99 protein-coding genes (2 of these 99 cut by a window edge) are annotated in these 115,343 nt (G+C 56.6%); 60 read left to right on the plus strand and 39 right to left on the minus strand.

Annotated features, from left to right (window positions below; genetic code table 11):
- The 5 genes from kdpA to AC0T7J_RS15615 form a co-directional block, all read left to right on the plus strand.
- Positions 1–1,279, plus strand: partial view of a potassium-transporting ATPase subunit KdpA gene (gene kdpA / locus AC0T7J_RS15595; protein ID WP_473795269.1) — the 3' portion only. The gene continues 410 nt to the left of window position 1, outside the view; only the last 1,279 of its 1,689 coding nucleotides appear in the window; its start codon lies beyond the left edge, outside the window; its stop codon occupies positions 1,277–1,279.
- Positions 1,276–3,324 (plus strand): potassium-transporting ATPase subunit KdpB, encoded by a 2,049-nt coding sequence (gene kdpB, locus AC0T7J_RS15600; protein WP_099257753.1) that lies wholly within the window; start codon positions 1,276–1,278, stop codon positions 3,322–3,324. The genes kdpA and kdpB overlap by 4 nt, the downstream gene beginning before the upstream one ends.
- Positions 3,325–3,334: 10 nt before the next feature.
- Entirely contained in the window at positions 3,335–3,901 is a 567-nt protein-coding gene (kdpC, locus tag AC0T7J_RS15605) for a potassium-transporting ATPase subunit KdpC (protein WP_473795270.1), read from the plus strand.
- Positions 3,902–4,126: 225 nt separating this feature from the next.
- The gene (kdpD, locus tag AC0T7J_RS15610) at positions 4,127–6,802 is read left to right on the plus strand and encodes a two-component system sensor histidine kinase KdpD (RefSeq protein ID WP_010671497.1); all 2,676 of its coding nucleotides are present in this window, start codon (positions 4,127–4,129) and stop codon (positions 6,800–6,802) included.
- Between the two features lie 54 nt (positions 6,803–6,856).
- Complete coding sequence (locus AC0T7J_RS15615) at positions 6,857–7,360, plus strand: TIGR00645 family protein (protein WP_010253431.1); 504 nt, start codon at positions 6,857–6,859, stop codon at positions 7,358–7,360.
- 34 nt (positions 7,361–7,394) lie between these two features.
- Here AC0T7J_RS15615 and AC0T7J_RS15620 read toward each other — a convergent pair whose 3' ends face one another.
- The gene (locus tag AC0T7J_RS15620; RefSeq protein ID WP_473795271.1) at positions 7,395–8,363 is read right to left on the minus strand and encodes a LysR family transcriptional regulator; all 969 of its coding nucleotides are present in this window, start codon (positions 8,361–8,363) and stop codon (positions 7,395–7,397) included.
- A 93-nt stretch (positions 8,364–8,456) separates the two neighbouring features.
- Between AC0T7J_RS15620 and AC0T7J_RS15625 the strand changes: the two genes are divergently transcribed.
- From AC0T7J_RS15625 to AC0T7J_RS15645, 5 genes are all read left to right on the plus strand, one after another.
- Positions 8,457–9,659: an MFS transporter gene (locus tag AC0T7J_RS15625; RefSeq protein ID WP_473795272.1), complete on the plus strand. Its 1,203-nt coding sequence runs from the start codon at positions 8,457–8,459 to the stop codon at positions 9,657–9,659.
- A 61-nt stretch (positions 9,660–9,720) separates the two neighbouring features.
- Entirely contained in the window at positions 9,721–11,067 is a 1,347-nt protein-coding gene (locus tag AC0T7J_RS15630; RefSeq protein ID WP_473795273.1) for a cation:proton antiporter, read from the plus strand.
- Positions 11,068–11,089: 22 nt separating this feature from the next.
- Entirely contained in the window at positions 11,090–11,434 is a 345-nt protein-coding gene (locus AC0T7J_RS15635; protein ID WP_473795274.1) for a hypothetical protein, read from the plus strand.
- A gap of 745 nt (positions 11,435–12,179) precedes the next feature.
- Positions 12,180–13,076 carry an alpha/beta hydrolase gene (locus AC0T7J_RS15640; RefSeq protein WP_022623984.1) on the plus strand — a complete coding sequence of 299 codons (897 nt, stop codon included), beginning with the start codon at positions 12,180–12,182 and terminating at the stop codon, positions 13,074–13,076.
- A gap of 1,100 nt (positions 13,077–14,176) precedes the next feature.
- Positions 14,177–14,569, plus strand: a complete 393-nt coding sequence (locus AC0T7J_RS15645; protein WP_473795275.1) for a winged helix-turn-helix domain-containing protein — start codon at positions 14,177–14,179, stop codon at positions 14,567–14,569.
- 283 nt (positions 14,570–14,852) lie between these two features.
- Here the strand turns inward: AC0T7J_RS15645 and gorA are convergent, their stop codons facing one another.
- A complete protein-coding gene (gorA, locus tag AC0T7J_RS15650; protein ID WP_473795375.1) occupies positions 14,853–16,205 on the minus strand; it encodes a glutathione-disulfide reductase in 1,353 nt (450 codons plus the stop codon).
- A 128-nt stretch (positions 16,206–16,333) separates the two neighbouring features.
- Between gorA and rnz the strand changes: the two genes are divergently transcribed.
- Positions 16,334–17,245 carry a ribonuclease Z gene (rnz, locus tag AC0T7J_RS15655; RefSeq protein ID WP_473795276.1) on the plus strand — a complete coding sequence of 304 codons (912 nt, stop codon included), beginning with the start codon at positions 16,334–16,336 and terminating at the stop codon, positions 17,243–17,245.
- On the opposite strand, the gene AC0T7J_RS15660 is transcribed toward rnz, so the two are convergent.
- Together AC0T7J_RS15660 and AC0T7J_RS15665 are read right to left on the minus strand one after the other, a co-directional pair.
- Positions 17,242–18,060: a lysostaphin resistance A-like protein gene (locus tag AC0T7J_RS15660; protein ID WP_473795376.1), complete on the minus strand. Its 819-nt coding sequence runs from the start codon at positions 18,058–18,060 to the stop codon at positions 17,242–17,244. The two genes, rnz and AC0T7J_RS15660, sit on opposite strands and share 4 nt — an antisense overlap.
- 60 nt (positions 18,061–18,120) lie before the next feature.
- Entirely contained in the window at positions 18,121–18,963 is an 843-nt protein-coding gene (locus AC0T7J_RS15665) for a 23S rRNA (adenine(2030)-N(6))-methyltransferase RlmJ (RefSeq protein ID WP_031593484.1), read from the minus strand.
- 418 nt (positions 18,964–19,381) lie between these two features.
- On the opposite strand from AC0T7J_RS15665, the gene prlC reads away from it, so the two are divergent.
- Both prlC and rsmJ read left to right on the plus strand, forming a co-directional pair.
- The gene (gene prlC, locus AC0T7J_RS15670) at positions 19,382–21,424 is read left to right on the plus strand and encodes an oligopeptidase A (protein ID WP_473795277.1); all 2,043 of its coding nucleotides are present in this window, start codon (positions 19,382–19,384) and stop codon (positions 21,422–21,424) included.
- Between the two features lie 8 nt (positions 21,425–21,432).
- Positions 21,433–22,179: a 16S rRNA (guanine(1516)-N(2))-methyltransferase RsmJ gene (gene rsmJ / locus AC0T7J_RS15675; protein ID WP_473795278.1), complete on the plus strand. Its 747-nt coding sequence runs from the start codon at positions 21,433–21,435 to the stop codon at positions 22,177–22,179.
- 49 nt (positions 22,180–22,228) lie between these two features.
- Here rsmJ and uspA read toward each other — a convergent pair whose 3' ends face one another.
- Positions 22,229–22,666, minus strand: coding sequence for a universal stress protein UspA (gene uspA, locus AC0T7J_RS15680; RefSeq protein ID WP_010253396.1), 438 nt, complete (start codon positions 22,664–22,666; stop codon positions 22,229–22,231).
- Positions 22,667–23,080: 414 nt separating this feature from the next.
- On the opposite strand from uspA, the gene uspB reads away from it, so the two are divergent.
- Positions 23,081–23,416 carry a universal stress protein UspB gene (gene uspB, locus AC0T7J_RS15685; protein WP_010253393.1) on the plus strand — a complete coding sequence of 112 codons (336 nt, stop codon included), beginning with the start codon at positions 23,081–23,083 and terminating at the stop codon, positions 23,414–23,416.
- Between the two features lie 37 nt (positions 23,417–23,453).
- Here uspB and pitA read toward each other — a convergent pair whose 3' ends face one another.
- Positions 23,454–24,956: an inorganic phosphate transporter PitA gene (gene pitA / locus AC0T7J_RS15690; protein WP_010253391.1), complete on the minus strand. Its 1,503-nt coding sequence runs from the start codon at positions 24,954–24,956 to the stop codon at positions 23,454–23,456.
- Between the two features lie 243 nt (positions 24,957–25,199).
- On the opposite strand from pitA, the gene AC0T7J_RS15695 reads away from it, so the two are divergent.
- Positions 25,200–26,384: a BaiN/RdsA family NAD(P)/FAD-dependent oxidoreductase gene (locus AC0T7J_RS15695; RefSeq protein WP_473795377.1), complete on the plus strand. Its 1,185-nt coding sequence runs from the start codon at positions 25,200–25,202 to the stop codon at positions 26,382–26,384.
- A gap of 4 nt (positions 26,385–26,388) precedes the next feature.
- Here the strand turns inward: AC0T7J_RS15695 and AC0T7J_RS15700 are convergent, their stop codons facing one another.
- Entirely contained in the window at positions 26,389–27,375 is a 987-nt protein-coding gene (locus AC0T7J_RS15700) for an aldo/keto reductase (RefSeq protein WP_031593468.1), read from the minus strand.
- 292 nt (positions 27,376–27,667) lie between these two features.
- Here AC0T7J_RS15700 and AC0T7J_RS15705 point away from each other — a divergent pair, with 292 nt between their 5' ends.
- Both AC0T7J_RS15705 and AC0T7J_RS15710 read left to right on the plus strand, forming a co-directional pair.
- Positions 27,668–27,865, plus strand: coding sequence for a hypothetical protein (locus tag AC0T7J_RS15705; RefSeq protein WP_473795279.1), 198 nt, complete (start codon positions 27,668–27,670; stop codon positions 27,863–27,865).
- Position 27,866: 1 nt separating this feature from the next.
- Positions 27,867–28,694 (plus strand): hypothetical protein, encoded by an 828-nt coding sequence (locus tag AC0T7J_RS15710; RefSeq protein ID WP_473795280.1) that lies wholly within the window; start codon positions 27,867–27,869, stop codon positions 28,692–28,694.
- 32 nt (positions 28,695–28,726) lie between these two features.
- Here the strand turns inward: AC0T7J_RS15710 and AC0T7J_RS15715 are convergent, their stop codons facing one another.
- Positions 28,727–29,809 (minus strand): type I restriction endonuclease, encoded by a 1,083-nt coding sequence (locus AC0T7J_RS15715; RefSeq protein WP_473795281.1) that lies wholly within the window; start codon positions 29,807–29,809, stop codon positions 28,727–28,729.
- A 343-nt stretch (positions 29,810–30,152) separates the two neighbouring features.
- Positions 30,153–31,172 carry a LacI family DNA-binding transcriptional regulator gene (locus AC0T7J_RS15720; protein ID WP_473795282.1) on the minus strand — a complete coding sequence of 340 codons (1,020 nt, stop codon included), beginning with the start codon at positions 31,170–31,172 and terminating at the stop codon, positions 30,153–30,155.
- 228 nt (positions 31,173–31,400) lie between these two features.
- Here AC0T7J_RS15720 and AC0T7J_RS15725 point away from each other — a divergent pair, with 228 nt between their 5' ends.
- On the plus strand, positions 31,401–32,078 hold the full coding sequence (locus AC0T7J_RS15725; protein WP_031593465.1) for an SDR family oxidoreductase: 678 nt from the start codon (positions 31,401–31,403) through the stop codon (positions 32,076–32,078).
- A 15-nt stretch (positions 32,079–32,093) separates the two neighbouring features.
- Here AC0T7J_RS15725 and AC0T7J_RS15730 read toward each other — a convergent pair whose 3' ends face one another.
- On the minus strand, positions 32,094–33,482 hold the full coding sequence (locus AC0T7J_RS15730; protein WP_137230052.1) for a sugar porter family MFS transporter: 1,389 nt from the start codon (positions 33,480–33,482) through the stop codon (positions 32,094–32,096).
- 271 nt (positions 33,483–33,753) lie between these two features.
- Here AC0T7J_RS15730 and AC0T7J_RS15735 point away from each other — a divergent pair, with 271 nt between their 5' ends.
- On the plus strand, positions 33,754–34,413 hold the full coding sequence (locus tag AC0T7J_RS15735) for an epoxyqueuosine reductase QueH (protein ID WP_022623997.1): 660 nt from the start codon (positions 33,754–33,756) through the stop codon (positions 34,411–34,413).
- Here the strand turns inward: AC0T7J_RS15735 and AC0T7J_RS15740 are convergent, their stop codons facing one another.
- Complete coding sequence (locus AC0T7J_RS15740) at positions 34,414–34,911, minus strand: helix-turn-helix domain-containing protein (RefSeq protein ID WP_473795283.1); 498 nt, start codon at positions 34,909–34,911, stop codon at positions 34,414–34,416.
- Positions 34,912–35,256: 345 nt separating this feature from the next.
- Here AC0T7J_RS15740 and AC0T7J_RS15745 point away from each other — a divergent pair, with 345 nt between their 5' ends.
- Complete coding sequence (locus AC0T7J_RS15745) at positions 35,257–36,279, plus strand: alpha/beta fold hydrolase (protein ID WP_473795284.1); 1,023 nt, start codon at positions 35,257–35,259, stop codon at positions 36,277–36,279.
- 26 nt (positions 36,280–36,305) lie between these two features.
- On the opposite strand, the gene AC0T7J_RS15750 is transcribed toward AC0T7J_RS15745, so the two are convergent.
- From AC0T7J_RS15750 to uxuA, 5 genes are all read right to left on the minus strand, one after another.
- Positions 36,306–37,274, minus strand: coding sequence for a GGDEF domain-containing protein (locus AC0T7J_RS15750; protein WP_473795285.1), 969 nt, complete (start codon positions 37,272–37,274; stop codon positions 36,306–36,308).
- 103 nt (positions 37,275–37,377) lie between these two features.
- Positions 37,378–38,355, minus strand: a complete 978-nt coding sequence (gene hemB, locus AC0T7J_RS15755) for a porphobilinogen synthase (protein ID WP_473795286.1) — start codon at positions 38,353–38,355, stop codon at positions 37,378–37,380.
- 127 nt (positions 38,356–38,482) lie between these two features.
- Positions 38,483–39,988 (minus strand): glycine betaine/L-proline transporter ProP, encoded by a 1,506-nt coding sequence (gene proP / locus AC0T7J_RS15760; RefSeq protein WP_473795287.1) that lies wholly within the window; start codon positions 39,986–39,988, stop codon positions 38,483–38,485.
- A 421-nt stretch (positions 39,989–40,409) separates the two neighbouring features.
- Complete coding sequence (locus tag AC0T7J_RS15765) at positions 40,410–42,017, minus strand: EAL domain-containing protein (protein WP_473795288.1); 1,608 nt, start codon at positions 42,015–42,017, stop codon at positions 40,410–40,412.
- 285 nt (positions 42,018–42,302) lie between these two features.
- Complete coding sequence (gene uxuA / locus AC0T7J_RS15770; protein WP_473795289.1) at positions 42,303–43,487, minus strand: mannonate dehydratase; 1,185 nt, start codon at positions 43,485–43,487, stop codon at positions 42,303–42,305.
- Between the two features lie 149 nt (positions 43,488–43,636).
- Between uxuA and AC0T7J_RS15775 the strand changes: the two genes are divergently transcribed.
- Positions 43,637–44,320: a FadR/GntR family transcriptional regulator gene (locus AC0T7J_RS15775; protein WP_137230064.1), complete on the plus strand. Its 684-nt coding sequence runs from the start codon at positions 43,637–43,639 to the stop codon at positions 44,318–44,320.
- Here the strand turns inward: AC0T7J_RS15775 and AC0T7J_RS15780 are convergent.
- Positions 44,309–45,364: an AI-2E family transporter gene (locus AC0T7J_RS15780; RefSeq protein ID WP_473795290.1), complete on the minus strand. Its 1,056-nt coding sequence runs from the start codon at positions 45,362–45,364 to the stop codon at positions 44,309–44,311. The two genes, AC0T7J_RS15775 and AC0T7J_RS15780, sit on opposite strands and share 12 nt — an antisense overlap.
- Positions 45,365–45,664: 300 nt before the next feature.
- On the opposite strand from AC0T7J_RS15780, the gene AC0T7J_RS15785 reads away from it, so the two are divergent.
- Entirely contained in the window at positions 45,665–46,888 is a 1,224-nt protein-coding gene (locus AC0T7J_RS15785) for an MFS transporter (protein ID WP_473795291.1), read from the plus strand.
- 84 nt (positions 46,889–46,972) lie between these two features.
- Here the strand turns inward: AC0T7J_RS15785 and AC0T7J_RS15790 are convergent, their stop codons facing one another.
- Positions 46,973–47,788 (minus strand): TIM barrel protein, encoded by an 816-nt coding sequence (locus AC0T7J_RS15790; RefSeq protein ID WP_473795292.1) that lies wholly within the window; start codon positions 47,786–47,788, stop codon positions 46,973–46,975.
- Between the two features lie 421 nt (positions 47,789–48,209).
- On the opposite strand from AC0T7J_RS15790, the gene AC0T7J_RS15795 reads away from it, so the two are divergent.
- Entirely contained in the window at positions 48,210–49,715 is a 1,506-nt protein-coding gene (locus tag AC0T7J_RS15795) for a CoA-acylating methylmalonate-semialdehyde dehydrogenase (protein ID WP_473795293.1), read from the plus strand.
- 112 nt (positions 49,716–49,827) lie between these two features.
- On the plus strand, positions 49,828–50,646 hold the full coding sequence (gene iolB, locus AC0T7J_RS15800; RefSeq protein WP_473795294.1) for a 5-deoxy-glucuronate isomerase: 819 nt from the start codon (positions 49,828–49,830) through the stop codon (positions 50,644–50,646).
- Between the two features lie 77 nt (positions 50,647–50,723).
- Here the strand turns inward: iolB and AC0T7J_RS15805 are convergent, their stop codons facing one another.
- Positions 50,724–51,566, minus strand: coding sequence for a MurR/RpiR family transcriptional regulator (locus AC0T7J_RS15805; RefSeq protein WP_473795295.1), 843 nt, complete (start codon positions 51,564–51,566; stop codon positions 50,724–50,726).
- Positions 51,567–52,136: 570 nt separating this feature from the next.
- Positions 52,137–54,050: a bifunctional 5-dehydro-2-deoxygluconokinase/5-dehydro-2-deoxyphosphogluconate aldolase gene (locus AC0T7J_RS15810; protein WP_473795296.1), complete on the minus strand. Its 1,914-nt coding sequence runs from the start codon at positions 54,048–54,050 to the stop codon at positions 52,137–52,139.
- 545 nt (positions 54,051–54,595) lie between these two features.
- On the opposite strand from AC0T7J_RS15810, the gene iolD reads away from it, so the two are divergent.
- The 3 genes from iolD to iolE all read left to right on the plus strand — a co-directional run bounded on the left by iolD (position 54,596) and on the right by iolE (position 58,553).
- A complete protein-coding gene (gene iolD, locus AC0T7J_RS15815; RefSeq protein WP_473795297.1) occupies positions 54,596–56,536 on the plus strand; it encodes a 3D-(3,5/4)-trihydroxycyclohexane-1,2-dione acylhydrolase (decyclizing) in 1,941 nt (646 codons plus the stop codon).
- 62 nt (positions 56,537–56,598) lie between these two features.
- Positions 56,599–57,609, plus strand: a complete 1,011-nt coding sequence (gene iolG / locus AC0T7J_RS15820; RefSeq protein WP_033780961.1) for a bifunctional inositol 2-dehydrogenase/D-chiro-inositol 1-dehydrogenase — start codon at positions 56,599–56,601, stop codon at positions 57,607–57,609.
- A gap of 47 nt (positions 57,610–57,656) precedes the next feature.
- Positions 57,657–58,553 (plus strand): myo-inosose-2 dehydratase, encoded by an 897-nt coding sequence (gene iolE, locus AC0T7J_RS15825; RefSeq protein WP_473795298.1) that lies wholly within the window; start codon positions 57,657–57,659, stop codon positions 58,551–58,553.
- 58 nt (positions 58,554–58,611) lie between these two features.
- On the opposite strand, the gene AC0T7J_RS15830 is transcribed toward iolE, so the two are convergent.
- On the minus strand, positions 58,612–59,166 hold the full coding sequence (locus tag AC0T7J_RS15830) for a DcrB family lipoprotein (RefSeq protein ID WP_010253333.1): 555 nt from the start codon (positions 59,164–59,166) through the stop codon (positions 58,612–58,614).
- 320 nt (positions 59,167–59,486) lie between these two features.
- Positions 59,487–60,152, minus strand: a complete 666-nt coding sequence (locus AC0T7J_RS15835; protein ID WP_010253331.1) for a 7-cyano-7-deazaguanine/7-aminomethyl-7-deazaguanine transporter — start codon at positions 60,150–60,152, stop codon at positions 59,487–59,489.
- A gap of 204 nt (positions 60,153–60,356) precedes the next feature.
- On the opposite strand from AC0T7J_RS15835, the gene tusA reads away from it, so the two are divergent.
- Positions 60,357–60,608 (plus strand): sulfurtransferase TusA, encoded by a 252-nt coding sequence (gene tusA, locus AC0T7J_RS15840; protein WP_010253330.1) that lies wholly within the window; start codon positions 60,357–60,359, stop codon positions 60,606–60,608.
- Positions 60,609–60,662: 54 nt separating this feature from the next.
- Here the strand turns inward: tusA and AC0T7J_RS15845 are convergent, their stop codons facing one another.
- Both AC0T7J_RS15845 and AC0T7J_RS15850 read right to left on the minus strand, forming a co-directional pair.
- Positions 60,663–62,954 carry a zinc/cadmium/mercury/lead-transporting ATPase gene (locus tag AC0T7J_RS15845; protein WP_473795299.1) on the minus strand — a complete coding sequence of 764 codons (2,292 nt, stop codon included), beginning with the start codon at positions 62,952–62,954 and terminating at the stop codon, positions 60,663–60,665.
- Between the two features lie 92 nt (positions 62,955–63,046).
- Positions 63,047–63,676 carry a lysoplasmalogenase gene (locus AC0T7J_RS15850; protein ID WP_031594234.1) on the minus strand — a complete coding sequence of 210 codons (630 nt, stop codon included), beginning with the start codon at positions 63,674–63,676 and terminating at the stop codon, positions 63,047–63,049.
- Between the two features lie 144 nt (positions 63,677–63,820).
- Between AC0T7J_RS15850 and AC0T7J_RS15855 the strand changes: the two genes are divergently transcribed.
- On the plus strand, positions 63,821–64,177 hold the full coding sequence (locus AC0T7J_RS15855; protein ID WP_473795300.1) for a DUF2500 domain-containing protein: 357 nt from the start codon (positions 63,821–63,823) through the stop codon (positions 64,175–64,177).
- A gap of 26 nt (positions 64,178–64,203) precedes the next feature.
- Here AC0T7J_RS15855 and AC0T7J_RS15860 read toward each other — a convergent pair whose 3' ends face one another.
- Positions 64,204–64,476 (minus strand): DUF1145 family protein, encoded by a 273-nt coding sequence (locus AC0T7J_RS15860; protein WP_031594235.1) that lies wholly within the window; start codon positions 64,474–64,476, stop codon positions 64,204–64,206.
- A complete protein-coding gene (gene rsmD, locus AC0T7J_RS15865) occupies positions 64,466–65,065 on the minus strand; it encodes a 16S rRNA (guanine(966)-N(2))-methyltransferase (protein WP_010671526.1) in 600 nt (199 codons plus the stop codon). Before rsmD ends, AC0T7J_RS15860 begins: the two co-directional genes overlap by 11 nt.
- Before the next feature lie 232 nt (positions 65,066–65,297).
- Between rsmD and ftsY the strand changes: the two genes are divergently transcribed.
- From ftsY to rpoH, 4 genes are all read left to right on the plus strand, one after another.
- Positions 65,298–66,989: a signal recognition particle-docking protein FtsY gene (gene ftsY / locus AC0T7J_RS15870; protein WP_473795378.1), complete on the plus strand. Its 1,692-nt coding sequence runs from the start codon at positions 65,298–65,300 to the stop codon at positions 66,987–66,989.
- A 5-nt stretch (positions 66,990–66,994) separates the two neighbouring features.
- A complete protein-coding gene (ftsE, locus tag AC0T7J_RS15875) occupies positions 66,995–67,663 on the plus strand; it encodes a cell division ATP-binding protein FtsE (RefSeq protein WP_003852197.1) in 669 nt (222 codons plus the stop codon).
- Positions 67,653–68,636 carry a permease-like cell division protein FtsX gene (gene ftsX, locus AC0T7J_RS15880; RefSeq protein ID WP_010253316.1) on the plus strand — a complete coding sequence of 328 codons (984 nt, stop codon included), beginning with the start codon at positions 67,653–67,655 and terminating at the stop codon, positions 68,634–68,636. The genes ftsE and ftsX overlap by 11 nt, the downstream gene beginning before the upstream one ends.
- Before the next feature lie 240 nt (positions 68,637–68,876).
- Entirely contained in the window at positions 68,877–69,734 is an 858-nt protein-coding gene (rpoH, locus tag AC0T7J_RS15885; RefSeq protein WP_010253314.1) for an RNA polymerase sigma factor RpoH, read from the plus strand.
- A gap of 59 nt (positions 69,735–69,793) precedes the next feature.
- Here rpoH and panM read toward each other — a convergent pair whose 3' ends face one another.
- Positions 69,794–70,189, minus strand: a complete 396-nt coding sequence (gene panM, locus AC0T7J_RS15890; protein WP_473795301.1) for an aspartate 1-decarboxylase autocleavage activator PanM — start codon at positions 70,187–70,189, stop codon at positions 69,794–69,796.
- Between the two features lie 395 nt (positions 70,190–70,584).
- Here panM and AC0T7J_RS15895 point away from each other — a divergent pair, with 395 nt between their 5' ends.
- The 10 genes from AC0T7J_RS15895 (at position 70,585) to ugpQ (ending at position 81,169) form a co-directional block, all read left to right on the plus strand.
- Entirely contained in the window at positions 70,585–71,697 is a 1,113-nt protein-coding gene (locus AC0T7J_RS15895; protein ID WP_473795302.1) for a branched-chain amino acid ABC transporter substrate-binding protein, read from the plus strand.
- Positions 71,698–71,831: 134 nt separating this feature from the next.
- Positions 71,832–72,758, plus strand: coding sequence for a high-affinity branched-chain amino acid ABC transporter permease LivH (gene livH / locus AC0T7J_RS15900; RefSeq protein WP_009087789.1), 927 nt, complete (start codon positions 71,832–71,834; stop codon positions 72,756–72,758).
- Positions 72,755–74,026, plus strand: coding sequence for a high-affinity branched-chain amino acid ABC transporter permease LivM (locus AC0T7J_RS15905; RefSeq protein WP_473795303.1), 1,272 nt, complete (start codon positions 72,755–72,757; stop codon positions 74,024–74,026). Before livH ends, AC0T7J_RS15905 begins: the two co-directional genes overlap by 4 nt.
- Entirely contained in the window at positions 74,023–74,790 is a 768-nt protein-coding gene (gene livG, locus AC0T7J_RS15910) for a high-affinity branched-chain amino acid ABC transporter ATP-binding protein LivG (RefSeq protein WP_292986981.1), read from the plus strand. The genes AC0T7J_RS15905 and livG overlap by 4 nt, the downstream gene beginning before the upstream one ends.
- A gap of 1 nt (position 74,791) precedes the next feature.
- The gene (livF, locus tag AC0T7J_RS15915) at positions 74,792–75,505 is read left to right on the plus strand and encodes a high-affinity branched-chain amino acid ABC transporter ATP-binding protein LivF (protein WP_473795304.1); all 714 of its coding nucleotides are present in this window, start codon (positions 74,792–74,794) and stop codon (positions 75,503–75,505) included.
- 748 nt (positions 75,506–76,253) lie between these two features.
- Entirely contained in the window at positions 76,254–77,570 is a 1,317-nt protein-coding gene (ugpB, locus tag AC0T7J_RS15920) for a sn-glycerol-3-phosphate ABC transporter substrate-binding protein UgpB (protein ID WP_473795305.1), read from the plus strand.
- Positions 77,571–77,624: 54 nt separating this feature from the next.
- Positions 77,625–78,512, plus strand: a complete 888-nt coding sequence (ugpA, locus tag AC0T7J_RS15925; RefSeq protein WP_473795306.1) for a sn-glycerol-3-phosphate ABC transporter permease UgpA — start codon at positions 77,625–77,627, stop codon at positions 78,510–78,512.
- Positions 78,509–79,354, plus strand: a complete 846-nt coding sequence (ugpE, locus tag AC0T7J_RS15930) for a sn-glycerol-3-phosphate ABC transporter permease UgpE (RefSeq protein ID WP_039387959.1) — start codon at positions 78,509–78,511, stop codon at positions 79,352–79,354. Before ugpA ends, ugpE begins: the two co-directional genes overlap by 4 nt.
- Position 79,355: 1 nt before the next feature.
- Positions 79,356–80,429, plus strand: a complete 1,074-nt coding sequence (locus tag AC0T7J_RS15935) for a sn-glycerol-3-phosphate import ATP-binding protein UgpC (RefSeq protein ID WP_473795307.1) — start codon at positions 79,356–79,358, stop codon at positions 80,427–80,429.
- Positions 80,426–81,169: a glycerophosphodiester phosphodiesterase gene (gene ugpQ, locus AC0T7J_RS15940; protein WP_473795308.1), complete on the plus strand. Its 744-nt coding sequence runs from the start codon at positions 80,426–80,428 to the stop codon at positions 81,167–81,169. Before AC0T7J_RS15935 ends, ugpQ begins: the two co-directional genes overlap by 4 nt.
- On the opposite strand, the gene AC0T7J_RS15945 is transcribed toward ugpQ, so the two are convergent.
- Positions 81,166–81,453, minus strand: a complete 288-nt coding sequence (locus tag AC0T7J_RS15945; RefSeq protein WP_022624015.1) for a DUF2756 domain-containing protein — start codon at positions 81,451–81,453, stop codon at positions 81,166–81,168. The genes ugpQ and AC0T7J_RS15945 overlap by 4 nt on opposite strands.
- 206 nt (positions 81,454–81,659) lie before the next feature.
- Here AC0T7J_RS15945 and ggt point away from each other — a divergent pair, with 206 nt between their 5' ends.
- Positions 81,660–83,411, plus strand: coding sequence for a gamma-glutamyltransferase (gene ggt, locus AC0T7J_RS15950; RefSeq protein WP_473795309.1), 1,752 nt, complete (start codon positions 81,660–81,662; stop codon positions 83,409–83,411).
- Between the two features lie 251 nt (positions 83,412–83,662).
- Here ggt and AC0T7J_RS15955 read toward each other — a convergent pair whose 3' ends face one another.
- On the minus strand, positions 83,663–84,157 hold the full coding sequence (locus AC0T7J_RS15955) for a GNAT family N-acetyltransferase (RefSeq protein WP_473795310.1): 495 nt from the start codon (positions 84,155–84,157) through the stop codon (positions 83,663–83,665).
- Between the two features lie 348 nt (positions 84,158–84,505).
- Between AC0T7J_RS15955 and AC0T7J_RS15960 the strand changes: the two genes are divergently transcribed.
- The 4 genes from AC0T7J_RS15960 to gntU all read left to right on the plus strand — a co-directional run bounded on the left by AC0T7J_RS15960 (position 84,506) and on the right by gntU (position 88,319).
- Positions 84,506–85,201, plus strand: coding sequence for a pirin family protein (locus AC0T7J_RS15960; RefSeq protein ID WP_473795311.1), 696 nt, complete (start codon positions 84,506–84,508; stop codon positions 85,199–85,201).
- A gap of 102 nt (positions 85,202–85,303) precedes the next feature.
- Positions 85,304–86,299 (plus strand): gluconate operon transcriptional repressor GntR, encoded by a 996-nt coding sequence (gntR, locus tag AC0T7J_RS15965; RefSeq protein WP_473795312.1) that lies wholly within the window; start codon positions 85,304–85,306, stop codon positions 86,297–86,299.
- Between the two features lie 140 nt (positions 86,300–86,439).
- Entirely contained in the window at positions 86,440–86,976 is a 537-nt protein-coding gene (gene gntK, locus AC0T7J_RS15970) for a gluconokinase (protein WP_033759042.1), read from the plus strand.
- 2 nt (positions 86,977–86,978) lie between these two features.
- A complete protein-coding gene (gene gntU / locus AC0T7J_RS15975; RefSeq protein WP_473795313.1) occupies positions 86,979–88,319 on the plus strand; it encodes a gluconate transporter in 1,341 nt (446 codons plus the stop codon).
- 50 nt (positions 88,320–88,369) lie between these two features.
- Here the strand turns inward: gntU and AC0T7J_RS15980 are convergent, their stop codons facing one another.
- Complete coding sequence (locus AC0T7J_RS15980) at positions 88,370–88,963, minus strand: YhgN family NAAT transporter (RefSeq protein ID WP_003853054.1); 594 nt, start codon at positions 88,961–88,963, stop codon at positions 88,370–88,372.
- Between the two features lie 217 nt (positions 88,964–89,180).
- Here AC0T7J_RS15980 and asd point away from each other — a divergent pair, with 217 nt between their 5' ends.
- From asd to AC0T7J_RS16015, 7 genes are all read left to right on the plus strand, one after another.
- Positions 89,181–90,290, plus strand: coding sequence for an aspartate-semialdehyde dehydrogenase (gene asd / locus AC0T7J_RS15985; RefSeq protein WP_473795314.1), 1,110 nt, complete (start codon positions 89,181–89,183; stop codon positions 90,288–90,290).
- Between the two features lie 362 nt (positions 90,291–90,652).
- Entirely contained in the window at positions 90,653–92,836 is a 2,184-nt protein-coding gene (glgB, locus tag AC0T7J_RS15990) for a 1,4-alpha-glucan branching enzyme (protein ID WP_473795315.1), read from the plus strand.
- Complete coding sequence (glgX, locus tag AC0T7J_RS15995; protein ID WP_473795316.1) at positions 92,833–94,815, plus strand: glycogen debranching protein GlgX; 1,983 nt, start codon at positions 92,833–92,835, stop codon at positions 94,813–94,815. The genes glgB and glgX overlap by 4 nt, the downstream gene beginning before the upstream one ends.
- A 10-nt stretch (positions 94,816–94,825) precedes the next feature.
- Positions 94,826–96,118 carry a glucose-1-phosphate adenylyltransferase gene (gene glgC / locus AC0T7J_RS16000; protein WP_010253246.1) on the plus strand — a complete coding sequence of 431 codons (1,293 nt, stop codon included), beginning with the start codon at positions 94,826–94,828 and terminating at the stop codon, positions 96,116–96,118.
- 63 nt (positions 96,119–96,181) lie between these two features.
- Positions 96,182–97,615, plus strand: a complete 1,434-nt coding sequence (gene glgA / locus AC0T7J_RS16005) for a glycogen synthase GlgA (protein ID WP_473795317.1) — start codon at positions 96,182–96,184, stop codon at positions 97,613–97,615.
- 19 nt (positions 97,616–97,634) lie between these two features.
- On the plus strand, positions 97,635–100,082 hold the full coding sequence (gene glgP, locus AC0T7J_RS16010) for a glycogen phosphorylase (protein ID WP_473795318.1): 2,448 nt from the start codon (positions 97,635–97,637) through the stop codon (positions 100,080–100,082).
- A gap of 210 nt (positions 100,083–100,292) precedes the next feature.
- Positions 100,293–101,228, plus strand: coding sequence for a LysR family transcriptional regulator (locus AC0T7J_RS16015; protein ID WP_473795379.1), 936 nt, complete (start codon positions 100,293–100,295; stop codon positions 101,226–101,228).
- Here AC0T7J_RS16015 and mdcH read toward each other — a convergent pair.
- The 9 genes from mdcH to glpD form a co-directional block, all read right to left on the minus strand.
- Entirely contained in the window at positions 101,209–102,111 is a 903-nt protein-coding gene (gene mdcH, locus AC0T7J_RS16020) for a malonate decarboxylase subunit epsilon (RefSeq protein WP_010253234.1), read from the minus strand. The two genes, AC0T7J_RS16015 and mdcH, sit on opposite strands and share 20 nt — an antisense overlap.
- Positions 102,108–102,728: a malonate decarboxylase holo-ACP synthase gene (locus AC0T7J_RS16025; protein ID WP_473795319.1), complete on the minus strand. Its 621-nt coding sequence runs from the start codon at positions 102,726–102,728 to the stop codon at positions 102,108–102,110. Before AC0T7J_RS16025 ends, mdcH begins: the two co-directional genes overlap by 4 nt.
- A gap of 1 nt (position 102,729) precedes the next feature.
- Complete coding sequence (locus tag AC0T7J_RS16030) at positions 102,730–103,689, minus strand: AEC family transporter (protein ID WP_010253228.1); 960 nt, start codon at positions 103,687–103,689, stop codon at positions 102,730–102,732.
- Between the two features lie 133 nt (positions 103,690–103,822).
- Positions 103,823–104,623 (minus strand): biotin-independent malonate decarboxylase subunit gamma, encoded by an 801-nt coding sequence (mdcE, locus tag AC0T7J_RS16035; RefSeq protein WP_473795320.1) that lies wholly within the window; start codon positions 104,621–104,623, stop codon positions 103,823–103,825.
- On the minus strand, positions 104,623–105,456 hold the full coding sequence (locus AC0T7J_RS16040; RefSeq protein WP_031592682.1) for a biotin-independent malonate decarboxylase subunit beta: 834 nt from the start codon (positions 105,454–105,456) through the stop codon (positions 104,623–104,625). Before AC0T7J_RS16040 ends, mdcE begins: the two co-directional genes overlap by 1 nt.
- Entirely contained in the window at positions 105,449–105,748 is a 300-nt protein-coding gene (gene mdcC / locus AC0T7J_RS16045; RefSeq protein ID WP_010253220.1) for a malonate decarboxylase acyl carrier protein, read from the minus strand. Before mdcC ends, AC0T7J_RS16040 begins: the two co-directional genes overlap by 8 nt.
- A gap of 8 nt (positions 105,749–105,756) precedes the next feature.
- Positions 105,757–106,617 (minus strand): triphosphoribosyl-dephospho-CoA synthase, encoded by an 861-nt coding sequence (locus AC0T7J_RS16050; protein ID WP_473795321.1) that lies wholly within the window; start codon positions 106,615–106,617, stop codon positions 105,757–105,759.
- Positions 106,617–108,272 (minus strand): malonate decarboxylase subunit alpha, encoded by a 1,656-nt coding sequence (gene mdcA / locus AC0T7J_RS16055; protein WP_473795322.1) that lies wholly within the window; start codon positions 108,270–108,272, stop codon positions 106,617–106,619. Before mdcA ends, AC0T7J_RS16050 begins: the two co-directional genes overlap by 1 nt.
- 376 nt (positions 108,273–108,648) lie before the next feature.
- Positions 108,649–110,154, minus strand: a complete 1,506-nt coding sequence (glpD, locus tag AC0T7J_RS16060; RefSeq protein WP_473795323.1) for a glycerol-3-phosphate dehydrogenase — start codon at positions 110,152–110,154, stop codon at positions 108,649–108,651.
- Between the two features lie 227 nt (positions 110,155–110,381).
- Between glpD and glpE the strand changes: the two genes are divergently transcribed.
- From glpE to malQ, 5 genes are all read left to right on the plus strand, one after another.
- Complete coding sequence (gene glpE / locus AC0T7J_RS16065; protein ID WP_010253207.1) at positions 110,382–110,708, plus strand: thiosulfate sulfurtransferase GlpE; 327 nt, start codon at positions 110,382–110,384, stop codon at positions 110,706–110,708.
- 29 nt (positions 110,709–110,737) lie between these two features.
- Positions 110,738–111,559 (plus strand): rhomboid family intramembrane serine protease GlpG, encoded by an 822-nt coding sequence (glpG, locus tag AC0T7J_RS16070; protein ID WP_064704138.1) that lies wholly within the window; start codon positions 110,738–110,740, stop codon positions 111,557–111,559.
- A 31-nt stretch (positions 111,560–111,590) separates the two neighbouring features.
- Positions 111,591–112,349, plus strand: coding sequence for a DeoR/GlpR family transcriptional regulator (locus AC0T7J_RS16075; protein WP_010253201.1), 759 nt, complete (start codon positions 111,591–111,593; stop codon positions 112,347–112,349).
- Positions 112,350–112,504: 155 nt separating this feature from the next.
- Positions 112,505–114,910 carry a maltodextrin phosphorylase gene (gene malP, locus AC0T7J_RS16080; protein ID WP_473795324.1) on the plus strand — a complete coding sequence of 802 codons (2,406 nt, stop codon included), beginning with the start codon at positions 112,505–112,507 and terminating at the stop codon, positions 114,908–114,910.
- Between the two features lie 9 nt (positions 114,911–114,919).
- Positions 114,920–115,343, plus strand: partial view of a 4-alpha-glucanotransferase gene (gene malQ / locus AC0T7J_RS16085; RefSeq protein WP_473795325.1) — the 5' portion only. 1,658 nt of this gene lie beyond the right edge of the window; only the first 424 of its 2,082 coding nucleotides appear in the window; its start codon is at positions 114,920–114,922; its stop codon lies beyond the right edge, outside the window.

Consider the following 115,343-nt stretch of genomic DNA (forward strand, 5'->3'; position numbering starts at 1 on the left):
CTCAGCCGCGACCGGTATCGCCGTGGCATTTGCGCTGATCCGTGGCTTCGCCAATCGCAGCTCTGCGACCCTGGGTAACGCCTGGCGCGACCTGACGCGCATTACGCTCTATGTCTTACTGCCCATCAGCCTGCTGATGGCGCTGTTCTTTGTCAGCCAGGGCACCATTCAGAACTTCGCGCCTTATCACAGTTTCTCCACGCTGGAAGGCGTGCAGCAGACGCTGTCGATGGGACCGGTGGCGTCGCAGGAAGCGATCAAAATGCTGGGCACCAACGGTGGCGGCTTCTTTAACGCCAACTCCTCTCATCCGTTTGAAAACCCGACGGTGCTGACTAATCTGGTGCAGATGCTGAGCATCTTCCTGATCCCGGCGGCGCTCTGCTTCGCGTTTGGCGAAAGCGTGCGTGACCGTCGTCAGGGCCACATGCTGCTGTGGGCGATGACGCTGATGTTTGTGGCGGCGGTATCGGTCGTCATGTGGGCCGAACTGCAGGGCAACCCGCACTTCCTCCAGCTGGGTGCTGACAGCGCCATCAACATGGAAGGTAAAGAGACGCGCTTTGGCATTCTTAACAGCAGCCTGTTCGCGGTCATCACCACTGCCGCCTCCTGCGGTGCGGTGAATGCCATGCACGACTCCTTTACCGCGCTGGGCGGCATGGTGCCGATGTGGCTGATGCAGCTGGGCGAAGTGGTGTTTGGCGGCGTCGGTGCCGGTCTCTACGGCATGCTGCTGTTTGTGCTGCTGGCGGTGTTTATCGCCGGGCTGATGATCGGTCGTACCCCGGAATTCCTCGGTAAAAAAATCGACGTCTGGGAGATGAAGATGACCGCGCTGGCGATTCTGGTCACACCGGCGCTGGTGCTGATCGGTACCGCCCTGGCGATGATGACCGACGCCGGACGCAGTGCCATGGCCAATCCCGGCATTCACGGCTTCAGCGAAGTGCTCTACGCGGTCTCCTCGGCGGCCAACAACAACGGCAGCGCCTTTGCCGGCCTGAGTGCTAACACGCCGTTCTGGAACCTGCTACTGGCTGCCTGCATGCTGCTGGGCCGCTTCGGCATCATCATTCCGGTGATGGCGATTGCCGGTGCGATGGCGGTGAAAAAAGTGCAGCCGGTGGGTAACGGCACGCTGCCAACCCACGGTCCGCTGTTTATCGGACTGCTGATCGGCACGGTGCTGCTGGTGGGTGCACTGACCTTTATTCCTGCTCTGGCGCTGGGCCCGGTGGCTGAGCATCTGCAACTTGTTCAGGGACAATCCTCATGAGTCGTCAACAACAGGCGTTATTTGACGCAGCATTGCTGCGTACCTCGGCCTGGGATGCAGTGAAAAAGCTCGATCCCCGGGTACAGTTCCGAAACCCGGTGATGTTTGTGGTCTACCTCGGCAGCATTCTGACCTCGCTGCTGGCGCTGGCGATGCTGACCGGCCGGATCAGCGGCAGCGCCAGCTTTACCGGTGCGATTGCGGTCTGGCTCTGGTTCACTGTGCTGTTCGCCAACCTGGCGGAGGCGCTGGCAGAAGGGCGCAGTAAGGCCCAGGCCAGCAGCCTGAAAGGCGTAAAAAAAACCAGTTTTGCCAAAAAACTCTCAGCGGCGCGCTATGGCGCCGAGTGGCAGCAGGTCAGTGCCGATGAGCTGCGCAAAGGCGATGCCGTGCTGGTGGAAGCCGGCGACATCATCCCCTGCGACGGTGAAGTGATGGAGGGCGGTGCCTCGGTGGATGAGAGCGCCATTACCGGTGAGTCCGCACCGGTGATCCGCGAGTCGGGCGGTGACTTCGCCTCCGTCACCGGCGGGACCCGCATTCTCTCTGACTGGCTGGTGATCACCTGTAGCGCCAACCCGGGCGAAACCTTCCTTGACCGGATGATCGCCATGGTGGAAGGCGCGAAACGCCGTAAAACGCCGAATGAGATTGCCCTGACCATCCTGCTGGTATCACTGACCATCGTGTTCCTGCTGGCGACCGTGACACTCTGGCCGTTCTCGGCATGGGGCGGAACGCCGGTCAGCATCACGGTGCTGGTGGCGCTGCTGGTCTGTCTGATCCCGACCACCATCGGTGGCTTACTGTCGGCGATTGGCGTGGCGGGGATGAGCCGGATGCTGGGTGCTAACGTCATTGCGACCAGCGGGCGTGCGGTGGAAGCCGCAGGCGATGTGGATGTGCTGATGCTGGACAAAACCGGCACCATCACGCTGGGTAACCGTCAGGCGACCCAGTTCCTGCCCGCGCCGGGCGTCAGCGAAGAGCAGCTGGCCGATGCCGCGCAGCTTGCCTCGCTGGCCGATGAGACGCCGGAAGGGCGCAGCATCGTGGTGCTGGCGAAACAGCGATTTAATCTGCGTGAGCGCGATCTCAGCAGCATGGGTGCCAGCTTTATTCCGTTCTCTGCGCAGACCCGCATGAGCGGCGTAAACGTGCAGGATCGACTGATCCGCAAAGGCGCGGTCGATGCGGTACGTCGCCACATCGAAGCGAACCATGGCCGTTTCCCGGCCGAGGTCAATGCGCAGGTGGAAGAGGTGGCACGCGGTGGCGGCACGCCGCTGGTGGTGTCAGAGGGTGCGAACGTGCTGGGCGTGGTGGCGCTGAAAGATATCGTCAAAGGCGGCATTAAAGAGCGCTTTGCCGAACTGCGCAAAATGGGTATCAAAACGGTGATGATCACCGGCGATAACCCGCTGACGGCCGCAGCGATTGCCGCGGAAGCGGGCGTGGATGACTTCCTGTCAGAGGCCACGCCGGAAGCCAAGCTGGCGCTGATCCGCCAGTATCAGGCGGAAGGACGTTTAGTGGCGATGACCGGCGACGGCACCAACGATGCGCCTGCACTGGCGCAGGCGGATGTGGCGGTAGCGATGAACTCCGGTACTCAGGCGGCGAAAGAGGCGGGTAACATGGTCGATCTCGACTCGAACCCGACCAAGCTGCTGGAAGTGGTGCACATTGGTAAACAGATGCTGATGACGCGCGGTTCGCTGACCACCTTCAGTATCGCCAACGACGTGGCGAAATATTTCGCCATCATTCCGGCGGCGTTTGCGGCGACCTATCCGCAGCTCAACATGCTTAACGTGATGCACCTGCACTCGCCAGCCAGTGCGATTCTGTCGGCGGTGATCTTTAACGCTCTGGTGATTGTCTTCCTGATCCCGCTGGCCCTGAAAGGCGTCAGCTACCGCCCACTGAGCGCTGCTGCGCTGCTGCGCCGCAACCTGCTGATTTACGGTCTGGGTGGCCTGCTGGTGCCGTTTGTCGGCATCAAAGCGATCGATCTGCTGTTAGTGTTTTCAGGCATGGCCTGAGGAGAGAAAAATGAGTCAGTTACGTCCGGCAATTTTACTGTTGTTGCTGCTTACGCTTGTTACCGGCGTGGTTTATCCTTTGCTCACCACCGGTCTGGCGCAGTGGCTGTTTCCGTCCCAGTCCAGCGGCTCGCTGCTGGAGGAGGATGGCGTGGCGCGCGGGTCGGCGCTGATTGGCCAGAACTTTACCCAGCCCAACTATTTCTGGGGCCGCCCTTCAGCCAGTGGTGATAAACCTTATAATCCGCTGGCTTCAGGGGGCAGCAATCTGGCCGCCAGCAACCCGGCGCTGGACAAAGCGGTAGCCGATCGCGTCGCTGCGCTGCGGGCCGCGAATCCGAAGGCACCGGCCGCCGTGCCGGTTGAACTGGTCACCGCGTCAGCCAGCGGACTGGACCCGGATATTTCGCCACAGGCCGCTCTTTGGCAGGCTCCGCGTATCGCCGCCAGTCGCCAGTTGCCGTTGCCGCAGGTCGAGGCGCTGATAGATAAGATGACGCATCGTCCGCTGCTGCCATTCCTTGGCACACCGACCCTCAACGTGTTGCAGCTGAATATGGCGCTCAACGAACTGTAATGGTGTTAAGAGCCTGGCCCATCAGGCTATTTTATTTGTCAGTCTGAACCTGGGCAGTGCTCACACAGGCTGCTTTAGCAACCTGAACGCCCGTCAGGGCGGCCCTGAAGGGGCGAGCGCAGCGAGTCATCCTCACGTACTACATGTACTACGGATTGTTCCGCGCTGTCCGTGTCCAGACTGTCTGCAACAATTACGCCTACTGGCATAGGCTCTAAGGAAGCGATGAACCACGAACCCCAGCGTCCCGATCCCGACGCGCTGTTGCAGGCTAACCGCGAGACTCATCGCGGGCAGCTGAAAATTTACTTTGGTGCCTGTGCTGGCGTGGGTAAAACCTACGCCATGCTGCAGGAGGCACAGCGGCTGCGCGCGCAGGGTCTGGATGTCTTAATCGGCGTGGTAGAAACCCATGACCGGCCGGAAACCGCGCAGCTGCTGACAGGGTTAACTCTGCTGCCGCGTCGCGCAACCGGCCGCTCGCGTCATGCGGAGTTTGATCTTGATGCCGCGCTGGCCCGCCATCCGGCGGTGATTCTGATGGATGAGCTGGCGCACACCAACGTGCAGGGCTCGCGCCATCCCAAGCGCTGGCAGGATATTGAGGAGCTGCTGGAAGCGGGCATCGATGTACTGACCACCGTCAACGTGCAGCATCTTGAGAGCCTCAACGATGTGGTGGGCGGCGTCACCGGCATTCAGGTGCGCGAAACCGTACCCGATCCCTTTTTCGACAGCGCCGACGAAGTGGTGCTGGTCGATCTGCCGCCCGACGATCTGCGGCAGCGGCTGAAAGAGGGCAAAGTCTATATTGGCGACCGCGCGGAACGCGCCATCGAAAACTTTTTCCGCAAAGGTAACCTGTTCGCCCTGCGTGAGCTGGCCCTGCGTCGCACCGCCGATCGGGTGGATGATCAGATGCGCGCCTGGCGCGATCAGCAGGGACGGGAACGCGTCTGGCACACCCGCGACGCCATTCTGCTCTGCATTGGCGACGACAGCGGCAGTGAAAAGCTGGTGCGCACCGCCGCCCGTCTGGCGGCGCGGCTTGGCAGTGAATGGCACGCGGTCTATGTCGAAACACCCCGGCTGCACCGGCTGCCGGAAGCGCGGCGACGGGCGATTCTGCGCACGTTACAGCTGGCACAGGAGCTGGGCGCGGAAACCGCGACCCTCTCTGAGCCCGATGAAGCCGAAGCGGTACTGGGTTACGCCCGCGCACACAATCTGGGTAAAATCGTCACCGGTCGTCGCCCGCTGCGTCGCTGGCGGCGTGACAGTTTTGCCGAACGGCTCGGCCAGCTGGGGCCGGATCTCGACCTGCTGGTGGTGGCGCTGGATGAGCCGCTGAAGGATGCGCCGCATCCGCTGCCGGATGGCCGCGTCACCAGCGAAAAATGGCGTATTCAGCTGCGCGGCGTAATGATGGCGCTGGTGCTCTGTATCCTTGTGACCGCCGCCGGACAGTCGGTACTGATCGGTTTCGATCCCGCCAACTGCGTAATGATCTATCTGCTGGCGGTGGTGATCGTGGCGCTGCGCTATGGTCGCTGGCCGTCGGTGATCGCCACGGTAATGAATATCGTCGCCTTTGACCTTTTCTTTGTTGCCCCCACCGGCACGGTGGCGGTCTCCGATCTGCAATATCTGGTGACCTTTGGCGTGATGCTGGCGGTGGGCGTAATCGTCGGTAATCTTACGGCAGGCGTGCGTTATCAGGCGCGGGTGGCGCGCTATCGCGAGCAGCGGGCGCGCCAGCTCTATGAGATGGCGAAATCGCTGGGCAGTGCGTTAACGCCGCAGGATATTGCCGCCACCAGCCAGCGGGTGCTGGATGCCACGTTACAGGCGCGCTGCCTGCTGCTGCTGCCGGATGAGCAGGGCGAACTGCAACCGGTGGGCGATGCGTTACCGGCCAGCGAGCCGGATCGCGCGATTGCTAAATGGAGTTACAGCAAAGGCCAGCCTGCGGGTGCCGGCACCGATACCTTACCGGCGGTGCCTTATCAGATCCTGCCGCTGAAAAGCGGCGCGCACTGCCGGGGTTTGCTGGTGGTGGAGCCGCAGAACCTGCGTCAGCTGATGATCCCCGAGCAGCAGCGGCTGGTGGAAACCTTTACGGTGCTGATAGCTAACGCACTGGAGCGGATGGCGCTGTCGCACAGCGAGGCGGCGTCCCGGCTCTCGGCGGAGCGTGAACAGCTGCGCAATGCGCTGCTGTCGGCGCTGTCTCACGACCTGCGCACCCCACTGACCGTGCTGTTTGGTCAGGCGGAAATGCTGATGCTCGACCTGGCCAGCGACAACTCAAAATATGTGCCGCAGGCCAGTCAGATCCGCGAGCAGACGCTGAGCACCATCCGGCTGGTAAGTAACATGCTGGATATGGCGCGCATTCAGTCGGGCGGCCTCAATCTGCGTGAGGAGTGGCTGGCGCTGGAAGAGGTGGTCGGCGGGGCGCTGAGCAGCATGGCACCGTCGCTGAAAGGGCATGAGGTCCGGCTCGATCTGCCAGACGACATCGTGCTGATCAAAGGCGACAGCACGCTGCTGGAGCGGGTCTTCACCAACCTGATTGAGAACAGCCTGAAGTATGCCGGTAACAGCGCACCACGCGGCATTCGCGCCTGGCGTGCGGCATCACGGCTGGAGATTTCGGTCTGGGATAGCGGACCGGGCATTGCCGAAGACGATTTAAGCCGGATATTCGATAAATTCTGGCGGGGCGACAAAGAGTCGGCGGTGCCGGGCGTCGGGCTGGGTCTGGCAATCTGTAAAACCATTATCGAGAGCCACGGCGGCCAGATCTGGGCAGAGAACAGGGCCGAAGGCGGCGCGGCATTTCGTCTCTCGCTGCCGCTGCCGCCGGTCCCTGAAATTTCTGACGAAGGGCTGAAATAACTTCACAGTTGATCGGTTATACTCCCGGACCTGTTTGATTATTCGTGGGATTGTATGGAACGTTTTACCGAAAACCTGATGTATGCATCGCGCTGGTTGCTGGCCCCGGTTTACATTGGACTTTCGCTGGGATTGCTGGCGCTGACCATTAAATTTTTCCAGGAAATTTTCCACCTGCTGCCCAACATTTTCAGCATTGCGGAAAACGATCTGATCCTGCTGCTGCTGTCGCTGGTGGATATGACGCTGGTTGGCGGCCTGCTGGTGATGGTGATGCTGTCGGGTTATGAGAACTTCATCTCTAAGCTCGATATCGACGAAGATAAAGAGAAGCTGAGCTGGCTGGGCAAGATGGACTCCGGCTCGCTGAAAAACAAAGTCGCCGCCTCCATTGTCGCCATCTCCTCGATTCACCTGCTGCGGGTGTTTATGGAAGCGCGCAACGTCGAAAACGACAAGCTGATGTGGTACGTGATTATCCACCTGACCTTTGTGCTCTCCGCCTTTGTGATGGGGTGGCTGGATCAGATGTCGCGCAGCGATAAAAAACCGAAGTAACCTCTCTGGCGGCCCGCTGAGGCGGGCGCCTGCTTTACCCTTTCCGCTCTGTTCCCCCTGAACGACCCGCTGGCTGCGAGGCCGGACGCGTGCCCGCCAGCTGCGGCATCACCTCTTTGATCATGGCAAAAAAGTGTTGCAGCCTGGCCGGGTAGTAACTCGCCCAGGGATAGGTCAGCCACACCGGCAGCGGCGGTGCCTGCCATGCGGGCATCAGCTGAACCAGGCCGCCATCCGCCAGATCTTCCTGCACCGCCCATGACGAGACGATCGCGGCTCCCATCCCCGCCAGTGCCGCTTTGCGCACCGCATATAAACTGTCGCTGCTCAGCCGGGGTGTAATCGCCAGGTTCACCGGCTGGCCGTCGTCAATCTTCTGCAACGCCACTTCGTTACGGTAAAAACTGGTCAGTGCCAGCCACGGCAGATCGCGCAGCTGTTCAACCCGCTCTATCGGCGGCTGCTGCGCCAGCAGGTGCGGGGCCGCCACCACAATACGCGGGACTTCTGCCAGCAGTATCGCCACCACCGAAGGATCGGTTGGCGCGCCGACCTGAATGGCGCAGTCCACATTCTCCGCCATAAAGTCGGGCGTGCGGTCATTCAGCATCCACTCAATATTGAGCCGGGGGTAACGGTGCAGATAGTCCACCAGCGGGGCGATCAGCTGATCCTGACCAAAGGCGTGCGGGGCACGAACCCGCAGCGTACCGACCGGGTCATCGCTGGCCCCGGTCAGCTCATCTTCCAGCGCATGCCAGGTCGCCAGCAGCTGCCGCGCCTGGGCATAGCAGCGCTCGCCATCATCGGTAAGCTTCAGCGCATGGGTGGTGCGCAGGATAAGCTTGAGGCCCAGCCGCTGCTCCAGGGTCTGCAATCGCCGACTGACGGTGGGTTGTGTCGTGCCGAGCTGCACGGCGGCGGCGGATAAGCTGCCGCTCTCGACAATACGGATAAACGTCTGCATCAGATCGATGCGATCGCTGCTGTTAGGGTTGTTCATACGCACCACGCATAACGGTTTTGCCTGATGTCAGTCTACCGCGTATAACCGCGATGCGCTTTAATGGCTGTACGAAATGATGAGGATCACAGCATGTCAGCCATACAGACCCAGACCCAAAATGAATCGCTCTCCACGCCGCTGGTGTTTACCCTGGCCGCCGGTGCCGGACTCAGCGTCGCGTCGATTTACTACAGCCAGCCGATGCTGGATATCATCAGCAAGCAGTTTAACGCTGGTATTGGCGCGGTCGGCATGGTGCCGATGCTGACCCAGGCGGGCTATGCGCTGGGCATCCTGCTGCTGGCTCCGCTGGGCGATCGCCATGACCGGCGCACCATTATCTTTATCAAAGGCTTAATGCTGGTGGCGGCGCTGCTGCTGTGTGGTTTTTCCGGTGGACTCAGCGCACTGCTGATTGCCAGCTTCGTTACCGGCCTGACCGCCACGGTGGCGCAGGATATTGTGCCCGCGTCGGCGGCGCTGGCACCGGAACGCAGCCGGGGTAAAACGGTCGGCACGGTGATGACCGGGCTGCTGGTGGGGATCCTGCTGTCGCGGGTGGTCAGCGGGGTAGTGGCAGAGTATTTCGGCTGGCGCACCATGTATATGATCGCCGCGCTGGCGGTGTTGCTGATTACGCTCACGCTGTGGCGGGTGCTGCCGCGTTTTGCGCCAGGCACCTCGGTGAGCTATCCGCGCCTGTTGCTGTCGCTGGTGCACCTGTGGCGTCACCATCAGACGCTGCGTCGTGCCGCGCTGGCTCAGGGTCTGCTGTCAGTGGGCTTTAGCGCCTTCTGGTCGACGCTGGCGTTAATGCTCAGCGACCGCTTTCATCTGGACAGTGCCGTGGCCGGGGCGTTTGGTTTAGCTGGTGCGGCGGGTGCTATGGCGGCACCGCTGGCGGGCAGTTTTGCTGACCGCATCGGTCCGGCAAGGGTCACGCAGGCTGGCGCCGCGCTGGTAACGATCTCCTTTGCGCTGATGTTTCTGCTGCCGCTGCTGCCGCTGCCGGCCCAGCTGGCGCTGATTGTCCTCTGCACCATCGGCTTCGATTTAGGGGTGCAGGCCACGCTGGTGGCGCATCAGACGCTGGTCTATGGCCTGGCGCCGGAAGCGCGCAGTCGCCTGAATGCGCTGCTGTTTACCGTGGTGTTTATCGGTATGGCTACCGGTGCAGCGCTGGGAAGTCTGGCGCTGGCACACTGGGGCTGGAATGGCGTGGTTGCGCTCTCGACCTTAGCCGGTGCAGCCGCACTGGCGGTCCGCTTCGCCAGTCGTCACCTGAAAAACTGACACCTCGCCCGTCAAAAAATGTGCCAGGCTTATTCATAAACCCGAAATAATCTGGAGTGTTATGAACTTTTTAGCCTGGACAGCAGCCACGGGCGGCCTTCTGCTGCTCATGTCGCTGGCTTCCGGTTGGATTCACCGGGGGCCAGTCACCTCATTTGGTCTGTTCCTTATCGCAGGCATACTGTGCGGCCCGTGGGGATTTGATGTTATCCACATCGATATCGTCACCCATTCCGAAGCCGTGGCGCACATTACTGAAATCACCATGGCTGCCTCGTTGTTCATCACCGGCCTCAAGCTGCGTCAGCCGCTGCAGAACAACTGCTGGCACACCGGGCTGAAACTGGCTTTTCCCGCGATGCTGCTGACCGTGGCCGCAATGACCCTGCTGTCGCACTTCCTGGTAGGATTAGACTGGCCGATTGCACTGGCGTTTGGTGCGATTGTCGCGCCAACCGATCCGGTGCTGGCGAGTTTAATCTCGGTTAACGATGCGCAGGATGATGACTCGCTGCGCGTGGCGATCTCCAGCGAAGCGGGCATGAATGATGGTTCCGCGCTGCCGCTGTTGATGCTGGCGCTGCTGCTGTTTAATGGCGAAAGCCTGAACGTGGCGATGCTGGCGCACTGGGGTGCGGTAGAGGTGCTCTGGGCAATTGGCGGCGGTCTGATCATCGGTTTCGTTCTGGGGCAGTTGATTGGCCTGCTGGCGACCCGACTGCGCAATGCCAATGGCGACGTAGCGCCCAACGATTTTCTGGCGCTGGCGCTGATTGCGCTGAGTTATTCACTGGTGGAGTGGCTGGGTGCTTCCGGCTTCCTGGCTGCCTTCGCCGCCGGGCTGGGATTACGTCGTGCTGAGATGGGCGTGTTCCGTCGTCATCAGCCGGAGGATCTCTCTGAGGACGAGCGCGTATTGCCCTCTGAGGCGCTGGTGAATCCCAACAAACGCCTGGCGCATCAGGGCGACAACAATATGGTGAAGTCGATAGGGTTTGTGGTAGGCGACGCCCTCTCTTTTGGCGATACTATTGAACGTTTACTGGCGGCTGGCATGATGGTGGTGCTGGGCGTGACGCTGGCGCAACACTGGAACATCTACGGCGTGCTGATCGGTCTGGTGCTGTTTGCGGTGGTGCGGCCACTGGCCGTCTGGCTGGTGACGCTGCGCGCCGGACTGCCGCTGGGGCAGCGTCTGCTGATTGGCTGGCTGGGCATTCGCGGGATTGGCAGTCTGAACTACATCGCCTATGCCTGGACGCACGGTATGGAAGGCCCGCAGATGGAAATTATGACCAATATGGCGTTAACGCTGGTGGTCTGCAGCGTGGTGGTCCACGGCACCACCGTGTCACCGCTGCTGAACTGGCGTCAGAAACGCCTTGAAGCCCTTCAGCGTAAGGTTTAACCCGAACTAACAGGAGTTAAGAATGAAAGTAACTCAGATAGTGCTGCTGAGCATGCTCGCCACCGGCAGCGCGCTGGCGGCGGACACCGCTGACACTGAGCAGAATGTCTATGCCAGTCAGCTATGCCACCTTGTCAGCGGCGAGAAAAAGGTCGCCAGCGCGGATCAGTATGTCGAGCAGATGAAGACAACCGTGGCGCGCAGCCAGTCGCCGACGGCGATGAATCAGCCCGAGTTTGATGAAGAGTCCGCGCGTGAAGTGGCCAGTGCCTGGCTGCAGCTGGGTGATGATGAGCGTGCCAAACTGCGCGTCAACGAACAGCAGTGTGAGCAGGCCGTGATGGCGCAGTTCCAGCAGGAAGATTAACCGCATCGGATTAAATAAAAACGCGCCTGCCGGGCTAATACTGATCAGTTAAGATTAAATTTGTAAAGGCTGTCACGGTCAAACGTGGCAGCTTTTTTTTCCGGGCGAGCCAGCCGCAGTGCGGGCCAGCGCACCTCTGCTGCTGCCGGGCCGTCCTCGCGCCGCTCACGCGGTACCTTCGGCTTTGACGCCGTGCCGACGAACCGTTCGGGGATCGGCCCTCCCTGGCCGGCCCCGACCTGTCCACGCTTCCCGGCGTGGACTTCTGGCCCGCCGTCACGCCTCAGCGCTGCGGATAGCCCTTTCAGCAGCAGAGGCGCTCAGGCCTCCACTCTCGTGCCCTTTTTAACAATACACACTGAAGTTTCAGAGCAGGCTGGGGCCGGGCAGGGGCAGGTAATCCGCAGCGCTGAACAGAATGAGTCTGCCAGGAGAGCCCGCAGGACGCGGGCGAAAGGCGGGGCGGCACAGGATGTGCCATCCCCGGCGGTCCGTCAGGCAGAGGAATGAAGTGAAGGAACCGCGCAGCGGCGCGAGGACCGCCAGCCCCTGCCCGGCACCAGACTGCGTTATCACCTGTCGCTTAACTGACTGACATTACGCCTGCCGGGCGCGTTTTTTTATGGCTTTTCAGGGGCCATTGCGTACATAATCGCCAGCCATGGCACCCGACTTGCATCTGTTAATTCTATTGCAGCCTGCCGCAACGGTTTGCTCACTCTTCTGGTATCACATAACAGGCATTATGATTACGCGTCGACGCTTTATTCTCGGCACGGGGGCGCTCGGGCTCTCCATGACCACCGGCAAAATATTTGCCCGCGATGACATTATTCCCCTCTGGCCGGACGATCCGCCCGGCGGCGGCGGCCCATCGGGCCAGTTGCATATTAACAGCACCGGTTCCTGGTCAAATATCGTCAGCCCGGCGATTCAGCGCTTCAAACCGGAAAATCCGAATGGCGAAGCGGTATTAATTGCAGCGGGTGGCGGTTATCGCTGGATCGGCATGGGACGTGAAGCCTGGCCGGTCGCGCGCTGGCTCAATGCCAATGGCTACACCGCCTATGTGCTCAGCTACCGGCTGCCGCATGAGAAGTGGCAGGCGGGGCGGCTGGCACCGCTGCAGGATGCGCAGCGTGCCATCCGGCTGGTGCGATCCTTTGAGCGCAAGGTGCATGTGCTGGGCTTCTCTGCAGGTGGACATCTGCTGGGGCTGGCGGCGGCGCGACCGGACTTTGAGTCCTATCCGGCCATCGATCCGCTGGATGAAGTGGTGCCGAAAGTCGACAGCGTCGGCCTGATCTATCCGGTCATTACGCTGGAAGCGCCTTACCAGCACACCAATACCCATCTGATGATGGTTGGTAAAAATGCTACGCCGCAGGATGAGGCGAACTGGTCAGTGCAGAACTACGTGACCCGGCAATATCCGCCGACGTTTCTGGCGCAGGCCGAGGACGATCACACCTCAAATCCCTTTAACACCGAGCTGATGCGCGACACCTGTCGCCGCAACCGTGTGCCGGTTGAGCTGATTCAGATCAGCAAAGGCGGGCATGGCTTTGGTCTTGGCAAGGCGGGCACGCCAGCAGCGTTGTGGGATCAGGCTTATGTGCGCTGGCTGGATCGCGTGAGCTGAGTTGCACTGGCGCGGTGCGTTGCTGCACCGGTGTATCAGTTCTCCCCCTGCCTGGCGCGGGGTTACCAGATTGAAGGTGTTCCTTTGTCCCGGCCCCGGTTAATGCTGCGCTCTCTGTCATCTTAAATCCCTAAATCCAGACCCTCAATATTGATATCAGCGGACTGCACTGTCAGGTCAGGGTGTATTAATAACGCATTTTTATTTATCACGTTAACGATGGTGTACGGGGCTAGCGGGTACGCACGCTTATTTCTGACTCTGGATACAATGAGATGATAATCTCGTGCCGTTAGCACGGTACAAAATAGCTAAATAAGGATCCTTTAATAATTACCTTAATAAATATACGTATCTGATTGATTTTGACGAAAAGAGTATTCGAATCTGATATCCTTTACCTCTGTTTTCACGCCATTACTTTGGTTTTTCCATCGCTATATTGCCAGTTGATACAGATCAAAAGTTGCCCAGAAATATCATTTCCTATGGATTATAAAAAAACTAATGAAAGCGTTGCGGCGGGCGTGTTCGGATGACACAATAGTATGTCAATCCAAAGCGATTCTTCTTTTAAGCTTTATTTTGGCTGATTCTGCTACAGATGGTCGTGATAAAACCCGTAAGTTTTGAACTAAAATAAAAATCCCACTTTATTGTCTTCGTTAACATTAGATGATTTCATAACTGCTACGCATAAGATGAGGCAAATCAGATAGCAATCCATGCTGGTCGGTTTATCGGTGGTTTCTGATTTATCGAAGAAATATTTAAGGCTTTCTTGCCGGTGAGGATAAGCAACAACATCTTATCGCATTCTGTCGGATGAGTATTAAGGTCAGTCTGCTTCTCCGCCAGAATAGATTTATTTTATTATTACTTTTTCTTAACGATATGTCGAGGTGGATAGTTTTGATTTTAACACACAACAAAGGGCTATATGCGTGACGATCATCGAGGCATCGCTTTAACAGAACAGGAGCAATGGCAAGGCGTGGCCATGGCTCATTTAAAAGTAATGTATAAATAATGAAGTGATGTTTTTTAAATACCTGAATAAAAGTTATTATCTTGTTTTCATCATTGTTCTGGAGAACATCATGCTACCGGGTAATGAAGTAAATTTTATTGGCTATCTTATTGAAGGGGACGTGGTTTATTTACACAAGACAAAGCGACTAATTTGTCTGAATGGGTATGGTGAAGATATCATCCTGAGAAAAACCATGTCGCACGTATTAGAGTATCTTTTTGAAAATGCTACCGTCAATGTTGTCACGGATTCGGAACTTATGGAGAACGTTTGGGATAAACATGGACTGAGTTCTTCTACGCAGCGGGTCTGGCAGGTTATGTCTAATTTAAAGTCGAAGCTCTTTTTTCTGGGTTTAAGTGATGATGTGATCCTGAGAGTCTCAAAGAAAGGCTATCTCCTCAAAAGCGACAGTGTGGAGAGGCTATTTAGCAGTCGTGTCACTTCAGGCATTCATTAAACACAGAGATAAATTAACTAACGATAATCCTGTGGAAATGGACGCCGGGCCTGTAAATATAATCGGTAGTCATTAAATAATTTCATACATAAATGGGTTTAATTACTGTCGGTTCGGTTTTTCCGCTGTTAATCAACCAGGCTGTTGCTGGGTATTGAAAATATGAAGAGAAACGCAGGTTTTACATTTCGCGTCAGCGGGTGTATTGATTTTCCGTTAAGCGCAGTTGCAAAAAAACTGGCCTTAATGACCAGTTTTTAGCAATAGTATTCTGTTCGGGGAATTAACGCATCGTCACGAACTCTTCTGCTGCTGTCGGGTGGATCGCCACGGTGTTATCGAAGTCCTTTTTAGTGGCACCCATTTTCAGCGCCACAGCGAAGCCCTGCAACATCTCATCCATGCCAAATCCGATACCGTGAATGCCGACAATCTTCTCATCTGCACCCACACAAACCAGCTTCATGCGACACGGCTGACGATGCTGGGTGACCGCAGTGTACATGGCGGTAAACGACGATTTATAGACCTTCACCTGATCGTCACCATACTGTTCGCGCGCCTGCGGCTCGGTCAGTCCCACGGTGCCAATCGGCGGATGGCTGAAGACAACGGTTGGCACGTTGCTGTAATCCAGATGCTCGTCCGGTTTGTTGTTAAACAGACGCTCAGAGAGACGACGGCCTGCCGCGACCGCGACCGGCGTCAGCTCAACCGCACCGGTATTGTCGCCCACGGCGTAGATGCCTGACACACTGGTGTTCTGGAACTTATCGACTTTTATGTAGCCTTTGTCGTCCAGTGCGACGCCCGCGGCGTCAATATTGAGGTTATCGTTGGCTGGCTCACGGCCAATCGCCCAGACCAGACAATCGACGGTATATTCACTGCCGTTTTCCAGCTGCAGCGTGAGGCTACCATCGCCGTTTTTAATCACAGCTTTTGGAATAGATTCGGTGTGCAGCGCCGGGCCTTCGCTGTTCATCACTTCCACCAGCGTCTCGGTGATCAGCGGATCGAAGTCGCGCAGCGGGCTATGTTTACGCACAAACAGGTGGGTTTCCGAGCCCAGCGCATTCACCACGCCCGCCAGCTCGACCGCGATGTAGCCTGCGCCGATGACGGCTGTGCGTTTTGGCAGCGCATCCAGCTCAAAGAAGCCATCAGAATCAATACCGTACTCCGCACCCGGAATAGAAGGGTGGGCCGGACGACCACCGGTGGCGATCAGAATATGGTTAGCCGAGATAATCTCGCCGTTGACTTCAACGCTGTGCGCATCGACAAAGCGGGCAAAGCCTTTGATCACTTCAACGTTGTTTTTACCCAGCACGTTGTCATAGGAGTTGTGGATGCGATCGATATAGGCGCTGCGGTTTTTCACCAGCGTGGCCCAGTCGAAACGATTCACGGTGGTGTCAAAGCCATAATCCGGCCCGTAGAGATGGATCGCTTCGGCGATTTGCGCAGCATGCCACATGATTTTCTTCGGCACGCAGCCCACGTTCACGCAGGTGCCGCCCAGCTCTTTCGCTTCAATCAGGGCGCATTTCTGGCCATACATAGCTGCACGGTTAATCGAGGCGATGCCGCCGCTGCCGCCGCCAATGGCGAGATAGTCGAAATGTCGGGTCATTGAAGTATCCATCCGGTTGCTTAAAAAATTGGGGTTGAGTGTAACGCTGCGGGTCGAAATGACGCAAAGTTTGCGCCTATGATTGTAATAGGGTTCTGTTTTTTCACTCGCTTACAGGGAAGCATACCATGCACCTTACTTTTCTCGGCACCGGCGGCGGTGCTCCCAGCCTGCAACGTAACGTCACGGCTATTGCTTTTACCCGCGCGCTGAGCGGTGAAACCTGGCTGTTCGACTGCGGGGAAGGCACGCAATTGCAGTTTATGCGCTCCAGCCTTAAACCGGGCAAGCTGGATAAGATTTTTATCACCCATCTGCATGGCGATCATATCTTCGGGCTGCCGGGATTACTCACCAGCCGGTCAATGGCCGGGCTGACCACACCGATGACGGTCTATGGCCCGAAGGGATTAAAAACCTTTGTTGAGACGGCGCTGGCGATCAGCGGCTCCTACACCGACTATCCGCTGACCATCGTTGAGATTGAGGCGGGCTGGACGCTGGACGACGGTGAGTTTCGTATCAGCGCCTGGCCGCTGAGCCATCCGGTGGAGTGTTTCGGCTATCGCATTGAACAGCATGACAAACCTGGCCTGCTGGATGCCGCGCGGCTCAAAGCGGAGGGGGTGCCACGCGGCCCGTGGTTTCAGCAGCTGAAGCAGGGTGATTGCGTGACGCTGGAAGATGGGCGGGTAATCAACGGTGCTGACTATCTTGGCCCCGCAACACCCGGCAAAACGCTGGCCATCTTTGGCGATACGGCACCTACTGAGGTCGCGCTGCAACTGGCGGCCAATGTTGACCTGATGGTGCATGAAACCACGCTGGAGGCAGCGATGGTGGAAAAAGCCAACGGGCGCGGGCACTCCACCACGCTGCAGGCCGCCGAAGTGGCAAAACGCGCCGGGGCAAAACGGCTGATCGCCACCCATTTCAGTTCACGCTATCTGGCAAAAGACATGAACCGCCTGCTGGCGGAGTGCCAGACGATTTTTCCCTGCACCGAGCTGGCCTGGGATCTGGCGGTTTTTAACCTCTAATGATGCAGTGCGGGATAAGTGAAAAACAGCAGATGGGTCAGATTAAGGCCAAAGTGCAGGGCAGTCGCCAGCCATAAGCGACCACTCCAGTGCCACGCCAGACCGTAAAGCAGCCCGGCCAGGGTGGCGAAGATCACCAGTAACAGGCCACCGCTCAGATGCACCAGACCAAACAGCAGCGCGCTCACTAACAGCGCCGGGATGCCACCCAGTACCTGCTTTAATCGCTGCTGCAGATAGCCACGAAACAGGGCCTCTTCCGCCAGCGAAACAAAGAACAGATTGGCGAGCATAAACGCGCCCAGCCAGTCCGGCGTATGTCGCTCCAACGCTAATCCGCCCAGGAATAGCGCGCAGTACAGCAGCAGCGGAATGGCGGCGATCAGCGCCAGTGCGGCGGGTAGCCGATAGCGTGGTGGCGTGGCCGGCGCGCGAAACAGCGTCGGCAGGCAGGCCAGCAGTACAAAAGGAATAAGCGCTTTATCGAAGTTAAACCCGAAGCTGAAAGGCACGCTGCGCGGTCCGGCCTGCACATCCTCTGCCTGAAGGGGGTTATTAAAGCCTGGAAAAAGATGGAGGAGTAACCCGATAGCGATCAGCACCAGCAGCGCTTCGGTCACTATTTGTCGTCGATGATGGTCACGGTCGTAAATACGGAGTGCCACCACAGCGGCGGTGCCGGTAAACAGCAGCAGCACCGGCCACCCTAACACGTCCTGATAAAAACCCAGCAGAGTGGCGAGCGCCAGTAATAATAATGCCAGCCGTCGGGCCGGTTGCAGCGCGGCCAGCGCGCCAGCCAGTATGATCCACATGGTAAAGACCTGGTACAACGCCGCAGCACCGGTAGTGAGCGGCGTAGAAGACAAAGAGAGTTATTCGGGTACGATCTGGTTAACCACGAAGTGGCCGGTACCCGCCGGAACCAGTTTCTGGTGCAGCCACGGCAGCAGGGTATTCATCTGCTGGGCCAGCTTCCACGGTGGGTTAATCACGATCATGCCAGAGGCGGTCATGCCGCGCTGATCGCTGTCGGGACGGGCCGCCAGTTCGATCTGCAGAATATTGCGAATGCCGGTCGCTTCCAGGTCGCGCAGCATATGTTTGATCTGCTGGCGTAAAACCACCGGATACCACAACGCAAAGACGCCCGTGCCAAAACGTTTATGGCCTTCCTGAATGCCTTTCACTACCGCCTGGTAGTCGCTTTTCATCTCATACGGCGGATCGATCAGCACCAGCCCGCGACGCGACGGCGGTGGCAGTTTCGATTTTAACTGCTGATAACCGTCGGCACGATCGACGCGGGCGCGGTTATCTTTGCTGAATTCGTTACGCAGCAGCGGATAGTCGCTGGAGTGCAGCTCAGTGAGTTGCAGTTTGTCATCTTCACGCAGCAGATGGCGGGCAATCAGTGGCGAACCCGGGTAGTAGCGCAGCGTGCCGCTACGGTTCAGCGCACGAATCGCATCAAAATAGGGTTGCAGCAATTCCGGCGCATCGGGCTGCTGCCAGATACGTGAGATGCCTTCCAGATATTCACCGGTACGCTCGGCGTGCTCGCCGCTAAGCTGATAGCGACCTGCGCCCGCATGGGTATCCAGGTAGAAAAATGGTTTCTCTTTCTCTTTCAGCGCCGTGATGATCAGGCTCAGAACGGTGTGCTTCAGCACGTCGGCGTGGTTGCCAGCATGGAAGCTATGGCGATAACTCAGCATTGTTTATCCTGTTGAATGTATAAGGTTTTAATTGATGGAAAATCAATTTATACCAATTATTACCTCACGTATTACCCACAGAACGACGCACAGCAACCGACGCAGGAAAGGCATGAGAATCCGCGATTATATCAGGGATGTCCCGCTGATGGGCCAGAAGCGTAATAACAAATCGGGTTTGCAGGGCACGGCACCTGGTTCCTGGCACTCAGGCATGGAAAGTGACCGCAAATCCTCCGCGGCGCGTCAGCCAGGATTACGGACAAGAGATAAAAGCCTGCATTTTCCGTGCTGCTATTCGCGCGTTTCTTCCCCACCTCATCCAGGCTGCCATTGATTTCCGCTACACTAAGCCGCATGTTACTTAGATTGCGTTGCGCGACACGCTGCGCCCCATACATCTATAAAGGACTGCGCTATGACCAATCCGCTACTGACATCTTTTACGCTTCCCCCTTTTTCTGCCATTAAGCCTGAACATGTAGTACCTGCTGTGACGGAGGTGCTGAGCCACTGTCGCGCAGAAGTCGAAAAAGTCGTGGCGCAGGGTGCGCCGTATACCTGGGATAACCTGGTTCAGCCGCTGGCAGAAACCGACGATCGCCTGAGCCGTATTTTCTCACCGGTCAGCCACCTCAATGCGGTAAAAAACAGCCCGGAGCTGCGTGAAGCCTATGAGCAGACGCTGCCGCTGCTCTCTGAATACAGCACCTGGGTTGGTCAGCATGAAGGGCTCTATCAGGCGTATCGCAACCTGAAAGAGGGCGATCAGTACGCTGCACTGGATCTGGCGCAGAAGAAAGCGGTGGATAATGCCCTGCGTGATTTCGAACTTTCCGGTATCGGCCTGCCAAAAGATAAACAGCAGCGCTATGGCGAAATCGCTGCGCGCCTCTCTGAACTGGGCTCGGCTTACAGTAACAACGTACTTGATGCCACCATGGGCTGGAGCAAGCTGATTACCGATGAAAGCGAGCTGGCCGGTATGCCGGAAAGCGCGCTGGCGGCGGCGAAAGCACAGGCTGAAGCCAAAGAGCAGGAAGGCTGGCTGCTGACGCTGGATATCCCAAGCTATCTGCCGGTTATGACCTACTGCGACAACGCGGCGCTGCGTGAAGAAATGTATCGCGCCTATGCGACGCGCGCCTCGGATCAGGGCCCGAACGCCGGTAAGTGGGATAATGGCCCAATCATGGCGGAAGAGCTGGCGTTGCGTCACGAGCTGGCACAGCTGCTGGGCTTCGACTCCTACGCCGATAAATCGCTGGCGACCAAAATGGCCGAAAGCCCGTCCCAGGTGATTGACTTCCTTAATGACCTGGCGGAACGCGCTCGCCCGCAGGGTGAAAAAGAGCTGGAGCAGCTGCGCGCCTTTGCGAAAAAAGAGCATGGCGTTGAGCAGCTTAATCCGTGGGATCTCACCTATTACGGTGAAAAGCAGAAGCAGCATCTCTACACCATCAGCGATGAGCAACTGCGTCCTTACTTCCCGGAAGAGCGTGCGGTCGCCGGTCTGTTTGAAGTGGTGAAACGCATTTACGGCATCAGCGCGAAGCAGCGTACCGACGTTGAGGTTTACCATCCTGACGTGAAGTTCTTCGATCTGTTCGATGAAACCGGCGAACTGCGCGGCAGCTTCTATCTCGATCTTTACGCCCGCGAGCACAAACGTGGCGGTGCCTGGATGGATGACTGCGTCGGCCAGATGCGTAAAGCCGATGGCAGCCTGCAGAAGCCGGTTGCCTACCTGACCTGTAACTTTAACCGTCCGGTGAAAGGCAAACCTGCGCTGTTCACTCATGACGAAGTGATCACCCTGTTCCATGAGTTTGGTCACGGCCTGCACCACATGCTGACCCGCATCGAAGCGCCTGGCGTCTCCGGTATCAGCGGTGTGCCATGGGATGCAGTGGAACTGCCAAGCCAGTTCATGGAGAACTGGTGCTGGGAGCCGGATGCGCTGGCCTTTATCTCGGGCCACTTTGAAACCGGTGAACCGCTGCCGAAAGAGCTGCTGGATAAAATGCTGGCGGCGAAGAACTATCAGGCTGCGCTGTTTATCCTGCGTCAGCTGGAGTTCGGCCTGTTCGATTTCCGCCTGCATACCGAGTTTAATCCGGAGAAAGGCGCGCAAATTCTGGAAACCCTGCGTGAAGTGAAAAGTCGCGTGGCCGTGGTTCCGGGCCCGGAATGGGGCCGTTTCCCGCACGCTTTCAGCCACATCTTTGCGGGTGGCTATGCGGCGGGTTACTACAGCTATCTGTGGGCAGACGTGCTGGCGGCGGATGCTTACTCCCGCTTCGAAGAAGAGGGCATCTTCAACCGTGAAACCGGTCAGTCCTTCCTGGATAACATCCTGACGCGTGGTGGTTCTGAAGAGCCGATGGAGCTGTTCAAACGCTTCCGTGGCCGTGAGCCACAGCTCGATGCGATGCTGGAACATTACGGTATTCAGGGATAAGTTGGTTCGTGAAAATCTGTTTGCTCGATGAATCAGGCGCCGGAGACGGCGCCTTATCACGTTTAGCGCAGCGCTGGCAGCTGGAGCACGATGAAGAGTCACTGCTGGCGCTGGTGCAGACCCCGACGCACCTTGAACTGCGCAAGCGTGATGAGCCAAAGCTGGGCGGCATTTTTGTTGATTTCGTCACTGGCGCGATGGCGCATCGCCGTCGCTTTGGCGGTGGACGCGGCGAAGCCGTCGCCAAAGCGGTCGGCATCAAAGGGGGTTATCTGCCGGATGTGGTCGATGCCACCGCCGGGCTGGGACGTGATGCGTTTGTGCTGGCGGCGCTGGGCTGCCGGGTGCGAATGCTGGAGCGTCATCCTGTTGTCGCTGCGCTGCTGGAAGATGGATTGCAGCGCGGGTATCAGGATGCGGAAATTGGCCCCTGGCTGCGCGATCGCCTGACGCTCATTCATGCGGCCAGCGCGCAGGCGCTGGGGGATATCACGCCGCCGCCAGATGTGGTCTATCTTGACCCGATGTATCCCCATCGCCAGAAAAGTGCGCTGGTAAAAAAAGAGATGCGGGTATTTCAGTCGCTGGTGGGGCCGGATGAAGATGCTGACGCATTACTGGAACCCGCCCGCCGGCTGGCAAAGAAACGTATTGTGGTAAAACGGCCTGACTATGCACCGCCGCTGGCAGGTATTGTGACGCAGGCGGCCGTGGTCACCAAAAGTCATCGCTTTGATATTTATCCCCCGCTTTAAGCATAAAAAAGCCGGCTCTGCGCCGGCTTTATTCGTTTATGCGGCGAAATTACGCCTCGTCTTCATCGCGCAGCGGCACAATCAGCATGTCGATATGCACGGTGTTGATCAGCTGACGGGCTGAGGACATCAGCTTGCTCCAGAAATCCTGATGATGACCACATACCACCAGGTCAACGTCATATTTTCTGATCGCGTCCACCAGAACCTGGCCGAGGTCGCCACTGCCGCTCAGCGTTTCACTGATCGGGTATCCCGCCGCATCTGACAACCCTTTCAGCGCCGCATGGGTCTCTTCAGAGATACGTTTCTGCATATCCCCTAAGTTGACATCAATCAGGCCGGTGTAAAGGTCGGAGTAATTGACATCAACGTGAATCAGGGAAATTCTGGCATCGTACGGACGAGCCAGTGATACGGCCTTATCCACCAGCAACTGACTTTCGGGAGAAAGGTCTACTGCAATCAGGATATGTTTATAAGCCATGATAAAACTCCTTTCACGAGATTAAGGATGGCATCCGGTGTTCCTGCCGCGTCACAGCTTAGCGAAATCCCTTGCGCGAGCGGGCGATGAGCGCCACCAAAGTGTCTACCTGCGTTGCAGGTGATAATGTTGTTATGTCTTCAGTATAGCCTTCTCTCACTGTAAATGCTGCCGTTGCCGCCTGGCTTATGAATAAGATCAAGGCGGTGCCAGATTTACTCGCGCTGAACGAAAATCATCGTTGGAAAAAATGTAAAGATTTCTCCTACACTGAAAAAGGCGGTCCGATTCGCAGCCGCTCAGGGGGTTGAAAAATTTTCGCAGTCCGGTGGTTCAGTGGCTGGTTATTTCTGCAGGCGGACTCAGTGTCTGACGCTGGGCCTGTTGCTGTGGTTCCAGCCTGGAGGGGAGAATATGATCAGCACTATTGCGCTTTTTTGGGCTCTTTGTGTGGTGTGTATCGTGAATATGGCACGCTATTTTTCATCTTTGCGCGCACTGCTGGCGGTATTACGCGGTTGTGATCCGCTGCTGTATCAGTATGTCGATGGGGCGGGGTTTTTCACCTCTCATGGTCAGCCGAGCAAGCAGGTGCGGCTGGTCACTTATATCTGGGCAAAGCGCTATCTTGATCATCACGACGATGAGTTTATCCGGCGCTGCGAGCGGGTGCGGGGGCAGTTTATGCTGACCAGTGCGCTGTGCGGACTGGTAGTGATCAGTCTGGTGGCGCTGGCGATCTGGCATTAAAAAAGGGCGACTTGCGTCGCCCTTTTTTTAGCTGGCATCACACCAGTTTTAAGGCAATCCAGTAGAGCGAACCTGACAGCAGAATACAGACCGGCAGGGTGAAGATCCACGCCATGGCGATGTTCTTGATGGTCCGGCTCTGCAGCCCGCCACCGTCGACCAGCATGGTACCGGCAACCGATGAAGAGAGGATATGCGTGGTGGAGACGGGCATGCCGGTATAGCTGGCGACGCCGATCGACAGCGCTGCTGTCACCTGTGCTGACATTCCCTGCGCATAGGTCATGCCTTTTTTACCAATCTTCTCACCAATGGTGGTGGCAACACGACGCCAGCCAATCATGGTGCCGATGCCCAGCGCCAGTGCGACGGCCACAATAATCCAGATAGGCGCATACTCGATGGTGCCAAGCAGGTCACTTTTCAGTTTATTGAGGAAGCGTTTGTCATCTGGCGAGGTTTCCTGCAGACGGGCCGCTTTATCGGCGGTATCTGAGATACACAGCAGCAGACGACGCATCTGACCGCGCTGATCAACCGTCAGCTGGTCGTAGCTCTGCAGGTTATTCAGCAACACCTGCGCACCCTGTACCGCCTGCAATGCGCGCGCGCTGTCACAGTGGAACTCCTGCGGGCTGGTTGCTGGCACTTCTTCCGGCGTTGGCAGCTTAGGTGGTGCCATCTGGATGATATGGGTCAGCGAGGCGTTATGCTGCTGATAATACTGCTCCAGGTGATTGACCGCATCGCGGGTGCGCGTGATGTCGTAACCGGAGGCATTCATATTCACCACGAAACCGGCAGGTGCCACGCCAATCAGGACCAGCATGATCAGGCCGATCCCTTTCTGACCGTCATTCGCACCGTGCGAATAGCTCACGCCAATTGCCGAAACAATCAGGGCGATACGGGTCCAGAACGGTGGCTTTTTCTTGCCGTCGATCTTCTCGCGGTCAGCAGGCGTCATATGAATACGCGCACGCTTTTTGGTATTGCTCCAGTAGCGACGCAGTATAAAGATTAAGCCGCCCGCCATCACCAGGCCGACTATCGGCGACAGGATCAGAGAAAGGAAGATGTTCAGGACTTTCGGGATGTTGAGCGCATCAACCACCGAGGTTCCGCTCATCAGGGCGTTGGTCAGACCGATACCAATAATGGCGCCGATCAGCGTATGGGAGCTGGAGGCCGGCAGACCGAGATACCACGTGCCGAGATTCCAGATAATCGCCGCCAGCAGCATAGAAAACACCATGGCGAGACCGTGAGCCGATCCAACATTTAACAGCAGATCGGTGGGAAGCATATGAACAATAGCGTAAGCGACACTCAATCCACCGAGCAGCACGCCAAGGAAGTTAAATACACCCGCCATGACCACAGCAAGCTGGGCACGCATGGCACGCGTATAGATGACCGTCGCAACTGCGTTGGCCGTGTCGTGGAAACCGTTGATTGCTTCGTAAAACAATACAAACAGCAGGGCAAGAACCAATAACAGGCTAGTACTGAGGTCTAGACCAGCAAACAGATGTAGCATAAACGTTACGCCATTTTTGGAGGACATGAACGCGGCGCATTATCCGCGACAACGTGCTGTATGGGAAAGGAAAATATAGCGCTAATTCGACCTTTCGTTGCAAGGCGTTAGGCTAACTCAGAGAAAAAGGGTTAGATATTAGACAGTTACAATATGACACATTTGCGGCAATTTTTTGACGCTGGCGTCTCAGTGAGCAGATCACTACAATCTGCGCCTTTCCAGTTAAGTGAGCGAGTCGTAGTGGAACAGTTTGACGTTATCATCATTGGTGCCGGAGCCGCAGGACTGTTCTGCGCCGCCCAGGCCGGGCAGCGGGGACGCCGCGTGTTACTGCTGGATAACGGCAAAAAGCCAGGACGTAAAATTCTGATGTCTGGCGGGGGCCGCTGCAACTTCACCAATCTCTACACCGAACCGGCGGCGTATCTGTCGCACAATCCTCATTTCTGTAAATCGGCGCTGGCGCGTTATACCCAGTGGGATTTTATCGATCTGGTTAACCGCCACGGGATCGCCTGGCATGAGAAGACCCTGGGCCAGCTCTTCTGCGACGACTCCGCCCTGCAGATTGTCGATCTGCTGCTGGCCGAATGTGACAAGGGCAATGTCACCCTGCGGCTGCGCAGTGAAGTGCTCAGCGTGGCGCGCGATGAAAGCGGCTATACCCTGCAACTTAACGGCAGCACGGTTCAGGCGGAGAAGCTGGTCATCGCCAGCGGCGGCCTGTCGATGCCAGGCCTGGGCGCCACGCCGTTTGGCTATAAAATCGCGGAGCAGTTCGGGCTGAGCGTCTTTCCGACGCGGGCGGCGCTGGTGCCCTTTACCCTGCACAAGCCGCTACTGGAGCAGTTACAGACGCTGTCAGGCGTCGCGCTGGAGACCACCATCGATGCGCAGGATGGCACGCGCTTCAAAGAGGCGATGCTGTTTACCCATCGCGGCCTGTCGGGTCCGGCCGTGTTGCAGATTTCCAGCTACTGGCTGCCCGGTGAGTTCGTTACCATCGATCTGTCGCCTGCCACGCCGCTTGAGGCGTTTCTGACGGCGCAGCGTGAAGCACACCCGAATCTCAGCCTGAAAAACAGTCTGGCAAAAATCCTGCCGAAGCGTCTGGTGGAAGTATTGCAGGCACTGAAGGTGGTGCCGGATATCACCCTGAAGCAGCTCAACAGCAAACAGCAAACCGAGCTGTCGCAGACGCTGCACGGCTGGCGCATTCAGCCAAATGGCACAGAGGGATATCGTACTGCTGAAGTGACATTGGGTGGGGTTGATACCACGCAACTCTCCTCGAAAACCATGGAAGCGCGCGCGGTACCGGGGCTTTACTTTATTGGTGAGGTGGCCGATGTCACCGGCTGGCTGGGCGGCTATAACTTCCAGTGGGCGTGGAGTTCCGCCTGGGCCTGCGCCCAGGCGTTATAAACGACTACCAGCGCTGATGCACGTGAGGCGCGATCTTCTCCTGATAGATCTGCTTCAGTGCCGCCATCGTATCGGCAGAGAGTGCATCGACATCGCTGGCGCGGGCATTGGCTTCAGCCTGTTCGCGGTTTTTCGCGCCAGGGATCACCACGCTGACATCTTCGTTCATCAGGATCCAGCGCAGGGCAAACATCGCCATAGTGGTGTCGCCTGTGACAAAGCGGCGAATCTCGTCAACCGCCTCCAGCGCCACCTCATACGGCACGCCAGAAAAGGTCTCGCCTTTATCGAACGCTTCGCCATTACGGTTAAAGGTGCGGTGGTCATCAGCAGCAAACACGCTGTCGGCGCGCATTTTACCGGTCAGCAGGCCCGAAGCCAGCGGTACACGGGCGATGATCGCCACATCACGGCGTTTCGCTTCACGCAGCAGCAGTTCAGCCGGACGCTGGCGGAAAATGTTGTAGATCAGCTGAATTGACGAGACGTTCGGAAACTCCAGCGCCTTCAGACCTTCTTCTACTTTCTCAACGGATACGCCGTAGTGACGGATTTTTCCGGCGGCTACCATCTCATCCATCACTGCAAAGACGTCCGGGTTGTAGTAGACCTCGGTCGGCGGGCAATGCAGCTGCACTAAATCCAGCGTGTCGGTTTGCAGGTTCTCGCGTGAACGATCAATAAAGGCGTTGAGGTTTTCAGCATTGTAACCCTCAGCCACGTGTGGCGAGAGGCGACGCCCCAGCTTGGTGGCGACAAACGGACGTTCACCGCCGCGCTGATTCAGCACCTCTGCGATGATTTTTTCGGAACGGCCATCGCCATAGACATCGGCGGTATCAATAAAGGTAATGCCCGCATCCAGCGCAGCATTCAGCGCGGCTTTGGCATCCTCCATGCTCACTTCCCCCCAGGTTCCGCCAATGGCCCATGCGCCAAAGCCAATTTCGGAGACGCGCTGACCAGTACGGCCCAGTGTTCGTAGTTTCATGCAAACATTCCTCGATGCGTTTCAGACAGGGTGACAGAAAGCGGCTAATCATAGAGCTTAGCCTCTCCTGGCGGAGAGGCGACCAGACGTCGTCGCAGACCTGCCCAGTAAAAATGCGATGCTGCTGCGCCATGCTGCTGGTTATGTTGAAGATTTCAGCGGGAATCGGCATGAGCAAGGTGGTTACCGCTTCGCTAATCAATTGATTTTAAGAAATTTCACCCGAAATTAAACAGGCGCGAGTGTGGATTCGGTCACATACTTCAATTTTCAGGCCAACAAGTGGATCGCTATGTTTAAATTTATTAAGTCGGTCTTTGCCAGTCCCGATAAGTTTCTGCAGATTATGACCCGTCAGGATATCAACGACTCGATCGCTGATGGTGAGCGCATCATTATTGATGAAAACGGCAATATCTCGGTCAACACGCTGAGCGAGGAAGTCCATGAAGATTTTGCCCGCCATGTGAATACGTTAAAGGGAGTTTAAGGTGGGTACCGCAATATTTATGGTGTTGATGGTCAGTGGTTACTGGTACACCAGCCGTGATTTGAACAGCCGCTTTAAAATCCGCCGCTCATCGGGCTGGGATGTCTATTTCCTGGTCGCGCTATACGGCTGTATTTTCGTCCTTCAGGGTGTGTTTGCGACCGGTATAATCTGGTTGCTGCTGCTCTGTATTTCCGGCATCGCCAACGCCGTACAGATGATCCCTGGTGTTCATCTGAAGTGGCAGGTTGAGTTTATGAACTGGAGCTTCCTGGGCATCCAGGCGCCGGTCGTGATCATGCTCGCCTTTGCCATTCTGCTCTGCCTCTATCGCTCAAACTGGGCTGGCAGCGCACGCCTGAACGTCTCTGGTCGTAAAGACCTCTATCAGCGGCTGTCACGCTCCAATGGCGTTGAGCAATTATTATTTCAGTGCATGGAGGAGGGCGAACTGGCGTGGATTACGCTGAAGTCGCGCCGTATCTACATTGGCATGGTTCATGCCTCGACGTTTGAATATGAGAGCACCAAAAACATCGTGCTGATCCCGATGCTGAGCGGATATCGCGACAGCAAGACGCTGAAGCTGGCGGTGGAACATAACTACAGCAAATGGTACGCCGAGCACGACATCACGCTCGACTCGAAACCCAAAGATGCGATGTCGTTCCGTAAAGTGATCATGGTTGACCAGATTGAAAGTCTGTCACTGTTCGATCCGGCCAGCGCCACGGCGCTTTCAATGGGACATCCGCAGGAAGTGGAGAAGAGTCAGGGTAATGAAGATGGCGACAGCCCGGATGATGAAAGCCGGAATACGCCGGGTTAATTGAGCCAGGACTGCATCCTGGCTTCTGGCTATCAACAATATTGCTTCGCTGAATCCCTTAACAGATCAGTGAAGTTGTAGATATCGTTGAGTGATGTAATCGGATGGCGAGTCTCTTTTTTCTCGCCATCAAACATCCCGATATATAGCTGACTGCGATTGAAGTGAAGTCGGCAAATTGGCTTACGATTGTTGTCATCGATTAAAATACCAAGATAACTCTGAGTATCCCGGAAAGTGATGCGCTGAGGTTCAATAACTTTTCGGATTATTGATTTTATGATGTGAAACCCTTCTATCTCCATTTCTGTAGTGACAATCATGCCGCTTTCAGTCTCGCTTTTGTCACTGCTGCTTTTTGTCGAATCCACGTTATTAGGTTGTGGCGAAACCATCGCTCCACCGCTGATCGCGGATTTGAGTCTTTCATTCACCTGATCATTTAGCCACTGAGTGGCAGCTTTTTTAGTCAGTACAGAGAATTGCTCTCTGACTTTCTGCGTGAGTATGCCGTCATATACACGTGAGGCAAAAAGTTTAACGAAGTCCTCATCAGGTTCACTGAACTGACTGGAAATCATCTTCTTTATCTGACTGATAAATTTAAGTTCACCAGCTGCACTGACGATCGAATCAACATCAAAAGCACTTTTGGTAAGCTTAACCAGCTCTGGAACCACATGTTCATCAATATCCAGCAAATCCAGTTCTAAAAATGGCTTTTCATCCATTTTGTTCGGTGCATCCAGATCGGTAAAAAATTTATAGAGCTGGCCATTTGTTAAAATGGAAATTCGCGCGTTAGTCACATGAAAGTAACGGAAGAGTTGCGAGGCGTGTTTAACATTTAACGGTTCGCCAATCTTTTTGCATTCAATCAGGATCTGAATCTCTCCGCCTTTAGAAATGGCGTAATCAATCTTCTCACCTTTTTTGGTGCCGACATCACAAATGAATTCAGGTATGACTTCAGTCGGGTCAAATACATCATATCCGAGTATCTGACTGATGAAGGGCATAACAAACGCGCTTTTAGTGGCTTCTTCTGTCTGAATAATGGCTGCTTGCTGCTGAATCTTAGCGGAAAGACCATTGAGGTTATTGAAAATATCCATAGCTCACCCTGTTTTTAGTTCTTCTTAGCCATAGTTTTTAACTTCATTAGCTGAGGTAATGAAGTTGCCGGGATGTAAAAGGCCATTTTTATATTTTTTTAATACTGATCAATTAGTTAAGTGATTGGAGGCATTTTTAATTTTTCCTTCAATTCAGGATAAAGTAAGAAAAAATTATCAGAAAAAAAGGGGGTTGGCTATTTCGTGATCGTTTAGAAAGGGTTTTTTTCAAAAAAATTCACTTTAAAAGGCTGATTTTGAATTTTAATCAGCCACATCAGGTATTCGCCAGACAACGCTGCCATCACTTATCAGGCGAGCACTCCCCTGAATATGGCCCACCTCACACCATATTTTCCGCCGTAAACAGCCGAAACGCCACTTTGCCTGCCTGATAGACATCCGGTTGATAGCCGGTTTCGAGATGACTCAGCATCAGATCAATCGCTAAACGGGCATGCTGCTGAGCATGCTGATCCAGAGTAAAGGCCACTTCATCGTTCAGCAGTAGCTGGCGGGTGACTTCATAGAGCTCATGGGTGATGTAGGTGCATTTACCCAGCAACTGGTGGGTGCGCAGGGTGTCGCTGACATCGGTATTCCCCATGCCGGTGTTATATACACCTGCAATCGCCTGCGACGGACGCAGATGGCGAGCCAGTTCACTGCGGATGGTTTCCCGCTGATCCTGACCCGACAGCACCTCACGCAGATGACGCTGCGGCGCACGCTGCTCCATGGCCTCACGGAATCCCGCAATACGCTGACGATGGGCGCGGTAATCGAAACGGCCACTGACCATAAGAATGTCGCCGGGCTGGTTCACTGTCTTACTCATCAGCAGTCCGGCTGTACGTCCCGCCTGATACTGGTCGATGCCGACATGACACAAGCGGTCGGCATCGGGCAGATCGGTGACGATAGTGATCACCGGCACATTGCGGCTGCGGCACAGCGCCAGCGCCCGATAGATGTGCGGCGAGTCATGCGCAAAAACAATAATACCGTCGCGGGTACTGCTGCGGGCGATAATGCTTTGCGCCAGCTGCTCAGGCTGCGCCTCGGCCACCAGCGTTTTGTGCAGTTTCAGGCGGCGATAGCCAAGCTGACTGGCAACCTCGCTGAAATGGGTGGTGAGCTGCTGAAAAAAGGATGAGCCGTTATTGCTGAGGAACACTTCGATTTGCCACGGATGCTGGTACTCCTCTGGCAGCAGACGCTTCAGTCCTGCTTCGCGCGCGGCTTTCAGGACTTTACGGCTGGTCTCCAGGGATACGCCGCCGCGCTCATTCAGCACCCGATCGACCGTCGCAATCCCGACGCCTGCCATTTTTGCCACCACCTCTAGGGTGAGCTTTTTCATTCAGACTCCATGCGAAAATGGCAAATTGACTGCTGCCTGTCAGACTCTTTATCTCTTCTAACCGGTTAAAAGTAAAAGATAAAGCGATTTAATGATGGAAAGCCATCAACAGCGCTACGCCGTAGGGTTTTACCTGCAGTGCGGTCGTCCGGCTAAAAAGCACAACTGGCCGCTGCCTGGGCGGATTTGCCGTTAAGCTTGTGACGAGACAATCAACGAGGAATGAATATGGCTCAGCAAAAAGAGGTTCTGATTATTGGTGCTTCACGCGGTATCGGTCTGGCGGTGGCGCAGGCCTTTGCCGGTGAGGGCTGGCAGGTCACGGCCACGCATCGCAGTGGCATCCCGGAGCAGGGTAACCGGCCAGACATTCACTGGCATTCGCTGGATATGACCCACTCATCAGCGGTTCAACAGTTTGCCAGCCAGCTCAGTGGCAAGTCGTTCGATGCGATTCTGATTAACGCCGGGATTTCCGGGCCTGCGCACCAGAAAGTGTCGCAGAGTGACGATCAGGCGCTGGCGCAGCTGTTCCTGACCAATGCGATAGCCCCGGTTCGCAGCGCAGAGATCCTGTTGCCGCTGCTGAAACAGGAAGGCGTGCTGGCGCTGACCTCATCCCAGCTCGGCAGCCTGAATGAAAATCCGGAGGCGCAGATGCCGATTTACTCGGCAAGCAAAGCCGCACTGAATATGCTGAGCCGCACGCTGACTCCGGCAGTGGAAGCGCAGAGCGGGACGCTGCTGACGCTGCATCCCGGCTGGGTGAAAACGGATATGGGCGGCGAGAGTGCGCCCCTGACGGCAGAAGAGAGTGCCGCCGGTATCGTCCAGCAGCTGATCCAGTGGCGCGGGCGCGGTGGTCATCACTACGTCGATTATGCCGGCCAGCAACTGCAGTGGTAGGCTGACGCGGGGCGGTTACGCCCCGATATCACGCAGCGCTTTACCCTTCATCAGATTGCGTTCAATGTGTTCCAGCGTCACATGTTTGGTCTCCGGTACCAGCATCAGCGTCAGCACGATAAACACCAGGTTGAGCGCGCCGTAGAACCAGAAAGTGTTGGCATTACCCAGCTGATCCAGCATGGTCAGGAAGGTGGCGCCAACAATCATATTGCCGACCCAGTTAGTGGTGGTGGAGGCGGTAATGCCGAAATCACGCCCCTTCAGCGGCTGAATCTCTGAACAGAGCAGCCAGATCACCGGTCCGGCCGCCATCGCAAAGCCGACGATAAACATCAGCAGCATCGCGACAGCAAAGTATTTGCGGAAATCTGTTTCAACGCCGATATGCAACAGCGTTCCCAGCACGCCCATGCCAACCGCCATCACCAGAAAACTGGTGGTGAGCATCGGCTTGCGACCCCAGCGATCGACAAAGAAGATCGCAATCAGCGTGGCCAGCATATTAACCAGCCCGACAATCACCGTGCCCCACATCTGCTCACTGGTGCTGGAGAAACCGGCGATGTTGAAGATTTTAGGCGCGTAATACATCACCACATTCATGCCGGTAAACTGCTGCATAACCTGTAGCAGCATTCCCAGCCACACCGCGCGGCGGAAATTGCCATTAGAACGGAACAGCGACCAGCCACGCTGCTTCACCTGCAGGCTTTCGCGGATCTCTTCCAGCTCCTCCCGGGCCTGTTCGCTGCTGTTACGCAGCCGATCCAGCACCCGCTGCGCCTCGTTAAAGCGTCCGTGCGCCGCCAGCCAGCGCGGACTGTTGGGCAGAAACAGCACGCCGATAAACAGGATCACCGCCGGAATGGCGATAACGCCGAGCATCCCGCGCCAGTTACCGCTGTAGCTGAACGCGGTGTCGGAGAGATAGGCCACGACAATGCCGGTGGTCAGCATCAGCTGGTACATCGAAATCATTGAGCCACGAATACGTTCAGGCGCAATCTCCGCCAGATAGAGTGGCGCGGTGTAAGATGCAATTCCCACCGCCAGACCCAGCATCACGCGGGCACAGACCAGCGACTCCACATCCGGTGAGAAGGCTGACCACAGTGAGCCAATGACAAACAGCGTCGCGCCCGCCAGCATACTTTTCTTCCGTCCCAGCTTTGATGACATCCAGCCCGCCGCCAGTGCGCCCAGTGCCGCGCCAAACATCATCGAACTCACCACCCACTCCTGCTGATGATTCGTGATCTGCAACTCCTTCGCCAGAAACGGCAGGGCACCTGCAATGACGCCGATATCCAGACCAAACAGCAGGCCGGACAGCGCAGCCATAAAACAGACGAACCAGGTAAAGCGGTTCTGTTGATTTCCCGATTGTTTTGCCGCGACCATGCGAGTCTCCTTGCGGGGGGTCAGTGTCAATATTGTTAATGTTATGTAAACATAGACGATGCCAGTGTGGGGGCGATCACACTTCCGGCTATCACCAGTGCCACACAGCCTTGCCGCGATAAGAAAGCAACAGAGATCAGCGAGTTGGTTCAGGAGAGGGAGACCCCGGCCAGGGCACGATTACACAAAACAGGGCGCGTCAGGTCAGGTTTTGCAACTGCCCGCCTGCGGCATTACACTGCCGCTTTACTGCTATTGATTGAAGGTGCTTATGTCTGAACCTTTCCAGCGTCAGCCGCTGCCTCTGCCGGGCGGTCATAAAAAAGTCCTGCTGCACTCCTGTTGCGCACCCTGCTCGGGTGAGGTGATGGAAGCGATGCTGGCATCCGGCATTGAATACACGATCTATTTCTACAACCCGAATATTCATCCGCTCAAAGAGTATGAGCTGCGTAAAGAGGAGAATATTCGCTTTGCCGAAAAATTTGGTGTGCCGTTTATTGATGCGGATTATGACCGGGATAACTGGTTTGAACGGGCGCGCGGCCTTGAGTGGTCACCGGAACGGGGTGAACGCTGCACCATGTGCTTTGATATGCGCTTTGAACGCACGGCACTCTATGCCCATGAGAACGGCTTCCCGGTGATGACCAGTTGCCTGGGTATTTCGCGCTGGAAAGATATGAAGCAGATTAACAGCTGCGGAGTTCGCGCAGCGGCGGCGTATCCGGATCTGATGTACTGGGATTTTAACTGGCGTAAAGGCGGTGGATCGTCGCGCATGATTGAAATCAGCAAGCGCGAGAGTTTCTATCAGCAGGAATATTGTGGCTGTGTCTATTCACTGCGCGACACCAATCGTCATCGCGTCACCCAGGGACGTGAGCGTATTCAGATTGGTGTGCAATATTATCAGCCAGATGAATCCTGATTAACCCACCTCGCGGAAAGCGTCTGTCTGTCTGTACCCGTGTGTTGTGAGCGTAACAGGCTGGACTGTTGCGCTACAACTCAGCCGCGCACCTCCGGGCCGCACGTAACTGCACAGCGTACAGGGATCATCAACATCGGCCATCTCCTGCTTCGTCTCGTCGTTCATCAGCCGTTTACGACAGGCGCTTGGCGTGCAACCCATAATCTGCTTAAAAGATCGGGTAAAAGATTGCTGGCTTTCAAAATGGTATTTCAGCGCCAGACTTATGATAGGCGTGCGACTGTTTTTTAAATCATGAACACTGGCGTTAAGTTTTTTCTTACGAATATAGCGCGCCAGCGTTTCATTATGATAACGGGCAAAGAGTTTCTGTAAGTACCACTTAGAGTACCCTGCTTTTTCTGCAATATCGTCAACACTTAAACGTTGATCCAGATTATTGTTAATCCACTCAGTGATAGAGACAATCACGCTTTCGTTATATTTTTCGTTCATAGAAGCCCCCCTGTTTAATTTAAGAGAATTCTAAAATATTTATCTTAATGTGCTTATTCTTTGCGTAAAGTTTTTTCAGGATTTTAATCGTTATCTCTGAGTATATTCATTTGAAGGGGTGTTATTAATAAAAAAGATTAATTTTGAGTAATATGTTGTTAATTGTGGGTGAATGAACAAGTGATTCTGGCGGACAATAATCAAAACGAGGCGTTAGTCCGCAGCCAGCCTCACGGTTTACCTTGCCGGAATCTCTGTAATTACGGCTATAGCACGGCACATCAATAGATTTTTTGCTGCGACATGCCAGGCTTACGGCTCACCTTTAACCTGGAGAACCCCCGGATGAGCCCGACATACGCGCTGAAAAAACCGCTTGCCGCCTTGCTCACCTCGCTGGCTTTATTTGCTCATGCACCTGCCAGTGCCGCTGGTGTGTATGGCGAACAGCTGGAAGGATTTAAATACCCCTATCCGCTGCAGCATTTTGATTTTCAATCCCAGCAGCAACCGCTGAGTATGGGCTATATGGATGTGAAACCGGCGCAGCGGGCCAACGGCGAAACCGTGGTGCTGATGCACGGTAAAAACTTTTGTGGCGCGACCTGGGAAGAGACCATTCGCGCACTCAGTCAGCAGGGATATCGCGTTATCGCGCCCGACCAGATTGGCTTCTGCAGCTCCACTAAGCCAGCCCGTTACCAGTACAGCTTTCAGCAGCTGGCAGATAACACCCATCAGCTGCTCGCCCGGCTGGGTGTGAAGAAGGCGGTGATTATGGGTCACTCCACTGGCGGGATGCTGGCAACACGTTATGCGCTGATGTACCCGGAACAGACCCAGAAGCTGGTGCTGGTTAACCCAATCGGGCTGGAGGACTGGAAAGCCAAAGGCGCACCGTGGCGCTCTGTGGATCAGTGGTATCAGCGTGAACTCAAACTCAGCGCAGAGGGCATTAAGAAGTATGAGCAGCAGACCTACTATGTCGGGCGCTGGAAACCTGAATATGACAAATGGGTTGATATGCTGGCCGGACTCAACAGCGGGCCGGGCCACCAGAAGGTGGCGTGGAACTCCGCCTTAATCTACGACATGATCTTCACTCAGCCCGTATTTTATGAATTCGGCGATCTGAAAGTGCCCACCACGCTGATGATCGGCACCTCCGACACGACTGCCATCGGCAGTGATATCGCCCCGGCCGAGGTGAAAGCCCGGCTGGGTGATTACGCGGTACTGGGCAAAGAGGTCGCAAAACGTATTCCGGGGGCGCGGTTAATCGAATTCCCTGGTATGGGACACGCGCCGCAAATGGAAGAACCGGCAAAATTTAACCAGACGCTGCTCGACGATCTGGCGCGTCCCTGAACCGTCAGGCGCTGCGGCGCCTGACCTTAGATCGCCACGCGTTTCTGCTTTTTACTGAGGTACATCTGCTCATCGCTGTCGTGCAGCAACTGCTCCAGCGATTGCGGATGCGCGGCGTCGAACTCCACGACGCCGGACGAGAATTGCAGCCGGTAACGGCGGTTCAGACTGACTGATTGCTGTTGCAGATAATGGTCAAACTGCAGGAGCAGCGCTTCGCTCTGCTGCTGCTGCAGACCATTAAACAGCACCACAAACTCATCGCCGCCCAGACGGGCAAACAGATCCGAATGCTTGAACACCACTTTCATCGCATCGGCAAAGTCCATCAGCGCGCGGTCGCCTTCGCGGTGGCCCAGCGTGTCATTAATCTGCTTAAATTTGTCGAGGTCGAGAAAAGTCAGGCAGGCGGGCTGGTTTTTCATCCGGCACTCATTCAGTACCATCTGTCCCAGCGTCATAAAGCCGCGGCGATTGGTGATCTGCGTCAGTTCATCACAGGTGGCGGTCTGAAAGGCGACCAGTTCCGCTTCGGCCATGGCGGCCAGGTCACGCATCGTGGCCTGATCTTCTTCATTAAACTGACGCGGTTCACGACCAATAATACAGAGGGTACCCATTTTAGCGCCACCCGGCGCCCGCAGTGGACAGCCCGCATAAAAGCGGATGTGCGGTTCACCGATAACCAGCGGATTATCATGAAAACGTTCATCTTTTGACGCATCTTCAACGATCATGATCTCATCCTGCAGGATGGCATGGCCGCAAAATGAGATGTCACGGGACGATCCTGCCCATTCATAGCCCTGAGCGGATTTAAACCACTGACGGTCAGCTTCCAGCAGGCTGACTAACGCGACAGGAACGTCATACAGGCGGCGCGCCAGGCGGGTTAAACGATCGAAACGTTCTTCCGCTGGGGTGTTCATTATGTTCAGCGCACGCAACTGCGATAAACGTTGTGCCTCATCGGCAGCGATTTCAGGTGCTTTCATCACAGAGCCCTTTATTTTTTAGCTCAAGCCAGGTTCTGGTGTTTGCCTTACGGCGAAGAAGAAGAGCGTGATATAGCCATCACGCTCTTTTATAAGGAGGGGATCAGAGCACTTTTTGTTCGGCGAGATCAAGGGCGAAATAGCTGAAAATGAGGTCTGCACCGGCTCGTTTAATCGCACCGAGGCTTTCCAGCACCACATTACGCTCATCAATAGCACCGGCCTGAGCGGCAAATTTGATCATCGCGTATTCACCACTTACCTGATAAGCCGCCAGCGGTAATTCGGTACGTTCACGGATGTCACGCAGGATATCCAGATAAGCACCTGCCGGTTTCACCATCAGTGAATCCGCGCCCTGCGCCGCGTCGAGCAGCGATTCACGGATCGCTTCACGGCGGTTCATCGGGTTCATCTGGTAGGTTTTACGGTCGCCTTTCAGCGCCGTTCCGGCCGCTTCACGGAACGGGCCGTAAAACGAGGAGGCGAATTTGGTGGAGTAGGACATGATGGCGGTCTGGGTAAAGCCCGCGGCGTCCAGTGCCCGGCGAATGGCCTCGACCTGACCATCCATCGCCGCTGACGGGGCGATGAAATCTGCACCGGCTGCTGCGGCAACGACGGCCTGCTTACCCAGGTTTGCCAGGGTTGCATCGTTATCGACGCCGTGATCACACAACACGCCACAATGGCCGTGGCTGGTGTATTCACAGAAGCAGGTGTCAGACATGACGATCATTTCCGGCACGGTCTCTTTGCAGATACGCGACATACGCGCCACCAGGCCGTTTTCGTTCCAGGCATCGCTGCCAGTGGCGTCGGTATGGTGCGAAATACCAAAGGTCATCACCGAGCGAATACCTGCTTTGGCGATACGCTCAATCTCATACGCGAGACGTTTTTCCGGAATGCGCATCACGCCAGGCATTGCCTGAATCGCTTTGTAGTCGTCGACTTCTTCTTCAACAAAGATGGGTAAAGCCAGGTCGTTCAGGGTCAGGGAAGATTCCTGGAACATTTCACGCATTGAGGCGCTGGCGCGCAATCTTCTTGGGCGCTGGATAAGGGAATAATCAGACATTTTCATTCTTACGCAGGTGAAAAAAGTACCAACAGTTTACTCCCTTTGCCCACGAGGGATGAAGGTTTGTGTGCGGTAAGAGAGGGGGAAAAGAACTCTCCCGCCGGACGGCGGGAGAGCAGAACGATTACTCGTTGATATCCGGATGCTGCTGCACCAGATTTTTACGTTTCGCTTCCAGACGGGAGATCTCTTCGTCGATATCTTCGATTTTGTGCTCGATGTTATCGTGATGCTCCTGCAGGATTTCGCGCGCTTCTTCCATATCAGAAGCCGCCGGCGTCGCGCCTTTCAGGGGCTTATTGGCAGTTTCTTTCATGTACAGACCGGTAATCAGTCCAATCACTGCCACCACCATCAGATAGTAGGCTGGCATGTAGAGGTTATTGGTCGTTTCTACCAGCCAGGCGGCCAGCGTTGGCGTCAGACCGGCAACCAGTACCGAGATGTTAAACGCACTCGCCAGCGCACTATAGCGGATGTGCGTCGGGAACATCGCAGGCAGTGACGAGGCCATCACGCCAGTAAAGGCGTTGAGGATCACCGCCAGCAGCAGCAGACCACCAAAAATCAGTCCCAGCACGCCACTGTTGATCATCATAAAGGCAGGAATCGCGAAGATCATCAGGGCGATACTGCCGATGATGACAAACGGACGACGGCCGAAACGGTCACTCATCATGCCGATCATCGGCTGGACAAACAGCATACCGATCATGATGGCGATAATAATCATCACGCCATGATCTTCGCTGTAGTGCAGGTTATGTGACAGGTAGCTCGGCATGTACGTCAGCAACATGTAGTAGGTGACGTTAGTGGCGATAACCAGACCGACACAGGAGAGCAGGCTGCGCCAGTGTTTGGTCGCAATCTCTTTAAACGACACCTGCGGACCATCCTGCAGGCCTTCACGGTCGCCCTGTTCCAGTTTGTCCACGTGTTGCTGGAATGCCGGGGTCTCTTCCAGTGCATGACGCAGGTAAAGACCGATAATCCCCAGCGGTAGCGCAACGAAGAACGGCAGACGCCAGCCCCACTCAAGGAAACTCTCTTCTCCGATAATGGAGGAGATCAGCACCACCAGGCCCGCACCGAGCACGAAGCCCGCAATCGAACCAAAGTCGAGCCAGCTTCCCATAAAGCCACGTTTACGGTCAGGCGAATATTCGGCCACAAAGATCGAGGCGCCGGTATATTCACCGCCCACCGAGAAGCCCTGAGCCATCTTCGCTAACAGCAGCAGAATAGGTGCCCAGATGCCGATGGAGGCGTAGGAAGGTATCAGGCCGATACAGAAAGTACTGACTGACATGATGATGATGGTAATGGAGAGGATTTTCTGACGACCATATTTGTCGCCCAGCATCCCGAAGAACAGTCCACCCAGTGGACGGATCAGGAAAGGAACAGAGAAGGTGGCGAGTGCCGCAATCATCTGAATGCCCGGCGAAACATCCGGGAAAAACACTTTACCCAGCGCATAGGCCACAAAGCCATAAACACCGAAGTCGAACCACTCCATCGCATTACCCAGAGAGGCCGCGGTGATAGCTTTACGTAAACGGGTATCATCGATGATAGTGACATCATCGATCCCAATTGGTTTTACACGCTTCCTACGCAATTTCATAGAATTACCCTGTATTGAAACACGAAAGTCCTCAACGGCGCGAGCCGGGTGTGAGTCGTTCAGACCGCTGCGTTGAGAAATTTAAGCATAGCCGTAAATAAGCGCTGTTTATGCGCCGGCCGACACAATAATTACTGTTGTGATTATTGCGAAGAGCGACAGAGTATACCGTTTTTGTGTGATATCTGTCATGTTTGGGCTACATCCGGCCTGTTTTTACAACAAATAGCGCTGTTTGCAACCGCAAAAAAATTATCACTTAGCGTGACGACCGCCGTTTTTTTCAGCAAATCAGGGTCTGAGAAGGGAGGATAAAGGCCATGCTGGCACCGGAAGCGGCCATCCGGCAGGCAGATCAGGGCGGAGACCAGGAAGAAAGCTCCTGTGGAACGACTGGGGGTTCAGCTGCAGTCTGCACCGGTCAACGGTTGCCTTCCTGCCGGGTCTGAAGAGCCAGCTCCTGTTCAACCGGTTGTTCACCCTGATCGGCCAGCCAGGCGATCAGCGCTGCGTTGTCCATCGGGCGGGCATAATAATAACCCTGGATAAAGACCACGCCGCGCCGTTGCAGATAGCTGAACTGTAACGCGGTCTCAACACCTTCCCCCAGCACTTCCAGCTCCAGTTCATGACTGAGCTGGATAATCGCATCCAGCACCGGGGTTCTGCCTTCCAGAGATTCAATCGCGTTGATAAAGCCGCGATCAATCTTCAGATAATCCATGGTGAAGGTCTGTAAATAGCTTAGTGAACAGTGTCCGGTACCAAAATCATCAATCGCGACCTTCATTCCGCAAGCGCGTAGCTGCTCCAGCTTGCGTGCCACCGCCGCGCCATCTTTGATCAGGCTGCGTTCGGTCAATTCAAGGGTAATCAGGAACTGCTTATCTTTTACCCGTTCGGCAAACTGCAGAATATCATTAACAAAATCAGGATGTTGCAGATGATCTGCTGCCACGTTAATAGCCAGATGGAAATGGGGTTCAACCTGCCACGCCTGCACATCCTCAGCGATTAAATCGAGCAGGTGGCGGGTCAGTGGCACAATCATGCCTTCCGCTTCTGCCGCGCCGATAAAAATATCTGGCCGCACGCCGTTACCGTCGGGCGTTGTCCAGCGCAGCAGTGCCTCTGCGCCACTGCAGCGTTGCAACCGGTTGTCGTAGACTGGCTGATAGTGCGCCCTGAACTGGTTACCGGAAATGGCCCGCCGAATCTCATCGCGCCATGAAATACGTCGCTGAAGCCAGTTCGACATCAACATCATCAGCAAAATAGAGAAGATCGCCGCCATTGGCATGATGATAAACATTACCTGACGCCAGGCGGAGATCAGCTCAGAAGGCGAGGCAATCAGGGTGACCGAGAGGGGATAGCGGCTCGAACGGGCCTGATAAATCAGCGGTTCAAACCAGCTGGACGCGGCGATGTGCGGATCGCCAAATGAGATCGGTGCGCCATCGCTGAAGTCCATGCTGAAATGATAAAGATGGGTGCTGCTGATAGCGCGCATAAAATCGATCAGATACTGGCCATCAATTACGGCCCAGAATCCCTCACCATCGGGCAGGTCGCGCATAAAAATCACCGCCGGACGGTGCGGTACGCCGGATGTCCCGGCAATCGACAGGCTCCACCAGGTTTTTCCGGTGACCGGTGCGTTACGCATGATCATCTCTTTCAACAGGCCCGGGCGTGAGCCATACACCGACGAACAGGCGATGTGATCCTGCTCCATTTTACCGATAGCGCGAAAATAGGGGTTTAGCGAGCCAATACGCTGCAACTGGTTTTCGATCTGGCTGCAGGGCTGGTGCTGAAACTGACGCAGCTCAGTAATCATATCCCAGGCGCTATCGCTCATTCTCTCCGCCTGAGATAACAGCGTATTTGCAGCGCTCACCTGCTGCTGGCGCACGGTGTGACGCGCATCCAGGGCGGTGAAAAAAATGCCAATAATCAGAGGCAGCACGCCGGAGATAATAATCACCAGCCTGGCGTAGTCGCGTTTTCGTTTCAGTAGCGGCACCGCGGAATCCTCTGAGTCTTATTCGTTTTATGCTGAGGTGCTGAGCAGTGGCGCAGCATAGCATTTCTCCGGGCCGGGCAGATTAGCGTTTTTGCGATCAGGAGAACTGATTAAGGTCAATTATCGACCAGACATTGCATTTATTAACAGGTTGTTTTGCGTTCATTGGTATTCAGCAAAAGATCAGGTGAGAGCGGTGTGACAGTCAGGGAAAGGGGCGGTTCGCCGCAGCGGGCAGGAGAGACCCTGGCCCGTCAGAGGGCGGGCACAGGGTAAGACACTGACTTAATCGGCAAAATAGATCTGTCTCAGCGCGACCTCAACGCCGCGCAGCTCGGCAAGGCCTTTCAGGCGGCCAATGGCGGAATAACCAGGATTGGTGCGCTTATGCAGGTCGTCCAGCATCTGATGGCCGTGATCGGGACGCATGGGAATCGCCCGCCGGTTTCCCGCCTGGCGACGGCGCTGCTCTTCCGCCAGAATGACCCTGATCACGCCGACCATATCGACATCGCCTGCCAGGTGCGCCGCTTCATGGAAGCTGTTGGGGTTCGCCTCACGCTTTGTGGCGCGCAGGTGGATAAAGTTGATGCGGTCAGCATAGGCTTCCGCCATCTCAACCAGCGCATTGTCAGCACGCACGCCATAAGAGCCGGTACAGAAACAGAAACCGTTGTGCAGACTGTCCACGGTTTCTTTCAGCCACTGCATATCTTCCTGGGTAGAGACAATGCGCGGCAGACCCAGAATAGGACGCGGTGGGTCATCCGGATGCACCGCCAGTTTAACGCCCGTCTCTTCTGCAACCGGCACGATGGCGCGCAGAAAGGTCGCCATATGCTCGCGCAGTTTCGCTTTATCGATGCCGTCATACTGTGTCAGCTGCGCCTGAAACTGCTCCAGGGTGTAACCCTCTTCGGCACCTGGCAGACCGGCGATGATATTGCGCACCAGGGTGCTTTTCTCCTCGGCGCTCATGGCGGCGAAGCGCTGAGCCGCGGCCTGTTGCTCGGCTGCGCTGTAATCCTGCTCCGCTCCCGGACGCTGCAACAGATAAAGCTCGAAGGCCGCGAAAGCATCGGCGTCGAAGCGCAGCGCTTTTGCGCCATCCGGCAGCGTCCAGGCGAGATCGGTTCGCGTCCAGTCCAGCACCGGCATGAAGTTGTAGCAGACGGTATCAATGCCGCAGGCGGCCAGATTGCGTATCGACTGCTGATAATTGGCGATATAGCGAAGGTAGTCACCACGCTGGGTTTTAATCGCCTCATGGACCGGGATGCTCTCTACCACCGACCAGACCAGACCTTTTTCCGCCAGCAGTGCCTGACGCGCTTTAATCTCCTCAACCGGCCATACTTCGCCGTTAGGGATATGGTGCAGCGCCGTCACAATGCCGGTCGCGCCCGCCTGACGCGCATCATCCAGTGAGACCGGGTCATTCGGGCCGTACCATCGCCATGTATGTTCCATTTTTACTCCTCAACTGTGATGTGGCCCAGTGGTCAGGCCGCTGGACCAAGAGTAAGATAGTGGGCAAAACAGGGCCGTGATCCGGATCGCAGCATGACAAACTGCATCCGCGAAGAGATCGCTTTTAAGTGCAATCAGAGGAGAGGGTGATGACGCTGCCAGTAATAAAAACCGAGCGCCTGTACCGTCAGATCGCCAACGTCATCATGGCCGGTATCACGCGCGGTGACTTTGTGGCAGGTGGGTTGCTGCCACCGGAGCGTGAGCTGGCAAAACAGCTGGGTGTCAGTCGTTCATCAGTGCGTGAGGCATTGATTGCGCTGGAAATGACAGGCTGGGTCGATATCCGCACAGGCAACGGCGTTTACGTCGCCCAGCCGCTGCCGCAGGCTGCGGTTCCGCAGGAGAGTGAAACCTGCAGTCTGCAGGATCTGTTGCAGGCGCGTGAAGCCTTTGAGGGGATGCTGGCAGGATTTGCTGCACGTAACGGCACCACCATTCAGCGGGCGGCACTGCTGGCGCTGACCGCTGAACTGCAGCAGTACAATGAAAACGACGCGGCTTTTCTGGAGCAGGACAAGCGCTTCCATCTGCTGATCAGTGAGATGAGCGGCAATGATGTGTTACGCGACCTGCTGGAGCAGTTATGGAACCGGCGCCACAGCCCGCATGTGCAGCGACTGGAACGCCATTATGCCGATAACAGCTTCGCGCAGGAGATGAATGCGGACCATCAGCAGATCGCCAACGCGATTGTGGCGGGTGATGAAGCGGCTGCACGTCAGGCGATGGAGAGCCATTTGCAGCACGTGCAGCAGCGGCTACTTGGTTAATGCCCGCGCCCGCTTGGGCCGTCCGGTGCCCAGCATAATCGCCAGGCGGCTGCCGCCTGGTGTGGTTTCCATCAGAATTTTGGTAATGCTGGTGAGCGGCACCGAGAGCAGCATGCCGACCGGGCCCAGCAGCCAGCCCCAGAACACCAGCGACAGGAACACCACCAGCGTTGATAAGCCAAGACCGCGGCCCATCAGGCGCGGTTCCAGCATATTGCCAAACACCATATGAATCGCGGTAAACAGCGCCGCCACCATCGCAGCATCAAACAGACTGTTGAGCAGCAGCGCCTGCAGAAAGGGCGGTATCCCGGCGATAATCGGGCCGATATTGGGAATAAAGTTGAGGATAAACGCCACGACACCCCATAGCAGCGCAAACTTCACATCCAGCAGATAGAGACTCAGCCAGACCGAGATGCCGGTTATCAGACTTACCAGGGTTTTCAGCGCCAGATAGTGCGTGACGCCTTTCAGTGCTTTATGCAGCCCGGCGATGCGAATCTTCGGATTCACCAGCGCGTTGCGCATTTTATAGGGCAGGTGATGGACCTCAAACAGCATAAAGACCACGGTCAGCACCAGCAGCACAGTATTGGTCATCGCGCCGGAAAAGCCGCTCAGCGCCACGGTAGCCAGGTTCATCATGGTATTAGGATCGAAACGCTGTACCAGCGCATCGGTTGAAATATTGAGATGAAAGCCCGCCGCCAGATGTTGCAGCACCGTCATTTTCTGCTCCATGGTGGCGCGCAGTTGCGGGTAGAGCTCAGAAAACTCGCTCATGGAGCTGGCAATAATGGCACCCAACAGCACGAGAGCACAGAAGATCACCGTGATCACCAGCCCAATCGCCAGTCCACGGCGGAAGCCACGACGCATCAGCATCGTCACCAGGGGATTCAGCACAATGGCAAAAAACGCCGCCAGCAGCAGCGGGACCAGAATGTCGGACGCTGCCCGGACCCCGGCCAGGATGATGACCAGCATCGCCAGTTTAATCAGAATATTTTGCCCGATCTTTTCCCGTTGCAGCTCGCTCATTCTTTCTCTCGTAACGTAAATTGGCTGTTGAAAGTGTAGCTGAAAGAAAATTAACAATCTGATTTATCAGAGAAACGGTAAGGCGGGGTGACAGGCGGGCGATATAATCAGCGCCACAGCACTCAGCTATCGCGGCAGAGCAGTGACTCCCCGTTGTGCCGGTTTTTACCCGGCTTTCTGCTGCATGCCCTGGCAGAAACAGCCGCCCGATAACCATGCCATTAAGATGCACCCGTGGCGAAAGCGGGTATAGTTAAAGGATAAACCTTATCATTCAGCCAAATACGAGCGCGAGGACTCATGCCTGAACAGCCTGCAGCGGAACCTGATACTCCATCCGGAAACCTGAACATCTCTCTGCTGATCCTCTCTATCGTGGCCTACAACTTTGCCAGCTACCTCACTATCGGTCTGCCGCTGGCGGTATTGCCAGGATGGGTGCATGACCAGCTGGGCTTCAGCGCATTCTGGGCGGGGCTGGTGATCAGTCTGCAATATGTGGCGACGCTGCTGAGCCGGCCACACGCCGGACGCTATGCCGATCTCTGGGGGCCAAAGAAAGTGGTGGTGATCGGCCTGGTGGGCTGTCTGATCAGCGGATTGTGTATTTTGCTGGCGGCGCTGATCGCATCACCGTTGTTAAGCCTGACGCTGCTCTGCGTGGGCCGCTTGATTCTGGGCGTGGGCCAGAGTTTTACCGGCACCGGCACCTCGTTGTGGGGGGTGGCGCGGGTGGGTTCGCTGCACATTGGCCGGGTCATCTCCTGGAACGGCATCGTCACTTATGGTGCGATGGCGATTGGCGCGCCGCTCGGCGTGGTGATATTCCGGGCGGGTGGCCTGCTGTGGCTGTCGCTGGTCATTGTTGCTATCTGCGTGGTGGGCATCGTCTGTGCGGTGCCGCGTCCGGCCGTAAAAGCCAGCCGGGCCAGACCCCTGCCGTTTCGTGCAGTACTCGGGAAAATCGCCGGTTTTGGTGCGATTCTGGCGATGGGATCGGCGGGTTTCGGTGTCATTGCCACCTTTATTACTCTGTTCTATCAGGATAAAGGGTGGGAAGGGGCCGCCTTTGCACTCTCTCTGTTCAGCGGCGCTTTCGTCGGGGCACGCCTGCTGTTCCCGAATGCGATTAACCGCCACGGCGGTCTGCGGGTCGCCAGCATCTGTCTGGCGGTTGAAGCCGCCGGACTGTTTATGGTTGCCGCAGCGGGTGATCCCTGGATGGCAAAAGCAGGCGCGTTTCTGACCGGTGCCGGCTTCTCACTGGTATTTCCGGCGTTGGGTGTGGTGGCGGTAAAAGTAGTGCCGCAGCAGAATCAGGGCAGCGCCCTGGCAACCTACACCGCCTTTATGGATCTGTCGCTGGGGATAACCGGGCCACTTGCCGGATTCATCATGACTTATGCGGGGGTCTCACGCGTCTACCTGCTCACGGCGCTGCTGGTCTGCGTCGCTTTTTTCTGCACGCTGCGCATGCAGCGGCGTCAGGCGGTGTTGCCGGCAGCAGACGATTCTTCAGGATAAAAAAAATGGCCCAGCAGCGGGCCAGAACGTCTTTTCAGACACAGATGAACCGATAAGTTCTGCGCGCAAAGCGCAGAACAGGATTCAGGCTTGCAGCAGTTCAATGCTGTGGCGAATCTGGCGTTCAATCTCCGCAGGGGTCCAGTTGCTGAGCTGACTGGAGAAAGGCTCAAAAGCATAAACGCCCTTATAGCCGAGCATCTCCAGCCGCTTTACCTGCACCACGCTCTTCAGGACATCGTTATCACTCAGCATGATGCGTTCTTCATCGGTCAGTTCGGCGATCGGGCGCCGATCTTCGACGCCCGAAAGGTGCACCAGACCGATCTGGTTAACATCAATGCCTGCTGGAAACTCCTGCTCAGCCTGCTCATAGAGATGATGGTGAAAGGTATCCAGCAATAACTTAAAGGGCACGTCCGCCGCGGCGATCAATTGCTGCGCGTGTACCGCCGAACGCAGCGAGCTGACCGGAAACCCCAGCGGCTCCACCAGCCCCTGAATGCCATAGTGGGCAAAGCGCGGGGCCAGCTGCTGCATCGCCGCCTGGGTCTGCTGAGACGACACGGCAATCCCCTCATTGAGCGGACACATGACCAACGCCTTTGCACCAATCTGTTGTGCTGTCTGTAACAGTGCTTCGGCCCGGGCCAGTAGCGCGTCATCAATGCGGTTAAACGGATAGAGCGCATTAATAGTGACGATATCGACATGGTATCGGTCGGCCAGCGCGCGTAGCTGATCGGTGCTGAGATCGTCAGTGACGCTGTCGCCCGGCATGTCATTACGCAGTTCAACTTTGCTCAGCCCCAGGCGCTGAACCAGCTGAAAAAAGGCCTCCAGCGAGAGCCGGGGCGCAATTTTGCGGTTAATACAGAAACGGGTTGGATCGATGGCCATGCACTGACTCCGGGACAGGAGGATGATGCGACTAAAGAGAACATTTATTTCATTGATAGTGAATAATGAAACGCAAATTATTAGATCAGCCTCGCATTAATTTCATATTCCGTTTCAGCCCGATGCATAAAGGTTGGATCGACTTCGCAGTAAAAAGCCCAGACCACTCCCCGGCAATTACCCTGCTACGCTAAGGCTGGCCGCTATTAGTGGCCTCCCGCCATCGTGATGCCGCGAGAGACGGAGTGGCGGGAAAAATGCGATCTGTGCCGCTAAAATCAAATTTTCCAAAAATAACCATTTGAAAAATTTGTTCCACTGTAATAGCTTCATAGCACGCTTTCAGGTTTGCCTGGTCAGGCAGTGTGGCAGGTCGCATGGTCCGTCTGCAGGGAACTTAACCATCTAAAGAGGCAACATCATGACAATCATAGGTAACTTTATTGGCGGTAAAACCACTTTCAGCGCCAGCAACGAAACCATTCCTGTTTACGATCCGGCAACCGGCAAAGTGGTACGTGAACTGACGCAAAGTACCGCTGATGAAGTGGCCCAGGCGATTGGTGTCGCGCATGACGCTTTTGCCGCCTGGTCGAAAACCTCGCCGCTGCGTCGCGCCCGCGTTCTGTTCAACTTCAAAGCCCTGATGGAGCAGCACCGTGATGAACTGGCGGCGCTGATTGTCTCTGAACACGGCAAAGTCTGGTCTGATGCGCTGGGTGAACTGACGCGTGGCATCGAAGTGATTGAGTTTGCCTGCGGGATCCCCCATCTGCTCAAAGGCGAATATTCCCCGAACGTCGGCAGCGGCGTTGACAGCTACTCGCTGATGCAGCCGGTCGGCGTCGTGGCGGGCATTACGCCGTTTAACTTCCCGGCGATGGTGCCGCTGTGGATGTTCCCGATAGCCCTGGCCTGCGGTAACACTTTTGTGCTGAAGCCACCGGCGCTGGATCCTTCCGCGGCAGTGCGTATGGCGGAACTGCTGACCGAAGCGGGCCTGCCCGATGGCGTATTCAACGTAGTACACAGTTCCAATGAAGATGCTGAGCAGCTCTATAAAGATCCGCGTATTGCCGCGGTGAGCTTCGTCGGTTCTTCGGGCGTGGCTGAGCATATCTATAAAACCGCCAGCGCCCACGGTAAGCGGGTACAGGCGTTTGGCGCGGCGAAAAACCACGCTATCGTCATGCCGGATGCCGACCTGGATGCCACCGTCAACGCCATAATGGGCGGTGCGTTTGGCTCTGCGGGTGAACGCTGCATGGCGCTGCCGGTTGTGGTCGCAGTTGGCGATGATACCGCCGACAAGCTGATTGCCCGTCTGACGCCGCTGGTGAACGCACTGCGCATCGGTCCTGGCATTAATCAGGGTGCTGATGAAAATGAGATGGGGCCGGTCGTTTCGGCAGCACACCAGAAGAAAGTACTGGGCTACATCGATAAAGGTGAGCAGGAAGGCGCGAAGCTGGTGGTCGATGGCCGTAACGTGCAGGTTGCGGGTCACGCTGAGGGTTACTACGTCGGCGGCACGCTGTTTGATCATGTCACCTCTGAGATGGTGATCTGGCGCGAAGAGATTTTCGGGCCGGTGCTGAGCATCATGCGCGCACCAGACTACGAGAGTGCGCTGCAACTGGTTAACAGCCATGAATTCGGCAACGGCAGCGCGATTTTCACCAGCAACGGTCATACCGCACGTGAGTTTGTGCAGAACGTTGAAGCGGGCATGGTCGGTGTCAACGTGCCGGTTCCTGTGCCGATGGCGTTCCACAGCTTCGGCGGCTGGAAGCGTTCCGTGTTTGGCGCGCTCAATGTCCATGGGCCGGATGGCGTGCGCTTCTATACCCGCATGAAAACCGCCACTGTACGCTGGCCATCCGGTCAGCAGACCGTGTCTGAATTCAGTATGCCAACGTTAGGCTAATTCATTTCAACGCTGATCCCGACCGGCAGCATAATCTGCCGGTCGCGTTGTTCGCTGGCACCGCGCCCGCGAGACTGCCGCAGCGTTAATCGTGACAGAGAGGAGTATCAGGATGTCTTTACTGTCGAAAGTACAAGCCCCTGACGCGCAGGGTCGTATTCAGCATGTGACGCCTGAGCGCGCCGGCTGGCGTTATGTGGGATTTGATGCCTATCTGCTGAAGAGAGGGGAAACCCTGCGCCTCAGCAGTGGTGACAAAGAGCTGTGTCTGGTGCTGGTGGCCGGGCTGGCCTCGGTCAAAACCCGCCATGCTGAGTTTCCCGGTATTGGCGAGCGTATGTCGCCGTTTGAGCGCGTGCCGCCTTATTCCGTTTATGTGCCGCATGATGATGAAGTGGAAGTCTACGCTGACAGCGATCTTGAGCTGGCGGTTTGTAACGCACCCGGTCAGGGTAATCTGCCTGCGCGGCTGATTGCGCCAGCCGATGTCGGTGTTGAGCATCGCGGAAAAGGGCGCAACCAGCGCCTGGTGCATAACATCCTGCCTGACAATGAACCGGCTGACAGTCTGCTGGTGGTGGAGGTCTATACCAACGAGGGCGATACCAGCTCTTATCCCAGCCACAAGCACGACCAGGAGGAGAGTGAAAACGAAACCTACCTGGAAGAGACCTACTATCACCGTTTCGATCCGGAACCTGGCTTTGCCATGCAGCGGGTCTACACCGACGACCGTTCACTGGATGTCTGTATGGCACCCTATAATCGCGACGTGGTGATGGTGCCGCGCGGCTATCATCCTGTGGCGACGCTGGCAGGATACAACAACTACTATCTGAACGTGATGGCGGGACCGGTGCGGCTGTGGAAATTTACCTGGGAGAAAGATCACGCCTGGGTGAACAGCGACAGCTATCCGCGGAAAGCCTAAGCCACTGAGGTTTTATCAATATTCAGATATCAGTAAAAAGGGCAGCCGATGGGGCTGCCCTTTTTGATGTGCGGCATTCAGGGGGTATCGGCGTTGTTCAATGCCAGCGAAACCGCCAGCGTCTGTGCCAGGCAGAGTGAAGCGACCTGCGAACGGAAGCCATCGACCTGCGCTTCACGCACGACAAAGCAGACATCGCTGAAGGCGGCCAGCGGACTGACCTGACTGTCGGTAATGGCAATCTGATGCGCACCGCGCTTGGCACCCATTTCAACCACCTCGACCGCTTCACGTGCATAGGGCGAGTAGCTAATCGCAATCACCACATCTTTCGGGTTTACCAGGCTGAGTTGCTCGGTAAACATCCCGCCCAGGCCATCAATCAGGAAAGCGCGGCGCTCCAGATGCCGCAGCGCGTAGACCAGGTAGGAGGCGACGCTGAAAGAGCGACGCAGGCCAATGACATAGATATTCTCAGCTTCATTCAGCAGTTTCACCGCTTTGTTCAGCTGCTCAGGGTTAACCTGCATCGCCAGCTGCTGCAGCGCCTGGCTGTTAACCATGGTAAAGACGTTGAGGATTTCCGCCGGACTTTCAGGCGCATTGGCACTGTCGTCCGTTGAGGTCTGACGAAACAGGCGAGCGCGCTCGGTATAGTTGACCGTCTCCTCCATCAGATGCTGACGAAAAACCTGTTTCATTTCGTTGAATCCGCTGAAGCCAAAAGCATTCGCAAACCGGATCAGCGTCGACGGTGGCACATCGGCCTGCTGGGCAATTGAGGCGACGGTATCAAAAGCAATACTGTTACTGTTATCAAGGATGTAGCGCGCAACCTGTTTAAGACGCTTGCTCAGCGTTTCGTAGCGGCGACGAATATCGTCCTGCAAGAGAGAAAGTTGGGTGGGATTATTGTTCATCACTTCTGCCCGTATAATTAGAATAATGGCTGCATAATGAGCGCTATAGTATCAGATGGATGGAAAATTTCATTTGTTTGCGTCAACGACACAGTTTATTTCATGGCTTTATGAAATGGTTCACAGATTAGCCTCAGCACCCGAGGCGCGCCTCTGCACAAGCAATAATGGGGTGGAAACCCGGACGAAATCACAGCAGGGGAGGAAGGATAACCAGTAAAAATGCCATTCTGATTGGAATGGCGTGAGATTGCTGAGGCATCGGGTCTGGCAGCAACGCATTAGCTAAATGAGCAGGGAACACGGTCAGAGGAGGAAAGCGTCCCGCGTCAGGGACAAAAACGCCGGGAGCGTTTTTGAACAACGCAAAGCGTTGGCCCGGCTGCGGGCGCACCTCAGGGATGAGGTGCGTAATTGCGCGGGCCGAGCATGCCATGGATGGCGGCTTTTGCGTCTTTCCGATCTGACCGTGTTCCCTGCGTCCGCACGGTTTCACAGCGGCCCGTAACAGACGTCGTCATTGACCTTCAACGCTATCCTGGTTGAGACCGCCTCTGGCAGAGCAGGAAATCAGGCGCGGGCAGCGCGCCAGTACTCAATCAGTCGCAGATAGTTGCCTTTAACGGTTTCAATCAGCGCCTGATCGTCCAGCTCCCCCTGTAACCACTGGCGGGAAGGCTGACCAAAGATAGTGCGGCCTACCGCAAAACCTTTCACCCAGGGTGCTTTGGCCGCCGCGGCGAAGCCCGCTTTAAGCTTCTCTTCGGGCGCATCCAGGCCGAGTAACAGAATGCCGCGACAGTGGGGATCCTGCTGCTCAATCAGCGTGCTGATCGCCTGCCAGCTTTCCGCCGACAGCGGTGGCAGTTTCCACCAGTCAGGCTGGATGCCCAGACTGTAGAAATGGCTCAGCATATCAAGGTAATACGCTTCGTTTTTATCCGGATTGTTCTCAGGCAGAATCACTTCAAGCAGCAGCTCATGACCGCTTTTATTACAACCTTTCCAGACATCGAGCACCAGATCGTCCTGTTCTTTACGCAGTTCAGCACTGTCATGAGGATGATAGAAAACCAGACATTTCACCACGTGTTCGGCGGGCCAGTCGATCAGCTGCGAGCCGATGTTGCCATGCTCCAGACGCAGCGGACGCGAGCTCGGCAGCTCAATCGGGCGGCCAATCCACCAGTTCTTACCGGTAATGGCGTTCAGCGCCTTCTGACCGTAAGTCGTATCCGCCAGAATGCCACTTTTGTTCTCTAATCCTGCCTCTCTGGCAGCCTGCTGGGCGGCTTCCAGCAGCAGCAATTTCAGCTCTGGAATGCGGCTCTCATCCACGCCCGCTTCCTGCGCCATATCCGCCAGCTGTTTGCGGTGGTCAAAGGCGAAAACATTCAGCTCCGGCCACTGCTGCTTGCGGGTGGTCACGCGGTGCAAATGGTTCAGACGGCTGTCGAGATCGGGACGTTTCACCTCTTTATCGCGACTCAGGAAATCATCCAGCTCCGCTTTGGTTGGCATGGCGGGCGCACAACCGTGGCGTGACACCACCAGCGCCCCGCAGGCGTTGGCGTAACGGCACGCCTGAGTCCAGCCCTCATCATTCAGCCAGCCGCGCAGCAGGCCAGACATAAAGGCATCACCTGCGCCCAGGACGTTGAGCACTTCGACGCGTACGCCAGTGTGCAGCTCAGTCTGTTCCCAGCTATCCGGGATCTCACCTTCAAACACCACGCAACCCAGCGGACCACGTTTGCAGACCAGCGTCGCCTGACTCGCCTGACGCACATTCTTCAGCGCGGTCAGGGTGTCAGTGCTGCCACCGGCAATATGAAACTCTTCTTCGGTACCAACGATCAAATCGAAATAATGCACCACTTCCTGTAACTGCTGCGTGACCTGAGACGACTCAATGAAACGCGTTTCACCGTCGCCCAGAGAGGTCAGTCCCCACAACACCGGGCGGTAATCGATATCCAGCGCCGTGCGCAGGCCGTTGCGGCGAGCGATATCCAGCGCTTTTAGCACCGCTTCGCGGGTCTGAGGATGGGATAAGTGGGTGCCGGTAACCGCCACGGCGCGCGCAGAGGTAATAAAGGCTTCGTCGATATCGTCCGGAACCAGACCCATATCGGCGCAGTTATCGCGGTAGAAAATCAGCGGAAAAGTCTCTTCATCTTTGATGCCGAGGATCACCAGTCCGGTCAGACGCTGCGGATCGGTGATTAGCGCATCGGTGTTACAGCCTACGCGCTGCAACGCTTCACGCAGAAAGCGACCATTATGCTCATCTCCCACCCTCGCCAGCATCGCCGATTTCAGCCCCTGAATTGCGGTGCCATAGGCAACGTTGCCCGACGAGCCGCCCAGATATTTAGCAAAGGAGGTGACATCTTCCAGTCGCGCCCCGATTTGCTGGCCATAAAAATCAACGGCGATGCGCCCGATACAAATCACATCAAGCGGTTTCTGTTGTGTACTCATACCTGTGGTTTCCTTCTGTGATTAGCAGAGCTGGCGGGCGAAAAGACCGACACCAGGTGCGCTCTGCTTCCGGGTCTGTAGGTGTCTGACTGGCTATGAGGGGAGTATGAGGAATAAAAATTCCATATTCAACACGAAATGAAATATCCATCGCAATTTTGTGAACCAGGTAAAACTCCTGATTGCCGCCCGCCTGCGCGACCTGTGCCAGCGGGATGTGCGGTATGTCAGGGTTGTGAAGGGGATCGCAGGAATCCTCACGCCAGTCAGGCAAGCTGCTGCATTGAAATGAATTTTTTCATCAGGCACCACTCTCTGCTAAACGTTCCAGATTTCCCCACTGTAATCGCCCGCCAGACCTGTTGCCGTCATTAAATTTGATCTCACTCGCAAAATGAAATGTTTCTTCTGTAATCGTGTTTTATGAAAAATATATTTGTTTATAATCGCCTCACGTTTCAGTTATTACGGTCGCCTTTTCCGCCGATGACAACGCCTGGCGTGCTGTCGCGGAAGTCGGGGTCCACCAGCATGTAAGGAAGAATATGGGCACTATCAGACTGACCACGGCACAGGCGCTGGTTAAATTTCTTGATAATCAATTCATTGATGTCGATGGCGTTGAGACGAAGTTCGTAAAAGGTATCTTCGCCATTTTCGGACATGGCAACGTGCTGGGGCTGGGCCAGGCGCTGGAACAGGATAGCGGCGATCTGGTGGTCTATCAGGGCCGTAATGAGCAGGGCATGGCCCATGCTGCCACCGGCTTTGCGCGCCAGTCTCTGCGCCGCCAGATTATCGCCTGCAGTTCGTCTGTGGGGCCTGGTGCGGCCAATATGATCACCGCCGCGGCGACCGCGACCGCCAACCGCATTCCTCTGCTGCTGCTGCCAGGCGACGTCTTCGCCACCCGCCAGCCCGATCCGGTGCTGCAACAGATTGAGCAGAGTTACGATCTCAGCATCAGCACCAACGATGCCTTCCGCGCCGTCAGCAAATACTGGGATCGCGTCAGCCGCCCGGAACAGCTGATGTCCGCCTGTATAAACGCCATGCGCGTACTGACCGATCCGGCAGAAACCGGTGCGGTCACGCTGTCGCTGCCGCAGGATGTGCAGGGTGAAGCCTGGGATTTCCCGGACTACTTCTTCCAGAAACGGGTACACCGTCTGGATCGCCGCCTGCCGGTGGCGGCGCAGCTGGCAGATGCCCTGACGCTGATTAACCGTAAGCGCAAACCGATGATTATCTGCGGCGGCGGGGTGAAGTACTCCGAAGCGGGCGAGGCGCTGCGCCAGTTTGCCGAGCGCTACCAGATTCCTTTCGCAGAGACGCAGGCGGGCAAAGGCACGCTGGTCTCTGACCATCCGCTGAATGTCGGCGGCGTGGGCGAAACCGGCTGTCTGGCGGCTAACCTGCTGGCGAAAGAGGCCGATTTAGTGATCGGCATCGGCACCCGCTACACCGACTTCACTACCGCGTCGAAATGGATTTTCCAGCATCCCGATGTCAGCTTCCTGAACATCAACGTCAGTAACTTCGACAGCTACAAGCTCGATGGCGTGCAGCTGCTGGCCGATGCGCGCGAAGGGCTGACCGCGCTCACCGCCGGGCTGGCCTCGCAGCACTACAGCAACGACTGGGGCAACCAGATTGAGCAGGCGCAGAGCCAGCTGCTGAAAGAGACGCAGCGTGTCTACCAGGTGGAATATCACGATGGCGACTTTGTGCCGGAGATTGCGGATCATCTCGACCGCGAAGCGGTGTTCGCCGAGTTTAACCGCCTGACCCGGTCGCTACTGACGCAAAGCAGCGTGCTCGGCACCCTGAATGAGCAACTGCCGAAAGATGCAGTGGTGGTGGCAGCGGCGGGCAGTCTGCCGGGCGACCTGCAGCGCGTCTGGCGCACCAAAGATTACAACGCTTACCACGTCGAATATGGTTACTCCTGCATGGGTTATGAAGTGAATGCCGCGCTGGGTGTGAAGCTGGCGCAACCGCAGCGCGAGGTCTATGCGCTGGTCGGTGATGGCTCCTTTATGATGCTGCACTCAGAGCTGGTCACCTCGATTCAGGAAGGGGCGAAGATCAACGTGGTACTGCTGGATAACATGACCAACGGCTGCATCAATAACCTGCAGATGGAACACGGCATGGACAGCTTTACCACCGAGTTCCGCTTCCGTAATGCGGAAGGCGGCAAGCTGGACGGCGGCTTTATCCCGGTCGATTTCGCCGCGATTGCCGCCGGTTATGGCTGCAAAACCTATCGTGTGACCACGCTGGAGCAGCTCAAAGCGGCGCTGGAAGATGCCCGCACGCAGACGGTATCCACCCTTATCGACATCAAAGTGCTGCCAAAAACCATGATCCACAAATATTTCAGCTGGTGGCACGTCGGCGTGGCGCAGGCCTCGAAGACCGATCGCGCTCAGGCGGTGGCGGACAAGCTCAACAGCCATCTTGATCAGGCACGTAAGTACTAATTTCAGGGCCGTGCTACGGCCCGTTTTCCTCTTCTCCGTACGAACCCTACACAGGTGTAATTATGACTTTGAAACTTGGCGTCATCGGTACAGGTGCAATTGGTCAGGAACATATTCGCCGCTGCAGCCATGTGCTGCAGGGCGCCCAGGTGGTTGCCGTCTCTGACATCAATGTCGAAGGCGCGCGTGCCGCACTGCAGCGCCTGAACATTGAGGCGGAGGTATTCGAAAATGGCCACGACGTGATTCAGTCTCCGAATGTTGATGCGGTGCTGGTCACCTCATGGGATCCGACCCATGAAGAGTTCACCTTAGCGGCGATTGCAGCCGGTAAACCGGTGTTCTGTGAGAAGCCGCTGGCGATGAGCGCTGAGGGCTGCCGCCGGGTCGTGGATGCAGAGATTCAGGCGGGTAAACGCCTGGTGCAGGTCGGCTTTATGCGTCCCTACGATGCGGGCTACCGTGCACTGAAAAAAGTAATCACCGATGGCGATATCGGTGAGCCGCTGATGCTGCACTGCGCGCACCGCAACCCGACCGTGCCGGAGAACTACACCACGCCGATGGCGATCACTAACACCCTGATCCACGAGCTGGATGTGCTGCGCTGGCTGACAAACGATGACTATAAAACGGTGCAGGTGGTCTTCCCGCGCGTCACCTCGAAGTCACACAGTCAGCTGAAAGATCCGCAGATCGTGCTGTTCGAAACCCAGAAAGGGGTTCGCATTGACGTCGAGATCTTCGTTAACTGCGCTTACGGCTATGACATCCAGTGTGAAGTGGTGGGCGAAGAGGGGATTGCGCGCCTGCCAGAGCCCTCTTCGGTGCAGCTGCGCAAAGAGGCCCGCCTGTCGAACACCATTCTGGTGGACTGGAAAGATCGCTTTATCGAGGCGTATGACGTTGAGCTGCAGGCGTTTATCAACGACATCAAAGCGGGCCAGTTGACCGGTCCGTCCGCCTGGGATGGCTTCGCCGCCTCAGTCGCCGCCGATGCCTGTATCAAAGCGCAGAACAGTGGTGCGATTGAGCCGGTAGAGATGCCGCCGCGTCCTGCTTTCTATAACTGATTTAGCTGTCTATGCGGCATGGCCGCTCTCCGCCTGGGAATAAGATAATGAACAAAGAGAATGTAAAACTGGCGATCGCACCGATCGGCTGGACCAACGATGACATGCCGGATCTCGGCAGTGAGAATACCTTCCAGCAAACCGTCAGTGAGATGGCGCTGGCTGGCTTTACCGGCAGCGAAGTAGGCAGCAAATATCCCCGCGATCCGGCGATCCTGAAACCGATGCTCGACATTCGCGGCATCGAAATCTGCAACGCCTGGTTCAGCACCTTTTTCGCCAACGGCGACAAACAGAAAACCATCGAACAGTTCATCGAGCATATGAACTTCCTGCATGCGATGGGCGCGCGGGTGATTGGCTGTTCTGAGCAGAGTAAAAGTATTCAGGGCACCACGCTGGCGGTATTCGAGCAGAAAGCGATTTTCAGCGATGAAGAGTGGCAGTTAACCGCGGAAGGCTACAACGAACTGGCCCGCATCGCCGCGGAGAAGGGGATGCGCGTGACGCTGCATCACCACATGGGCACCGGTATTCAGACCACGGAAGAGATTGATCGGTTTATGGAGATGACCGACGAGCAGGTCGGATTGCTCTATGACACCGGCCACGTCTACTACTCCGAAGGCTCCCAGCAGAAGATGCTGGCGGTTCTGGAAAAATATCTGCCGCGCATTTTCCACGTTCATCTTAAGGATGTGCGTGATGAGGTGGTCACTGAGGTGCGTGAGAACCATCTCTCGTTTCTGGAAGGGGTGAAGAAGGGCACCTTCACCGTACCGGGCGATGGCGTGATCGACTTCAGACCGGTGTTCAAAATCCTGGATGATTACGGCTATAAAGGCTGGATGGTGGTTGAAGCGGAGCAGGATCCGGCACTGGCCAATCCGTTTGAATATGCGGTGAAAGCGCGGAAATATATTCGCGAGAATGCAGGTCTATAAAAAGCCCTTCTGACCGAAGGCTGGCTTCCCAGACGTACAGGGAAGCCAGCCGTCTGGTTTACTTCAGCGTAATGCTTTTCACAATGTTGTCAGCATCGCTCTGCGCCTGCTGCTGATTATCACCTGGCAGCGTAATCTGCAGTGTCACCAGTTTGCCATCCACTTTCGCCAGAACCACTGAAGACCATGAGGTCTGGTTGTTGGCAGAAATCACGGTATCCAGCTGCTGTGCGGGCTGATCTTTCAGCGTCACAGATTTGTTCGACACCACCTGCAACTGCGGATCGCGGTTACGCTGCTGCTGTTCCATGCGCTGCGACAGCACATCCAGACCATCATTGGTCGGGTCACCGGCAATCACAATAATTGCGCGGGCACCGGTTTCATCAGCATAAACGTGCATGTTAGTGGTCTGCGAACCCAGTTTACCGCTTTTATCGGACATGCCTGGTGGCAGCGAGAAGCTCAGTTTGCCATCCATCAGCGTGACGGTTTGCGCCGACTGACTGGCGCTGACGCCGTTATCATTCGCCGCTTCATCTTTCTTCTGGTCACAGGCCGCTAAGCCGAGTACCAGTAAACCCATTCCTACATATTTCACCAGGTTGCGCATCAGAATCCCTTTTTTCAGTTTCCAGTCAGTCATTAATACAACAGGAATCAGGTTGCAAACGCAACCTGATGATTGTCAGAAGATCTTAGCGGGTAATGGCGGAAAATTGTATGGCGGGTTAGCGCCTGGCCAGTCAGATTTGTCAGTCTGAACCTGATCAGTGCTCACACAGGCTGCTTTAGCAACCTGTACGCCCGACAGGACGGCCCTGAAGGGGCGAGCACAGCGAGTCATCCACACGTACTCCCTGTACGTTCCGGTTATTGCGCACTGTCCGTGTCCAGACTGCCTGCACCCATTACGCCTGATGGAACAAACTCTTAGCCGAAATTTACCTGACGGGCGGTCTGGCGTTCAGCCAGACGCTTCAGCGCCGCGTTGAGCAGCACGCCGTAGGCGGGCAGGAAGAAGACCATGCAGATCAGCACTTTGAAGCTGTAATCCACCAGGGCAATCTCAACCCAGTGCTGAGCCATAAACGCATCGGGGCTTTTATAGAAGGCGATAAAGAAGAAGGCCAGCGTATCGCTGATATTCCCCAGGAACATAGCGCAGCCCGGCGCAATCCACCACTGTGGCAAGCGACGCAGACGGTTGAAGACATGAACGTCGAGGATCTGACCCAGCGCATAAGCCATAAAGCTGGCGCAGGCGATACGGGCAACAAACAGATTCATCACTTCCAGTGCCTGCCAGCCCTGCCATTCACCCTGATAGAACAGCGCCGAGACACTGTAAGAGATAAACAGCGCCGGGATCATTACGGCCAGAATAATGCGTCGGGCCAGCGGTGCGCCAAAAATACGCACGGTGAGATCGGTCGCCAGGAAGATAAACGGGAAGCTGAATGCACCCCAGGTGGTGTGGAAGCCAAACACTGAAATGGGCAACTGAACCAGATAGTTACTTGAAGTGATCACCAGCAGGTGAAACAGCGATAACCAGAAAAGCGCATGCATACGCTGACGTGAAGAAAATGCGAGCATATTCAACCTTTTTAATGTTGGGGTGAGGGAACCCATTGCGGGACGCCGTTCGGGCAGCGCCTGGCAGTTTTATGAGCAAAAAACGGCGGCATCTTACCGCGTTGTGCTTTTTATGCAATGGTTAATTTTAGCGCAATCGTTATCGCCTTGCTTCACCGCCAGCACGCGCTAGAATGAGCGCCCCTTACCTGAACCGAGTTGATTATGAGCGATGCTTTTTCCTCTGCCGACCATCAGCTGGATGCCCGTGGCCTGCGTTGCCCGGAGCCGGTGATGATGGTGCGCAAAACCGTACGCAGCCTGCAGGATGGCGAGACGTTGCTGATCATCGCCGATGATCCGGCCACCACGCGCGATATTCCCGGCTTCTGCCGCTTTATGGAACATGGCTTGCTGGCGCAGCAAACCGACACGCTGCCCTATCAGTTTCTGATCCGCAAAGGCATGGCGGGTTAACGACAGCCGTACAGGCCGCCGTTAACCTCACTCTTCTGATCAGTAGCCGCCTGCTCAGGCGCGGCGACGCAGTAACCTCAGCGCGTTGGCGGTGACCAGCGCGGTCGCACCCGAATCCGCCAGCACCGCCAGCCAGAGTCCGGTCAGACCCAGCAGGGTTGTAACCAGGAAAATCGCCTTCAGCCCCAGCGCAATACCGATATTCTGACGGATGATGCGCCGAGTCCAGCGTGCCAGCGCAATCATCGGAGCCAGATTGCTGAGCTGATTACGCGTCAGGGCAGCATCGGCCGCTTCCAGCGCCACATCGGTGCCGCTGCCCATCGCAATGCCCAGCGTTGCCGCTTTCATTGCTGGTGCGTCGTTAATGCCATCCCCGACCATCGCCAGCGGCTGTTGCTGACTCAGTTCACGGATCGCCGCGACTTTATCGGCGGGCAGCAGACTGGCGCGATAATCAATATCCAGCTGGCGGGCTATGGTCGCCGCAGCGCGCGGATTGTCGCCGGTGAGCATCAGGCTCTCAATACCCAGCTTTTTCAGCGCCTTTAACGCCTCGACGGCATCGTCGCGCAGCTGATCGCGCAGAGCCAGCGCACCCAGCGCTTCGCCATCGCGCATCAGCACCACCAGAGTTTCACCTTCAGCTTCCTGTTGCGCTATCTGCGCATTTTGCTGCGGCGTCAGACCGGGCGCATGGCCGGGCGTCAGCAGCTGAATCTGCTGGCCAGCGACTTTCGCGCTGATGCCGCGTCCCGCCTGCACCTGCTGATCCTGCGCGTCAGGAATCACCAGATCACGCGCCTGCGCGGCCGCCACGATAGCGCTGGCCAGCGGATGGGTGGCACCCTGTTCTGCAGCGGCGCTCAGCGCCAGCATCTCTGACTCGCTGGTCGTGCCAAACCGCAGGATCTGCGTCAGCTGTGGCTTGCCCAGCGTCAGGGTACCGGTTTTATCAAACGCCATTCTGCGCACCGAACTCAGCCGCTCCAGCGCCGCACCGCCTTTGATCAGTGCGCCCTGTCGCGCCGCCGCAGCCAGCCCGGAGGTAATGGCTGCAGGCGTGGAGATCACCAGCGCACAGGGGCAGCCAATCAACAGCAGTGTCAGCCCTTTGTAGATCCACGGCTGCCAGTCGCCTGCACCGAGCAGTGGCGGCACCACCATCACCAGCAGCGACAGCAGCATGACCAGCGGCGTGTAAATACGGCTGAACTGGTCGATAAAGCGTTCGACCGGCGCACGATGTGTTTCCGCTTCTTCAATCAGTTGCAGGATACGGTCGATCGCGCTTTCACCCGGCTTCGACACCACTTCCAGCATCACCAGCCGATCAACACTGGTGGCACCGGCGAGAATTTTTTCGCCGCTGGCCCGCGTTACCGGCAGCGATTCACCGGTCAGCGCGCTCTCATCGAAACTGGCAAGCGGACTGATTAAGCTGCCATCGACCGGCAAGCGGCTGCCCGCCGCGACTTCAATCACATCGCCGGGTTGCAGCGCCGCAAGTGGTACCTCAGTCCGTTTGCCCTGTTCAAGACGAATCGCCGATTCAGGGCGCAACGCCATCAGGCTGGTAACGCCGCTGCGCGCCCTGGAGGCGGCATAACTTTCCAACTGCTCGCCCAGCTGAAACAGCACCAGCACCATTGCGGCTTCAGCGTGTGCGCCAATAATCAGCGCGCCAGCTGACGCCAGCGTCATTAATGTCTCAATGGTAAAAGGCGATCCGCTGCGCAGACGCTGCCAGGCGCCGCGCGCCACCGGGATCAGGCCGACCAGCGTGGTCAGCACAAACAGCCGATCGCCCCAGGCGGGCGCGAAGTAGCTGAGAATGCTACTGGCAAGCACCAGCAGCGCCAGCAAAATCAGCATCCGGTTATGTTGCCAGCCCGGCGTAGCGGGGGATGTGGCCGACGTGGCTGATGGGGTTGCGAGCTGGAAGCCGGCTTTTTTCACCGCCTGTTCAACGGCGTTTTGTACATCCTGGTCAGCGTTGACCACCAGTTTCTCGCTGCTGAACAACACACGGGCGTCGGTCACGCCACTTACCTGACGGACAGCGGTTTCAATGGTGCGGGCACACGACGGGCAATCCATCCCGCTGACCTGCCAGCTAAAGGGATAACTGTCGGCGCCTCGCCGGTCACTTTCCTCAGCGGGGTCGGCGTCGTTGCCAGGGCTGCAGTTGCTGTCACAGCAACAGCCTGCCGTTTCCGCAGGTACAGGCGTGGCGGCGTGAATAGAAAGGGAGCGGGGGCGGGCCTGGCGAACCTGGCACAGCGGTGTTGCTGCGGCGTGACTGGCACGGGGTTTGCCGCAGCCACAGGCGTGATGTTGATGCATATGACCTCCAGAGTGTAAGAATAGTGGGATGAGCAACGCAGCCCATCCTTTATCCTACACTCTGGAGTTAACTCCAGAGTCAAGGCTATTTTTCAGACGACCCACAACGAGCGCACGATCATAAAGTGACCGGCGAAGTAGCAGGCGGCGACAATCGCGCTGTCGGCGGAAAAGCGGCGACGATAGTGTGAGATAAACCAGACGGCGTTGGCCAGCAGCAGCAGACCGGCACCAACCATGATCGAGAAGCTGTAATCGGTCGGGCGGAAGAAGTACTGTTCGGTCGCTATCCAGGTCATCACCAGCGTCATGCCGATAAAGGTGCAGACAGGCCAGCGCAGATCTTCCAGTCGGCTCCAGATGACGCCAATCAGGGCGGCACCAATGATGAGCAGCGTCAGCGGAATCGGCCAGAAGAAGGTCATGGTCATGCTGGCGGCGAAGCAGAGGGTATAAAGCAGGTGCGACAGGAAGAAAGCCCCGATGGCATAGAGCATCTGCTGACGCGGCAGCAGCGTTAACGCATCACCGACCAGCGTCGCGACCAGACCGGCCAGAATCAGGTAGTCCGTAGTCTGCAGCACCGGTGCCTGCCAGGCCAGGCCGACGAGCAGCAGCAGCGTGACCGGTTTAAACAGCCAGCGTTGCCATTGCGGGCCGCGATAGGTGGCATCGACATAGAGCCAGCCGGAGAAAAGTACAGCGAGGAAAGACCAGAGCATTGTTTCTCCCTTTTTTACTCAAAATGGTGAAAGATCCCAAAATATCACTTCCAGTTTAGGTTAAGCCTCTGCGATGTGACAATCAGGCAACTCTGGTTGTATGCTTTGCCGCCTGATTAATCATCCCGCAGGCCCGAGATCGCTATGAGCAAACCGCCGCTAATTTTTATTATCGTTCTGGCAATTATCGCCGTACTGGCAACCCGTCAGTTCTTTAAGCAGCGCCGGGAAGTGGCGGTAAATGACGCTTCACCCGAGCGTTCTCTGCAGGTTGAGGTCAAAACCAAGCGTGAATTTCCTTCTCCCAATCGCCGTTCACGGCAGCGCGAAGTGATCGCCGGGGAAGAGATGCGCTATGAGGTGCTGTTTCATCCGCTGAACGGTGCCAGCGACATCAAAGTGCAGCTGAAAGAGGGGGAATATCATCAGCTGGATAAAGGCGCGAGAGGCGAGTTGAAGATGCAGGGCACGCGCTTTATCAGCTTCACGCCCCTGCAGTAACCGGCGGGCATTGCGCCCGCCCGGGATTATTTCTTGCGTGGGAAGTTTTTCTTCTGCCAGGCGACCAGTTCAAACACCCCGAACAGAAACACTTTGGCCTGGGTGACGCGGTCAATCGGCGGCGCATCTTTGGTCTGCGTGGTGCGCAGTAACACCAGCTGCAGACCATGCATCAGGATCATGAAAATAAGCGCAACGTTAATAAAATAAGTCAGCGGTTTAGGGTAGGGATGAATCAGGTTAGCCAGCAGAAATCCCCATACGCATAGCATCAACAGACGCCCCAAATTAAGTAACATCCTGCGTCTCCTGTTGACGTTGATACAAACGATAAGCCACTTGTCCGGCTATTTTCTCGCGATAAAGATCCCACTCTGGCGGCACCGGCGGTGCGCCATTTTCCACTTCACTTTCGACGTAAATCAGCGCCTGATCGGCCAGCCAGTGATTCTGCTCCAGCAACTGTAACGTCTGTTCCAGCAATCCCTGACGAAATGGCGGATCGATAAACACCACATCGAACGGTTCGCCTGGTTGTGCCAGCCAGTTTAACGCATTGGTCTGAATCACGGTGCCATTACTGGCGCGCAACGTCTGCAGATTTTTTGTCAGCTGCTGCGCCACCGGACGTTCCAGCTCCAGCAGCGTTGCCGATCCCGCGTAACGCGACAGGGCTTCCAGTCCTAATGCGCCGCTACCGGCAAAGCAGTCGAGGCAGCGCGCTTCTGGCAGCACCGGGGCCAGCCAGTTAAACAGCGTCTCACGCACCCGATCGGTGGTCGGGCGCAGTCCGGCGCTGTCCGGCACCGGCAGTTTGCGTCCGCGCCACTGGCCGCCAATGATGCGAATCTGCCCGGCACCGCCTGTACTGCGGGGGTTTTTATTCATCTTGCTCACAACTCGTCATAATTTGTTGCGTAGTTTAACGGGCGAATCGGTGAGAAGAAACGTTAAAAAAGGGTGCTGTGGTGAGCTGGCTGGAAAGTGTTAGACTACTGAGTTGCTGAAGTCATGCATTATTCTGCGGTTTACGCCGGTCTGGCGCTGACCAACTTTCATTGATTTACCCCTGGAAACCATGCGCGACCGGGACAAAGCCATCGAGGAGTGTCGTCACACAATGGCAAAAGAGAAAAAACGTGGCTTTTTTTCCTGGCTGGGATTTGGCAAAGAGGAAGAGAAACAACCTGTCGCGGAGGAGCAGACACAAGAGGTCGCAGAACCCGCACAGCAGCAGGCAGAACAGGAAGCCCCGGCATTAAGCCAGGCTGAAGCACAAGCGGAAGAGACTGTCGTTATCACCGAAACGGTGGCCGGACAGCAGCGCGAGGCGGAAGTCACCGCGGCAGCGCCGCATGAACCGGCACCCGCGTTGCTGGATGAGGCTGAGTCGATTGAGGCCGATCCTGAAGCGCTTCTGGAAGTCTCCGCACCTGAACATGACGCGACGCCGGTGATTGACGCCGACGACGTGGTCACGCCGATCACTGACGAGGCTCCGGCAGATGCGCCGTTAAGCGAAGAAGAGCTGACCGCGCTGGCGCTGGGCGACGCCCTGATCGTTGAAACCCCGGACAGCGAAGCGGAAGCGCCATTAAGCGAAGAAGAGCTGACCGCGCTGGCGCTGGATGACGCCGGGATCGTTGAAACCTCGCACAGCGAAGCCGAAGCGCCGTTAAGCGATGACGCGCTGACGCCGGACGAGGCTGCGATCGTTGAAACGCCGGACAGCGAAGCGGAAGCACCGCTGACCGAAGAAGAACTGACCGCGCTGGCACTGGGCGACGCCGACGTCACTGACGCGGAACCGGCAGAAACGGTATCCGATACTGTCAGCGATCTCCCGCTGGCCGCCGCGCCACTCATCGTGCAGGAGCAGGAGCGACCCAGCAAAGAGGGCTTCTTTGCCCGCCTGAAGCGCAGCCTGGTAAAAACCCGTCAGAATCTCGGTTCCGGTTTTATCAGCCTGTTCCGTGGCAAAAAGATTGATGATGAGCTGTTTGACGAGCTGGAAGAGCAACTGCTGATTGCGGATGTGGGTGTGGATACCACGCGCCGCATCATCACGCATCTGACCCAGCAGGCAAACCGCAAGCAACTGCGTGACGCGGAAGCGCTCTACGGTCTGCTGAAAGCGGAGATGGCCTCGATTCTGGCAAAAGTGGATGCGCCACTGGATGTCTCAGGCAAAACGCCGTTTGTCATCCTGATGGTTGGTGTTAATGGCGTAGGTAAAACCACCACCATCGGTAAACTGGCGCGCCAGTATCAGGCCGAAGGCAAATCCGTGATGTTAGCGGCTGGTGATACCTTCCGCGCCGCGGCTGTGGAGCAGCTGCAGGTGTGGGGTCAGCGCAACAACATTCCGGTGATTGCTCAGCACACAGGTGCAGATTCCGCTTCGGTGATCTTCGATGCTATTCAGGCGGCTAAATCGCGTGGCGTTGACGTGCTGATTGCCGATACCGCGGGTCGTCTGCAGAACAAATCGCACCTGATGGAAGAGCTGAAAAAAATCACCCGCGTGATGAAAAAACTGGATGATTCAGCGCCACACGAAGTGATGCTGACGCTGGATGCCAGCACCGGACAGAATGCGGTCAGCCAGGCCCGACTGTTTAATGAAGCCGTCGGCGTGACCGGGATTGCGCTCACCAAGCTGGATGGCACCGCCAAAGGCGGCGTGATCTTCTCGGTGGCCGATCAGTTCGGTATTCCGATTCGCTACATCGGCGTCGGTGAAGGCATTGAAGATTTACGGCCGTTTAAGGCGGAAGATTTTATTGAGGCACTGTTTGCCCGAGAGGACTAATTAGGATGATTCGCTTTGAAGAGGTCAGTAAGGCATATCTCGGCGGACGTCAGGCGCTGCAGGGGGTAGATTTCCGTCTGCGTCCCGGCGAAATGGCGTTTCTGACCGGCCACTCTGGTGCCGGTAAAAGTACCTTGCTGAAGCTGATTTGTGGCATTGAGCGCCCGAGTGCCGGAAAAATCTGGTTCAGCGGCCATGACATTTCCCGTCTGCGTAACAGCGAGGTGCCTTTCCTGCGTCGTCAGATCGGCATGATTTTCCAGGATCACCACCTGCTGATGGATCGTTCGGTTTATGACAATGTGGCAATCCCACTGATTATCTCCGGTGCCAGCGGCGAAGACATTCGTCGTCGCGTTTCGGCGGCGCTGGATAAAGTGGGTCTGCTCGACAAAGCGAAGAGTTATCCGATTCAGCTTTCTGGCGGTGAACAGCAGCGGGTGGGCATCGCCCGTGCGGTGGTGAACAAGCCCGCCGTGCTGCTGGCCGATGAACCGACCGGTAACCTTGACGACGCGCTGTCAGAAGATATTCTGCGCCTGTTCGAAGAGTTCAACCGCGTCGGCGTCACCGTCCTGATGGCGACGCATGACAGCGGCCTGATTGCCCGACGCAATTACCGGATGATGACGCTGAATCAGGGACGCCTGCACGGAGGCCACGATGGTCAATAAACGCATTAAACGTCCGGCTGCGCCGAAAGCGAAACAGCAGTCGAAGAGTAAAGCGCTGAAGGGCGGCTGGCAGGAGCAGTGGCGCTATGCGCTGCGCGGCACGCTTTCTGATATGTGGCGTCAGCCGCTGGCAACCCTGCTGACGGTGATGGTCATCGCCATTTCACTGACGCTGCCCAGCGTCTGCTACATGGTGTGGAAAAACGTCAGCCAGGCGGCAACGCAGTGGTATCCGGCGCCGCAGTTAACCGTTTATCTCTCCAAAACGCTGGATGACACGGCGGCAGAAAACGTGGTGGCGCAACTCAAGCAGGTGGAAGGCGTGGATAACGTCAACTACCTGACGCGGGAAGAGGCGCTGAACGAGTTCCGCAACTGGTCAGGCTTTGGCGGCGCAATGGATATGCTGGAGCAGAATCCGCTGCCTGCGGTGGCCATCATCACACCTAAGCTCAATTTCCAGAACTCAGACACCATGCAAAGCCTGCGCGATCGGGTGACCAAAGTGCAGGGCGTGGATGAAGTGCGGATGGATGATAGCTGGTTTGCGCGCCTGGCGGCGCTGACCGGGCTGGTGGGACAGATCGCCTCAATGATTGGCGTGCTGATGATCGTGGCCGTCTTCCTGGTGATCGGTAACAGCGTCCGGCTCAGCATCTTTGCCCGACGCGACACCATTAACGTGCAGAAATTGATTGGTGCCACTGACGGCTTTATCCTGCGTCCGTTCCTCTATGGCGGCGCGCTGCTGGGCTTCAGCGGGGCGGTACTGTCGCTGCTGCTGTCGGAAGTGCTGGTGCTGCGTCTGCAGTCCGTTGTGGCCAGTGTGGCGACGGTATTTGGTACCACCTTCTCACTGGAAGGCTTCTCGTGGGATGAGGCGCTGCTGCTGTTACTGATTGCGGCGATCATCGGCTGGGTGGCTGCGTGGCTGGCAACGGTACAACATTTACGTCGATTTACGCCGCAGTAAACGCCTGCAACATTTTTTTGTTATAATGGTCCTCTGCTACCGATGGCGGGTGCAGAGGATAGTTCCCCTCTTCCCTTCCTGTCATCTGTGTGTAAAATATTCACCGCTATAATTGAACTTGTGGATAACTTTACCACTCTAAGTAGCACAGATTGCTTTCGGATTCCGCGCGACGTTGACGTAATGTATCGTCTGCGCAGGGAAATGTGCGGCAATTCCACTGAATTTGTGAGGGTTTGAATGACCAAAGAAATGCAAACTTTAGCTATTGCTCCTCTTGGCAACCTGGAGTCTTACGTCCGGGCGGCGAATACCTGGCCGATGCTCTCGGCAGAAGAGGAAAAAGCGTTGGCTGAACGGCTGCATTACCAGGGCGATCTGGATGCGGCAAAGACGCTGATCCTGTCTCACCTACGCTTTGTAGTTCATATCGCTCGTAATTACTCCGGCTACGGTCTGCCACAGGCTGACCTGGTCCAGGAAGGCAACATCGGCCTGATGAAAGCGGTACGTCGCTTCAACCCCGAAGTGGGTGTGCGTCTGGTTTCGTTCGCCGTGCACTGGATTAAAGCGGAGATTCACGAATACGTGCTGCGTAACTGGCGTATTGTGAAAGTCGCGACCACTAAAGCACAGCGTAAGCTGTTCTTTAACCTGCGTAAAACCAAGCAGCGTCTGGGCTGGTTCAATCAGGACGAAGTCGAGATGGTTGCGCGTGAGCTGGGCGTAAGCAGCAAAGATGTGCGTGAAATGGAATCGCGTATGGCCGCGCAGGATATGACCTTTGATATGTCTGCCGACGACGAGAGCAGCGAAGGCCGCTCTATGGCACCCGTGCTTTATCTTCAGGATAAAACCTCTGACTTTGCTGACGGCATTGAAGAGGACAACTGGGATGCGCACGCGGCTGACAAGCTGAGCTATGCGATGGAAGGTCTGGATGAGCGTAGTCAGCACATCATTCGCGCCCGCTGGCTGGACGAAGACAATAAAACCACGCTGCAGGAGCTGGCCGATCAGTACGGCGTGTCAGCCGAACGTGTCCGGCAGCTGGAAAAGAACGCCATGAAGAAACTGCGTATGGCGATCGAAGCGTAACGTACTTCGACATCTCAAGGGGCGACTTTATGTCGCCCTTTTTGTTTTTCTGCGTCTGACTACTCTACCGCCAGTATCCAGCCATCACTCTGCGCCCTGAAGCCACACGCCTGCATAAAGGCTGCCCGCACCTGCTGATCGTCACTGCCATCATCGGCAATCCACCAGTCAGCTATCGACCCATTCTGCCGGATCGTCTCCTCCAGTAAATAGTGTCCCACTCCACGTCGCCGGGTGACATCGCGCACCGACAGCCGGTGAATCTTGCCGTGGATCCCGGAAATTTCCAGCTGCAAAGCCGCCAGTAAGCGATCGTTAAAGCGCGCAGCATAGAGACGATGGCGCTCATCCAGCTGCTGCTCCAGTTTTTGAATCTCAAGATCCGGCCAGATTTTGCCAAGATCGATGCGGTCCTGCGCGGTCAGCGTGGTTAAACGCTGGATAGTAAGCTTCATAACAAAAACCTCTGTAACAGGGGAAAGTGCAGCGAAAGTGTACAACCAGAGTGCTACCACATTTTCACCAATAAAACAGGTCAAAAGGTGGCCTGGATGCCAGGATGATAGTTGTAAACAGGGATAGCAGGCGATCAATCCAGCATAACGCGCTGGAAAAGTGGTGAAAAACCGGCCGTTGCCTCCAGTGTATTATGCTGTTTCACTCAGTCAATTCTGAATATGTCAGTTGATTTACAGAAGAAACTTCCTGTTTAATAACCTGAAAAATAAAGCCTTATTACTAAAAAATGTCAGAAAAGCACGCTAACTCCTTCATGCTTAATCAGTTTTCGGCTTTATCTGGCAGCGCAAACACTCACAACATACACGACAAAACAAATGGGGTAGTCAGGATGAAAATGAAAGGTCGCGCATTACTGGCGGGATGTGTAGCACTGGCGATGAGCCATGCGGCGCTGGCTGAAGATATCAAAGTGGCGATTGTCGGCGCAATGTCTGGCCCGGTGGCACAGTACGGCGACATGCAGTTCGCCGGTGCGACTCAGGCAATTGAAGATATCAATGCCAAAGGCGGTGTTAACGGCAACAAACTGGTTGCGGTGAAATATGACGACGCCTGTGACCCGAAACAGGCGGTTGCGGTCGCGAACAAGGTGATTAACGACGGCATCCGCTACGTGATCGGCCATCTCTGCTCTTCATCCACCCAGCCCGCTTCTGACATCTATGAAGATGAAGGCGTGCTGATGATTACCCCGGCGGCGACCGCACCTGACCTGACTTCCCGCGGCTATAAACTGATTATGCGCACCACCGGTCTCGACTCCGATCAGGGGCCAACCGCCGCGAAATATGTGATGAGCGAACTTAAACCGCAGCGCATCGCTGTGGTCCATGACAAACAGCAGTATGGCGAAGGCCTTGCGCGCTCCGTACAGGAGAGCCTGAAAAAGCAGGGCGCCAATATCGTGATGTTTGAAGGTATCACCGCTGGCGATAAAGATTTCTCTACGCTGGTGGCGCGCTTCAAGAAAGAGAACGTTGATTTCGTCTATTTCGGCGGTTACTACCCGGAAATGGGCCAGATCGTGCGTCAGGCACGTGCTGCGGGCCTGAAAACCCAGTTTATGGGACCAGAAGGCGTGGGTAACGCCTCGCTGTCGAACATCGCCGGTGCCGCATCTGAAGGCATGCTGGTGACCCTGCCGAAACGTTACGATCAGGTTGAAACCAACAAACCGATTGTTGACGCGCTGAAAGCGAAGAAACTGGATCCGACCGGGCCGTTCGTCTGGACCACTTATGCTGCACTGCAGTCGCTGGCAACCGGCATGGAGCGCAGCAAGAGCGCTGAGCCGGACGCTATCGTGAAAAACCTCAAGGAAGGCGCTGCGGTGCCAACCGTGATGGGCAACCTGAACTGGGATGAGAAAGGCGATCTCAAGGGCTTTGAATTCGGCGTCTTCAAATGGCACGCCGATGGCACCTCGACTGCTGTGAAGTAAACCAGGCTGTTTTGTGGTGAGCGGGAGGCCGGTTAACCGGTTTTCCCTGACCAGCGACACGAACGCCTGGTGCTCGTCTGCCAGGCGTTTTTTGTACCCCGATCGCCCACGATCGGTTAAGTAAGGGTCAAGGTATGTCCGAGCAGTTCCTCTATTTTATTCAGCAGATGTTTAACGGTGTGACCCTGGGTAGCACCTACGCGCTGATCGCCATCGGTTACACCATGGTTTACGGCATTATCGGCATGATCAACTTCGCCCACGGCGAGGTCTATATGATCGGTAGCTATGTATCCTTTATCGTGATTGCCGCCCTGATGATGATGGGCATCGACACCACCTGGCTGATGATTGCGGCCGGCTTTGTGATGGCGGTAATTATCTCCAGCGCCTACGGCTGGAGCATCGAGCGCGTCGCCTACCGGCCTGTGCGCTCGTCCAAGCGCCTGATTGCGCTGATCTCCGCCATCGGGATGTCGATATTCCTGCAAAACTACGTCAGCCTGACGCAGGGTTCACGCGACCTGGCGCTGCCGAGTCTGATTACCGGACAGTGGACGGTAGGCGAGAGCAACGGCTTTGCCGCTACCATCTCCACCATGCAGATTGTAATCTGGGTGGTGACGTTCCTGGCGATGCTGGCGCTGACCACCTTTATCCGCTACTCGCGCATGGGCCGTGCCTGCCGCGCCTGCGCTGAAGACCTGAAAATGGCCAGCCTGCTGGGAATTAACACCGACCGCGTGATCTCGCTGACCTTTGTGATCGGTGCCGCGATGGCCGCGGTGGCGGGCGTGTTGCTGGGACAGTTCTACGGTTCAATCAACCCCTTCATCGGCTTTATGGCAGGCATGAAAGCGTTCACCGCCGCCGTGCTGGGCGGGATTGGCAGTATTCCGGGCGCGATGATTGGTGGTCTGGTGCTGGGCATCGCCGAGGCGCTGACCTCGGCCTATCTCAGCACGGAATATAAAGATGTGGTCTCGTTTGCCCTGCTGATTGTGGTGCTGCTGGTGATGCCGACCGGGATTCTGGGTCGCCCGGAGGTCGAAAAAGTATGAAGACTTCCTTTATCAATGCCCTGATCTCCTCCGTGATGCTGCTGGTGCTTGCCACCTTCTTTATGGGGCTGCGCCTGAATCTGGACGGCACTAATCTGGTGGTGCAGAACGCCGGTAGCGTGCGCTGGAACTGGATCGCCACAGGCTGTGCGGTGGTGTTTCTGTTTCAGCTGCTGCGTCCGGTATGGCAAAGCGGCCTGAAGAAAATCTCCGGTCCGGCGCTGGTATTACCGGGTCTGGATGGCTCGACGCCGAAGCAGAAGCTGGTGATGGCGGTGCTGATTATCGCCGCCGTTGCCTGGCCATTCCTGGTGTCACGCGGCACCGTCGATATCGCCACCATGACGTTGATCTACGTGATGCTCGGTCTGGGCTTAAACGTGGTGGTCGGCCTTTCTGGTCTTCTGGTGCTGGGTTATGGCGGCTTTTACGCCATCGGTGCCTACACCTTTGCGCTGCTGAACCACTATTACGGTCTCGGCTTCTGGCAGTGTCTGCCGCTCTCCGGCATAGTCGCTGCACTGTTTGGTCTGCTGCTGGGCTTCCCGGTGCTGCGACTGCGCGGCGACTATCTGGCGATAGTGACGCTGGGTTTCGGTGAGATCGTGCGTATTCTGTTGCTGAACAATACCGCCCTGACCGGCGGGCCGAATGGCATCAGCCAGATCCCGAAACCGACGCTGTTTGGTCTGGAATTTGGTCGTACGCCGCGTGAAGGCGGCTGGGATACCTTCCATAACTTCTTTGGGTTGAAGTACGATCCCAGCGACCGCATTATCTTCCTCTACCTGGTGGCGCTGCTGCTGGTGGTGTTGACGCTGTTTGTGATTAACCGGTTGCTGCGGATGCCGCTGGGCCGTGCCTGGGAAGCCCTGCGCGAGGATGAGATTGCCTGTCGTTCACTGGGTCTCAGCCCGACCCGCATTAAGCTGACCGCCTTTACCATCAGTGCCGCGTTTGCCGGTTTTGCCGGCAGCCTGTTCGCGGCGCGTCAGGGCTTTGTCAGCCCGGAATCCTTTACCTTTGTCGAATCCGCCTTTGTGCTGGCGATTGTGGTGCTGGGCGGGATGGGTTCGCAGTTTGCGGTGATTCTGGCCGCCATTCTGCTGGTGGTGTCACGCGAGCTGATGCGCGATCTCAATGAGTACAGCATGCTGGTGCTGGGTGGCCTTATGGTGCTGATGATGATCTGGCGTCCGCAGGGATTGTTGCCGATGAAGCGTCCGCATCTGAAGCTCAGAGCCGCTAAAAAAGGAGAGCAGGCATGAGTCAGCCTTTATTAGCCGTTGAAGGCCTGATGATGCGCTTCGGCGGTCTGTTAGCCGTGAACAATGTGGCGCTGGAGCTGCGTCCGCAGGAGATCGTTTCGCTGATTGGCCCCAACGGCGCCGGTAAAACCACCGTGTTCAACTGCCTGACCGGCTTTTACAAGCCCACCGGTGGCACGATTAAACTCCGTGAGCAGCATCTGGAAGGGTTACCGGGCCAGAAGATTGCGCGGATGGGCATTGTGCGGACGTTCCAGCACGTGCGTCTGTTCCGTGAGATGACGGTCATTGAGAACCTGCTGGTGGCGCAGCATCAGCATCTGAAAAGCGGCGTATTTTCCGGTCTGCTGAAAACCCCGGCGTTTCGCCGCAGTGAGAGCGAGGCGCTGGATCGTGCGGCGACCTGGCTGGAGCGGGTAGGGTTGCTGGATCTGGCTAACCGTCAGGCGGGCAATCTGGCCTATGGTCAGCAGCGTCGACTGGAAATTGCGCGCTGTATGGTGACGCGCCCGGAGATCCTGATGCTGGATGAACCGGCGGCGGGCCTTAACCCCAAAGAGACCCACGAGCTGGACGCGCTGATTGCGGAGCTGCGTGGCGAACATAAGGTGTCGGTGCTGCTGATTGAACATGATATGAAGCTGGTGATGGGGATTTCTGACCGTATTTATGTGGTCAATCAGGGAACGCCGCTGGCTAACGGAACGCCGGAAGAGATTCGTAATAACCCGGATGTCATTCGTGCCTATTTAGGAGAGGCCTGAGATGGCAAATGCGATGTTAACCATTGAGAACGTCAGCGCCCACTACGGCAAAATTCAGGCGCTGCACAACGTCAGCCTCTATATCAATCAGGGCGAAATCGTCACCCTGATTGGCGCTAACGGGGCCGGAAAAACCACGCTGCTGGGTACGCTGTGCGGCGAGCCGCGCGCGACGCAGGGCACCATTACCTTTGATGGCAAAACCATCACCGACTGGCAAACCTCACGCATTATGCGTGAAGCGATCGCCATCGTGCCGGAAGGCCGACGGGTCTTTTCGCGCATGACAGTAGAAGAGAACCTGGCGATGGGGGGCTTTTTTGCCAGCCGTCCGGACTATCTGACGCGGATCAAGCGCGTTTATGAACTCTTCCCGCGTCTGGATGAGCGTAAAATCCAGCGCGCCGGGACGATGTCGGGCGGCGAACAGCAGATGCTGGCGATTGGCCGTGCGCTGATGAGCCAGCCGCGGCTGCTGTTGCTGGATGAGCCGTCGCTGGGACTGGCACCGATCATTATTCAACAGATCTTCGACACCATTGAGCAGCTGCGCAGCGAGGGGATGACGATTTTCCTGGTGGAGCAGAATGCGAATCAGGCGCTGAAGCTGGCGGATAGGGGCTATGTGCTGGAGAACGGGCATGTGGTGCTCGAAGACACAGGTGCAGCTCTCCTTTCCAACGAAGCCGTCCGCAGCGCGTACTTAGGTGCCTGATGGGGCACGGCCTGGCTTACTGGTCAGGTTGCGGTTGGGCAGTGCTCGCCATCCTCACGTATATGTGTACGCTCTGGTGGATGCGCGCTTTGGTACACAGGCCTGGCTTACTGGTCAGGTTGCGGTTGGGCAGTGCTCGCCATCCTCACGTACTACGTGTACGCTCCGGTGGCTGCGCGCTGTCCGCCCGCAACCTGCCTGCGCCGCCGACGGCCTTCGAAATGGGTGTGTGATGCGCCGCCGACGGCCTTGAGTATCGGTGTGGGTGTTGCCGCCAACGGGCTTTGAGTTTGCCCTTAAAAAGCAGGGACAAGTGCTGTCATTGCCAGTATCCGTTACAATTTATGTAAATAAACGCGACTTTGTAATGGTGTATAGCCGCTCAGATTGCTGAAAACCCAAATCAGGGTGAATTTGGCTGCAACTAACAAACTCAACGCACAGGGAACACGGGCAGAGGAGGAAAGCGTCCCGCGCCATGGACGGCGCGGGCCGAGCATGTCATGGATGACGGATTTTGCGTCTTTCCGATCTGACCGTGTTCTCTGTGCAGGGCTCAGTCTTACAGCAACCAGGCCAGACTTTGTCAACAAGCTCAGCTGCAGTTAGTCGCTCTGCCTTTTCCGCTATTCAGTCTGTCACCCGGCTGTCATCTTTCTGTTATTAATCCTTCATTTCCCCGTGTCATGTTACTTCGCGAAACAGAAATCTGTGATTTCACGCGTATTTACCTGCACAGGAAAATTCTATGTCCGTCGTTACCTTTCGTCGTAGCCTGATGAGCGTGCTGCTCGGTCTGACGCTCAGCAGCCATGCCATGGCCGCCACTGAGATCCCTTTCTGGCACTCTATGGAAGGCGAACTAGGCAAAGAAGTGGATTCGCTGGCACAGCGTTTTAACCAGACGCATCCCGATTACAAAATTGTTCCGACCTACAAAGGTAACTACGAGCAGAGCCTGGCAGCAGGGATTGCGGCAGTGCGCAGCGGCAAAGCCCCTGCGGTGCTCCAGGTTTATGAAGTCGGTACAGCGACCATGATGGCCTCGCAGGCGATTGTGCCGGTGCATCAGGTCTTCAAAGACGCCGGTATCCCCTTTGATGAAAAGCAGTTCGTGCCCACGGTGGCGGGCTACTACAGCGACAGTAAAGGCCAGCTGATCTCTCAGCCGTTCAACAGCTCGACGCCAGTGCTCTACTACAACAAAGACGCCTTTAAAAAAGCGGGTCTGAACCCGGACCAGCCGCCGAAAACCTGGCAGGAGCTGGCGACGGATGCCGCCGCACTGCGCAAATCGGGCATGAGCTGTGGCTACGCCAGCGGCTGGCAGGGCTGGATCCAGATTGAAAACTTCAGCGCCTGGCACGCTCTGCCGGTAGCGACCAAAAATAACGGGTTTGACGGACTTGATGCGGTGCTGGAGTTCAACAAGCCGGTACTGGTTCGTCATATCGAGCTGCTGGAAGCGATGAACAAGAAAGGGGACTTCACCTACTTTGGCCGCAAAGATGAGTCCACCGCCAAGTTCTACAACGGCGACTGCGGTATCACCACCGCCTCATCCGGTTCGCTGGCTGATATCCGTCATTACGCCAAGTTCAACTTCGGCGTTGGCATGATGCCGTATGACGAGACCGTGCCGAATGCGCCGCAGAACGCCCTGATCGGCGGTGCCAGCCTGTGGGTGATGAAAGGCAAAGATGCCGCAACCTACAAAGGCGTGGCCGAGTTTATGCAGTTCCTCGCTAAACCGGAAATCGCCGCGGAATGGCACCAGAAAACCGGCTATCTGCCGATTACCACCGCCGCTTACGAGCTGACTAAACAGCAGGGCTTCTACGATAAGAATCCGGGTGCGGATATCGCCACCCGTCAGATGATGAACAAGCCGCCACTGCCGTTCACCAAAGGCATACGTCTGGGCAATATGCCGCAGATTCGTACCGTGATCGACGAAGAGCTGGAAAGCGTCTGGACCGGCAAGCAGTCGCCGCAGAACGCGATGGATAACGCAGTGAAACGCGGTAACGAGTTGCTGCGCCGCTTCCAGCAGCAGATGAAGTAATCTCTCCTTGCGGGCCAGCTCAGGCTGGCCCCTCTCTCTGACGCCAGGTACGCCATGTCTTCATCTCATCCGGTCTTTCGCACCAGCCTGTTGCCCTATCTTCTGGTGCTGCCGCAACTGCTGATTACCGCCATCTTCTTTCTCTGGCCTGCCGGTGAAACGCTGTGGTACTCGCTGCAAAGCCTCGATCCCTTTGGCATCTCCAGCAGCTTTGTCGGGCTGGAAAATTTCAGACGCCTGTTTGCCGATCCTTACTATCTGGATTCGTTCTGGACCACCATAAAATTCAGCGGCATGGTCACGGTGTTCGGCATGGTCTTTTCGCTGCTGCTGGCGGCGCTGGTGGATTATGTGGTGCGGCTGCGCCGTCTCTATCAGACGCTGTTGCTGCTGCCCTACGCCGTTGCGCCTGTGGTGGCCGCGGTGCTGTGGATGTTCCTGTTTAATCCGGGCCTGGGCCTGTTCAGCTATCTGCTGAACCACTTAGGCTACAACTGGAACTATGCGCAAAACAGCGGTCAGGCGATGTTCCTGGTGGTGCTGGCGTCGATCTGGCAGCAGATGAGCTACAACTTCCTGTTCTTCTTCGCCGCACTGCAGTCTATCCCCAAATCGCTGGTGGAAGCCGCCGCCATTGACGGTGCCGGACCGGTGCGTCGCTTCTTCAACCTCTCGCTGCCACTGATTACGCCGGTCAGCTTCTTCCTGCTGGTGGTGAATTTGATCTACGCCTTCTTCGATACCTTCCCGGTGATCGATGCCGCCACTGGCGGCGGGCCGGTGCAGGCGACCACCACGCTGATCTATAAAATCTATCGCGAAGGCTTTACCGGTCTGGATCTCTCTTCGTCCGCGGCGCAGTCGGTGGTGCTGATGCTGCTGGTGATCGGCCTGACGGTGCTCCAGTTCCGCTTTGTTGAACGTAAGGTGCAATACCAATGATTGAGAATCGTCGCGGGCTGGATCTCTTCAGCCACATTGTGCTGGTGCTGGGCGTGCTCACCATCCTGTTTCCGCTCTATGTCGCCTTTGTGGCGGCGACGCTGGATAACGAAGCGGTCTATCAGGTGCCGATGACGCTGGTGCCCGGCACGCACCTGTGGGAGAACATCTCGCGCATCTGGACGCATGGCGTCAACGGCAACGGGCCGGCGTTTGGCCTGATGCTGCTCAACAGCATGATCATGGCGCTCGGCATCACCTTCGGCAAAATTACGGTGTCGATGCTGTCGGCGTTTGCGCTGGTCTGGTTCCGTTTTCCGCTGCGCACGCTCTTTTTCTGGCTGATCTTCATCACCCTGATGCTGCCGGTTGAAGTGCGTATCTTCCCGACAGTGCAGGTGATCGCCGATCTCAACCTGCTCGACAGCTACAGCGGATTAACCTTGCCGCTGATGGCTTCGGCCACCGCCACCTTCCTGTTCCGTCAGTTTTTTATGTCGCTGCCGGATGAGCTGGTGGAGGCGGCGCGCATCGACGGTGCCAGCGCGATGCGCTTCTTTATCGACATTGTTTTGCCCTTGTCTAAAACCAATCTGGCGGCGCTGTTCGTGATCACCTTTATCTACGGCTGGAACCAGTATCTCTGGCCGCTGCTGATCATCAATGACGCCAGCCTCGGCACGGCGGTAGCGGGGATAAAAAGTATGATCTCCACCAGCGGTTCACCGACACAGTGGAACGAAGTGATGGCGGCAATGTTATTAACCCTGATCCCACCGCTGGTGGTGGTGTTAGTCATGCAGCGTGCCTTTGTGCGCGGTCTGGTTGAGAGTGAGAAATAAGATGGCAGGCGTAACCCTTCAGGCAGTAACTAAAACCTACGATGGCAAAAATCAGATCATCCAGCCGCTGAATGTCACCATCAATGACGGCGAATTTATGGTGATGGTCGGGCCTTCCGGCTGCGGGAAATCGACTCTGCTGCGCATGGTGGCCGGACTGGAGCGCGTCACCTCGGGCGATATCTATATCGACAACCGGCGTGTCACCCAGGAAGAGCCAAAAGATCGCGGCATTGCGATGGTGTTCCAGAACTACGCGCTCTATCCCCATATGTCAGTGGAGGAGAACATGGCCTATGGCCTGAAAATCCGTGGGATGGGCAAAGAGCAGATTCGTCAGCGGGTGCTCGACGCGGCGCGGAGTCTGGAGCTGGATCACCTGCTGATGCGTCGGCCTCGCGAACTCTCGGGCGGACAGCGTCAGCGCGTGGCGATGGGTCGCGCCATCGTGCGTGAACCGGCAGTTTTTCTGTTTGATGAGCCGCTCTCTAACCTTGATGCCCGCCTGCGGGTGCAGATGCGGCTGGAACTGCAACAGCTGCATCGCCGCTTACAGACTACCAGCCTCTATGTGACGCACGATCAGGTGGAGGCGATGACGCTGGCGCAGCGGGTGATGGTGATGAACAAAGGGGTGGTCGAGCAGCTTGGCACGCCGGTCGAAGTCTATGAGCGTCCCGCCAGCCAGTTCGTTGCCTCGTTCATCGGCGCGCCCGCGATGAACCTGCTGAAAGGGCAGTTCAGCAGTGACGGCACGCGCTTTAATCTTGATGCCTCACACGCGCTGCCGCTCAGCGACAGTAAAGCGAAATGGGCTAACCGACCGGTGGTGCTGGGTATCCGGCCAGAGCACATCCGGCTCAGTAGCCGCGAGCAGGGCGGTGTGCCACTGCGGGTCGATACGCTGGAGATGCTGGGGGCGGATAATCTGGCACATGGTCGCATCGGTGACACGCCACTGGTGGTACGCTTAGCCCACAGTGAACGCCCGCAGCCAGGCAGTACGCTGTGGCTGCATCTGCCGTCAGATGCGTTACACTTCTTCGATTCAACTCATGGGAAGCGTCTGGAATGAGCACACAACACTGGCCTTATCCCCGCATCGTTGCCCATCGCGGCGGCGGTAAACTGGCACCGGAAAATACGCTGGCGGCGATCGACACTGGCGCGAAATATGGTCATCAGATGATTGAATTTGATGCCAAATTATCGGCCGATGCGCAGATCTTCCTGCTGCATGACGACACGCTCGATCGCACCAGCAACGGCTGGGGCGTGGCGGGTCAGCTGCCGTGGGAGAAGCTGTCGCAGCTTGATGCGGGCAGCTGGTTTGGCAACGCGTTTACCGGTGAAAAGCTGGCGCGGCTGGATCAGGTGGCGGCACGCTGCCGTCAGCATCAGATGATGGCGAACATCGAAATCAAACCGACCACCGGCAGCGATGCTGAAACCGGACGCGCCGTGGCGCAGGCTGCCGCGATACTGTGGCAGGATCAGGTCGCACCGTTGCTCTCTTCGTTCTCTTTTGAGGCGCTGGAAGCCGCGATGAAGGCAGAGCCGCAGTTGCCGCGTGGCCTGCTGTCGCACAGCTGGGATCCGCAGTGGCAGGAGAAAACTGCTGCGCTGGCGTGTGTCTCAATTCATCTTAATCATAAGGTGCTGACCGCTGAGCGGGTCGCCGAACTGAAAGCCGCAGGCCTGAAGATTCTGGTTTATACCGTGAACAGCACGGATCGGGCGCGGGAATTGCTGAAATGGGGCGTCGATGCCATCTGTACTGACGCCATCGACATCATCGGCCCCGATTTTAGTTAGTTCTGGTTTAGATTCTGATTCTGCTGGCCCGGCTGCGTGGTAATCACCCGCTGCTGGGCGCTGTTCCGCTGTTCCTGCATTTTACGCTGCGTGTCCTGCGTCTGACGCTGCTGATCCTGGCGCAGCTTCAGCTGTTGCTGCTGCTGCTGGGTCTGCATCTGCGACTGCATCCGCTGCTGGCTGGGGTTATAGCCAGGTTTATTCGGATCGTTAGTGCTGTTCAGCGTGTTCGCCTGACTGGCGAAAGGCAGCAGAGCGGCCAGAATAATCATCCACTTTTTCATCACTCCTCCTTCCTTAAAGCGACAGGGTTTTGGGTGCACAACCGCGTACACCGATATCAGGGTCGTAGCCATAAGTTTACCCGATATCACAGACCTTACTTTCCGATCTATTCCTGATTTGACTTAACCCCGGTTATTTTGCTGTATTTGTAGGCACTTGCAGAAATGATAAAAAAATGTAAATAACAATACGGGATGGTGGCAGGATGAAAATGCAGCAAACAGTGCGTCAGCTTAGCTGGTCGCTGGTGATGAGTTTCACCGTCGTGGCAGGCGCTAATGCCGCGCCAACGCAGGCTCCGCCGGTCTCCTACGGCGTAGACAGTGACACTTTTCACCCGGTAAAAGCGCAGCACGGCATGGTGGCATCGGTGGATGCGATGGCGACGCAGGTTGGCGTGGAGATCCTGCGTCAGGGCGGTAATGCTGTGGATGCCGCAGTGGCGGTGGGCTTTGCGCTGGCCGTAACGCATCCGCAGGCGGGCAACCTCGGCGGCGGCGGTTTTATGCTGCTGCGCACTGCCTCTGGCCGCGCCACGGCTATCGATTTCCGTGAAATGGCACCGGGACACGCGTCGCGTGACATGTTCCTGGATAAGCAGGGCAACGCCGACAGCAAGCTGTCGCTGACATCACACCTCGCCTCCGGCACGCCGGGCACCGTGGCCGGACTGGCGCTGGCTGCGCAGAAATATGGCACTCTGCCGCTGAGCACCCTGCTGGCTCCGGCGATTAAACTGGCGCGTGACGGTATTCCGGTCAACGACGCGCTGGCGGATGACCTGAAAACCTACGGCAAAGAAGTGCTGATCACCCATCCCAACAGCAAAGCGATTTTCTACAAACCGGACGGCACACCGTGGCAGAAAGGCGATAGGCTGGTGCAGAAGAACCTGGCTCACAGCCTGCAACTGATCGCCCGTCAGGGGCCGGATGCGTTTTACAAAGGTGAAATCGCGGATGAGATCGCCGGAGAGATGGCGCAACATGGCGGCCTGATCAACAAAGCTGACCTGGCGGCCTATCGTGCGGTCGAGCGTAAGCCAATAAGCGGAACCTACCGTGGCTATGAAGTCTTCTCAATGCCGCCGCCGTCATCCGGTGGCATCCACATCGTGCAGATTCTGAATATCCTGGAGAACTTCGATCTGGCGAAAATGGGCTTTGGCAGTGCTGATGCCATGCAGGTGATGGCGGAAGCGGAGAAATATGCCTACGCGGATCGCTCGGAATATCTTGGCGATCCTGATTTCGTGAAGGTACCGTGGCAGGCGCTGACCAGTAAAGCCTATGCCAAAACCCTGGCGCAGCAGATCGATGTGACGAAGGCACGGCCTTCCAGCGAGATTAAACCGGGCAAGCTCGAACCTTATGAAAGCAATCAGACCACCCATTTCTCGGTGGTGGATAAGCAGGGGAATGCGGTCGCGGTGACTTATACGCTTAACACCTATTTCGGCAGCGGAATTGTGGCGGGCAACAGCGGCATCCTGATGAATAACGAGATGGATGACTTCTCCGCCAAGCCAGGCACGCCCAATGTTTACGGGCTGGTCGGCGGGGAAGCGAATGCGGTGCAACCGGCGAAACGTCCGTTGTCATCCATGTCGCCAACCATCGTCGCTAAAGGGGGCAAAACCTGGCTGGTGACCGGCAGTCCTGGCGGCAGCCGCATTATCACTACGGTGTTGCAGATGGTGGTTAACAGCATCGATTTCGGGATGAACGTGGCGGAAGCCACCAATGCGCCGCGCTTCCATCATCAGTGGCTGCCGGATCAGTTGCGGGTGGAGAAGGGCTTCAGTCCCGATACGCTGCGTCTGCTGGAAAGCAAAGGTCAGCATGTGAAGGTACTACCGTCGATGGGCAGTACGCAGAGCATCATGATCGGGCCGGATGGCATGCTCTATGGCGCTTCCGATCCGCGCAGCATTGATGATTTGAGTGCGGGTTATTGAGATTTAAAACTGCTGACAAACTCAAACCCGGGTGAATCTGATAGCAATAAATTAGCTTAATGCGCAGGGAACTGGGTCAGAAGAGGAAAGCGTCCCGCGCCAGGACGGCGCGGGCCGAGCATGTCATGGATGACGGCTTTTGCGTCTTTCCGATCTGACCCTGTTTCCTGCGCAGGCGCTAAATGACAGCGAACCTTGTCAGGGTTTATCAGCAGAAAGGACGCCTTCGGGGCTCTTTCTGCTTCCACACCTCAGGCTTTAACCCGCGCCATATAATGCGCGTCGATCAGTTCACCGTGCCGCATTGCGAAGCCTTTAGCCGTTCCCTCAATCTCAAAACCGAAACGCTGATAAAGGGTGATAGCCGGGCCATTATCGACGAACACGGTCAGTTCCATTCGGCTCACCTGTAGCCAGTTGTCGCACAACGCGACCATTTCACACATGAGTGCGGTTCCGACGCCACGCTGACGATAGCGTTCATCCACGCCCATTCCCAGTGAGGCGACATGACGGCGTCTGGCGCGCTCTTCCACATGCAGCGCACACTGACCGACGACGACATCATCGATACAGGCCACCAGCAGATGCGCATGAGGCTGAGGCGTCGCGAGACGGGTATGCCACATCTGGAGTGAGGAGTGGGGCAAATGGAGTGTGCTGGCCTGGGTATCAGGCTGACCGTAGATCCTGTGCAGCGCAGCAGCATCTTCTGGCCTAACGTGGCGGACAACTATTTCACTCATGGTTTCTCCTTTAGTCCATTAAAACCCTTTAAACATCAAGGTATTCACCGCGTTAATCAGAGTAAAAAATGTGAAAATGACTTTACAGACGCGAATGATAATGATTATTATTGTCATGCGTTCTCGGGAGGTCGCCCGACAGCCTGAGAAAGCACGACATTGCTCACATTGCTTCCAGTATTATTTAGCCAGCTTATCCGCTGGCTTTTTTTTGCCTGCCCTTCTTCAGTGCTTTTCAGTCACTGCTCAATGCTCATTCAACGATTTTGAACAGAGGCGTGAAGTTTTTCAGCTATCAATCAGACCCCCTCAGGGACAGACTATAAAAAACATTGAGGAGATTTGAACATGATTTATGTACGCAAAGCTGAAGAACGCGGTCACGCAAACCATGGCTGGCTGGATAGCTGGCACACATTCTCTTTCGCCAGCTATCACGATGCGAACTTTATGGGTTTCTCCGCGCTGCGGGTCATCAACGAAGATGTGATTGATGGCGGCCAGGGGTTTGGTACCCATCCTCACAAAGATATGGAAATCCTGACCTACGTGCTCTCCGGTACGGTTGAGCATCAGGACAGCATGGGCAACAAAGAGCAGATCCCGGCAGGGGAGTTCCAGATCATGAGCGCCGGCACCGGTGTACGTCACTCTGAGTACAACGCCAGCGAAAGCGAGCCGCTGCACCTTTATCAGATCTGGATCATCCCTGAACGTACCGGTATCGAGCCACGCTACGATCAGCGCCGCTTCCCGGATGTGCAGGGACGTCAGCTGGTGTTAAGCCCGGATGCCCGTGAAGGATCGCTGAAAGTCTTTCAGGACATGACCTTATCGCGCTGGGTAATGGCTGCCGGCGAACAGGACAATGTCGCGATTGAGGCGGGACGTCGTATCTGGATTCAGGTGGTGAAAGGTGATGTTACCGTTAACGGCAACGCCATCACCACCAGCGACGCCCTGGCGATCTGGGACGAAAGCGCGCTGACCATTGAAGCCAGCTCGGCTGCAGAAGTCCTGCTGTTTGATCTGCCACCAGTCTAAGCCGATAACGGGCGCGCATCGTCGCGCCCGGTTGGCAATTTTGTGACAGAAAAGTGATAGACTCATCGTACTTTAGCTTTAAGGGCGATCCCAGGCGCTACGATGAAGAAGAAAAGACCGGTATTACAGGACGTTGCCGATCGCGTCGGCATTACTAAAATGACCGTCAGCCGTTACCTGCGTAATCCAGAGCAGGTCTCCGTTGCCCTGCGGGATAAGATCGCGGTGGCACTGGATGAGCTGGGTTATATCCCCAATCGCGCCCCCGATATGCTTTCTAACGCCACCAGCCGCGCCATTGGCGTACTGCTGCCGTCACTCACTAACCAGGTTTTTGCTGACGTCTTACGCGGCATCGAAGCCGTCACTGACGAAGCCAACTATCAGACGCTGGTCGCCCACTTTGGTTACAACCCGCAAAAAGAGGAGCTGCAACTGCGCTCGCTGCTGGGCTGGAACATTGATGGGGTTATCCTCACCGAACGCACCCATACACCAGGCACGCTGCGCATGCTGGAAGTGGCCGGTATCCCGGTGATTGAAGTGATGGACAGCGTCACACCCTGCCTGGATATGGCGGTAGGCTTCGATAACGTTGAAGCGGCCCGGCAGATGACGCAGGCGATCCTCAGCAAAGGTCATCGTCACACTGTCTATCTCGGCGCACGCCTGGATGAACGTACGCTGCAGAAGCAGCGTGGTTACGAAATCGCGATGCGCGAAGCGGGGCTGACGCCGCGTAGTGTGATGATGGAAGATGCCTCTTCATTCAGCGCCGGCTGTGATCTGCTGCGTGAGGCCCAGCGCCTTTACCCCGAAACGGATAGCCTGTTCTGTACCAACGATGACCTGGCGGTCGGCGCGATGTTTGAGTGCCAGCGTCAGGGATTGCGGGTGCCCTCTCAGATGGCGATTGCCGGTTTCCACGGTCACGACATCAGTCAGGTTGTCACGCCACAACTGGCGACAGTGCTGACGCCACGCGACCGCATGGGACGTGAAGCCGCGGCGCTGCTGCTGGCGCGCATTGCCGGAGAAACCAGCACCTGCCAGCCGCTGGATGTCGGTTTTGAGATCAGTGAAGGTGGCAGCATCTGATTGTGGCGTTTTTATGAGTCAGCTCACACTTTCATGCTTTTCCTGGTAAAAAGGTTGCCAGGCTGTTAAGCGGCCAGGAGAATGAGAAACGATATTGTTATCGGTAACATTGGCAAATTCTCACCTGCCGGAGCAGAAAAATGACAACGCAATCCCCGTCGCATCACGTTTTTATCCTGATGGGCGTTTCAGGCAGCGGAAAGTCTGCCGTCGCCAATCAGGTCTCTCACCAGCTGAATACAGCCTTTCTTGACGGTGATTTTCTCCACCCCCGCGCCAACATCCTGAAGATGGCCGATGGTCATCCGCTGGATGACAACGATCGCCAGCCGTGGTTACAGGCACTGAACGACGCCGCGTTTGCCATGCAGCGCACCCAGGCGATTTCCGTGATTGTCTGTTCAGCACTGAAGAAAAGTTATCGCGACATCCTGCGGCAGGGAAATGACAATCTGCGTTTCGTCTACCTGAAGGGCGACTTCGACACCATCGAAGCTCGCCTGAAAGCGCGTAAAGGCCACTTCTTCAAGCCGCAGATGCTGGTGACGCAGTTTGCGACGCTGGAAGAGCCGGGTCGCGATGAACCGGATGTACTGGTGGTGGATATCGCGCATTCACTGGACGACGTGGTGGCGGCTACGGTTGCGACTATCCAGGACGCTATCAGCCAGGGTTAGAGATGAATACCGCAACACTCGTTTTGACCGCAGCAGGCTCCGTCCTGCTGCTGCTTTTTCTGGTGATGAAGGCCCGTATGCACGCCTTCGTCGCATTGATGCTAGTGTCTATCGGTGCCGGGCTGTTCTCCGGCATGCCACTGAATCAGATCGCTGAAACCATGCAGAAGGGGATGGGCGGCACGCTCGGCTTCCTCGCGATTGTGGTGGCGCTGGGTGCCATGTTCGGCAAAATCCTGCATGAAACCGGCGCAGTTGATCAGATCGCCATCCGGATGCTGAACACCTTTGGTCAGAGCCGCGCCCATTACGCGATGGGCATTGCCGGTCTGATCTGCGCGCTGCCGCTCTTTTTTGAGGTGGCAGTCGTGCTGTTGATCAGCATCGCTTTTGCGGTGGCACGGCGTACCGGCGGCAATCTGGTGAAGCTGGTGATCCCGCTGTTTGCCGGTGTGGCCGCGGCGGCGGCGTTCCTGCTGCCCGGACCGGCCCCGATGCTGCTGGCCTCGCAGATGCACGCAGACTTTGGCTGGATGATCCTGCTGGGTCTCTGTGCGGCGATCCCGGGCATGCTGATTGCCGGGCCACTGTTTGGCAACTTCATTGGCAACCACGTCTCGTTCAGCGCGCCGCCGGAAGATCATCAACCGGATGTCGATGAGAGCAAACTGCCCTCGTTTGGCTTCAGCCTCTCACTGATTCTTTTTCCGCTGGTGCTGGTTGGCCTGAAAACCATCGGCGCGCGCTTCACGACCGAAGGCACCACGCTGTATGAGTGGCTGGAATTTATCGGCCATCCATTCACCGCCATCCTGCTGGCGCTGCTGGTGGCGATTTATGGCCTGGCTTACCGTCAGGGTATGGATAAAGAGCGGGTAATGCAGGTGTGCGGCAGCGCGCTGCAACCGGCCGGGATTATCCTGCTGGTGATTGGCGCGGGCGGCGTGTTTAAGCAGGTGCTGGTGGACTCCGGCGTGGGTCCGGTGCTGGGCAATGCGCTGACCGGCGCAGGACTGCCGATTGCGCTGGCCTGCTTTATCCTGTCGGGTGCGGTGCGGGTGATTCAGGGATCGGCGACGGTCGCCTGTCTCACCACGGTGGGCTTAATCATGCCGGTGATTGAACCGCTGCACTACAGCGGTGCTCAGCTGGCGGCCCTGTCGATCTGTATCGGCGGCGGGTCGATTATCATCAGCCACGTCAACGATGCCGGGTTCTGGCTGTTTGGTCGCTTCACCGGGGCCAGCGAAGCGGAAACGCTGAAGACGTGGACGCTGATGGAGACCATTCTCGGCACCGTTGGCGCGGTGGTCGGAATGATCGCCTTCACGCTGCTCTCTTAATCATGTCGGTTCTGCGCTTCCCTGGTTTCAGGGGAAGCGCAGATATTATCCTACAGCTTCAGATAAGCCCGAATGCCGTCCAGGAACATCTGAGTTGCCAGCATAATCAGAATCAATCCCATCAACCGCTCCAGCGCATTCACGCCTTTATCACCCAGCAGACGCAGGAACAGACCTGACATCAGCAGAATGCCCACCGTCACCCCCCAGGCGATCAGCAGCGCGCCGACCAGGTGCGACATCTGATGCGGATATTGATGCGACAGCAGCATCAACGTCGCCAGCAGCGATGGCCCGGCCACCAGCGGAATCGCCAGCGGCACCAGGAAGGGCTCTTCACCCGCCGGTAAGCCAGAACTGCTGCTTTCCGCTGACGGAAAAATCATCTTGATGGCGATCAGAAACAGGATAATCCCGCCGGAAATCGACACCGTTTCAGTACGCAGATTTAAAAACGCCAGGATGCGTTCGCCGGTAAACAGGAACAGCAGCATGATGATCAGCGCGATCAACATTTCACGGATTAGCACCACCCGCCGCCGTTTCGGCTCCAGATGCTTTAAAACCGACATAAAAATCGGCAGATTGCCCAGCGGATCCATAATTAACAACAATAATATTGTCGCCGAAATCATTTCAGTCATCGGTTTTGCGCCATGTTGTTCGCGAAAAAGCGGAGTTATTAGTTACGCTGCTGAAAAAGTTAGCGTAATCGAATTAATTCACTTGCTACCCGGCCTGCATTTTGTAGAGTGAGGGGACACAGGTAAATCTTATTATTACGCAGAGCGGCGTGAAAATAGCACGCCGCTCTCTCCTCTGAAATGAAAAGCAGGTGTAACTGCCTTAGACGGACACGACATGAAGAATGTAGGTTTTGTTGGTTGGCGCGGTATGGTCGGCTCCGTGCTGATGTCCCGCATGAGTGAAGAGCGCGATTTTGATGCAATCAATCCGGTCTTCTTCTCGACGTCGCAGCATGGTCAGGCGGCACCCGCATTTGCGGGCAAACAGCAGGGCACATTGCAGGATGCGTTTGATATTGAGGCGCTGCGGGCGCTGGATATCATTATTACCTGCCAGGGCGGCGACTACACCAGTGACGTTTATCCAAAGCTGCGTGCCAGCGGCTGGCAGGGATACTGGATTGATGCGGCCTCCACGCTGCGCATGAAAGATGATGCCATCATCATCCTCGATCCGGTCAACCATGCGGTGATTCGCCAGGGCATCGACAGTGGGATCAAAACCTTTGTCGGCGGTAACTGTACCGTCAGCCTGATGCTGATGTCACTGGGCGGCCTGTTTGCTCAGGACCTGGTGGAGTGGGCTTCGGTTGCCACTTATCAGGCGGCTTCTGGCGGTGGCGCGCGCCACATGCGTGAACTGCTGACCCAGATGGGCATGCTGCACGATCACGTTGCGCCTGCGCTGCAGAACCCGGCTTCCGCTATCCTCGACATCGAGCGTAGCGTGACTGACTTCACCCGTTCCGGCACCCTGCCGACCGATAACTTCGGCGTACCGCTGGCGGGCAGCCTGATTCCGTGGATCGACAAACAGCTGGAAAACGGTCAGAGCCGTGAAGAGTGGAAAGGCCAGGCGGAGACCAACAAGATCCTCGCCACCTCTAAAGTCATTCCGGTGGATGGATTGTGCGTGCGCGTCGGGGCACTGCGCTGCCATAGCCAGGCGTTTACGCTGAAGCTGAAACGTGACCTGCCGCTGGCTGAAATCGAGCAGCTGCTGGCCTCCCACAATGAGTGGGTCAAAGTGGTGCCGAATGACCGTGAACTGACGATGCGTGAACTGACGCCCGCCGCCGTTACCGGCACGCTGACCACGCCGGTTGGACGGTTGCGTAAACTGAATATGGGGCCGGAATATCTCTCCGCCTTTACGGTGGGCGACCAGCTATTATGGGGCGCAGCCGAACCGCTACGTCGCATGCTGCGGTTATTAACCAGCTAAACAAAAAAACATCGCCAAAGGCCGGATTTATCCGGCCTTTTTTGTCTTTGTCGTACACGAAACACTCTGCCGTTTCGCTTACTCAGTGATCAACTTCCCTTTTTTGCCGGTCGGTAAAGAATATTTTGCTTTAGTCCATGGCAACTGCTGTGACCAAGCTATGATTTAACCATGATGTGCCACAGGTAACTCTTGTGCTTTCCGGACTAAATGGTTGTGGTACACGGCAAAAATACTTTTACCACGGAATGGTCTGACACCTTTTGTCGTTGTACGTATGGCTCAATGAAGAGCAGCGCAGGTGAAGCGCGACAGGCTGTGTCGCGTTCATTTCGGCTGCCAATTATCACAGGAAGAAAGTCATGTCAGAGCTTCCCGATCGCGAGGCGATCAATGCCCTGTTTGCGGGTAATTATGCCGACCCTTTTTCATTACTAGGGATGCACCGAACTCAGCAAGGCCTTGAAGTCAGGGCGTTGCTCCCCGAAGCGCTTGAGGTGTGGGTCATTGAAACCTCCACCGGGCGCAAACTGGCACAGCTGGCGTGTGAAGATGCACGCGGCTTCTTCAGTGGCGTCATTCCACGCCGCAAAAACCCGTTCCGCTATCAACTGGCGGTGAACTGGCACGGCCAGCAAAACCTGATAGATGATGCCTATCGCTTTGGCCCGCTGCTGCAGGAGATGGATCTGTGGCTACTGGCGGAAGGGACACACCTGCGTCCCTATGAGACGCTGGGCGCGCATGGCGACGTTATTGATGGCGTCTTTGGCACCCGCTTCTGCGTCTGGGCACCCAATGCCCGTCGCGTTTCAGTGGTTGGCGATTTCAACTTCTGGGATGGCCGCCGTCATCCGATGCGTCTGCGTCAGGAACTGGGTATCTGGGAGCTGTTTGTGCCGGGCGCGGTCAACGGCCAGCTCTACAAGTATGAAATCATCGATGCCAATGGCGAACTGCGTATCAAAGCGGACCCGTATGCCTTTGAAGCGCAGATGCGTCCGCAAACTGCGTCGATGATCTGTGGTCTGCCTGAACCGGTTGAGATGAAAGAAGAGCGCAAAGCTGCCAACGCTTTTGACGCGCCGATCTCCATCTATGAAGTACATCTGGGATCCTGGCGTCGTCACACCGACAACAACTTCTGGCTGAGCTATAAAGAACTGGCTGAACAGCTGGTACCCTACGTCAAAGAGATGGGCTTTACCCATATCGAACTGCTGCCGATCAACGAACATCCGTTTGATGGCAGCTGGGGCTATCAGCCGCTGGGCATGTATGCGCCGACCCGCCGTTTTGGTACCCGTGATGAGTTCCGTGCCTTCATTGACGCCGCCCATGAAGCGGGCCTCAACGTGCTGCTCGACTGGGTGCCGGGTCACTTCCCCAGCGACGATTTCGGTCTGGCGAAGTACGACGGCACTGAGCTCTATGAACACAGCGACCCGCGTGAAGGCTTCCATCAGGACTGGAACACCCTGATCTACAACTTTGGTCGCCGGGAAGTGAGCAATTACCTGTCGGGCAACGCGCTTTACTGGACGGAGCGCTTTGGGATTGATGGCCTGCGTGTGGATGCGGTGGCATCGATGATTTACCGCGACTACAGCCGCAGCGAAGGGGAATGGGTGCCGAATCAGTATGGCGGCCGTGAGAACCTGGAAGCAATTGAGTTTCTGCGTTACACCAACCGTACGCTCGGCACCGTGGCATCCGGTTCGGTGACGATGGCCGAAGAGTCTACGGACTACCCTGGCGTCACGCGTCCCACCGAAGGCGGCGGGCTGGGCTTCTGGTTCAAATGGAATCTGGGCTGGATGCACGACACCCTCGACTACATGAAGGTCGATCCCATCTACCGCAAGCACCATCACGACCTGATGAGCTTCGGCATGATGTACAACTACACCGAAAACTTCGTGCTGCCGTTGTCGCATGACGAAGTGGTGCACGGTAAGCGCTCGATTCTTGATCGTATGCCGGGCGACGCGTGGCAGAAGTTCGCCAATCTGCGTGCTTACTACGGCTGGATGTGGGGCTTCCCCGGCAAGAAATTGCTGTTTATGGGCAACGAATTTGCCCAGGGGCGCGAGTGGAACCACGACGTCAGCCTCGACTGGCATCTGCTGGAAGGCAGCGATAACTGGCATCACGGTGTCCAGCGTCTGGTGCGCGATCTCAACCACACCTATCAGTACTACACGCCGCTGCATCAGCTCGACTTCGATCCGGCAGGCTTTGAGTGGCTGGTGGTAAACGATGCGGAGCACTCCGTCTTCGCCTTTGTCCGTCGTGACCGTGAAGGCAACGAAGTGATCGTCGTCAGTAACTTTACGCCGGTGCCGCGCCCGGGCTATCGCTTTGGTGTTAACCAGCCTGGCTACTGGCGTGAAGTGCTGAATACCGATCAGCATGAGTATCACGGCAGCGACGTGCGCAATCATCGGGTGCATACCGATGAGCAGGAGAGCCACGGGCGATCGCAGTCGCTGAGTCTCAATCTGCCACCGCTGGCAACGGTATGGCTGGTGCGGGAGGCTGAATGATTATCACTGCCGGAGATCCTGAACCGCTGGGTGCCAGTTACGATGGCAAAGGCGTTAACTTCACCCTGTTTTCACAGCATGCCGGGCGCGTAGAGCTCTGCCTGTTTGATGAACAGGGTGCAGAACAGCGTCTTGACCTGCCTGGCCGCAGCGGGGATATCTGGCATGGTTATGTTCCGGCGTTGAAGCCGGGACAGCGCTACGGCTACCGGGTGCATGGGCCCTGGGCGCCGCAGCAGGGACACCGTTTTAATCCGGCGAAGCTGCTGGTTGACCCCTGCGCCCGCGCGGTTGAGGGCGATGTACCGGATGACCCGCTGTTTCATGGCGGCGAGGCGCAGCCCGATCCGCATGACAATGCGGCGATTGCGCCGAAGTCACAGGTGGTCGCGGAGGATTTTGACTGGCAGGGCGATGTCGCCCCACGCACCCCGTGGGGTAACACGGTGATTTATGAAGCCCACGTGCGAGGCCTGACGCAGCAGCATCCGGAAATTCCGGAAACGCTGCGCGGGTCTTACGCGGCGCTGGGTCATCCTGTTATGGTGAATTACCTGCGCGATCTCGGGATTACCACGCTTGAGCTGCTGCCGGTGGCGCACTTCGCCAGTGAGCCACGACTGTTGCAGCTCGGCCTCAGCAACTATTGGGGTTATAACCCCTTTGCGCTCTGGGCGGTGGATCCCCGTTACGCCTCCGGCCAGCCGGGCGTGACGCCGTTGCAGGAGTTTCAGCAGGCGGTCAAAAACCTGCATGCCGCGGGTATCGAAGTGCTGCTGGATGTGGTGTTCAACCACACTGCTGAACTGGATGAGATTGGCCCGACGATCTCCATGCGCGGCATCGACAACGCCAGCTACTACTGGCTCGATGAGCAGGGCGATTATCAGAACTGGACCGGCTGCGGCAACACGCTGAATATTCATCATCCGCAGGTGATGACGTGGGCTTTAGAGGCGCTGCGCTACTGGGTGCGGGTCTGCCACGTCGACGGCTTCCGCTTTGACCTCGCGCCGGTGCTGGGCCGCACACCGGATTACCAGCGTGATGCGCCATTTTTTGAGGCCATACGCGCCTGTCCGCTGCTCTCTCAGGTCAAGCTGATTGCTGAACCCTGGGATATCGGCCCTGACGGCTATCAGGTTGGCCGTTTTCCGCCGCCGTTTGCTGAATGGAACGATCAGTTTCGCGACATCGCGCGTCGTTACTGGCTGCACGGCGACATAAGCAACGGCGAGTTTGTCCGTCGCTTTGCCGCCTCCAGCGATCTTTACCAGCATGATGACCGGCCGCCACACGCCACGGTTAACCTGATCACCGCCCATGACGGCTTTACGCTGTGGGATGTGGTGAGCTTCGAACGTAAACACAACGAAGCGAACGGGGAAGATAACCGTGATGGTCACGGCGATAACTACAGCCACAACCACGGCAAAGAGGGGCTGAACGTCAGCTTCGACGTGATTGAACGGCGCCGTCGCAGCGTGCGGGCACTGCTGACAACGCTGCTGTTGTCACAGGGCACGCCGATGCTGCTGGCAGGCGATGAGCGCGGCCACACCCAGCGTGGCAATAACAACGCTTACTGTCAGGACAACGCCCTGAGCTGGCTTGACTGGCAGGCGGATGAGAAGGGATTAGTCGGATTCACCGCTGCACTGATCGAGCTGCGCCAGCGCATTCCGGCGCTGACCGCAGATCGCTGGTGGCAGGATGGTGACGGCAATGTGCAGTGGCTTAATGCTGGTGGCCAGCCACTGCAACACGATGAATGGGCACAGGGGATGCACAGATTGCAGATCCTGCTGTCCGGCCGCTGGTTAATAACAATAAACGCCACGGATACGGTGAATGACATCGTGTTACCAGACGGAGAATGGCGCGCCCTTCCTCCTTTCGCCGGGGACGACAACCCCATCCTGCTAACTGTCTGGCATGGTCCCGCACACGGTGTGTGCGTGTTCCAAAAGCAATCATAAGGAGTCAGACATGGTTAAGTTAGATAGAACAGATCACCTGATGCTGGCCCGCCAGCTCCCTACACAGACGGTTGCTCTGATCCTCGCCGGCGGACGCGGTACGCGCCTGGTCGATTTAACGGCCAAACGTGCCAAACCGGCGGTGCATTTCGGCGGCAAGTTCCGCATTATCGACTTTGCCCTCTCCAACTGCGTCAACTCCGGTATCCGACGGATTGGCGTGATTACTCAGTATCAGTCCCATACCCTGACTCAGCATATCCAGCGTGGCTGGTCGATCTTCAATGAAGAGATGAATGAGTTTGTCGATTTGCTGCCAGCGCAGCAGCGATTTTCGACCGAACAGTGGTATCGCGGAACGGCCGATGCCGTGACGCAAAACCTTGATGTGATTCGCCGCTATCAGGCGCAGTACATCGTGATCCTTGCCGGGGACCACATTTATAAGATGGATTATTCACGCATGCTGCTGGATCACGTGGTCAACGAGGCGAAATGTACCATCGCCTGTTTACCGGTGCCGGTGCATGAAGCCACGGCGTTTGGGGTGATGGCGGTGGACGAAGAGAACATGGTGATCGACTTCGTGGAGAAACCCGCGAAACCGCCCACCATGCCGGGTGATGATACCCAGGCGCTCGCCAGCATGGGGATCTACGTTTTCAATGCAGACTATCTCTATGAACTGCTGGAAGAGGATCTGCAGACGCCAGGCTCTAACCATGACTTCGGCAAAGATATCCTGCCGAAAATCGTGGCAAGCGGCGAAGGCTATGCGCACTCCTTTGCGCTCTCCTGCGTACAAAACGACGACAATGCGCCGCCTTACTGGCGCGATGTCGGGACGCTGGAAGCCTACTGGCGCGCCAATCTCGATCTGGCGTCGGTAATGCCTGAACTCGATATGTATGACGTCACCTGGCCGATTCGTACCCATATGGAGCCGCTGCCGCCGGCCAAATTTGTTCAGGATCGTTCCGGCAGTCACGGGATGACCATGAACTCGCTGGTCTCGGGCGGCTGCATCATCTCCGGGTCGGTGGTGGTCAATTCGGTGCTGTTCCCGCGGGTACGCGTTAACTCTTTTTGCAATATTGATTCAACTGTACTGCTGCCTGATGTGGTAGTGGGTCGATCGTGTCGTCTGCGTCGCTGCGTCATTGATCGCGCCTGCGAGTTACCCGAAGGCATGGTTATTGGCGAAAACCCGGATGAAGACAGTCGCCGGTTTCACCGTTCGGATGAAGGCATCGTACTGGTAACCCGCGCCATGCTGGCCAGACTGGCCAAAGCGGGGCTGTAAGCGATAAGCGAAACTTACGCAATCGGCACGCGGAGCGTGCCGGATAACTTAATGAGGTCGAGGATGCAGGTTTTACATGTCTGTTCGGAACTTTTCCCGCTGCTAAAAACGGGCGGACTGGCTGATGTCGTCGGGGCATTACCTCAGGCACAAATAGCGGGCGGCACGGATACGCGGGTACTACTGCCCGCTTTTCCCGCATTGCGCAAAGGTATACCTGATCTCCAGGTCGTGACAGAGCGAGAGACATTTGCCGGTCATGTACGTCTGCTATTTGGTGAATTTAACGGCGTGGGCATCTACTTAATTGATGCTCCCGGCCTCTACGATCGTCCGGGTAGCCCCTACCATGACGAATCGCAGTTTGCGTATGTCGACAACTATCTGCGCTTTGCGCTGCTGGGCTGGGTTGGCTGCGAACTGGCGTGCGGTATGGACGCCATGTGGCGTCCCGATATCGTGCATGCCCATGACTGGCACGCAGGCCTGACCTGCGCCTACCTGGAAGCGCGTGGCCGTCCGGCTAAATCAGTCTTCACCGTGCACAATCTGGCGTATCAGGGGCTGTTCTCAGCGCACCATATGGAAGAGATTGGCCTGCCATGGTCGTTCTTTAACATGCATGGGCTGGAGTTCTTCGGTCAGATCTCCTTCCTGAAAGCGGGACTCTTTTACGCCGACCATATCACGGCGGTCAGTCCGACTTACGCCCATGAAATTACCTCGGCTGAATATGCTTACGGCATGGAAACGCTGCTGGCGCAGCGGATGCTGGAAGGCCGTCTCAGCGGGATTCTCAACGGCGTTGATCCTTCTATCTGGGATCCGGCGCACGATTTGCTGCTCAGCGCGCGTTATAACCGCGACACGCTGGAAGCGAAAGCGGAGAACAAACGTCAGCTGCAGGTGGCGATGGGGCTGAAGGTGGATGATAAAGCGCCGGTGTTCTGTGTGATCAGCCGTCTGACCAAACAGAAAGGGCTGGACCTGGTGCTGGAGGCGCTGCCCGGCTTGCTGGCGCAGGGCGGTCAGCTGGTGCTGCTGGGCCAGGGCGATGCGGAACTGCAGCAGGGATTCCTGGCGGCAGCGGCAGAGCATCCGGGCAGTGTTGGCGTGCAGATTGGCTATCACGAAGCGTTCTCACACCGCATTGTCGGCGGCGCGGACGTGATTGTGGTGCCGAGTCGCTTTGAGCCCTGCGGTCTGACACAACTTTATGGCCTGAAGTATGGTACGTTGCCATTAGTGCGCCGCACCGGCGGGCTGGCCGATACGGTGAATGACAGCTCACTGGAGAATCTGGCCGACGGCATCGCCAGTGGATTCAGTTTTGAAGATGCCAACGCCTGGTCACTGCTTCGGGCCATCCGGCGCGCGTTTGTGTTGTGGTCCCGTCCTTCGCTCTGGCGCTATGTTCAGCGCCAGGCAATGGCGATGGACTTTAGCTGGCAGGTGGCAGCACAAGCCTACCGTGATCTCTACCAACGTTTGATGTAACGGATTGGGAAAACTGGATATGAATGCACCTTTCACTTACGCCTCACCAACGTTGACGGTTGATGCCTTAAAGCATTCGATTGCCTATAAATTGATGTTTACCATTGGCAAAGATCCCTCTATCGCCAATAAGCATGAGTGGCTTAACGCCTCGCTGCTGGCGGTGCGCGACCGGATGGTGGAACGCTGGCTGCGTTCCAGCCGTGCTCAGCTGTCGCAGGATGTCCGGCAGGTCTATTACCTGTCGATGGAGTTTCTGATGGGCCGCACGCTGGGCAATGCGCTGCTGGCGATGGGGATTTATGACGATCTCAACCAGGCGCTGGATGAGATGGGTCTGGATCTGGCCGAGCTGATGGAAGAGGAGAACGATCCGGGGCTGGGGAACGGCGGTCTGGGTCGCCTGGCGGCCTGTTTCCTCGACTCGCTGGCAACGCTGGGCATGCCGGGCCGTGGCTATGGCATCCGGTATGATTACGGCATGTTCAAACAGAACATTGTGGAAGGTGAGCAGAAAGAGTCGCCGGATTACTGGCTTGAATATGGTAATCCGTGGGAATTCCAGCGTTTCAATACCCGTTACAAAGTGCGCTTTGGTGGCCGCGTCCAGCACGAAGGCGCGAAAGTGCGCTGGCTGGAAACCGAAGAGATCCTGGCGATGGCCTATGACCAGATCATTCCGGGTTTTGACACCGACGCCACCAACACCTTACGACTCTGGGGCGCGCAGGCCAGCAACGAAATTAACCTCGGCAAGTTCAACCAGGGCGACTACTTTGCGGCGGTGGAAGATAAAAACCACTCTGAGAACGTGTCGCGCGTGCTCTATCCGGATGACTCGACCTACTCAGGCCGCGAACTGCGACTGCGTCAGGAATATTTCCTGGTCTCCGCGACGGTGCAGGACATTCTGAACCGTCACTGGCGGATGCATCAGACCTGGGACAACCTGGCGGATAAAATCGCTATTCACCTGAATGATACCCATCCGGTACTGGCGATCCCCGAACTGATGCGCCTGCTGATTGACGATCATAAATTCAGCTGGGACAACGCTTTTGACGTCTGCTGTCAGGTCTTCTCCTACACCAACCATACGCTGATGACCGAAGCGCTGGAAACCTGGCCGGTCGATATGATCGGCAAGATCCTGCCGCGTCATCTCAGCATTATTTTTGAAATTAACGACTTCTTCCTTAAGACCATTCAGGATCACTATCCCGATGACCTGGATCTGCTGTCGCGCATTTCGATCATCGACGAAAACGATGGCCGCCGGATACGCATGGGCTGGCTGGCGGTGGTGGTCAGCCACAAAGTAAACGGCGTTTCGGAGCTGCACTCCAACCTGATGGTACAGTCGCTGTTTGCTGATTTCTCCCGTCTGTTCCCTGGCCGCTTCTGTAACAAAACCAATGGCGTCACCCCACGTCGCTGGCTGGCGCTGGCGAACCCGGCGCTATCAGAGGTGCTGGATGAGGAGATTGGCCGCAACTGGCGCACCGATCTCAGCCAGCTGGGCGAGCTGAAGGCGCAGATCGACTATCCGGCGTTTATTGAAAAAGTGGCGGACGCCAAGTATCAGAACAAGCGTCGGCTGGCCGACTGGGTGGCGAAGAATCTGGACGTGGTGCTCGACCCGAACGCGCTGTTTGATGTGCAGATCAAGCGTATTCACGAGTACAAACGCCAGTTGCTCAACGTGCTGCATGTGATCACCCGATACAACCGTATCAAGGCCGATCCGCAGGCGGATTGGGTGCCACGCGTCAATATCTTTGCCGGTAAAGCGGCGTCGGCTTATTACGTTGCCAAGCACATCATTCATCTGATCAACGATGTCGCGAATGTGATCAACAACGATCCGCAGGTGAAGAACAAACTGAAGGTGGTCTTCATCCCGAACTACAGCGTGAGCCTGGCGCAGATCATTATTCCGGCGGCCGATCTCTCTGAGCAAATCTCTACCGCAGGGACGGAGGCGTCCGGCACCAGTAATATGAAGTTTGCGCTGAATGGCGCGCTGACCATCGGTACGCTGGATGGGGCCAACGTTGAAATGCTGGATCACGTCGGTGAAGAGAACATCTTCATTTTCGGTAATACCACGCCGCAGGTCGAAGCCCTGCGTAAAGGGGGCTATAACCCGCGTGACTATTACGAAGGGGATGAAGAGCTGCATCAGGTGCTGACTCAGATTGCTTCCGGTCTGTTCAGTCCGCAGGATCCGGGCCGCTACCGCAATCTGTTCGATTCACTGGTCAACTTCGGCGATCACTACCAGTTGCTGGCGGATTATCGCAGCTATGTGGATACCCAGGATAAGGTGGATGCGCTCTACCGTAAACCGGATGAGTGGCAACGCCGTGCGGCTAAAAATATCGCCGGAATGGGCTACTTCTCGTCGGACCGTACGATTCAGGAGTACGCTGATGAGATCTGGAATATCTCGCCAGTAAGGTTGTAAGGCGCGTGCAGTCAGGTTTCTGACTTTTTTGCGGCCGAGGGATCGGCCGCACTCTTCTGTGTACTCTTTGCTCACCGCCCATCCTGCACCTCTTTCAGAAGGTTCGCCTCTGCGTCCGTAAGTGCCTCTTGTGCGAGCCAGATCATTACACCCTGGCTGAGAATCGCTACTATGCGGGAAAGCAAAATGACCCTACAGGCAACAGCAGCAATGAGTGACAACATCAACCAGGAAATTACCTTCCGTAAACTCAGCGTCTTCATGATGTTTATGAGCAAGGGCAATATCGCCCGTACGGCGGAAGCGCTGGAGCTGAGCAGCGTCAGCGTGCATCGCGCACTGCATACGCTGGAAGAGGGCATCGACTGCCCGCTGTTTATCCACAAGGGCCGCAACCTGGTGCCGCTGCCTGCTGCCTGGACGCTGCTGGATTATTGTCGCGACGTGACCTCCCTGATGGGCAAAGGCATTGAAGAGGCGCGCAAAGTCGCAGGCATCGGCGGGGGCCGCCTGCGACTTGGCACGCTCTACTCCCTGACGCTGGAGACCATTCCCCGACTGATCATGGGCATGAAGCTGCGTCGGCCCACGCTGGAGCTTGATCTGACCATGGGTTCTAATCAAATGCTGCTGAATATGCTGGAAGATGACGCGCTGGATGCGATTCTGATCGCCACCGATGACGGCGAACTCAGCGACGCGCATTTTGATGTGATTCCGCTGTTTGAAGACAGGATCTTTCTGGCCACACCGGCCGGGGAGACGCGGGACGGAGCCGGTCCGGTGGATCTGCGTGATTATGCCGACCGTGATTTTGTCTCACTGGCTGAAGGGTTTGCCACCTATGCCGGTTCGCAGGAGGCGTTTCAGATAGCCGGATTTGAACCGCGAATCGTCACCCAGGTGAATGACATCTTCTCAATGATAAGCCTGGTGCAGGCGGGCGTTGGCCTGGCACTGATTCCGGGACGAATGAAGAAGGTGTATGAAAACAATATTCAGCTGCTGACGCTCGCTGAACCTTACCCGATGCGTCAGCAGATTTCGATTGTCTACTCACATCGCCGCGAACGGGATAATGACCTGCTGGCACTGGCGGCAGAAGGGCGGATGTACGCCCGCAGCCTTACTGACTCAGCCGTTTAACCAGATGGAGTGCAACCTCAACGCTGTTGCGCTCCAGACAAATCGCGTCGCCCTGCCAGCCTGCCTGAAGCGTCAGGCCGGTCAGCACATTGCCAGGCGGCATCTCAATCGCCAGTCGGGCATCGCGCTGATTGGCTGAAACCATCGCATCATTCCACTGCACCGTACGCGCCATATTAAAGGCAAGATCGTCGGCAATCTTCTCCGGCTCCCAAATCACGCGTCCGGTTGAGCCGCTGAGGTAAGCGCAATGGGGACGGGAAAGGCTGACGGACCCGAACGCGCGCGCCAGTTCTGCAGCGGGCTTATCCAGCAGCGCGCAGTGCGACGGCACGCTCACCGCAAGTTTAATGGCTTTGCTGGCACCAGCATCCAGCGCTTTCTGCGCCACTACCGCCATATCCTCGTCACGACCCGCAATCACAATCTGCGTTTCCGCATTCAGGTTGGCGATATAGGTATTGCTGCCGGGCAGCAGTTTCTCCAGACGACTCAGCGTCAGGCCAGTGATGGCGGTCAGGCCATATCCCTCCGGATAAGCCTGCTCCATCAGATCGCCGCGCAGCGCCACCAGCCGCAGAGCATCACTGAAATCCAGCGCGCCGGAAATCACCGCAGCAGGAAACGCACCAATCGACAGACCGCTGACGATATCGGGTTTCACCCCACGGCGAATCAGCTCCCGCGCCCAGGCGACACCGCAAATCAGCAGGCTGAGCTGTACGGCGCGCGTGTGGCGCAGTGCATCGGCACTGTCGAGCTGGTCGGTTTCGTCGCCCAGTACTGCACGCACGCTGTTTAACAGGGCGTCGCCGTCGGGAAGGTGCTGTAACATCCCGGCACGCTGAGTGCCCTGGCCGGGAAAGGTAAAGAGTATTTTCATTGTAGCTCCCTGCTCCAGGGTGAAGCGGTCAGTATCGGCCCGGTGACGGTTTTAACCAGCGCGCGGCCTTCACGCAGCCATTCGCTGAGGGCAAACGCGCCGGACGGCGTTTCTACCTGCGTATCGACCCGGCAGGCCAGCGTATCGGTTTGCGCCTGCCAGCGTTGCAGTGCATCGCGCGCCAGCGGCTCTGGCGCGCGAATAACTAAATCAAGATCGCTGGCGGCATGCAGCGTGGGTTGCTGTGTTGCCAGTGCGTAACCGGTACTGCCGGTAATGCCCCAGCGCCACGGCCAGTCGTGCTCACTGAGAGCAATCGCCGCGCCGACCGGCGCATAAGCGGTGAACGGCGAGGCAAGCAACTGCGCACGCGCTGCCAGCATCTCCGGCGTGACAACGCGAACAATATCCGCTGCATTGACCCATCCGGCGGCGCGCTGTTCGCGGCGCTCGCCGCGCACACCCACCGGTATCAGCCCGGTTTCGCTCCTGTCGCGCCGCACCACGACCGGAAGGCCGGGATGCCAGAACTGACTGACCCAGCTCTCACTGACGGCGGCTAAGGCGTTGCCGTCTCGCAGCCAGAGCAGATCGTGGGGGCGCGGAACAGCACTCATATTACATTCCTGATGTCAGCGTAATGAACAGTGGTAATGACAAAATACAGAGAATAGAGCTGAGCAGCAGCACAGCCTCTGCATCCGGCGACTGCACGCCAAAGCGGTTGCCAAACACCACCCCGAAGAAACCGGCGGAGAGCGCAATCATCAGAATAGCGGTAATTGCCACCGGACCGCTGAGACCCAATGCCAGCACCAGACCCCAGGCGATAAAGGGCTGAATCAGCAGTTTAGTTACCGTGCCGACGCCCACCACCGCGTTGAGTTTCAGTTTGCGTGCCGACAGGATAACACCGGTCAGGAAGAGTGCAGCGGCGGTGGCAGCCAGACCCAGCGGTTTGATGGCGGCCAGCACCAGATCAGGCATTTTAACGCCCAGCGCTGATAACACCACGCCAATCAACGGTCCCAGTACGATCGGTTTTTTCACTGAACGCCACATCAGAATCGGCAGCATGGTCAGGGTTGAACCGTGTTCGGTGCCATCGGCAAACGCTTTTTCACGTTCCAGAATCAGCAGGCAAAGCGGTGTAAGCAGCACTGAACCACAGGCGATGGAGACCGCTACCGAGAGCGAGGTGGCACCATTTTCACCCAGCACGCTGGCCAGAATGGGCAGGCCCAGCGCGGCGTAATTTGGCAGCGCCACAGTCAGTGTCAGCACAGCCGCATCCTGCGGTGACTTTTTGAAAACTTTTGTAGCCGCGAAATAGACAGCTCCGTAGGTAATCCACATTGCGCCGGTAATAACCACAATCAGCGGCCATTGCGCCACGATGCCCGGCCAGGGCGTTTGTACCGTGGCACTGAACAGCGCGGCGGGCAGCGCAAAATCCATGACGAAAATATTCAGCAGAGAGACGTCTTTGTTGTTGACCATTCCGGCCTTACCGGCCCAGAAACCCAGCAGCATGATGACAAAAATTGGAGCAAGGGCATGAACAATTATATAAATCATAAATCACCTGTATTTAAGAAAGAATTTTCTGTTAACAGCGATGTTTATAATTCTGAACACGGCCACTGCCCCGGGGCGCACTTAGCAATGCGCCCCGTCAGACCGGTTTCGGCAGGTTTATTTTTTTATTTAATTACCAGGTTGCGCGCATCCGCTCGCGGACCAGGGAGGAGCTGTGGCGATTGGATGCGCCTAGCCGGTTTTTCAGGCTCGGATCCTGGCGCGCATCGCTAATGGCTTTCTGCAAGGCGATCTCAACCATCGCAACATCGGCGTCAGAAGGTGCATCAGGGTTGGCTACGTTCAGCAGATCGGAGAGCAGACCCAGCGTGTGGAAGTTGCTGACGTCATAGGCCATCGGCGGAATGGTCGCCGCTAGTTTCTCCAGCGCCTCCACAGAACGCAGTGTGATACGCGCGGCGGACTCTTTACCCATCGCGTGCACCAGCACACCCTGATCGTTGAGTGCAATCAGGCGGTTGGCCTGATAACCGTGTGCCAGGAAGGCACCAGACATCGCTTTTCCAACAATCAGCCCAATCACCGGATGGCCCGTAAGGCGTGCTTTTGCATAAGCACCCGCAGCCCCGGCCAGCGCCTGATGAATACCGAACGCCTCTTCGCGACGACCATAGGCCTGACTCGGCACGTCGATTACCGCCACAATCGGGCGTTTCACGTCGCTGTTCTTGTCCTCTTCCAGCGTTTCATTCACCACTTTCGCCAGCGTCCAGCCTTCCAGCAGGCCGACTTCGCCCTGCGCGGCACGCGGATAGTGGTTTTGTGCATCGGGCACCACGGCGATAAAGCGCACGCTTTCGCCATTGAGCTGGCCGTCCGCCACCTGGACAGAGGCGCACAGGCCGCTGAGGCGCTGCGCATCAGGTGCAAGTTTTTCCAGCCAGGTTGCACCGCGGCTGTTTGTCTGGATCATTATTTATCCTCCCGGGCGAAAAGCTGTTTAATCTGCGCCGTGTCCGCCTGCTGACGGGTGTCGAACTGCGTCAGACGGGGCAGGAAATCGGCATATTTATCGCTGCGGTGCTGCGCCGGAACGCCTTTGGCGATGCAGTCATTCATCGCACTTTTAACCGCATTGACGCCATCACCGACCAGCGCATCGACCAGGCCGCTGGCGTAGCGGATTTCACCGCCGGTCATGCTCCAGATAAACGGGCGATCGCGCGAGTCATACTCTTCAATGCCTGCTTCCTGCTCAATCACCTGCGGACCGTTCAGCCCCAGGCGCGCTTCACGCGTCACAATCAGGTAGCTGCACAGCGCAGCGGCGATGGACATCCCACCAAAGCAGCCGACGGTACCGGCAATAATGCCGATAACCGGGGTATAGCGACGCAGGTCGACAATCGCGGCATGAATATCGGCAATCGCCGCCAGCCCCAGATTGGCTTCCTGTAAACGCACGCCGCCGGTTTCCAGGCAAAGCACCGCCTGAGTGGGTATTCCGTTGCGGTTGTCTTCGGCTGCCAGTTCCAGCGCCGCCGCCATTTTGGCACCGGAGACTTCGCCCATGCTGCCACCCTGGAAGGTGCCTTCAATGGCGATAACGACCGCAGGCTGACCGTTCAGCGTGCCGCGTGCCACCACCATGCCATCATCTGACTGCGGCACCACACCCTGCGGTGCCAGCCACGGCGACATGATGCCTTCGAAAGGGTCCAGAAGTTCGCGATAGCTGCCGTCGTCCAGCAGTGCACGGGCGCGCTCACGGGCGCGTAATTCAATAAAACTGGCATCGTTACGCATGGCTCACCTCCTCAAAAACCTGTTCAATACGGATACGCGCCACGCCGGGTGTCGCGCCGAAATCGTGAATAATCAGCTTTCCGGCAGGCAGACCGTTGGTTAAATTCAGGCGGTCAAACAGCGCCTTCCAGCGGGCGTCGCTGTTATCCAGTGAGGTGGTGATATCAATGCTAAGCGTTTGTCCTTCGGTTGCGGTGTACAGCACTTCCATATCACCGGAACCAACGACCCCTGCCAGAGCTTTACCGCTAAGTGAGCGGTTAGCAGGTAAAGATAATGTGATGTGTTCCATAATGGCCTCTAGAAATAAGAATGTTCAGGTGAACAGACCCGATCAATAAACAGCGTCGCGGCCAGCAAATCGGCGGCCCCGCCAGGCGAAGCGTTGAGCGACAGCATGCGGTGGTCGAGCTGCGCCAGCGCCTTCTGGCCGCCTGCTGTGCGACAGCCGCCAGACAGCAGCACGGCGCGTGCTCCCTGCTGCATCGCTTTCAGTCCGGTCATGCCGGCCCGTGACAGCACGCAGGTATCGCTGAGCGAGGTCATGATCGCCATCAGCGCATCAAGGCGGGCTTCGCTTTCAGTGGCACCCGTTGCACGACTTGTCAGCAACTGTGGCAGCGCCAGCTTCATCACGTGAGGAAACGCCTGTTGCGCCTCTTCGCGTGCGCCAGGCACCTGATAGCGGTGCGTCGCTTTTAACCCTTTGCTGAACAGTTTTGGCGCGGCGCGGTCGGGCAGGCTGGCCAGCGCGGCTGCGGTGCGGGTCAGCTGGTCGGCACTGGCCGCGCCACCGTGCATGGCTGCAGCACTGACCAGCAGTCCCAGCGCCCAGATCGCACCCCGATGGGTGTTGACGCCGCCGGTTGCCGCCATCATCTGCTGTTCACCGTCACGGCCCAGCCGACCCACCGTTTCGCGCAGGGCAATATCAGCAGGGCGCAGCCAGCTGTGACGGGCCAGCGCCAGAAAGGTCGGCACAAGGCTGTGAGCGGAACGCTCCATCAGCGCCAGCGTCAGGTCCTGATGCGCGCCGTTTCCCCGACTGTCGACCAGACCCGGCTTGGGGCTGAGCCGCGCTTCATCGGTCAGACAATCGCGCGCAATCGTCGCCAGTTGACTGGCCTGCGCCTCGGTTTGCGTCTGCGACAGAAGTTTCATTACCAGCTCCGGAATTTTGCCGGTGGGTTATAAAGACCACCCGACCATTCCACCAGGTCAGAGACGCTGCTGGCGGCGAGCAGCGAGCGGGTCGCATCTGAACGACGAATGCCCATATCTTCCGGATAGACCACTTTGCCGCTTTTACGCAGGGCCGCTACGCGTGCCGCATCGACGCCAAGGCCGATATCGGTGATGCCGGCTACCGCAGCGACCATCGCACGGCGCTCTTCGAGACTTTCCGCACGATAGAGATAGGCAATACCCTCTTCGGTCAGCACATGGGTGACGTCATCGCCATAGATCATCACGGGGGCCAGCGGCATACCGGTCGATTTCGCCACTTCAACGGCATCAAGCGTTTCTACAAAGGTCGGTTTGGCACCGGCCTGGAAGGTTTCCACCATCTGAACCACCAGCTTTTTACCGCGCTGCATCGGGTCTGGTTCGGTGATCATATTGAGCCATGCAGGCGTGGCATGACGTCGGCCGTGCGGATCGTGGCCCATATTAGGCGCACCGCCGAAACCGGAAAGGCGACCGCGGGTTACGGTTGAGGAGTTTGCCAGGCCATCGACCTGCAGGGTGGCGCCGATAAACATATCCACCGCATACTGACCTGCCAGCTGACAGAAGGCGCGGTTCGAGCGCATAGAGCCGTCGCTGCCGGTGAAGAAGATATCGGGACGGGCGCGAATGTACTCTTCCATCCCCAGCTCGCCGCCGAAGCAGTGCACGCTCTCAACCCAGCCGCTCTCAATCGCCGGGATCAGCGTCGGATGCGGGTTAAGGGTCCAGTGCTTACAGATTTTGCCTTTCAGGCCGAGTCGTTCGCCGTAGGTAGGCAGCAGCAGTTCGATCGCGGCGGTGTTAAAACCGATGCCGTGGTTAAGTGATTGCACCTGATGTTCGGCGTAAATACCTTTAATCGCCATCATCGCCATCAGGATATGTTCCTGCTTAATCAGGCGCGGATCGCGGGTAAACAGCGGTTCGATGAAGAAAGGTTTATCGGCTACGACGATGTAATCGATCCAGGAGCCGGGAATATCGACGCGGGGCAGGTCGGTCTCGTCATCGACCAGCTCATTCACCTGGGCAATCACGATACCGTCACGGAACGCGGCGGCTTCCACCAGGGCAGGCGTATCTTCCGTACTCGGGCCGGTGTAAAGGTTGCCTTTGCGGTCAGCTTTATAACCGGCAATCAGCGCAACGTTTGGACTCAGATCAACATAGAGGCGGGAATAGAGTTCGATATAGGTGTGGATTGCGCCTATTTCCAGCTGCCCGTCTTCTAATAGCTGAGAAATACGCAGACTTTGCGGACCGGAAAAAGAGAAGTCGAGTTTACGGGCAATGCCTTTTTCGAAAATATCCAGATGCTCACTGCGGCCGACGCTCGGCATAATCATATGCAGGTCGTGTACTTTTGCCGGATTAACCTCAGCCAGGGTGCGCGATAAAAAATCGGCCTGCTTCTGATTATTCCCTTCCAGTACCACCCGGTCACCCGGTGCAATCAGTTTTTCAAATGCTTCTACAGCTCTTTCAGTAGGAATGACTTTGCCATCAACAGGGAAGGATGCCAGACGACGCGCTTTTTCACTGCGGCGCGTGTTCCATTCCCGGGCAGGCGTTTGGCCTGTGTTCATTTCAACCTCCTGATTAAAATAACGGTTGTTTCGTTTTTACTGAGGAAAGTTTGTGCTTTCTGATGACGTCGTTCAATTAAGCAAAAAGCCTGAACGTTATATTTACAGTAACAATGGGATGTGAACGTTTTGATATGCGAAGCAGAAAGAGTTGAGTTTAGGCGCTGACCAAAAATGTGATCGCATAAACGGATTTCTGTATAAAGAATGGTGTGCGCCTGGCATTTTTAATAAAAAGTACGTCCTACAAAAATAAACTCTGCTACACGCTGAAAGGAGCAGCCTGTCGGATCAGCGCCCGGATGCAGCGACCCGCTATCGCAGACATAAAAAAAGCAGGCCGAAGCCTGCTTTCTGATGCTTTACTTAGGACAGTTTATGATGCCAGCGACAGGGCGGGTTTGGCTTTCGCTGCCAGCCACTCGGTGACTCGCGCCTGCTGCTCTTTGGTCAGCCACATGCCCTGTTTGGTACGACGCCAGATAGCATCATCCAGTTCACGAACCCACTCATGCTGCACCAGGTAGCGTAACTCTGCTTCGTAAAACTCGTGACCGAAGTTCTCACCCAGATCGTCCAGGCTTTTCGCGCCAGCCAGCAGGGTTTCAGTGCTGCTGCCGTAGGTGCGCGAGAAGTGGCGCGCCATATTCTCACTGATGAACGGATAGCGACGACGCAGGCTGGCCGCGTAATCTTCACGGGTACCGGAGATATTTCCGCCTGGCAACACGCAGTTCTTCGTCCATGCCGGGCCGGCGTTCGGGTAGTACTTCGCCAGTTTCTCCAGCGCATGTTCTGCCAGCTTACGGTAGGTGGTCAGCTTGCCGCCAAACACCGACAGCAGCGGAGCCTGACCATTATCGTCGCGTACATCCAGGGTGTAATCACGCGTGATCGCCTGCGGCGAATCGGATTCATCATCACACAGCGGACGGACACCGGAATAGGACCAGACGATATCGTCAGCGGTCAGCTGCTTTTTAAAGTGTCCGTTGAATACTTTCAGCAGGTAGTCGGTCTCGCTGTCATCAATATTGACGCTTTTCGGATCGCCTTTGTACTCCACGTCGGTGGTACCGATGATAGAGAACTCATCCATCCACGGGATGACAAACACGATGCGGTTATCTTCGTTCTGCAGGATGTAAGCCTGCTTTTCGGTATGGACGCGCGGCACCACGATGTGGCTGCCCTTGATCAGGCGAATACCGTAAGGCGATTTCAGCTTCAGACTGTCGTCGAACAACTGTTTGACCCACGGGCCGGCAGCATTGACCAGGCCTTTTGCCTGCCAGGTAAAGGTTTTACCGCTGTCGACATCTTCTGCTTCGACCATCCACAGGCCACCTTCACGCCAGGCACGGGTCACGCGGGTGCGGGTACGTACTTCGCCGCCACGCTTCACCACTTCCTGCGCATTCAGTACCACCATGCGGGCATCGTCGACCCAGCAGTCAGAATATTCGAATCCGCGCGTAATTTCCGGCTTCAGGGCCGAATCCGCGCCAAATCGCAAACTTTTGCTGCCTGGCAGACTGGTACGCTTGCCGAGATGGTCATACATAAACAGGCCGGTACGGATCATCCATGCCGGACGCAAATGCGGACGGTGCGGCAGACGGAAGCGCATCGGGAACGCCAGATGCGGTGCCATTTTCAGCAGTACTTCGCGCTCGGCCAGTGCTTCACTGACCAGACGGAATTCGTAATGTTCAAGGTAGCGCAGGCCGCCGTGAATCAGTTTTGAACTGGCAGAGGAGGTCGCGCAAGCCAGATCCCGCGCCTCCAGCATTAACACCGACAGTCCGCGTCCTGCAGCGTCTGCTGCAATGCCGGCACCGTTGATGCCGCCGCCGATCACGATCAGGTCTTTGGTTTCCACGTCATCTCCTCCGATGTTCGGAATAGTTCATTAATGTTCGTTTTCGAGCATAATGATAATCGTAAACCAACATTGATGCCAGCTTTTAACCCGGTAAAAACATTTTTGCGTGATATAGCTAACATTCTGCCCACCAAAAAAACCGATAGCCGTAACGATTGTCAGGTTATCGGCGTGGATTCTCGGGTTACACTACGCGCTATTGTGATGCTGTTATGAGAGATCCCATGGAAACGTTCGAATGTATTGATGTGCAGCAGGCGCAGGCGCGTCTGGCGCAGGGTGCGCTGCTGGTGGATATCCGCGATCCACAGAGTTATGCCCTGGGTCATGCGGCGGGCGCGTTGCATCTGACCAACAGCAACCTCAGCGATTTTGTCAGTGGTGCCGATCACAGCCTGCCGGTGCTGGTGATGTGCTATCACGGCAACAGCAGCAAAAGCGCGGCACAATATCTGCTGGGACAGGGCTTCAGCGCGGCGTACAGCATTGATGGCGGCTTCGATGCCTGGCGTGCTGCCTTTCCTCAGCAGGTTGCCCTCGGCAGTGAATAGATTGCTGCTCGTCACATGGAGAGTTACTGATGCGCATTACCCAATTTAATCAGCCCCGCATGGCGCAGGCCTTTGTTGACTACATGGCGACGCGGGGCATCACGCTGCGTATTGAGCATGAAAATCACTACGTCATCATGCTGGATGATGAGAGCAAGATTTCAGTGGTCGAAAACGAACTTCAGCAGTTTTTGCACGACCCTAATCATCCGCGTTATCAGGCCGCCAGCTGGCACAGCGGAAAAACCGACAGTGGCCTGCGCTATGAGCGCAGCAATATCTGGGCGAATATCCGTGAGCGTGCCGGTCCGCTGACCATGACGCTGATGGTGCTCTGTATTGCGATATTTATTCTGATGCAGGTTATGGGCGATCGCACCGTGATGGCCTGGCTCTCCTGGCCGGATGCCGATCAGCATCTTCAGGTCTGGCGCTGGTTCAGCCATGCGCTGCTGCACTTTTCACTGCTGCACATTCTGTTTAATCTGATGTGGTGGTGGTATCTGGGCGGCGCGGTTGAGAAGCGGCTTGGCAGCGGCAAACTCTTTGTCATCCTGCTGATTTCGGCCCTGCTCAGCGGCTGGCTGCAGGCGAAGTTCAGCGGCATCTGGTTTGGCGGTCTGTCGGGCGTGGTCTATGCCCTGATGGGTTACTGTTGGCTGCGCGGGGAGCGCGATCCCGACAGCGGCGTCTATCTTGAACGGGGATTGATCGGTTTTGCGCTGGTCTGGCTGGTGATTGGCTGGTTCGGCGTCTTTGGTCTGGCTATTGCCAACGCGGCGCATGTCGCTGGTCTGGTTGTCGGGCTGGCGATGGCACTGGTGGATACGCGTAAAGTCACGCGTCGTTAGACAGGATTATGCGGGTTAACAGGAGAGGAACGTGAAGCAGACGCAACGTCATGACGCGATTATCGATTTAGTCCGTCGTCAGGGATATGTCAGTACTGAGGAGCTGGTGGACCATTTTGAGGTCAGCCCGCAAACCATTCGTCGCGATCTCAACGATCTGGCCGATCAGAACAAAATTCAGCGCCACCACGGCGGCGCGGCGCTTCCCTCCAGCTCTGAGAATACCGCCTGGCACGATCGTAAAATGATGTGGTCAGCGGAAAAAGCGCGGATTGCCCAGCGCGTGGCCAGCCAGATCCCGGATGGTGCCACGCTGTTTATCGATATCGGCACCACGCCGGAAGCGGTGGCGCATGCGCTGCTCAACCACAGCGATTTGCGCGTGGTCACCAATAACCTTAACGTCGCGATGCTGCTGATGGATAAACCTGATTTCCGGGTCATTATCGCGGGCGGTGAAGTGCGGACCCGCGATGGCGCGGTGATGGGTGAAGCGACGCTCGACTTTATTTCTCAGTTCCGGCTCGATTACGGCATTCTGGGGATCAGCGGCATCGATATGGATGGTTCGCTGCTGGAGTTTGACTATCACGAAGTCCGCACCAAGCGCGCCATCATTGAAAATTCACGCTGCGTGATGCTGGTGGTGGATCATTCGAAGTTTGGCCGTAACGCCATGGTCAACCTCGGCAACATGAGTCTGCTTGACTACCTCTACACCGATAAAACGCCGCCTGCCAGCGTAATGAAGGTGATTGAGCAGCATGAGGTTCACCTCGAACTCTGCTGATTCCTGCCACGCCAGCCTCCCGGCTGGCGTTTTTCTTTGATTGCTGTCGCTTTTTTCCTCACTCCCGTCTTTACTTAACGGTTGCTGGCACCCGGTTGCCAGCCCGTGCGCTTTCTATTTTTGCTTCACCTCATTGCGTAACAGAAGGGAGTGATATGCCGCAGCAAAAATTTAATAAAGCCCGTTTTAATGCCGCCCTGACCCGCCAGTGGCAACAGTTAAGCCTCCGTTCCGCGCAACAGATGACCCCGCACCAGGCGTGGCAGGCGGTCAGCGGGGCGCTTGCGGAGCTACTGGACACGCAACCGGCACCGCGTCCGGCTGTGCAGCAGCGTCACGTTAATTACCTCTCGATGGAGTTTCTGATTGGCCGTCTGACCGGCAACAACCTGCTCAATCTCGGCTGGTATAACGAGGTCAAAGCGGCGCTGGCTGAGCAGCAACTCGATTTAACGGAACTGCTGGAGCAGGAGGTCGATCCGGCGCTGGGCAATGGCGGGCTGGGACGCCTGGCTGCCTGCTACATGGATTCGATGGCAACGGTGGGGCAGTCCGCCACCGGTCACGGACTGAACTATCAGTACGGCCTGTTTCGTCAGTCTTTCGATGATGGCCAGCAGATTGAAGCGCCCGATGACTGGCAGCGTGAGCGCTATCCCTGGTTTCGCCACAACGCGGCGCTGGATGTTGAGGTGGCGATGGGGGGCCGGGTAGAAAAGCAGGAAAACGGCGGCGTACGCTGGCTGCCCGATTTTACGCTGCGCGGCGAGGCCTGGGATTTGCCGGTGACCGGCTACCGCAACGGCGTCACGCTGCCGCTGCGTCTGTGGCAGGCCGTGAGTGCGCATCCGTTTGATCTGATGGCGTTTAATGACGGCAACTTTCTGCAGGCAGAGCACCCGGGCATTGAGGCGGCAAAACTGACCAAAGTGCTCTATCCCAATGACAACCATCAGGCCGGCAAGCGGCTGCGCCTGATGCAGCAATATTTCCAGTGCGCCTGTGCGGTGGCGGATATCCTGCGTCGTCACCATCTGGCGGGGCGCAGCATTCACAGCCTGCCTGACTTCGAAGTGATTCAGCTCAACGATACCCATCCCACCATCGCCATCCCGGAGATGCTGCGGGTGCTGCTGGATGAGCATCAGCTGAACTGGGATGAGGCGTGGCAGATCACCAGCCGGTTGTTTGCTTACACCAACCACACGCTGATGCCGGAGGCGCTGGAGCGCTGGGATGAGAAGTTGCTGCGCAGTCTGCTGCCGCGCCATATGCTGATCATCAAAGAGATCAACCAGCGGCTGAAAAAACAGGTGAAGCAGCGCTGGCCGGATGACAAAGCGATGTGGCACAAGCTGGCGGTGGTCGCTGACGGTCAGGTGCGGATGGCCAATCTCTGTGTCGTCAGCGGGTTTGCGGTCAACGGCGTGGCGGCGCTGCACTCAAGCCTGGTGGTCAGCGATCTTTTCCCCGAATATCATCAGCTCTGGCCGCAAAAATTCCACAACGTCACCAACGGCATCACGCCGCGCCGCTGGCTGAAGCAGTGCAATCCGGCGCTGGCCGGGCTGATTGATGAGACGCTGAAAACCGAGTGGGCCAATAACCTTGAGGCGTTAAGCGGTCTGGAGGCCTATGCCGACGATCAGGCGTTTCGTCAGCGCTATCGCAGCATCAAACAGCAGAACAAAGCGCAGCTTACAGAGTATATCGCCCGCCACACGGGGATTATCGTGAACCCGGCCGCGCTGTTCGATGTGCAGATCAAACGGCTGCATGAGTACAAGCGCCAGCACCTCAGCCTGCTGCATATCCTTTATTGCTATCAGAAGCTCTGTAATAACCCGGAGGATGTCACCTTTACGCCACGCGTCTTCCTGTTCGGTGCCAAAGCCGCGCCGGGCTATTACCTCGCCAAAAATATCATTTACGCCATTAACAAGGTGGCGGAGGTGGTGAACAACGATCCACGCGTCGGTGACCGACTTAAAGTGGTGTTCATCCCCGATTACCGCATCACCGTGGCCGAACTGATGATCCCGGCGGCCGATCTCTCAGAGCAGATCTCCACCGCCGGGTATGAAGCCTCCGGCACCGGCAACATGAAGCTGGCGCTGAATGGCGCGCTGACGATCGGCACGCTGGATGGCGCCAATGTTGAGATTGCTGAACAGGTGGGCGAGGAGAATATCTTTATCTTTGGTCATACCGTGGATGAGGTCAAAGCGCTCAAGGCAAAAGGCTATAACCCGAAAAAGGTGCGTAAACAGAACAAGCCGCTGGATGATTTACTGAAATCGCTGGAGAAGGGCAAATTCAGCGACGGGGATAAACACGCGTTTGACCTGATGCTGGAGAGCCTGACGAAACAGGGCGATCCCTGGCTGGTGCTGGCCGATTTCCAGGCCTATGTCGAGGCGCAGCAACGGGTGGAAGCCCTGTGGCACGACCCGGAAGGCTGGACCCGCGCCGCCATCCTCAATACAGCACGAACCGGCATGTTCAGTTCGGACCGTTCAATTCGTGACTATCAGCAACGTATCTGGCAGGCACCGCGCTAAGGAGCAGCAATGAAGCACTATTCACTCGATCAGGCCGCCCGTGCTGCGGGTATTTCACTGGATTACATCAACGTTAATGGCGAGAAAGAGGCGATCAGCGATGAGACCCTGCAGGCGCTGCTGGCGGTGATGGATGACCCGCAGGATGCAAAAAAATTGCCGCTGCCGCCGGTCGCGGTATTCAGCGGCAGTGGCAAGCGACAGCTGACGCCGCAGGGCAGCGGCGTTTACCGCTGGCAGTTGCAGACCGAAAAGGGCAAACAGCATAGCGGTGAGTTAACCGCCGGTGAGCCTTTTACGCTGCCTGGCCCGCTGGCGCAGGGGTATCACCAGCTGACGCTCAGTAAGGGTAAGAAAAGCTGGCAGACGCGGGTTATTGTCGCCCCGCGCCGCTGTTATCTGCCTCCGGCGCTGGAGGCGGGGGAAAAACGCT

The sequence above is a fragment of the Pantoea sp. E956-1 genome (assembly GCF_982223955.1).

Bases quoted from the DNA above. Each gene is read 5' to 3' on its own strand.
- AC0T7J_RS16040 (WP_031592682.1), bottom strand. From the start codon at position 105,456: ATGCGTAACGATGCCAGTTTTATTGAATTACGCGCCCGTGAGCGCGCC.
- AC0T7J_RS15960 (WP_473795311.1), top strand. From the start codon at position 84,506: ATGATTTATGTACGCAAAGCTGAAGAACGCGGTCACGCAAACCATGGC.
- AC0T7J_RS15790 (WP_473795292.1), bottom strand. From the start codon at position 47,788: ATGGCCATCGATCCAACCCGTTTCTGTATTAACCGCAAAATTGCGCCC.
- AC0T7J_RS15740 (WP_473795283.1), bottom strand. From the start codon at position 34,911: ATGAACGAAAAATATAACGAAAGCGTGATTGTCTCTATCACTGAGTGG.
- AC0T7J_RS16050 (WP_473795321.1), bottom strand. From the start codon at position 106,617: ATGAAACTTCTGTCGCAGACGCAAACCGAGGCGCAGGCCAGTCAACTG.
- rpoH (WP_010253314.1), top strand. From the start codon at position 68,877: ATGACCAAAGAAATGCAAACTTTAGCTATTGCTCCTCTTGGCAACCTG.
- AC0T7J_RS15850 (WP_031594234.1), bottom strand. From the start codon at position 63,676: ATGCTCTGGTCTTTCCTCGCTGTACTTTTCTCCGGCTGGCTCTATGTC.
- ftsE (WP_003852197.1), top strand. From the start codon at position 66,995: ATGATTCGCTTTGAAGAGGTCAGTAAGGCATATCTCGGCGGACGTCAG.
- AC0T7J_RS15935 (WP_473795307.1), top strand. From the start codon at position 79,356: ATGGCAGGCGTAACCCTTCAGGCAGTAACTAAAACCTACGATGGCAAA.
- uxuA (WP_473795289.1), bottom strand. From the start codon at position 43,487: ATGGAACATACATGGCGATGGTACGGCCCGAATGACCCGGTCTCACTG.
- AC0T7J_RS15730 (WP_137230052.1), bottom strand. From the start codon at position 33,482: ATGGTCGCGGCAAAACAATCGGGAAATCAACAGAACCGCTTTACCTGG.
- uspB (WP_010253393.1), top strand. From the start codon at position 23,081: ATGATCAGCACTATTGCGCTTTTTTGGGCTCTTTGTGTGGTGTGTATC.
- AC0T7J_RS15905 (WP_473795303.1), top strand. From the start codon at position 72,755: ATGAAGACTTCCTTTATCAATGCCCTGATCTCCTCCGTGATGCTGCTG.
- AC0T7J_RS15895 (WP_473795302.1), top strand. From the start codon at position 70,585: ATGAAAATGAAAGGTCGCGCATTACTGGCGGGATGTGTAGCACTGGCG.
- kdpD (WP_010671497.1), top strand. From the start codon at position 4,127: ATGAACCACGAACCCCAGCGTCCCGATCCCGACGCGCTGTTGCAGGCT.
- AC0T7J_RS15725 (WP_031593465.1), top strand. From the start codon at position 31,401: ATGGCTCAGCAAAAAGAGGTTCTGATTATTGGTGCTTCACGCGGTATC.
- AC0T7J_RS15625 (WP_473795272.1), top strand. From the start codon at position 8,457: ATGTCAGCCATACAGACCCAGACCCAAAATGAATCGCTCTCCACGCCG.
- AC0T7J_RS16015 (WP_473795379.1), top strand. From the start codon at position 100,293: ATGAGTGACAACATCAACCAGGAAATTACCTTCCGTAAACTCAGCGTC.
- glgA (WP_473795317.1), top strand. From the start codon at position 96,182: ATGCAGGTTTTACATGTCTGTTCGGAACTTTTCCCGCTGCTAAAAACG.
- ugpA (WP_473795306.1), top strand. From the start codon at position 77,625: ATGTCTTCATCTCATCCGGTCTTTCGCACCAGCCTGTTGCCCTATCTT.
- mdcA (WP_473795322.1), bottom strand. From the start codon at position 108,272: ATGAACACAGGCCAAACGCCTGCCCGGGAATGGAACACGCGCCGCAGT.
- AC0T7J_RS15795 (WP_473795293.1), top strand. From the start codon at position 48,210: ATGACAATCATAGGTAACTTTATTGGCGGTAAAACCACTTTCAGCGCC.
- asd (WP_473795314.1), top strand. From the start codon at position 89,181: ATGAAGAATGTAGGTTTTGTTGGTTGGCGCGGTATGGTCGGCTCCGTG.
- iolE (WP_473795298.1), top strand. From the start codon at position 57,657: ATGAACAAAGAGAATGTAAAACTGGCGATCGCACCGATCGGCTGGACC.
- AC0T7J_RS15620 (WP_473795271.1), bottom strand. From the start codon at position 8,363: ATGAACAACCCTAACAGCAGCGATCGCATCGATCTGATGCAGACGTTT.
- AC0T7J_RS15715 (WP_473795281.1), bottom strand. From the start codon at position 29,809: ATGGATATTTTCAATAACCTCAATGGTCTTTCCGCTAAGATTCAGCAG.
- ugpE (WP_039387959.1), top strand. From the start codon at position 78,509: ATGATTGAGAATCGTCGCGGGCTGGATCTCTTCAGCCACATTGTGCTG.
- ftsX (WP_010253316.1), top strand. From the start codon at position 67,653: ATGGTCAATAAACGCATTAAACGTCCGGCTGCGCCGAAAGCGAAACAG.
- AC0T7J_RS15735 (WP_022623997.1), top strand. From the start codon at position 33,754: ATGTCTGAACCTTTCCAGCGTCAGCCGCTGCCTCTGCCGGGCGGTCAT.
- AC0T7J_RS15630 (WP_473795273.1), top strand. From the start codon at position 9,721: ATGAACTTTTTAGCCTGGACAGCAGCCACGGGCGGCCTTCTGCTGCTC.
- panM (WP_473795301.1), bottom strand. From the start codon at position 70,189: ATGAAGCTTACTATCCAGCGTTTAACCACGCTGACCGCGCAGGACCGC.
- hemB (WP_473795286.1), bottom strand. From the start codon at position 38,355: ATGTCTGATTATTCCCTTATCCAGCGCCCAAGAAGATTGCGCGCCAGC.
- AC0T7J_RS15635 (WP_473795274.1), top strand. From the start codon at position 11,090: ATGAAAGTAACTCAGATAGTGCTGCTGAGCATGCTCGCCACCGGCAGC.
- iolB (WP_473795294.1), top strand. From the start codon at position 49,828: ATGTCTTTACTGTCGAAAGTACAAGCCCCTGACGCGCAGGGTCGTATT.
- AC0T7J_RS15945 (WP_022624015.1), bottom strand. From the start codon at position 81,453: ATGAAAAAGTGGATGATTATTCTGGCCGCTCTGCTGCCTTTCGCCAGT.
- ugpB (WP_473795305.1), top strand. From the start codon at position 76,254: ATGTCCGTCGTTACCTTTCGTCGTAGCCTGATGAGCGTGCTGCTCGGT.
- gntU (WP_473795313.1), top strand. From the start codon at position 86,979: ATGAATACCGCAACACTCGTTTTGACCGCAGCAGGCTCCGTCCTGCTG.
- AC0T7J_RS15615 (WP_010253431.1), top strand. From the start codon at position 6,857: ATGGAACGTTTTACCGAAAACCTGATGTATGCATCGCGCTGGTTGCTG.
- AC0T7J_RS15720 (WP_473795282.1), bottom strand. From the start codon at position 31,172: ATGAAAAAGCTCACCCTAGAGGTGGTGGCAAAAATGGCAGGCGTCGGG.
- AC0T7J_RS15775 (WP_137230064.1), top strand. From the start codon at position 43,637: ATGACGCTGCCAGTAATAAAAACCGAGCGCCTGTACCGTCAGATCGCC.
- malP (WP_473795324.1), top strand. From the start codon at position 112,505: ATGCCGCAGCAAAAATTTAATAAAGCCCGTTTTAATGCCGCCCTGACC.
- iolD (WP_473795297.1), top strand. From the start codon at position 54,596: ATGGGCACTATCAGACTGACCACGGCACAGGCGCTGGTTAAATTTCTT.
- iolG (WP_033780961.1), top strand. From the start codon at position 56,599: ATGACTTTGAAACTTGGCGTCATCGGTACAGGTGCAATTGGTCAGGAA.
- AC0T7J_RS16030 (WP_010253228.1), bottom strand. From the start codon at position 103,689: ATGATTTATATAATTGTTCATGCCCTTGCTCCAATTTTTGTCATCATG.
- ugpQ (WP_473795308.1), top strand. From the start codon at position 80,426: ATGAGCACACAACACTGGCCTTATCCCCGCATCGTTGCCCATCGCGGC.
- AC0T7J_RS15645 (WP_473795275.1), top strand. From the start codon at position 14,177: ATGCTACCGGGTAATGAAGTAAATTTTATTGGCTATCTTATTGAAGGG.
- rsmD (WP_010671526.1), bottom strand. From the start codon at position 65,065: ATGAATAAAAACCCCCGCAGTACAGGCGGTGCCGGGCAGATTCGCATC.
- ggt (WP_473795309.1), top strand. From the start codon at position 81,660: ATGAAAATGCAGCAAACAGTGCGTCAGCTTAGCTGGTCGCTGGTGATG.
- glgP (WP_473795318.1), top strand. From the start codon at position 97,635: ATGAATGCACCTTTCACTTACGCCTCACCAACGTTGACGGTTGATGCC.
- livF (WP_473795304.1), top strand. From the start codon at position 74,792: ATGGCAAATGCGATGTTAACCATTGAGAACGTCAGCGCCCACTACGGC.
- AC0T7J_RS15665 (WP_031593484.1), bottom strand. From the start codon at position 18,963: ATGCTGAGTTATCGCCATAGCTTCCATGCTGGCAACCACGCCGACGTG.
- AC0T7J_RS15805 (WP_473795295.1), bottom strand. From the start codon at position 51,566: ATGAACAATAATCCCACCCAACTTTCTCTCTTGCAGGACGATATTCGT.
- AC0T7J_RS15830 (WP_010253333.1), bottom strand. From the start codon at position 59,166: ATGCGCAACCTGGTGAAATATGTAGGAATGGGTTTACTGGTACTCGGC.
- kdpB (WP_099257753.1), top strand. From the start codon at position 1,276: ATGAGTCGTCAACAACAGGCGTTATTTGACGCAGCATTGCTGCGTACC.
- gntR (WP_473795312.1), top strand. From the start codon at position 85,304: ATGAAGAAGAAAAGACCGGTATTACAGGACGTTGCCGATCGCGTCGGC.
- AC0T7J_RS16025 (WP_473795319.1), bottom strand. From the start codon at position 102,728: ATGAGTGCTGTTCCGCGCCCCCACGATCTGCTCTGGCTGCGAGACGGC.
- kdpC (WP_473795270.1), top strand. From the start codon at position 3,335: ATGAGTCAGTTACGTCCGGCAATTTTACTGTTGTTGCTGCTTACGCTT.
- AC0T7J_RS15810 (WP_473795296.1), bottom strand. From the start codon at position 54,050: ATGAGTACACAACAGAAACCGCTTGATGTGATTTGTATCGGGCGCATC.
- uspA (WP_010253396.1), bottom strand. From the start codon at position 22,666: ATGGCTTATAAACATATCCTGATTGCAGTAGACCTTTCTCCCGAAAGT.
- mdcH (WP_010253234.1), bottom strand. From the start codon at position 102,111: ATGAAAATACTCTTTACCTTTCCCGGCCAGGGCACTCAGCGTGCCGGG.
- glgC (WP_010253246.1), top strand. From the start codon at position 94,826: ATGGTTAAGTTAGATAGAACAGATCACCTGATGCTGGCCCGCCAGCTC.
- gntK (WP_033759042.1), top strand. From the start codon at position 86,440: ATGACAACGCAATCCCCGTCGCATCACGTTTTTATCCTGATGGGCGTT.
- mdcE (WP_473795320.1), bottom strand. From the start codon at position 104,623: ATGATCCAGACAAACAGCCGCGGTGCAACCTGGCTGGAAAAACTTGCA.
- AC0T7J_RS15745 (WP_473795284.1), top strand. From the start codon at position 35,257: ATGAGCCCGACATACGCGCTGAAAAAACCGCTTGCCGCCTTGCTCACC.
- livH (WP_009087789.1), top strand. From the start codon at position 71,832: ATGTCCGAGCAGTTCCTCTATTTTATTCAGCAGATGTTTAACGGTGTG.
- AC0T7J_RS15750 (WP_473795285.1), bottom strand. From the start codon at position 37,274: ATGAAAGCACCTGAAATCGCTGCCGATGAGGCACAACGTTTATCGCAG.
- AC0T7J_RS15860 (WP_031594235.1), bottom strand. From the start codon at position 64,476: ATGTTACTTAATTTGGGGCGTCTGTTGATGCTATGCGTATGGGGATTT.
- rnz (WP_473795276.1), top strand. From the start codon at position 16,334: ATGCACCTTACTTTTCTCGGCACCGGCGGCGGTGCTCCCAGCCTGCAA.
- AC0T7J_RS15700 (WP_031593468.1), bottom strand. From the start codon at position 27,375: ATGAAACTACGAACACTGGGCCGTACTGGTCAGCGCGTCTCCGAAATT.
- AC0T7J_RS15660 (WP_473795376.1), bottom strand. From the start codon at position 18,060: ATGTGGATCATACTGGCTGGCGCGCTGGCCGCGCTGCAACCGGCCCGA.
- livG (WP_292986981.1), top strand. From the start codon at position 74,023: ATGAGTCAGCCTTTATTAGCCGTTGAAGGCCTGATGATGCGCTTCGGC.
- glpE (WP_010253207.1), top strand. From the start codon at position 110,382: ATGGAAACGTTCGAATGTATTGATGTGCAGCAGGCGCAGGCGCGTCTG.
- AC0T7J_RS15785 (WP_473795291.1), top strand. From the start codon at position 45,665: ATGCCTGAACAGCCTGCAGCGGAACCTGATACTCCATCCGGAAACCTG.
- AC0T7J_RS15705 (WP_473795279.1), top strand. From the start codon at position 27,668: ATGTTTAAATTTATTAAGTCGGTCTTTGCCAGTCCCGATAAGTTTCTG.
- AC0T7J_RS15980 (WP_003853054.1), bottom strand. From the start codon at position 88,963: ATGACTGAAATGATTTCGGCGACAATATTATTGTTGTTAATTATGGAT.
- AC0T7J_RS15640 (WP_022623984.1), top strand. From the start codon at position 12,180: ATGATTACGCGTCGACGCTTTATTCTCGGCACGGGGGCGCTCGGGCTC.
- glgX (WP_473795316.1), top strand. From the start codon at position 92,833: ATGATTATCACTGCCGGAGATCCTGAACCGCTGGGTGCCAGTTACGAT.
- AC0T7J_RS15855 (WP_473795300.1), top strand. From the start codon at position 63,821: ATGAGCAAACCGCCGCTAATTTTTATTATCGTTCTGGCAATTATCGCC.
- gorA (WP_473795375.1), bottom strand. From the start codon at position 16,205: ATGACCCGACATTTCGACTATCTCGCCATTGGCGGCGGCAGCGGCGGC.
- glpG (WP_064704138.1), top strand. From the start codon at position 110,738: ATGCGCATTACCCAATTTAATCAGCCCCGCATGGCGCAGGCCTTTGTT.
- AC0T7J_RS15845 (WP_473795299.1), bottom strand. From the start codon at position 62,954: ATGCATCAACATCACGCCTGTGGCTGCGGCAAACCCCGTGCCAGTCAC.
- glgB (WP_473795315.1), top strand. From the start codon at position 90,653: ATGTCAGAGCTTCCCGATCGCGAGGCGATCAATGCCCTGTTTGCGGGT.
- AC0T7J_RS15835 (WP_010253331.1), bottom strand. From the start codon at position 60,152: ATGCTCGCATTTTCTTCACGTCAGCGTATGCATGCGCTTTTCTGGTTA.
- mdcC (WP_010253220.1), bottom strand. From the start codon at position 105,748: ATGGAACACATCACATTATCTTTACCTGCTAACCGCTCACTTAGCGGT.
- AC0T7J_RS15955 (WP_473795310.1), bottom strand. From the start codon at position 84,157: ATGAGTGAAATAGTTGTCCGCCACGTTAGGCCAGAAGATGCTGCTGCG.
- AC0T7J_RS15780 (WP_473795290.1), bottom strand. From the start codon at position 45,364: ATGAGCGAGCTGCAACGGGAAAAGATCGGGCAAAATATTCTGATTAAA.
- ftsY (WP_473795378.1), top strand. From the start codon at position 65,298: ATGGCAAAAGAGAAAAAACGTGGCTTTTTTTCCTGGCTGGGATTTGGC.
- proP (WP_473795287.1), bottom strand. From the start codon at position 39,988: ATGAAATTGCGTAGGAAGCGTGTAAAACCAATTGGGATCGATGATGTC.
- prlC (WP_473795277.1), top strand. From the start codon at position 19,382: ATGACCAATCCGCTACTGACATCTTTTACGCTTCCCCCTTTTTCTGCC.
- pitA (WP_010253391.1), bottom strand. From the start codon at position 24,956: ATGCTACATCTGTTTGCTGGTCTAGACCTCAGTACTAGCCTGTTATTG.
- tusA (WP_010253330.1), top strand. From the start codon at position 60,357: ATGAGCGATGCTTTTTCCTCTGCCGACCATCAGCTGGATGCCCGTGGC.